The organism is Rhizobium sp. Rhizsp42 (assembly GCF_047304155.1).
Classification (GTDB): domain Bacteria; phylum Pseudomonadota; class Alphaproteobacteria; order Rhizobiales; family Rhizobiaceae; genus Rhizobium.
In genome coordinates this window covers 56,751-168,777 of the sequence record NZ_JBGLYS010000007.1, presented here as the reverse complement: position 1 = coordinate 168,777, position 112,027 = coordinate 56,751, and the positions used below count along the sequence as shown (strand labels likewise).

The following is a 112,027-nucleotide window of genomic DNA, read 5'->3' as shown; positions in this document are numbered from 1 at the left end:
ACCGATATGGTTCCAACCGACTTTTGAGGGCCGCCATCGATTGATCTTGACGCCTAGCAGCTGCATGGGCCGCAGCGTAGCGCCGACAACCGCGTGTCCGATCTCGTGGACCGCGAGACGGAGCCCCTCCTCTTCGCTGTAAGTGGCCAGTGGCGGCATTGCCAGAAGCAGGTCTTCGTCAGTCACCGTTCTCCGGCCCGAACTCCGAGCAATGCGCCTAGCATCTCGAGCCAGCTTCTCGATGTCCGCTCCGGACCAATCCTCCGACGATACAACAAACGTATCTAAATCCTCGAGAGCCAACTCCGGCAGATGGTATCTCAGGATTGATTTGCGATCCTCGGCATTAGGTCGGTCGATATGGACGATCTGCTCAAACCTGCCGGGTCGCAGTAAAGCTGGGTCAATCGCGCTTGCATCGTTTGTAGAGCCAACCACGATAACGCCTTCCCGCCCTTCCGACGGGTCCAGGCACTCCAGCAGCCCGTTAATTACCTGCCGTTTATAGTCGTGGTAGTCGCTACTCTTGTATGCATCTCGATCACCGACGCTGTCGAGTTCGTCGATAGCAAGGATAGACGGCCGAACGGCTGCCGCCTCCTCGAAGGACTTGCGCATCTCCTTGAGCAAGTCGCCGAGATGTCCTTTCGACTGCCACCTAGCAGCGGAAGTCGCAACCAAGGGGATACCGCAAGTGTTCGAGAGAGCTTTGGGAAAGGTTGTTTTCCCAGTGCCCGTCGGTCCTGCAAGAAGAATGCCTTTGTCGATGTCGGACCACTGCAGATCCCCGGCCATCCAAGCTTTGATATCGCCAGCAAGTCGGAGGCCCCATGTCTTCGCAGCTCCGAAGCCCGAGAGGTCTTCGAGACGGGGCGACGCTGGGTTCGTTGACGATTTGCTCGGTGCCATATCCTCAGACGCCACCGCTTTCAGCCGTTGAACGACGTTTGAGATTGACCGGTGCGGTAGCACCGCCAAGCGTACGTCGCAGAGACGGCAACTGGCGAGGAACACGGTGTCGCGATAAGAAGCCGTACGCCCGAGCAGCTTTGCTGCTGCCGCGAAGTGACTAGCTCTGGGCAGTTCCATGTCGATCCTACGATCGATCAGAAGAGCGAAATCAGTCGAGATTTCGGTATCGTCTGTGTAGAAAATGACGACCCGCCGCAATTCATTGAATTTGCGCGCGAGGTCCCATGTCCGCCCCTTGATGGTAGCGACGTTGGCTACTAGGACAACCGGCGCACCATCATCATCGGTCTCACATTCAGGATCGAGCATTCTGCGCGTGGCCAACTCATATACGTACATGTCGTCTTTCTCGGGGAGCCGGATTGCCAGGACGTAATGTGCGGTTCGCAGATGCGGTCGCATTGTGCGACGGATAGCCATTTCGGCGACAAGAGTGACGAAATTTGCCGGCGGGCGAGCCTTACGGTTCCAGAATTCTTCGGAAAATGTCATGATGAGCCTCGATGATTGGAGTAACGACGGTAGGCTCAGCTACTAATTCGTCTCACCATCGTCTCGGGGCCGATCAGCTCGTCGTCGAGTTCCACCGCGAGGTAGCCTTGTAGGATTAGGGAGGCGATTGCGGCCACGGGCTGGGTTTCGCGAACTGCACGGAGGCAGTCGGCAAAAGACAACGGCCCGTGTTCACCGACCAACGCCAGCAACCGAACGCGGTCACCAAGAGGAACAACGTGCCCTGCGTACCGAAGAAGGTCCTTCGCGTTTGCGAGCCTGAAGCCCTCGTAGATTTCCGCCCGATCGACCGAACGGTAATGGCACGACATCTCCGAGGCCGCGGTCGCGACGGCATCTTGGTCAGGAAGATTCTTGCGATCGAAGACGTCCAGCAGCCACAGACGACCGTCCATGTCTTCCATCTGGAGGTCAGGAGCGTGCTTTTTGCGGCCGACCCTTAGCACGACAGCGCCACATGTCCACGAACGCACACTAGGATTGAGATCAAGCACACTGCCCATGTCACGAACTGCGTTCGAGCGGAAAACGGGTCGGCTTGGGCCTTTCAGTGTGGGTTTGTAGGCGATTTCACTTGGGGAAACGACAACCGATTTCCGGTTTTGCTGCATGCGATCCTGAGGTGCCATGCCTGACCTCTAACTCATACGAACTGGACACAATCGAACTGGACACCATTCCGCCCGCGCGGTTGCGTTCAAATAATTCGGATCAGTCGTTTCGCAGCTATATGGGTCATGACGAGAACATAAGATGAACATCGGCTGCATGTCAATATATTTTCTTATTTAGGGTACGCTAAAGTTTCTTTTTACAGGCTGTTAACCTTAAGGCGCGACCGTAGACTACCTTGTAGCGATGCGGACCGGAGGCATGACTGACGACATCTTCCTGCTGGACACGAATGTGATCAGTAACACCATCAAGACGTACCCTTTGCCGGCGGTGAAACGATGGCTGGAAAACGAAACGCGTCTGGCCCTATCCTTTCCTGTGATTTTGGAGATCGAAACAGGGATCGCGGATTTGCGGCGGGTTGATCCCACCCGCGCCCGGAAGCTGGCTGAATGGGTCGATGGCTTGCTCAAGACGAGATTCTACTACCCGCCCTCCTCGCCGGAGGTCGCACGGGTACTCGCGAGGCTATACTGCTGCCGGCCTCTCGAGAGGCTTTGGCAGCCTGAAGAAGACAAAAAGCCAGGGCAAGATCTGTTCATCGCAGCGATGTCGATCGTCTACGACATGCCCATTGCAACGATGAACAGTGGTGACTTCGAGCAAATCAATAAACATCGCCCTCTGCCGGGAGTGTTCAATCCCAATCGTGGGATATGGACTATTCCGCGGTTGACCAAGACCGCGAAGGATGACCCGTCTGCTGAAGTTGGCGCGAGAGACGAGCCCCCGAGATTAGCGTCGAACCAAGATCAAGAGCAGCCAAATGATTGGGGAGCGCTTTCGCGTCTCTCCCGGTGGTAAAGCCAAGGAGCGCTGTGCTATCCGCGACGAGGTCCTGACTCAAGCTTCGTCAGGAGCACCTCGCGCCAGGTACTGACCGAGCGTTTCAGCCGCATTGTCAGGAATAAACCGGATCTCGAATTTGCCGCCGCTGTCGCGAACGATCTGCGCCTCGCCGGCTTTGGCGTCGTCGAAAACCTCGCGTATGCGCTCTTCCGCATCGCCTCGCGACCACTCGTGCTGGTCTTTCATCCGGGCACTCCCAAGCTAGACTCACACTATACCTCTCCACCGTGGTCATGAAAAGGAGGACCCGGTAATAGAGGACTCCGTGTCTGCTCGGCGAGCCAGCAGCGATCACATTGGCCACGCTTGGCTAGGCTCGCGGGGATGAGGTACACGGTGTCGGAGTCTATAGTTTCGTCGGCCCTGTACGTTTTAGCCCAGGCATCATCGCGATCCATGTGCCTTTGTCGTTGAGACCCTCAAGCTTCCCACCAGGGCATTTGCTGCTACCGAACGTTCCGTCAGCGTCAGCTTCTTTCGGGTAATACCGCCCGATTGAAACCAGATAGTGGGAAATTTCCTTCGTGAGGTGGTCCCGCCGTCCGTATTTCGCGCAGATCGCCAGAATCTGCGGCTCGACTAACTCATAATCTTCCGTCGACAAGTCGGCATCGCCAAAGAGGAACCCTCCCAGTACAGCCACGATATCGCAGCCGGTGCTTGCCACTTCCTCGACGAATGCGGGAATTTGATTTTCGATCATCATTCTCATCTCTTCTCCATGGCCGCGGGAAAGGCCGGCGACTCGCCAAGCATCACACTATCCGCACCGCCCGGGCTAGTCGCAGATCTGCGGGTCCAGCTTGAGCGGCAAGCAGACGTTTTTCCTCGGACGGAAAACTCATCGTCGGTCGATCCGCTCTGCTGTCAGGCTTAGTAGTCAGCCCTTGGCCTACGCTGATCGAGCCGGTCGACGTCGAGATCAGCCGCGTCGCACAGCAGGACGGGAATTCCATCGATGAGCTGACCGCATTGCTCACGTCAGAATACGGGAACGAACTAGCCTCCAAGCCCGCTCCCTAACGATCGTCTTGGACCCCCACAACCTGTTCGAGAACGAGTGAACTTAGCCTCCGATCGAGGCGATACCCCTCCTGGCAGGGTCGTCGTAGCCGGAGGATACACTTCTATCAACCGCCACGAGCCGCTTGCCTCCCGACCCGAAGGACCGGGTTTTCCGTGCGGCAGGTAACAAAGCATATTACCGAGCCCGCGACTTCAAGCGACCTCTTGACCATACCTGTCACTGCGATGACCCATTCGGCACCAGGGCAGACGGCCTGACGCACTAACTCACCTGGGAACCGATCGGTAACAAGTTTGAACTACTGAAAGCTTGAGAAACCAGCAATCAGGAAACCTAAATGCCTATCGTAGGGAAGTTCAACAAGGTTGACGACAAAGTTGCCGAGTATGAGGTCAGCATCGACGGGCAATCGCCTGTAAAAACGGGGAAAGGCGAGCACGGTCGAAGCCGAGCGTCGTCAGCAGTCGCGCATTACAAAGACAAGAAAGTTTCCCTGGAGAAGTTTCAGAAGGCCCTCGAAATGATGGAGCGTATGGCTGAGGAGGATGCCTCGTTCTCGGTCGAGATAGCCCCCGAGGCGGGGCCCTTTTTCGATGTGACTATTGACGGAGAGTCGTTTTTTACCGGCTATGAGATCGACAAGCTGATTGTCGCGCTAGCTCCAGATCAAAAGCCCACCGTGGATCCCCGGGGACCCGGCTTTTAGTACTCTGAAATCGTCGAGCGTTAGTGATACGTTCATACCCGATAACGGCCGGCGGGGACCTTTCGAGGCAATGGCGATAGTCCAGTAGTGCGCCATTGCCTTCCCTCAATTCGAAAGCGCTCCATTGCGAATAAAGCTCCCTCAAATCGGCAGCAAGTTCTTTAAATTCCAACGTAGGCGACCGGGCGAGCGCTCTCGCTAGCTCTTCGGTCCACAGACCTAAAGCCGTGACATCACCAAGGACCACGCAGCACAGCGCGATATCAAGCTCGATTGGGAACCTTGGCTCTTTTTCCTCAGCCCGACTCGCATTCCGTGCAATATAAGCGTCTAATGCGACATCAACGGTCTTTAGCTGGTGATCTGACATAGGTTGAGCTCCTCATTGTCATTAGATGATCCTGTCAGATGGCGGCCGGCGCAAATCCGTTGAGATAACCAGCTCATATCGGGTATTCGTCACATATGGTTGAAACACGAATCTCAGCCGCTGGAACGGTCTTCGGTTCCCACGCGCGTGACGGGCGGCTGGGTGATCGGGTGGCCGTCCGCGGCCAAGGTAAACGACCGCGCAAGATGCTCAATCTCGCCTCGTGATCTCGCAATAAACGATATCACGGTTTTCACCGAACCAAACCCGCGTTCCGACATCGACGCCGTGCGCACTTTCGCCGGCGATTTTCCACATGTCGTCCTCTGATCTTAGCAGCAGCGGCCAGTTCATGAACGTTTCCATGTAGCCGTCCACTGCGGTCTCATCAGAGAAATTTGCAAACAAGAAGATCCCGCCAGGCTTCAGCATGCTCAAGCATTTTCGGGTCAACCTCACGCCCACCTGCGCGGGCAGATAGTCGTAAAGCCCAGCGGCATAGACAAAATCGAACGCCGTCAAATCGTGGCGGTTGCCAAGCAACGATTTGACCGATCCGTTCACGGCTTCGACGGCGGTGCCCCTATAATCACGTGCGACGGTACCGACACTGATCGGGTCCTGATCGAAAGCCACCCATCGCCTCACGCCCCCTTCGTTTAGCGCCTTAGACTTTGCCGCCTCGCGCAGATGTCCAGACGCAATCGACAGCACGTCGATTGGCGCAGGAGAGGTCTTAGAGATGCTATCAACGCGTTCGGCGAGGATATCTCGACGTTCGCGGACGGCGACCGACGAGGTCGCATTTCGGGTGTATGCATAGATCGCCCTACCAAGGTCTGAGGACATGGCAACCGCAGCTGAAGTGTCACCCGTGTCGTAAATGAAGTCGAGGAGATTTGCATCGCCCGAGTATCCGCGGGGCTTCTCAAACGACCAACGCGTAAGGGGGTCTTGATGCAGAAAATCGGCAACTGGGTGGGATTGAGCGATCAATGTGATTTCGTTCCAGACGCCCACGTGCGAACGACGGCGCAACGAATGTAGGTCTCGGGTCAATCGCGCTATGATTGACGACGGATCGAGCCCGCCCTGAAACTGCTGCAGTGCAGTGTCCAGAATGAGAGCGAGCTCGGCTTTCGCGACGACCAATTCCCCTGGGTTCTCCATCGCGAGGGACCCATTTCCCGCTCGGAACTGCGCGTCCGTGATCAAGCTTTCCCCATCAAACGCAAAGCTTTGTGCCATTTTGAACCCTCATTGATGTATGGTTAATCATAAACATCGCCCGAAAATAAAGCGACTGGATTCCACACGTGCTGAGGGTAATTTTGCCGTTGTGATTGTGATTCTAATTTAGCAAATTCGTCGAATTCTTAATTAGCTGAACGCGAGTAGCCGACAGTAACGTTTGAAGGGCGCACACTAATGATCAACTATTGCGTGCATATATCCATCGATAACTGCGGTCGGTTTGCGTGAGTGTGGCTGCGGCGAACGTGCCGGCGCACGACCTAAACATGGCGTACTCATTCGCAGACGCGCGCAGATCGTTGGAAACCGAAAAAGATGCTATCCGGCGTCGTTGGTCTCGCCACGGCTTGTGGGTGGCAGTCGGCGTTTATGTAGGTTTCGCGGCTCCGGACAGTTGGCTTATCCCTGACGTTGCGCCAACGACAATTGCTGCCCGCCTCGTCATCGCGTTCGCAGCACTGCTGGCGTTCGAGGTGCTGCGGATTGCCAAGGCGCGGACCATCTGGCTGGACGTCACCTGCGCTTCGGCCTTAGTCGTCGGATACATCGGTTGGCTTTGGCCAGCAGTGGCAAGTCATGACACGACAGCTATGTCCTACTACATGATATTCGGTGCTATCTTCATGATGGGCGCGAACCTGTTTTTCAGCTTCTCGTTTCGGCTATCGGTCGCTACCTCGGGGATCGTGCTCCTCGCATTTTTCATCTCTATTTACTGGGTCTTCCCGACGACTCCCGCCTATCGCTTGGCGTTCGGCCTATTTTATATCTCCTGCTTCCTGTTCACGTCATTCGTGAATTGGCGATTGAACGTCGAACGAAGCAACGTCCTGCTGAATGCTGCGGAGGCCCGCTATCAGCAATGGGCTGCGACAGAGCGAGGGTTGGAACTTCTCGAGCTATCCAACACCGACTACCTGACCGGTATCGAAAACCGCAGAGCGTTGGACAGACGGCTCGATGAATGCTGGGAAGGCTGGAGGAAGCATCGTCGCGCATTCGCCGTGATCTTGATCGACGTCGACTTCTTCAAACGCTTCAACGATCAGTACGGCCACCAGGAAGGCGATCGCTGCCTCACCGTCATCGCCAAGTCGCTCAGAGATGTCGTTTCGAGCTCACATGGGACGATCGGCAGATACGGCGGCGAAGAATTCATTGTCGTCATGCCCACTGGAACGCCGGAGATGGCAAAGTCGATGGCAAACCGAATTCGACGCGACATTGAGGATTTGGCGATTGCTCACGCAGAGCGCCCTGACGATCGTTCAGTGGTGACCGTGAGCGTCGGCGTCGCGGTTACGCGGCAACAAAGTGGCGATAAAGTCGAGCGAATTGTCCGAGAGGCGGATTTGGCGCTTTACGCGGCAAAAGCTACGGGACGCAACTGCGTTCGCGTGTTCGATCCATCGCTTCCTCGTCCAGATGACAGCGTCGGGAAGCTTGTCCCGCTTCTTGCCGCAGCGATTGACCGTAATCTCGTCTCCCTGGTTTATCAGCCGATCTTCGATGTCGATGGCGTTGCGCGAGCGGTCGAAGCGTTGATGCGCTTCAAGATGCCAGATGGCACGGCTGTTTCGCCAAAGATTTTCATCCCGGTTGCGGAACAAACAGGGGCGATCCTGGAACTGGGTCGCTGGGCGATTGAAACGGCCTGCAGGGACATTCTGATGACCGACCGAATGGCAACAGTCAGCGTGAACGTCTCCCCCGTCCAGCTAAAGTCAGCTGACTTCGCATCGAACGTGTCGGATATTCTGAAAGAGTGCGGGATATCTGGGTCACGTCTGGCGCTGGAGATCACGGAAGGGCTGCATATGGAAATGCAGTCGGAGGTATTCAAGTGCATTGCCGACCTGCGGGCGCTCGGTGTCGAAATATGGCTGGACGATTTTGGCTCAGGATTTGCCGGCCTATCTTGGCTACGTGCGATCGAGTTCCAAACGGTCAAGGTCGACAGAACATTTCTGCATGACTGCTCGAATCCGCGTGGGCTTACCATGCTTCAAGACATGATTTCGCTCATCCGCAACCGGGGAAATACGATCCTCGTCGAGGGGGTGGAAACTGCAGCCCAGTTGTCACTCCTCAGAGAGCTCGGGATAGATCGCGTCCAGGGGTTCCACTTGGGGATGCCAGTTAGCGCTGATATGCTGAAGGCGGCATAACAGGCTATAACAGCCGTTATGCGCCTAACGTTGGGCCGGGAGGCGATGGCATGGCAGCGGTGAGCGCGGGCATTCTTTTGTATCGATCGGTGGACAGCGAAACAGAAGTACTCCTCGTCCATCCAGGTGGGCCATTTTGGGCTAAAAAGAACGAGGCAGCTTGGTCGATTCCAAAAGGCCTCGTCGATCCGGGGGAGGATCACCTAGATGCTGCAAAGCGTGAACTGTTCGAAGAAACAGGAGTCACGCTTAGCAGCGAGCCACGATTGCTTGGAACCTACAAACAACCCGGATCAAAGAGCGTCGAGGTATGGGTCGCGAAGGCCGACGGTTCGGAAGAGCCAGATCCATCTGTCAGCTCGCAGTTCGACATCGAATGGCCGCCGCATTCCGGGAAACGCGAGTTCTTCCCCGAGGTCGATCGTGCCGAATGGTTTGTTCTTGAGGAGGCAGCACTAGCGTTGCACAAAGGTCAGGTTGCAATGCTAGATGACCTGAGACGATTTCTGAGTGAGTGATTGAGTAGGCCGCCGGAGATCCTCGAGACGGGTCGTTGACTTTCGCTCGGAAAAAGAACATAAAGTGAACACACTGGAAATTGGAAATCACAACGGCCATGCCCCAAACGGCGGTTGCTCAACCTTGCCCTTATGACGTGTCCGATGCTTCCGAAACTGCGAGGCATGAACGCCGCCGTTCGGGCTTACCAGGAAGGAATCCGAGACGCTGACCATGTTGAATAAACCTGCGAAGGAAATCGATGCAGACTTCGAGGTCGAAGCTGCCTTGGCCTTTCACGATGACGATGCGAAAGCGACAATTGCCACGCTTCTCGCGGACGTCAAGTACCTAAGACTGCAGTTGGCGCTCGCGGAGGCCGCGATGAGCCATGGTATGACACGGGGCTGGACACCCTCATTCGAGCGGGACGTCTAGTTTGCTGGACATGACAAGCAGATCGAAAAAGACGAGCTTCGAGGCCGCTTTCCGAAAGTGGTGGGTGGCCCAAGGGCCGGAATTCCACAGCCGCATCGACCTAAGCGCCGCGAAGAAAGTGTTCCGGGCAGGCTACGCCGCTGGCAGGCGCGCTGACACGGATCGGTACATTTTTGCGGCAGGCCGTTATCGTATAACGGTTTGGGCTGACGGTCTTTTGGATGCGAAGCGGAAGGCTGTCGCGGAAGCAGATTTCCGGGCTGCCAAACGGGGCGGCAAGCGGCCGAAGGCCGGGTGGGTTCTCAAGGAGATACTATGAGGGACATCGATCATCTCATATTTCAACGCGCGCTGAAGCTCGTCACGCGCAAATGCTATTGCGACGACTGGGCGGTATTCGGCTACGACACGGTACATATTGAGGTAGTGTTAGGCGCATCATGCCTCCAGGACGTCGGCCCGCGTGGAAACCGCACCTGAGAACCTGACGGATGGCAGGTCAAGCGACTTTGCGACTGGCATCTTAGAAAATCTCGGGTAAGGTTGCATCGAAACTGGGAGACAACTGTGAAGATGATGTCCGAAAACCAGATACCAGAGTTCGTCCAAGAGGTCGCCGACACTGGCTGCGACATCACTGCTGTGCTGGGGTCTGGGTACCTCATCGGTGATGCCGACCTTTCACTGGAAGCCTACGAAATCGCCGCTCCCCGCCTCAGAAAGATCGGCGAAAAACACGGTAGCCGTGATCATCTTGTTTCGGAGATTTTCGAATACTTGGTCTCGATAGGGCGATACTACCCTAAGAGGCAGCGGATAGCCGCCGCGAACGACACCTAATGTTTCGGTCTCAACTCGGTTGCGACGCAGGCGGCAGGCGGCTATGGGTTCGTAGTAGCACCCGAAAGCAAGCGGAACTGCATGGCACGAGTACTCAGTAGTTCCAGTGGACTTCCGCCAGGCGCGGTCGGCCGAGCGTCACTTGCCGTCATTGGTATAATGTTTCTCGCGCTGATTTCCGTCCTGGGCCTGTGGCTCGTCTCAAGCTACCAGGCGACTGTAAAGCGGGCCGATACCCAGGTGAGCGCCGCATCCAAGATCGTTGCAGCGAATGCGGTCTGGCTCAACTCGCTTGCTCGCGAAACTCTGCACCGCATTGACGACTCCCTTGGATCAAGCGTGCTATCCGTCGATCCTCAGCAGGTCCACGATCTAAACGCAGCAGTCGCCGATCTCCCACCCCTGGTCACGGCATACGTAGTCGGCGTCGACGGCCTTACGCTCTACTCCAACGACCCCAAAATACAGGCGATGAATGTTTCCGATCGGGAGTATTTCACGCGCCTGAGGAACGGTGCGGAGGAATATACGTCGGCGCTGATTGTCAGCCGCTTGACCAATCGCCAGATCTTCGTAGTCAGCCGCCGGCTCGAACGGGACGGAAACTTCGCAGGGGTAGCCGCTATTGCGTTCAACTCAGATGTCTTGAAACCAATTTGGGATGCGGTTGATATGGGACCGAACTCGACCGTGAGTTTCCTTCGGCGCGACGGCAAGCTCATCGCCAGGCATCCAGAGCCGCCGGGTCCTGTTGATATGGGCGGATATGTCCTTTTCACCGACTACATGAGGAAAGCGACCTCTGGCATTTATCGCTCGTACTCACCGGTCGATAATCAGGACCGGCTAGTTGGCTACCGCATCATTGAGCGAACTCCATTCGTCGCGATCGCGTCCGCCGATGTGGAAGTCCTCATGCAGCCCTTCTGGGACGACGCGAAAATCGCTGCCTTGTTGGTAATCTTCGCGGTCGTTGGCGCAGTTGCGGCAGCGCTCTGGATTCAGAGACTTATCAGAGAAGACGCACTGCACACACACCAGCTTGCCGAAGCTTTGGCGGCAAATCAGACGCTGATGCGCGAAATCCATCACCGGGTAAAAAACAACCTTCAGACAGTCATGGCACTGCTCCGGATGCAGGGTTTCGAGCCCGAGGCGGTGCAACGTCTCAGTGAGCGCATCTCGGCGATGTCCGCTGTGCATGAACAAATGTACGGCTTTGACCAGTTCAGCGGCGTATCGGCAGCTGAGTTTATTCCGTCTTTTGTTAGAACGCTCATTGATGTTCACGGGCTCCCCGTGACCGTATCGTTCGATGTCGAGGATATGACCATAGCGCCCGACCGCGCTACGCCGTTCGCTCTTCTCGTCAACGAACTAATCGCAAACAGCATGAAGTATGCTTTTGCCGGCCGCCAAGCGGGTACTATCCATGTCAGTCTTCGATCCCAAGCTGATGGCGTAGCCGAGCTGTCCGTGGTTGACGACGGGGTCGGATTTGACGGCAGCACGGATTCTCCCGGCATGGGTACGCGTCTCATCAAAGCGTTTATTCACCAGTTGGGGGGCGAGTTTCGCTTCGAAAAGGACGGCGGGACCAAATTCAGCGCTTGGCTCAAGCTTGCGGACTAAAAGGCTTGTAAAGCCTCACTTCTGGAGCCGGCTGCCAACTCGATTTTCTTGGGCCGCCGGATCGAGACTGGGTTTCCAACCGCGGTGATAGTCTACCAAACCTAAGGTTACCCCCGCCATACTGTCGTATAATTGCCCGCTAAGTCTTCAGTGCTAGCAATGGTCCTGCAACAGAGGACCCGCGATGTACAAAGACACGATCACGACACTCGTCGACGCCGGAGAACACAAGGTTACGGCAATCCGGGAAAACATGATTGGCTTCCTGATAGGCGCGGCGATGGCTGGAGCTTATATCGGGTTCGGCAATATCATCATGTATTCGGTGACAGCGCATGTCGATGCTGCCTGGGTCCGGTTGGTTTCTGGGGCGGTGTTTTCGGCCGCGCTGACGATCGTGATTTTCGCTGGGTCGGAGTTGTTCACCGGGACAGCCATGTACATGCCGATGGCGGTCCTTTCGGGACGGTCAACGATCCCCCAGCTTCTCGGCGTCTGGACCGCAACGTGGTTTGGGAATCTCGTCGGCGCGGTAGTCCTCGCTCTACTATTCAAAGGAGCCGGCGGCGGCGCGATATTCGGAGACGGTCGCGAGCATTTCATGTCAGCCGTTGCCGCGAAGCTATCTGCACCCAGTAGCGAGCTTTTCTTTCGCGGCCTGCTTTGCAATTGGCTCGTCTGCCTGGCGATTTGGATGTGCAATCGGACCGATGACGCTAGCGCTAAAATATTCCTGATCTTCTGGCCTATCACCATCTTTGTGGCGGCTGGTTTCGAGCACTCTGTGGCGAACATGTTCACTTTCGCCACGGCGCTGCTGATGGATAGCGCAAACTCCGTCCCGATCTCCGGCGTGTTTAGAAACTTAATTTGGGTGACCCTCGGAAACCTTGCCGGAGGAGCGGTGTTCGTTGCCTGCGGCTATTGGCTACAAGAGCATGGGGGCGGTCACGAGGCACATGCGAAGTTGCCAGGTGATGCCGATCGACGATCAACCGCCGCTGAGTAGAAAGGACAACACCTAGTGGCCACAAAAGTGCGCCAAAAGAGCCGATCAGCGCTCTCGGTGCGCAAGCATACACACTTTTTACGCGACTTCGGCATGTCTAAAACTCAATGTATCATACGAGTCGAATCAAGGGCCTCTTTCAATGAACAGCAGTAACGATCCCCACGACGAACAAGCGAGACTACTCTCGGCCTTCTCAAATGCCAAAAGGTTGCGCATCCTCGAGCTTTTGCTCGACAACGAATTTCGTGTCGGGGAACTCGCGCAAGAGGTCGAGCTCAGCCAGTCTGCTTTGTCCCAGCATCTGGCTCTTCTTCGTGGAGATGGTCTGGTCAGCACACGAAGGGAAGCGCAAACAATTTACTATACGACATCTGATTACCGTGTGCGCGCAGTCCTGAACGCGCTTCGCGACGTCTACAGTGAGCCCGCCCAGATTGCCGCCCGCCGGTGAAAGAATCCAAGTTGTTTGCCTTCATCCCAGCCCCTTGAAGTTGTCATCGCCTGCTGGCATCTTGGCGTCATAGCCGTTAGAGGGAGGCAGATGGATCTGAGGGAGCAGTTTTCTACGACCGTAGCCGGCCGCCCAATGCTCGATGTAGGCCTGTTTACTTGGGACATCGGGAACGACTTAATCTATGCCGACAGCGCCCTCGCGCTTCTCTTCGGGCTCGATCCGGCGCTAACCCAGCGCGGACTTCCAATCGAAACTTATTTGGACCGGGTTCATCCATCGGACAGGCCCCAACTCGCGAAACAAATCACCGACGCCATCATCGCAGAACATCCGACAGAACAGCGATATCGCGTTCTGGACGCATCGGATGTCTACCGCTACGTTCGTGCGGTCGGACGCTGCTTTCGCAACGACGCTGATGTTCCGGTTCACTACGCCGGTATTGTGTTCCCTGACACAGACACACAGTAGCACCAGTCACCTAATCAGACGTTCCGTGCAACAATCAAGCTGAGACGCCCATTGCCTGACCTCCGCCGTCGCTCTACATTCAAAGCACCAAGTTTTTTTGTAGGCGCGTAATCCGCAGCGGACGGAGGCGGTAGTGGAGTTCCTCCCCGAAATCGATGCCAAGGCTATTCGCGTATGCTTCGATGTGTTGCGCGAACTGGAAGAAGAGCTTCCTATATCGTCCGAAGACGAGTGGCATGAGGTTCGCGCACTTCTCCTCGACTTTTATGGCCATGGCATTACGGGACATCATCGTCTCAAAGGCCTTTTATTCTCGACAATCGTAAACCGTCGTGCCGACGCAGAACGACGTCCAACCGTGCGTGCCTCCTATTACTCGTGGGGCAATGGCCTAATGCTTCGTGCACTCGCTCGTGAGATCAGTGGCGGCCAAGGCAGGTAATGTCGGCATCCGTCGCCGGAGCATCCCGAGTTCGGGCGGACCCGGTCATGTCACTAGTAGAATGGGGAGCTGACCGAATGACGTGATGTGCGCGCTTTGGGTTTGGGACCAATTCGCCTCATTCAGCCAGCTTACAAACTATCGTCAATACATGCAAAGATAGCAATACGGCAATGTCTTTTGTACGTTACCGATCAGTTCCGATGACTGGTGCCATATTGTGCAGTAACGGATGAACTTTCCCATCCGTTCCAAGACCCCCAGAGACTTGCTCGGCTCCTGCCGTCACGACAAATCAACGTCTCGAGCTAAACCTAGCGCCCGTCAATCGCCATCCGGCGCTGGCCTTTGTTGGACAGAGCGCCATCTATCGGTAGATAACCGAATTATCGAGAAAAGGACGCCATGCAAGACATACCAAGTGACGAGGCCGACTTGAGTGCGGTAATTACCGAGATCGAAGCTGTCGAGTTTGACCCAGCATCACCAGGATGGGCTGCATTGTATGCCCGGTTGGCCGGGGGCAGCACAATACGATTGGAGTTTGACGCCAAGGCGTTTGTTACGTTGGAGACCGCGATAAGCGCCGCGCAGAAGCAAATGACCGAAGACCAAGGCGTCCAGTGACTGCAAACTGACGAACGACCGAACTTCGTCTTAGTTGACGCTGCCAGTTGCCGAAATGCCAAGTGCCAGCCATCAGATCGACGGCTGGCATAATGTTTGAGGATCTAGGCTCTTGTCAGAATTCTTCCCATTGCTCCGCTGGGGTTGCTTGAAGCGCGGACGATTGTCTTCCACCGGAAAAGACACGCGTGAGCTTGCTCGCCATTGCCCGGGCTGGCGACGGGACTGAGGTTTCATTGCGGGTCACTACTCTAGCGCCGGAGACAGGGCTCACATTTGCCAACCGGAACTGTTCCACCAATTCCTTGAGCTTAGCGGACTCGGAGGCTAGCGTCGCGCCAGCCGCATTTGCTTCTTCGACCATGGCGGCGTTCTGCTGGGTCACTTGATCCATCTGATTGACTGCCGTGTTCACTTCGGCCAAGCCGATGGACTGCTCACGAGCGGAAGTGGCAATCGAGTCCATGTGGTGGTTCATCGTGACGATGTGGGCTTCGATCGTCCGGAGTGATTCACCGGTCTCGCTGACAAGCCGAACCCCGTTTTGGACCTCGTCGTTCGAGTTCCGGATAAGATCTTTGATCTCTTTCGCGGCCTTGGCCGACCGCTGAGCAAGTTCACGGACTTCCTGGGCAACGACAGCGAAACCCTTACCCGCATCCCCTGCTCGTGCAGCTTCGACGCCTGCATTGAGGGCTAGAAGGTTCGTCTGGAAAGCGATCTCGTCGATTACGCCGATGATGTTCGATATTTCGTTGGACGAACGCTCAATCTTGCTCATCGCGTCGACAGCGTTCTGTACGACCTCTCCAGATTGCCGTGCACTCTGGTTGGCCTGCACAGCGACAGAGCGGGCCTCCTCAGCACGTTTCGACGAATTCGAAACGTTCGCTGTAATCTCGTCAAGGGCAGCGGCAGTCTCCTCCAACGCAGCGGCCTGCTGCTCGGTGCGCTTCGAGAGATCATCGGCGCTTTGGCTAATCTCACGCGAGCCGCTCTCGATAGAACTTGTTGCTCCCGCCACTGATGTCAGCGTCGACCGCAGCTGTTCAACAGCCCGGTTGAAATCGGCCCTGAGCGCTTCGAAATCGTCCGCAAAGCGCGCGGTAAGCTGGTAGCTGAGGTCACCCGATGCGAGATGCTTGAGGCCATCCGCTAGACCGTTCGTCGCTTGCGCCATTTCCTGGGCACGAGCCCGATCACGCTCGCTGATGGCGCGACGCTCGTCTTCCGACATTGCCCGTTGTTTTGCGGCGTCTTCCTCGAGTTGGCCAGTGCGCACGGCGTTGTCTTTAAAAACCTGTACGGCGCGGGCCATCGCGCCGATCTCGTCCGGGCGGGCGCTCCCCTCGACCGTCGGGCTGAGGTCGCCTGACGCAAGTTTCGACATCGTCACGGTGATCCGGGAGATTACTCCGCCGAGAGCTCGGGCGAAGAAGAAGAAGCCCAAGAGCGATAGCAGTGACACGACAATAATGCCGATAACGGTCATCCTGATCGATGCCGACGCTTCCTCAGCGACCTCGCTGACATTGGAGGCAACCTCGAGGACACCGATCGTCTGGCCGGAGAAATTCTTGAATGGTACGGCGTTGACTACAAGAGTCTTGCCACCGTCTTCGATCTGAAGCGCTACCCCCTCGCCGTTGAAAGCCGACGTCAACTGCTGCTCAGACGTAAACGGCTTGGCAGCTGTGGATGCCTGGACTGAGAACTTGCCCTCAGCCGCGATGTAAACCGTAATGTCTCCATCCAGCTTGGCCGCAATAGGCTCGAAATAGGCGTTAGTCAGCCCGGTTCCGATATCGACAACGCCGACCGCTTTACCGTCGGCAATAATTGGAGCCGACGCAAACATCGAGACAGCAGACTTGCCGGGCTCGATCCCAGCAACAAGTTTTCCAGAGGCCAACGCTTCAACGACGGTCTTGCGGCGACCAGTCATATCGTCTCCGAATTTCTCCGGTGTGTGAATACGAGCGAGCGCGACCCCCTTGGCATCGGTAAACGTTATGTTCTGGAGACCGCCGCTTTCCTTGATGGCCGGCATGGCGCTCACATAGCGAGCGATGAGTTCATCTCGAGAGTTCGAAGTGACCAGTCGCGCGACATCGGGTTCACCTGCAAGCGCGATCGCGAGTGCCGAGGCCGCCTTCTGTTGTGCATCCATGTCGGTCTGGATGAGGGCAAGATCGCCAGCGGCTTCACGTGTAAGCGCCTCATGCTCGGCTTTGGTCTGCCTATAGAGCACGCTCGCGCCGATAGCGACGCTCGAGAACAGGACAGCGGCAAAGCCGCATGCAGTTATTGTAACCCAAAGAGGTCTTTTGACTTCTACGTCTGGCATTCGACTCCACCCCAACAAAATTGCGGGCTATCAGTGCCCACGCAACTTCAAATATTCTATTAAACGTTTAACCAGTTCTCACTAGGTGAATTGACCCCAACAGGGTGACGGCGGAGCTCCAGCCGCGCCGTTAAAGCGATTTTTATGGATTAGGTTTATCCTTGGTAGAACGAGCAGCTCATTCGCGTAACTGGTAGCTGCATCCTGGATGGACCCATGCGGATTAGTACGATCACAAATTGGGCTTACGCGATCACCGTCGGACTGACGCTTCTGTCAGGTGGCGCGTTCATTCTCGCCGCCAAGAGCGCCGATGACGAGCGGGCGACTACAGAAAGGGCTTGGACGCTCGACGAACAGGTTGAGAGCTTGGCTCGGGCTGCAGAGCAAACCACCGAAGATGCAAGGCTGTATGTCCAGAAGGGCGAGGAGCGCTTTTTGAAGGCGTTCCGCGCGGCTGACGCGGATGAGCGGGCACGTGAGAGATCGTTGAAGACGCTGGAGGTCGCTGGCCTCACGCCGCAAGAACTGGCGGCTCTAAAGGCTATCGAAACAGATGCCGAAACCCTCGACAGCATCGAGGAGGCAGCCGTTGCAGACTTCAGCGCCGGCCATACTGACGAGGCAAAGGCCGCCGTGTTCTCGTCTGAACACGAAGATGCTCAAAGCGGTTTACTGGCGAATGTCGCTCATTTTACCGAACTCGTTGCAACACGCACTGCGGACGAGCTTGCGAGCGCGAAGGCGAAAGCGGACTTCTGGGGAGCCGTTGCAAAATCCCTCCTTCTTCTGACAGCGCTTGTATTTCTGAGCGTTCTCTATTTTGTCCTTAAGCGTCGCGTCGCTCGCCCCTTGCTCGAAATGAGTGGTATCGTGCGGAGGCTGGCTAAACAGGACTACGCCGTCGAAGTGCTGCCAGACGGCCGCGCCGACGAGATCGGCGACATGAATGCAGCGATACAGATTTTTCGTGATAACGGGATCGAACGCGATCGATTGGATGCCGAGCGCCGCAAGGATCAAGAGACCAAGGACTTGATCCTCCAGCTGATGCACCGGCTGCAGGCATGTCGTGACGAACAAGAGCTCGCCGACGTTGTGCCCCTATTTACGGTACAGATATTTCCTGATCTGCCTGGGCACCTCTACCTGACGAATGACGGCCGCACTGCGCTGGCTGCCAAAGGGACTTGGAACAGCCCTGTTCGGTCAATCATGGAGTTCCACGCCTTTGAATGCTGGGGCCTCCGTCGCGGCCGGCTCCATATCAGTGACGAAACCATTGGAGATGTGCCTTGCCAGCATTTGGACGGTCATCGGGATGGGAGTAGCGTTTGCGTTCCCCTCGCTGCCCATGGCGATACCGTCGGCATGCTTTACTTCGAAAGCGATGAGGCCTCGAAGCTGGGCGCGGCACGGGTCTACATCGAGTTGATCGCAGAGAACCTCGGACTTGCCATTGCCAATCTGCAGCTGCGGGATCGCCTGACGAGCCTTGCCACAAGGGATGCGCTCACCGGACTTCTCAACCGACGTTCTCTCGACGAGAACCTCAATCGCCTGCGGAGAGAAGACGGTGACCTTCCAGCCGCCCTCCTCATGATAGATATCGATCATTTCAAGCGGTTCAACGACGACTACGGACACGACGCCGGCGATTTCGTCATGGTACAGGTCGCGTCGATCATGGCGGATATCGTGGGAACTTCGGGTGCGGTTCACCGCTACGGCGGAGAGGAATTTGCGGTCATCTTGCGGGGTGTCGAACCGAGCGTTGCGTTGGATAAGGCAGAGGACATTCGTAAAGCCATAGAGTCCGCGCCAATCAATTATCTCGGAAGACCGCTAGGAACCGTCACGGTTTCAATCGGTGTCGCCGCGACCATGGGTGACCGCCCGCCCGCCACGTTGATGCAACGGGCGGACGCGGCTCTTTTAAGTGCCAAATCCTCCGGCCGGAACGTAACCGTGACGGATTGGGCTCAAATCGACGACAAACGCCACACGGGATAAATTGCGTCTTTATGGCGGCCGAGAGAAATCGCGCCAACTTCCATATACTTCACATCCCGGAATGAGGCGCTCAGGACACTCGCATCGGAGCTGACGTTCTCGGAGTAAGTCCTCGACGGTCAATTGGATGCAACCACGCGCCCGCCTGCGCCTTCGATTGCCTCTGGAGTATCCGCGTCGACCATTGCGGCGTCGCCGATGTCAACCTCGACCACTGCGAGCGAAGATGCATCGATTATCCTGCGTGCTCCTATGTCGCCGGAAAGGCCGGCTACCACTCCGTATATCGATTTCGGCAAGATAACCGGGTTGCCCGGTCTACTGCCGGACACCGCTCTTATAATCGAACTTCCTCCGCCGGCTTTGAACGCACCAATCAATCGATCGAGATCGACGGAGGTCACCAGTGGCATATCCGCCAACATAACCAGGACACCGTCCGAGTGCCGAACGTCCTCAATCGCCAAGCCTGCCTTGAGGGAAGTGGACATACCAAGTCCATAGTGAGGGTTCTCGGTGAATTGCACGGGAACCGAAACCAGTGCGCCGCGGACCGCTTCAGAGCAGTTGCCAACGACTACATGGACACTATCAGCTTCACTCGCTAGTGCGGTAAGCGCAAGCCGACGAACAAGCGGTACGCCGTCAAACTCGGCAAGCAGCTTGTTCCCTTGGCCACCCATGCGAGCGCCCGTGCCAGCTGCCAGAATGACAATAGTGACGGATGCCATCATAAACTACCTTCACCGACTTCGCAGATTTCAACCGTCTTCCCACGGCGGCCGTAAAGGGCTGGTTGCCGTGCCCCTCGATCCGTCACCTCTCATTTCCATCGGAGATCACCGAGGTCATTCGCCATTACATCGTTTCCCAGGTATTGTGAATGGATTAGGCAATTCTCGGCAGGCACACCGACTGATGGACATCTATTTCGACGAAAGCATTCACAACCGCGGAAACTTCATTGTCCTTGCAGCCGTAAGCGCCACCCGTGAGCACATTCAGCTGGCATCGGAAGCACTCAAGGAGTGCGGCTTCACTCCCGGAGAAGACGAATTCAAAAGCAGCATGACAATGGCCGGAAATGAGAAGGCCCAGTGGCTGCGCGAAGCATACCGGGGCATAATCAGTCGATGCAAGGTCGGCATCGCGATCTGCGCTATCAACGAGCGGGAATCCCTCATGATCCTTGCGGGCAAGCTTGCTCAGAAAATGACGTCGAATTCAATTGACGAAGGTGGAACGATCTACCTGGACGGGGGCATGAAGCGCCACCCTGTGGAACTGCCGGCGGGCTTCGACCTAGCCACGGGGTGCGACTCTCGCTCGGTAATTGGGATTCAGCTTGCCGATTGCTGCGCACATGCAGTGGCTACGATCATCCTCGACGAGATGGGGATCGTCAAAAGGACAATGGCTGCCAATGATGCCTATCAGGACGATCGCGAAGGTGAAATCGCGCTCGGCTGGTTTCTATGGGCATCAATGCGATATGCGCTGACAAGCGGAATGCCTGTGAACCCGGACGATCCTTTTTTCGAGGATGCCAACCGTCAACCGTTTGGACTGGAACTGTCCCCCGGATGTGACCCACGTGTGGCAGAAGTCGTCAACAAACGGTTCGGCGTTGTCTGGATGGGGTGTATACACTAGGACCGTGAGTTGTTGCGATAATTTCCGAACTCAAGACATCGCGCAGATGGTTCGCCCCACGCTGCGACAGCCAGAGTTCAGCAACCGTTCCGTTTGTTAAGACAACACGCCCTTGATCCTTCGCTAAGAGAATGCGACACCGATTTCTCCATTTGGGGGGCAAATCATGGCGACGCTTAGCCTTTTTCCGGGACAGGACCACCTCGAAAAGGTGGCGAAGACGAGCGATCCTCTGCGAGGGCTATCGGAGTTCGTCTGGAACGCACTCGATGGTGACGCCCTCAAAGTATCCGTTGAGTTCGACCGGAATGCTCTAGGTGGTCTTCATGCCATAAGGATCATCGACAACGGCTCAGGGATTAGGCCCAGCGCCCTCAATCAAGAGTACAGCCAACTTGGCGAGTCCTGGAAGAAGCACGTGGGGCGAACCCCAAAGTATGGTCGCGCAATGCATGGCAAGGAGGGCCGAGGCCGGCTTCGCTTCTTTTCACTTGCCGGCGCGTCGAGGTGGGATAGCCGCTTTTTCGAGGACGGAAAATGCCAAGCTCTGACCGCGAGCATTGAAGCCGCAGCTTTGGGGAGTTGCGTGGTGAGTGACCCCGCTGATGTCGATGGTAACGAGACCGGAACCACGGTCGAGTTGACCCGTCTGAAGGACACTTTCGACTGGCTGGTCAGCGAGGAGGCGTTTCAGCAGTTCAGCGCTGTTTTCGCAGCCTATGTTTTGCAATACCCCAACGTGGTCATCGACTACAACGGAAGGCTTGTGTCACCGGACAAGATCATCGCCCGGAGAGACCAAATGACCATAGCACCGATCCGCGTCAGTGACGGGATGATCGATGACCTCCGGGTGCAAGTCATTGAATGGAGCGGCTCGATGGGAGATCGCAGACTTCATATCGGTGCCGATGACGGGGTCGCATTGGCTTCTCAGCCGGCCGGAGTCACCGCCCCCGGTTTTTCATTCTCGGCTTACGCATATTCGAATTTCTTCGAAAAGATGCATGCTGGCAACCTTTTGGAACTCGACGCGCTTACGGATCCGGATCTGACGAAAGTCCTTGAATGCATCCGCGACGCCCTCACCGATCATTTTCGGACAAGGCAATCCCAAGAGGCTTCCAACCTCATCGCGGACTTGATCGCTGAAGGCGCGTATCCGTATGAGGGTGAGCCGAGAAGCGAAGTCGAGACCAGGGAAAGACAGGTGTTCGACATCGCAACGTACGCTGTCACATCTTACTCGCGCGAGTTCAAGCGAGCCGATCCGTCGCTGAAGAAGATCACGCTTGCTCTTATGAAGGAGGCACTTAGGCACAATCCTGAGTCAATCACCAATATCCTAAGAGCTGTCGTCAATCTTCCGAAGACGCGACAGGACGAGTTTTCCTCACTTCTCGGCAAGACCGATCTGTCTAACATCATCGCAGCTTCCAGCATGATTGCCGATCGCGTAACAGCGATTGAAGTCATCAAGCAGATGGTTAGCGATCCGGAGCGACGCTTGAGTGTGAAAGAGCGCGGCGAATTGGATCTTGTTATCCAGGCGAATACCTGGATTTTCGGCGAACAGTTTCATATCGCCCTGCCGGAGGCCGGCCTAACCCGGATCATGAAACGCGTTGCCGAAGACCTTGGCAAAAAGACGAGGTCTGGTCGCATAAGAAAAAGCGACGGAAAGTCGGCACGGGCAGACGTCTTTCTCGGAAGGGTCATTCCGCACCCCAGCCAAGAACATCGGGAGTATCTCCTGGTCGAATTAAAGCGGCCGAAGACCCAAGTCGGCCGAGACGAATTCGACCAAATTGAAGACTACGCCCATACGCTTATCAATCAACCCGAGTTCACCGATACGTCGACATCTTGGAATTTTTTCCTAATGACAACAGACATTAGTCCGGACCAGGCGCATCGGATCACACAAGAAGGCCGCCCCACCGGCCTCTTTCTCGATCTCGGCAGGGCCAAAGTGTGGGTCAAGCGCTGGGGCGAGGTGCTGAGGCTTGCCGAAGCGCGACTGAAATTCGTCCAGGAGACGCTCCAGGTTCAAGTTACCGACGAGGAGATCGATCAGAGGGTTGCCGCCGTAAAATCGTCGCTGCTTAGACAGCGAAAGGATGCCGAGGCTGCCGAGTAGGACGGCAGCGGAAGGCATGCTCTTGCCGTTGAAGCATCCGCGCAAACGGCAGCGACCAAATTTAGCCATTGCCACCGCCAGAAGCTTCCGACCAGCGGCGCTCGACGTCCTGAACCCTGTTGGCGACTTCCCCGGGGGTCAGGATACCCTTCTGATAGAGAATGTTCGCGAACGCCACGATCCATCTCTCGTAGTAGGACAGCCTTCCTATTATCTCGGACCCTAACGCTTCAACTCCGCGGCGCTTCTCCTCGGTATTGATGATCTTGTGAAAATCCAAGACGTCAGCGAGGGCATGGCACCGCTTCTCCCACGGAAGAAGTTCGTGCTCGACACGCTCGATCGTTCCAGCGGTTTCTCCGCCAATATCGTTTGGCAGCTTCTTGACGAGAATTTCAGAGCCCATCACGCGGCCTCGCTGTTGTAGGATACGGGGATGACACCGATCATGGCATCACGCGTGACAAGATCGGCCAGTTGCTCCTCAGTGAGGTGATCCGTGCCATTGGGGCGTAGGGGTAGAACCAAGTAGCGGACAACCGCCGTTGAATCGCTGACGCGGATTTCGACGTCACTCGGAATATGGGTGCCGAATTCTTCAAGCACGGCACGCGGCTCGTGAACCGCACGCGCGCGGTAAGGCTTCAGCTTGTACCAATCAGGAGGAAGTCCGAGAACCGGACGTGGGTAGCAGGAGCAAAGCGTGCACACGATCAGATTGTGGACCGCGTCCGTGTTCTCGAGGACGATCAGTTGGGTGTCGTCGTAGAAGGTGATGCCCAGCTCTTCGCAAGCCGATCGACCATTTCCCAGCAGTCGGGTCTTAAATTCCCCGTCGGTCCATGCGCGCGCGACCACTTTGGCTCCTAACGCGGGCGTTCGTGAATCGAGAACCTCAATTTGCCTGCGGATTTCGTCCGCGCCGAAAAGCTTGCGCTCGACCAGCAGCTCCCTGATCGCTGTCTCTAGCGTCTCGTAGTAGCCGGGCTGTTCGTCCGCGGTAATCGGGGTGTGATCATGATCATGATCGTGGGCGTGGTCATGATGTTGATCATGGTCGTTCATCGGCGCATGCCTCCAGCCAGTTTTCAAAAATTTCGATCCGTAGTCCGTCGTTGGGAGAGCCGACGTAGTCGGGCCATATCTCCCCCATTGGGATTGCGATGCGATAGTAGTGTCCCTTGGAGCCAGCGTTCCGACCGTAAGCCTCCTCCTCGTTGTCCACAGCCATCGGTTCGATGACCGTCTCAACGGTGCCACGCTTGCCGCGCAGGTATGTCGGCATCCGATAGTGACCGATCGGCGAGCGGTCGGAGATGAGGACCCTGTCACCCGCAGTGAAAGTGGGTTCCTCGCCCAGCGCCGGCACTATGCCGCCAATCGGAATTAAGGTCAGGTCCATTGGCTTGCTCCTTCGATGTGGAAGATTGTTGCAGCACGAACTTCGCAGGGATTGCACGATCCGTTCTGCCTTAGAAAAAACGCTCAGAAAGACAGTCTTTTAATCGAACTGTTCTTGCCCCATGTTCGCCTTTGCCGAACAATGGCGTTCGACGATCAGAACGAATTAGTTCGATTTTCGAATTAAATTCTGCTCATTTTTTAGGGAGTATCGTCTCCAAATTAGTAAAGTTGGGAGTTCTGCGATCCGGATTCGATCGAAGATTCCAGGGGTTAACTAGGCTTCGACTTTCGGGAATCTAGGAATAGAGCCGCCAGCGATGACCTTGCTGGGTCTCGAAGCGGGACTTCCGCAGTACTCGCTGGAACAACAACGAGCGGACCGACTACTTGGTGTGAGCCAAGCCTGCTCACATACGGATTCCCTGGTCCAAAAAAAGTCGTTCGCAACCCTGCCTGTTAGTTATCCGCTAGACCCGCGAACGCAATCGACCTATTGGCCACACAAGCACTCCGTGTATAGTGAGAATCTACTTCGGGGTGAGGGTTTCGTGAAGTATCGGCCGATTGTTGTTTTGGTGGTTGCAGCGAGTTTGTTCGGTCAGTTGAATGCCGTTCCCGGTATGGCTGCCGAGCGATCGGTCCGCGACATCCAGAGGGCACTGGCCGAAAAGGGCTTCAAGCCGGGCATCCCCGACGGCGTATGGGGTAAGAAGTCGATCGCGGCGCTGCGCGCATACCAAACCGCCAATGGACTACCCGTGACGGGTTCCGCAGATCAGTTGACTATCGATCGCCTCTTCCCGCCGGCACCGTCAATCGAAACTCAGAAGCCAGCGGTCAGTATTGAACACCAGCAAGGAACACCTAAACAGCCGACTCCAGCCACCGAAGTCAAACCGATCCAGCCTATAGACGGTCACAATTCGGACCCGAATACGCATCGCGGTCAGGGTGGGCCAGTCGATAGCTCCGCCAACCCGGATCAAGCCCAGCCCGCAGTCCCGGCCAACGAGAAAACATCCCGCGCCGATAGCGCACAGGGTTTACCGAACCAGCCCCTCGCGACGCGGCCGGTAGCCGATTCATCCTCTGAAGCCAGCCGTTTCTGGACCTACGCTTTTTTGGGCTTGGCTATCGGAGGAACGATGATGTTTCGAAGGAGGCTTAAGCGAAGGAGAGAGGCCGCCAAGATGGACAGCGACATCGGGGCTTTCCGGTCTCAGGATGTTGGGGCGCTCAAAGCGAATTTGAACGTCTCGACTTCTCGCTCGGCGCACTCAGCAGAACAAAAAGAAATCTCGCCGGCGTTGGCCACCCCCCTGACGGCCTCGCTGGAATCTCATAACAGAAACGTCGTTGAATGGATCAAGTCGAACGCGACCAAACCCAAACTTCCGTCCGAAGGGGACAACGACGATCTTACCGAGATAATCGAGCGGGAGGCTAAGGCACAGACAGCCCGCGGAGCCATCACACCCCAGGTCGGCACACTTCTCAACTTCCACCGAAGGCCGCCAGCCGAGGCCAAGTTAGCTCCCTTCGGCCATAGGGCAGACACCTCTGCCAGCAGAATGGCCGGTGCGGAATGGATGGCTTCAGGCAAATCCGTGACAGTGGGGTCCGTGACGATCTCCGGCGGACTTTTCTACGTCGGTGGCTTTCTCGGCAAACAAGGGCGATTGAACGAAAACGAGAATTGCCTCGTAAATCCGGCGCTGACTGTGGGCAAAGGCCGCGATCCGGCCGGCGTCTCGATGGGATACTGGCCATCGTATGGCGGCATGTCGCCCGATGCCAGGCGGTCGTATCTGGAATGGTTAGCTGGTAGCAGGTCGGACCCCGACGCATACATCGGCTATGTCTTCTTGTATTTCTACGGTCTCGAAAGGCGACTTCTGCTTGACCAGAACGCATACGACGCAGCGGCCGTACTGACGGAAGTGAGGCGTCTTCATGATGTTTACGGCCACAATAACTCATTCAACCGGTATGCGACCGAGTTGCTGACGACCGCCGAACTGAGGAGCGGAGAGCCCTCCGCACAATTCCTGGCGCGGATTGAGCCAAATGGCTACGAAGTTCCGACTGCGGTCAAGATCGCTTTGGGCATCAGGGTACGGGACGATCGCCCGATCGAAGCCGATTTGATGCTGCGTTTCGCGCAGACACATCCGGAAACCAGCGTTCGCACACCTGCCAAGCGTGTTCCTGATCTTCTGCGGGAACTCTACCAGTTCGAGTTCGCAAAGCTTTATCCGGCAGGATATCGTCCGAGAGGCGGTCGAACGAAGAAGCTCAAGAAAAGCTATCAGGCATGTAGCGGAAGCTTTAACATAGACATCAGCATACTTGGCGGAGATATTCCCGACATTACGGACCGGGAGGAACCGATCAAGATAGCCCGCCGTGTGTTCAACGATTGTATGGAGCAACTTGACGACTACAGCCGCGCACTCGGACGTCTTCCCGGCCTTGAGCCAAATTTGCTCGCGATCACCAAACTCCCCGAAGCTTTGCGCACAACGGCAGCAAAGAGCTTGCCCGGCGATCCACTCGCGAGAATCCGACGCATCGCCGACCAAACTGTCGAGACGAAAATCTCGGACTTGGCTGCTGAGTTTGGCCTGGAGATTGGCGCGAACCTCGGCAAGGCCAAGCTTCGAGAGCTCAGCCAAGCTCTTTCGAGCTTCGGCATTGGCGCGACGTTCGATCCGGCTTTTTCGGTGAAGCCACCGGCGGGCGAGGATCGGGTGGTTCTCTTCCCGATCTCGCAGGCCCTCCCCGCAGAACCAACGGAAGCCTACCGGGTCCAGCAGCTTTCAATCATGCTTGGCATGTTGGTCGGTCACGCGGACGGTGAATTCCACACCCTCGAGCGAAAAGCTCTTCTCGATCGCATCGCTGGAGCGGTCGACCTGTCCGCCGACGAGAAACGGCGCTTGGAAGCCGAAATCAAGCTCAACGAGGGCGACCCCACGCGGCTCGACGATTGGCTAAAGCGGCTCAAAGACGTACCCGAGGGCGCTCGTCACGCGATTGCGTCTGAGCTCGTGCTGCTCGCGTCTGCAGACGGTGACCTGCACGCGGACGAAGTCAGGAAACTGGAGACAATCTTCAAACGCATGGGTTTGGATCCGAAGTCCCTATATGAACGACTTCATGCCGGCACCAGCAATCCCCGCATGGTTGGGGCACATTCCGCCTCCAACGCTGACGTGGCGAACCCCTCGCCCTCTCCTTCCGCAACGCGCATCGATCTGTCGCGGCTGCATAGCATACGCTCGGAAACCCGCGTCACCTCGAACGTCCTCGCCGACATCTTTGTCGATGATGAGGAAGAAGTTTTCGTCGGAATCCCTGACGCTGCACAAGAAGCTCCGCAGAGTGAACTCTTCGAGGGGCTCGAGCAGCGCTATGGGGCGTTTCTGAGCGAAATTTTGCAACGCGCGACTTGGTCGAAAGACGACTTCGAGCACTTGGCACGCGATGCTTCGCTTTTGCCTGGCGCGGCGAGAGAGTCCATCAATGGCTGGTCCCTCGACCGCTTCGACGAACTCATGATCGAGGGCGATGATGAATTGGACATCAACCGCCACCTCCTGCCTGACCATCCTGCTTGATCCTCGACCAATTCCGCAGTCATCAAAGAAGGCATACCCGCATGACCACAAAGCCACCCGCCATCAAGTCACGTGATCGCGACACAATCATCAGCGCGCTCCGAGCGGGTGTCGTCCCGCGGCTTGGCCTCCAGCATATCCAAGTCGGTCGTCAGCGCGAGATCGAAGCCCTGATACGCGACATTCGCCGTGTCGGCGAAGGCGGTTCCAGCATCCGTTTCGTGATTGGGGCATACGGTGCGGGAAAGACCTTCTTCCTCTTTCTCGTGCGGCAGATCGCGCTCCAGAGCAGGCTTGCGGTGTGCCAGGCGGATTTGTCTCCGGATCGCCGCATCCATGCTACGAACGGCCAAGCTCGCTCGCTCTATGCCGAGCTCGCGCGAAGCCTCTCCACCCGAACCGCGCCTGACGGCGGTGCTCTGCGCAACATCCTCGAGAGCTATATCCAAAAGGCAACCGAACAAGCTAGCTCAACCGGCGTCCCGATCGAGACGGCGGTCAAGGACGGCTTGGGTGACATCCGTGAGATGGTTGCGGGCTACGATTTCGCCACGGTTGTGGCTGCCTACGCCCGCGGATACGAAGATGGCAATAGCGTCCTTCAAGATGCGGCCCTGCGCTGGCTCCGCGGCGAATACACCACAAAGACCGAAGCCCGTCAGGACCTCGGAGTAAGGACGATTCTGGATGACGCTTCCTTTTACGACGGCTTGAGGCTTCTTGCCAAATTCGTACGCGTTGCCGGGTTCGGCGGGATGATTGTCTGCCTCGACGAACTGGTCAACCTGTACAAGCTGCAGAGCGCCCAAGCCCGCAAACAGAACTACGAGCAGATACTCCGCATCCTGAACGACGTCCTCCAGGGCACTACAGAGGGCATCGGTTTCATTCTCGGCGGCACACCGGAATTCCTACTCGACACCCGCCGCGGCCTCTACTCCTATGAAGCGCTGCAGAGCAGGCTGGCAGAGAACAGCTTCGCGGTGAACGGCCTCACCGACTACTCGGGGCCTGTGATAAACCTGCCCAGCCTCACGCCCGAGGAATTATTCCACCTGTTGGAAAGACTGAGAGACGTGTTCGCGGGTGGCGACACTGACAAACATCTCGTTCCAGACGAGGCGCTGGTGGCCTTCATGGAGCACTGCTCAAACACAATCGGTGACGCCTATTTCCGCACACCTAGAAACACGGTGAAAGCGTTTGTGGACCTTCTGGCTGTCCTAGAGCAGAACCCCGACGTGAAATGGAGCGATCTGCTGACACGCGTTGAAGTGAGCGAGGACCGCCAGGGCGCGGATGAGGCAGAAATCCCGGAGGACGGCGACGAAGCGGACGACGAGCTTGCAACCCTCCGCCTTTGATCGCCTCGGATTACCTGTTCGCCGCTGGATATGGGCGCAGAAGTGGCACCGCCTGCGAGACGTCCAGGAGAAAGCGATCCCTGCCGTTCTGGCGGGTGGCGACGTTGTCGTGTCGGCTCGGACCGCGGCAGGAAAGACCGAGGCCGCTATCCTGCCGCTACTTACTCGCGTTTTGGGCGGTGCTGGCCGGGACGGTTTCCGTATCCTATACGTCAGTCCACTGAAGGCGCTGATCAACGATCAGTATCGTCGGCTCGAACCTTTGTGCGAAGCCTGCGATATCCCGCTCCATAAATGGCACGGCGACGTCTCTGCGGACGCCAAGTCGCGGGCGCGCAAGAACCCGAGCGGCGTGGTGCTTATCACACCGGAATCTCTGGAAGCGCTTCTCGTTCGCCGCGGGAAAGAAGTGCGGTTCCTATTCGCGTCGCTCGAGGCCGTCGTTATCGATGAGCTCCACGCCTTCATCGGCACGGAGCGCGGCATGCAGCTTCAGTCTATCCTAAACCGTATCGAGCTCGAGTGCGGCCGCGAACGGATCGATCGCATCGGTCTATCGGCGACGCTCGGCGACATGCGCCTTGCGGCGGACGCATTGCGTCCGGCTGGCGGTGCGGACGTGACCATCATCGAGGGCAACGATGAAGGAAACGGCCTGAAGCTGCAGATCCGCGGGTATTACGACAACGAGGAAGCCCCGACGGATGGCGATGGAGACACCGACGAGGACGCGAACGAGAAGCCGGAAGAACGACACGGTATCCCAGAGCGCCTGGCGGACGACCTGTTCAGATTTCTCCGGGGTCATCGAAACCTTCTATTCGGAGGCTCGCGTGAGCGGGTCGAGCTCTACGCCGACCGCCTTCGGCTGATGTGCGAGGAGAGCCGTGTTCCCAACGAATTCTTTCCGCATCATGGCAGTCTGTCCAAGGCTGAGCGCGAAGATGTCGAGATCAGGCTTCGCGATGATCCACGCCCCACGACGGCGGTTGCTACGACCACACTAGAGCTCGGCATTGACATTGGAGACGTAGAGTCCGTGGCGCAAATCGGCCCGGGCTTTTCCGTATCGTCGCTTCGGCAACGTCTCGGCCGATCGGGACGTCGTGCCGGCAGTCCGGCAGTCATGCGGATGTTCGTCATCGAACGAAGTCCGGGGCGCGGACAGCATCCGCTCGAACGCCTGAATCTGAGCTTGGTTCAGTCGATCGCCATGATCGAATGCCTCAAGGACGGCTGGTGCGAGCCGCCCGCGCCGACCGGCGTGCATCTATCGACGCTCCTTCACCAAGTTCTCGCGCTAATCCTGCAGAAGGGCGGCGTCTCACCGCAGGCCGCCTGGAAAGTCCTCTGCGGCCGCGGGCCGTTTAGAGCAGTTGATCGCGCGGTTTTCGCCGATCTTCTTCGATGTATGGCGTCGCCCGAAAACAAGCTCATTGAACAGTCCCCCGAAGGGCTGCTCATGATCGGTGAGTTCGGTGAGAGAATTACGGAGGCGCACGACTTTTATCCTGTTTTCTCCGCTGAGCGGGAATACCGGATCATGCATGACGCCAGGACGCTCGGTACATATCCACTGGACTCGGCGATCAAGTCGGGAGAGACGCTGATTTTTGCCGGGCGACGCTGGCAAGTTCTCGAAGTCGACGACACCACTCGGGTCATAACGGTCAAACCGACCCGCGGGGGTAAACCACCCCGCTTCAGCGGAAATGGCGGCGGCCTGCACGACCGCATTGCTGAGGAAATGAAGCGTGTGCTCGCAGGCGACCAGCAGTTTGCTTACATCGACCGGGTCGCGACGGACATGTTAGCAAGTGCGCGTCAGTGCTTTGCCGAGCTTGGGCTTGAGACGCGGTCACTCCTGCCGTATGCCGATGGCACGCTCATCCTTCCTTGGGTCGGTACCCGGAAGTTGACTACGCTCGCTCTCGCTTTCATGACCCGCGAATTTCAGGCGGCTCAGTTTCAATATGCGATTGAACTCCAGAATTGTGATCCCGATGGCGTCGAGGAATGTCTAAAGCGTTGGGCATCCGGCGATGTTCCGTCGGCCGAGACGCTGATGACAGGGGTGGCCAAGCCGAATGTCGCGCGCTTCGACAACCATCTCTCGTGGGATTTGATGACCCTTGTGACGATCAGGGAGAGGTTGGAAATTGATGCGCTCCAGGACGTGGCCGCAAAACTCGCGGGCGGTCCGTGAGACCTATCGGAAGGATTCTGTTGCTTGCTTTATTTCGATAGCTCCCGCAATTGCCGCCGCCCGGCACTTCTGTAAAATTAAGATGTCGATCGTCGCAACCCGGAGGCGAAATGCCCTTGAACCGCATACTGCGGCATCCTTGGATCACAGCAAGCACCGCAGCCGTATCGGCCGCAGTGCTAAGCGCTCTCGCCACGGCAGCCATAAATCCTGATTCACTCGGCCTCAGTGGCTCTAGCCCAGTGTCGATCACTGAGACCGATCTGTTTTGCGCGGTCGCGGGAAGGCGGTATGTCGAAGCTGCGGAAGATCAGCGCGCCGAGAGATCTGAGATTGTTTCAAAAATGAAGCTTGCAGGGTGCGCTTATGCTCCAGCGATCGATCACGCCACGTCCGCTCAGCAACAGATGCCCACAGTCATCAACCCCGCCCCAGGAATCTCGGGTACGCCGTCAGTGAGCAGTGCCTACCTTTACATCGAGCAGGTACAAGGCGTTCAGCCCACCGTCGAATTCGCCAAGGCGACTTGGACGAGGAACATTGAGAACCGGACGGTCGATTTGGAAGTCGCCTTCCAAGACCCGCGAATAGTTGCCCGGATATCCTTCCAGCCGAACGACGATCCATCCCTGCCGGCATCGTATCTACTTGCAATAAGATTTGAGCAGCCCGCTGGGGCACCGATTGTAACCAACGTGGTAGTGCCTAAACTCAAGATGACCGAACAGCAGCGCGGTGAGTCTCTCGTCGCCGTCGCCGTCCAAATCGATCCGAGCTTCTTCATGGTTGCTCTCAACGATACGCCGGACGCAAAAGTCACAAACCGTAGGCTGATCGCCGGCAGCCCGTGGATCGACCTACCGGTAGAGCTTGCCAGTGGCAAGCGGTCGCTCATAACGGTCGAGAGAACACCAAGCGTCATTGCATGGTTCAAAGAGCTTACTGACGTTTAAGATTGGAGTCCCCACAATGCCACCCAATTTTAGAGCATTGGCGCTGTACCCGGCAGCGACTGATGATCAACAGCTCCGCTTTTCATGACTGCGCGACTATCCTGACAGCTAGGCTCTGCAGCTGCCTTATTTCGTGAGGCTAAAGCCGAACATGCAGGACAGCCATAAATGCCTGCCGCCAGCGTTCCTCCCGCTGCCAAGACGAGCGAGGCAATCAGCGAGCACTTCGCGATAAGGAGCCGTCGTCGCTTTCTTGCGCTCACCTCTTCCATATACTCTCGTATCTCGCCAGCTTTCTTGAAGTCGACGTCGCCCGCGATCGGCATCGCTGACAACAGGCAAACGATGACCGTGCACAGTAGCGAGGCAATCGTCGCGTAGCGGAAGGGCGTATCGAATGGCATTCGATCCCAGAACGCTATTGTTCCTCCAAAGAGGCTCGTACTGAGGGTAAGCAGCTGCCCCAACGCAGTGTTGATGTTCTTGTTGTAATTCTGCGCTTCGGCCTTCGCCCACTGTTCGTAGTAGGTTGGATCTTCTGGAGAAAGCCGCGCCTTTTGAGCAACCTCTGAATCCCTGAAACCGATCAGTCTCAAGAGCCGCTGCATACTACTAGTTTTCCCTGACCGAGTGGAGTTGCTCGCAGAACCGGCACCGTACATCGTAGATCCGTTTAGTGACCATGGTCATCATCCCGTTTCGCTCGCTGTCATAAACGGTCTCGGTAAAGTCGTTCGCCTTGCCGCAACCGGGTTTCGCGCACGTGAATATGAACCTTGCCTCGTGTCCGATCATTTTTGCCTCCGTTTGTTCACTAAATTCGGCTGAGCTTCATTCGGTATCGAAAGCTAACGTCAAACCCGCTCCACTCCATCAGCCAGTTTGTGCGGAACTCGGAAATTTACGCAATCGGGAGGCTACGCAGTATTACTGCGATGCCACCGTTTGGTATGCCTAGAGAGACGCGCCTAATCGACGACGAGACTGACCTTTGATCACTCGTATCTATCGAGGAGGCGCGCGAGCTGCTCATTCTGCCTAGCAAACTTCTTCGCAAGCAGGTTGCGTAGCTCCTGGATTTCCGCTTCCAAAATGAGTGCGTCACTATGGCAGTCAGTGTGCTTGTCGGAGACACTGTCAATCTCGCGCTCGGATATGCCCGTCGGCAGTCGGCCTTCCATTTTCGGGTGAACATTGTGCTCCGTCCTGGAAGACCTCAGATGAGGCCTCCTTCGCGCCGACGGCATTTGCGCCTCGTCATCTGACTTCGCCACCTGCCCGCCGCGACGACGGAAGGCGGCATGGGTTCGCCGCTCTCTCTCGGCTCGGACGTATGCGCCGAGCGACCTAACACGGCGTCATTCTCCTCAAGCGCACCATCAGCAACTTCTTCGGCACGAACCGACGACGCGCTTCGATCGGCCGGTGGTCTCCGTCTTGAGCCGAGGCGGCTGCTTTGAGAGCCTCGTTCTCGTCGACTTCCTTGGTTTGTCGGCCTGAGATCAGCCCCGATATAGGCCGCCACGGTGATTTCATCTTTTGAGCCACCTCAACAACATCACACGTTCAGATTTTTCGGCCAAGACCGGGCCACGTTTTGGCCCGGTCATTATCATCATCTACGAGATTGATGCGATGAACTCCCTACGCCGCGGTGGGAAGATCAGGCGAGGCCGAGCTTATTGCGTAGGTCTGAATTCTCGGTACGGAGCTTCTCCGCGAGCAGTTTGCGCAGACGCTGATTTTCCGCCTCAAGTTCGATGATATCCGCGAAGTCGTCTGTCGCCGTCACCTTTAATGGTGTGGCTGCCTTGGCGCTTGTCGACCCGGATTTGCGGCCAGTCGTTTTTTTCGAGGTGGCTTCGCTGGTATCTTTTGCAGACAAGGCTACAGCGGGAGCCGCCGCAGTCTCTTCTTTTGGCTTCCGGCCGCCACGCGTGGCTTTCTTCGCGGCAGCTGCTTCAATCTCAGCCTTGCTGCGACGAGGCGCTCGTTGTTTCTTTGGCTGGACCGCCGGTGTCGTTACCGTTGGCGGCACTTCCTCTGTCGAGCTCGCTGGAGTTTCGTCGGCCATAGATTTCTCCCTAAAACGATTGGCAAATCAGTCATTAACTGGACTAACGGCGCTGTCAACAAAATGCATAAAAGCAAAGATGGTTGAAAGAACTCGGCCGTGCGACGATCATGACCCAACTGCCAAGCACAACGTCAGGAGTTCTGCGCGCTAGGTTTCAAACAATGACAGCATGAACATACCGAGCGCGGTGACTTCGTGCGCTTGAAGCGCAACCGTCCTTTTTCTGTGGGAATGCGACCACGTCTGCATGAAATAAATCTTTCAAATTTTCGCTTTTTGATGTATCTCGCAGATTGCGCTTCACGAGGAGAGAACGTGGCAGACGTTAGGACAACATTGCTGGATCAAAAATTGGCGCTCACCCCGTCGGAGGAAAAGATCGTGCAGATCCTTTTGGCCGACTATCCTGCGTCGGGCCTTGGTACGGCAAGCAACCTCGCCAAAAAGGCCGGCGTAAGTGACGCCACCGTCGTGCGCCTGGCAGTCAAGCTTGGCTTTGAGGGATTCCCCGACCTGCAGAAGCGACTTTTGTCCGAGGTAGAAGCCAGGCTGCACTCTCCCCTCTTGATGATGGAAACGAAGCGCCCCAACGATAGCTCCCAGGGCATTGCGGAAAGCTATCTCCATGCAGTGTCGGAGACCATCGATAGGACGATCGGCGCGACCCCCGCCAATACATACGACAAGGTTTCCAGAATAATCATGGAGGCCAAGGGTCGCGTAGGGTTGGTCGGCGGTCGTTTCAGTAGGCATATCGCTGGCATGCTGGCGGGCTATCTTTCGCAGTTGCGCCCCAACGTGCACGACATCGGGACGCTCGCGGCCCAGTCGTTCGACATCCTCGTCGACTACGGCAAGCGAGACGTCCTCATCGTGTTCGACTACCGGCGCTACCAGAACGACGTGGTGGCTTTTGCATCCCAAGCTGCCGAGAGCGGAACTTCCGTGGTTCTCTTTACGGACCAATGGCTGTCGCCCATCGCGGAACACGCGGAAGTGACGATCATCTGCCCGCTCGACGTGCCCTCTCCCTACGACACCCTTGCACCGGCGGTCGCACAGATCGAGGCGCTTGTCGCTCAAATACTCTCTTCACTCGACGATACTACGCGACGCCGTGTGGAGAGCCTAGAAGCAGTTCGAGCGCGCAATGCCGTGACGCTGGACGGCGGCGAGCTCGCGGAGACACCATCTCAACCTGGACCGAAGCGCAAGAAAGGTACTATCAGCAATGCCTAGCCAACTTCTTAGCCGAGACGCGCCCTATATTCCGAGCGAGACGGCTCTCTTGCTGGTAGACATGCAGCGTATCTGGCTTGAACCGGGGCTTGACCCCGATCATCCGGAACGAGGTCCCGACCACTACTTCTACCGGCAGACTTCCTCGGTCACGATCCCGAACAACGAGCGACTGCTTGCGGCGGCCAGGTCGAACGGCATCGAGGTCATACACACCATTATCCAGAGCCTGACGGAAGACGGTCGCGACAGGTCGCTCGATCACAAGCTTACGCCCATACACATACCGCCGAGCAACCCGGCAGGCCTGCCACCCGAAAACCTTGGTCCGACGAACGACGAGGTACTGATCCCCAAGACATCCTCGGGCGTCTTCAACTCGACCAATATTGATTACGTCCTCAAGAACCTCGGTGTCCGTTACCTCATCATCTCAGGGATAATGACCGACCAGTGCGTCGATATGGCGGTCCGCGACGCCGCCGATCGCGGTTACTACGTTACCTGTGTTTCCGATGCCTGCGCGGCGGCCTCACAGGAGCGCCACGACACAGCACTCAAAGCGTTCGGCGGCTACTGCTGGCTAGCAAATACCGCGACTGTGGTGGAGCGACTTTCTACGAAGGCATCAGCATGAGCGATCTTACCGCGTTGACCGGGGTCGTCACGACCGACCTCGCCGCCGTCACCAGAGGTCGTTTTGTTTCCAGCGAGTCGTTCGAGAAGACCGTCACGAGCGGTGTCGGCTGGTTGCAAGCTAACCTGTCTTTGACACCGTTCAACCTGATCGCTCACCCGAACCCCTGGGGTTCGTCAGGTGACCTTCGCTTGTTGCCCGATCCGGATGCTCGATACAGGACGTCGAACACGGGCTCCGATACGGCATTCGACCTGGTTGCCGGTAATTTGATTGAACTCGATGGCTCGCCGTGGTCGTGTTGCACGAGAACAATTCTGGTCAACGCTCTGAGCGACCTCAAGGCGCAGACCGGCCTTTCGATCGTTGCGGCTTTTGAACATGAGTTCCAGCTTCTGGGAGCTGATATTCCTAAAGAACACGTAATGTCGTTTGCCGGCCTAAGGCGGGCGGACGGTTTTGCGTCGCAAGTCATGACAGCGCTTCAGGAAGCCGGGCTCAACCCGGAAGTGATCATTTCCGAGTACGGCGAAGATCAGTTCGAAGTGACGAATGCGCCGGCAACCGGCGTCACCGCCGCGGATCGCGCTGTTGTCTTGCGTGAAATCGTACGCGAAATCGCCCGCAACAGGGGTTGGAAAGCCTCGTTCGCTCCCAAAACATCGCTTTCATCCGTCGGGAACGGCGTCCATATTCATTTCAGTTTCGCTGACTCAGACGGCAAAGCGGTGACCTACGATGCCGGCGGACCTTCGGGCCTTTCGAACGTGGCTGCTTCGTTTTGCGCTGGCGTGCTTCGACACCTGCCCGCAATGACAGCGCTCACCGCATCCAGCGTCTCGTCCTATTACAGACTGAAACCACACAATTGGAGTTCGGCTTACACCTGGCTTGGTGACAAGGACCGGGAAGCTACATTGCGGATTTGCCCGACGGTGACGATCGGAGGCCGCGATCCTGGCAAGAGCTTCAACATCGAGTACAGGGCGGCGGACGCTACAGCGAACCCCTACCTTGCTCTTGCGGCCATCGTCCGCGCCGGGCTTGAAGGCCTCAAGGAGAAACTCCCGTGCCCGCCAGTACACGCTGGCGACCCTGAAGAGCTTTCCGAACAGCAGCGCGCCGAGAGAGGCTTGCGCCGGCTTCCAGAGAGCCTGGCTGGTGCCCTAGATGAACTCAAGAAGGATCCAGTCGTCACCTCGTGGTTTTCCGACGTCTTTCTCGAAACATTCCTCGGCCTGAAGGCCTTCGAAATGCAGTCGCTTGATGGCTTGGACGAAGACTCTATATGCGCTCGTTATAGGGCGGTCTATTGAGTACCCTGCAATCGAAGTCGGATGATTGGCCCGAGCCGGTGGAGGTGCTTAACGACGGCGGTCGTTCAGACATCGTGCTCATTTGCGAACATGCCTCCAACTACATCCCGGCATGCTTCGACGGACTGGGCCTTGCCGATAGCGACCTAGAGCGGCATATCGCCTGGGACATCGGTGCGGAGTCGGTCAGTAGATCCCTCTCCGCGCTCTTGGACGCCCCCTGTTTCATCGGAAAATATTCGCGGCTTCTGATTGACCTGAATCGGCCAATCGAGAGCGCGACGAGCATCCCGGTCCGGTCGGAAGCTACGGATGTTCCGGGTAACGTCCACCTCAGCCCCGGCGATCGCCAACTGCGGATCGACCGAATATTCACGCCGTTTCAGGCGGCGGTGTCAGCACATTTGGATCGCCGTGAAAAAGATAGACGACCCACGAAGATCGTCGCGATCCATTCCTTCACGCCGGTATTTCTTGGGGAGGCGCGCTCGTGGGATGCTGGCATACTCTTTGACAAGTCGACGGAATTTGGAGCCGATCTCATCGACCGTCTCAAGCGCGTAACTGGACTGAACGTCGGTGCGAACGTGCCCTACGTGATCGAGCGGACAAGCGACTACGCTATACCCGTCCACGGTGGGGACCGCGGCTTGGACGCGGTCCTTGTCGAGATTCGGCAGGATCTGATCGGGTCCGCCGACGGACAGGCGAGATGGGCGGACCACCTTTTCAGGTCGCTGACATAACGCGGGCGCGTTAGCGCGAAACCTCGTTCGCAAACCGCAACAGGTAGGGATCGAACTCCGTGGGGCGATCCCAGAATGGAGCGTGACCGGAATTCTCGATCCGGTAGGCCTCCCCCTCCCAGAGATTTCCGAACTCCACACCCGACACGAAGTCGAGGTTGACGAAAGGCTCGTCTGCCCCGTTAACGACAGCAATAGGAAGCGTCGCTTTGGCCACGATCTCCCGCTGATTGTCGCCCGTGCCGCTTCCGAAGCTCTCGAACATGTTCCGCCTTGCACGGCCATCCGTACGCGCGACGACGTCTAGGAAGAAGGCCTCGAACGGTTCGCCGCATGTACTTCGCGCATATGCCTCCACGTCTGCGGGTGTGAAATCCTGCTGCCCCGCCAGATGCATATGCTCGCTTGGTTTGAAACCATTTGCTATTTCGTCAGGTGCGACCGGAGGGGTGCCTGTGATCATCAGGCCGGTCATTCCCGGAAATCTGGATATCATTTCCAGACCGATGTGACCGCCCAACGACCATCCGAACACGACGGCCTTCTCGACGCCCAGCTTCGCCAAAAATTCCGTGATCGCTTCCGCGTAGCCTTCCATGCTGTAGCTGCGCTTTGGGTCATACGCATCGGACGAGTCGCCGTGCCCAGGAAGGTCCGGCGCGATTACGCGAAACTTCTGACCGATTTCGCCAGTCAACTGGTTCCTGAAGACAGCGCTGCTGCTGCTGTTCCCGTGGATCATCACCAAAGGCGTGCCGGACCCCAGGCTCTCCCGATAGGCGATCGTCGCATGTGATGTCTCGAGCTTCTTCACGTCGTCTGCCATTTGCTTCTCCGCAAGTTTGGCTGACAAGTTACGAATTCTACTGGCCTCGTCAATGAAATCTTCTTTTCATAATTTGAAAGCCATGCTTATATTGAAAAAAGCCAATCATAAAAGGGAACTTAAATGACCATCGCTATTTCAACACGTTGGAAGTCCGTCCTCGTGGGCGCAACGCTTGCTGCGACTTTAGCCAGCACGTCATCGATCGCGCACGCCGCGACGATCAAGATAGGACTTCTCGCACCGCTTACCGGTCCGGCAAGTGCTGACGGCCAGGAGTTTCAGCGCGGTGCCCAGCTTGCAGTCGATGAACTCAACGCAGCTGGCGGATTCAACGGTGACAAGTTTGAACTTGTTGTTGGCGACGTAAAGGATCAATCAGCAGGAAACGTGACGAGCGCGGTGGAGCGCCTTATCGGCGATCCTTACGTGCACTTCATGCTGACCGGGTACGCAAGCCTCACGAACTTCGAAATCGACACTATGGCCGAAGCGGATATGCCATATATCATCGCAGCCACCTCGCAGCAGACGCGCGACATTATCGCGCCCGATCCTGGCAAGTACAATTGCTGCTGGTCCTGGACGCCGTCGTTCGACGCGTACAACACGGATGTCACCACATACATCGAGAAGCTCGCGGCAGATGGCAAGATCAAGTTGCCGAACAAGACCGTTGCTATGGTGTCTTCGGACAACGCCTATTCCAAGACGATCTCGGAAGGGATGAAGAAGACCTTTGCCGAAAAAGGCTGGAAGCTTACCGTAGACGAGATGGTGCCATTCGGCGAAGTGACGGATTGGCGGTCGATCCTCGCAAAGGTTCGTCAGGCTCCGCCGGACGTGGTGATCAACACGGACTACCTCTCCGGCAATTCGGCCGCCTTCCTGACGCAGTTCCTTGAACAACCCACGAACAGCCTTGTCTTTCTCCAATACGCTCCCAGCGTGCCGGAGTTCGTTGAGTTGACCAAGGAAAAGTCGAACGGGGTTATCTATAACCTGCTCGGCGGATCGCTCGTATCGCCGAAGAACCCGCGCGCGGAAGAGGTCGGCAAGAAGTTCAAGGACAAGTATGGTGTGGAAAGCGGCACGTATGGCGTCGCTCTCTATGAAATCGTCAACGTTTACTACGACGCCCTCAAGAAGGTCGGCGATCCAACGGATCACGCCGCTATCGAGAAGGCGATCGGGGAAACGGACAAGCAGACGGTGGCGGGCCGCCTGAAGTTTGATCCCGCGACCCATCTGGCAATGCAGGGTGACGATTACATTCCGCTGACGTTCTTCCAGATCTGGGACGGAAAACGCACCCTGATTTCTCCGAACGCCTATGCAGTTGGCGAGTTCAAGCCACAGCCGTGGATGAAGTAAGCTCGATGAATCTCCTGGAAGTCAGGAACGTCTCCAAGGCCTTTGGTTCGCTCAAGGCCTTGGATGATGTGTCGTTCACGGTGGAAGCGGGTTCCATATTTGGAATCGCGGGCCCCAACGGAAGCGGCAAGAGCACGCTCTTCAACGCAATCACCAACATTCCATTTGCGCCAGACAAAGGCGAGGTGATCTTTGAGGGCAACGCGGTTACTGGAATGCGAGCCCCCGAGCTTGCAAAGCGTGGTCTCGCGCGCACCTTTCAGCGTGAGACCAGCTTCGACAAGCTGACGGTCTTCGAAAATGCCGTAATTGCTGCGACATACGGCAAACCCGATCAAAGCTCGGCGGTGAATCGCCAGAGTGCCGAGGGGGCCCTCGAATTGGTCGGCCTGAATCGACGATCGTTCGGCAGGCTGGCGGACGAGCTTTCGGTGTTCGATCGCAAATGCCTTATGCTGGCGACCGCGGTCGCCATGAAGCCCAAGATACTCTTGCTCGACGAACCTGCCTCCGGACTGACCAAGCCGGAGATCGAGACTTCGATCGGGCTGATCCAGCAGATAGCACAACAAGGCATCACGATCGTGCTGATCGAGCACGTTCTGACATTCTTGATGACACTCTCGCAGCAACTTCTCGTGCTGAACCAGGGAAAGGTTCTTGCATCGGGAGATCCAAGAGAAGTCATCGGCGACCCGCGTGTCGTAGAAGCCTACCTCGGCACGAGGAGACACGACGCATGACCCAACTTTTGGAGATCCGTGATCTCACGTGCGGATACGGTCGCATCGATGTTCTGCACAATATCAGCCTGGCAATTGGTGCGCATGGCAACGTCGGTCTGTTCGGACCAAACGGCCACGGCAAAACGACCCTCTTGCGAGCTGTGTCGGGCCTGATCAGGCCGCGCAGCGGGTCCATTTCGTTCAATGGAGCAGATCTCACGACGCTCTCCCCGAAAGCGATCGTCGAGCTTGGCGTAATCCACGTGTCGCAGGGCAACCGGCTTTTCCCGGACTTGACGATCGGCGAGTGCCTCTCGCTTGGCGCTTATACGAACGCCGCGCGGCAACGCGAAGCGGCTAGCCGAGAAGAGGTTCTTTATATCTTTCCTAAGCTGAAGGAGCGATGGACACAGAAAGTCAGGACACTTTCCGGCGGTGAACGCCAGATGGTCTCGATCGCGACCGCGCTTATGAGCTGCCCCAAGATGCTCATTCTTGACGAGCCTACGCTTGGCCTTTCGCCCAAGGTGAAAGAGGAGCTCTGCGCTGCTGTTATCAGGATATCCGGCCACGGTGTTCCCATCATTTGCGTGGAGCAGGACGTGGAATTCCTACTCGAGCTCAGTCAGCACCTTTATTTGATAAACCACGGCGAAGTCGGCGCGGAAATCAAGCCAGGCCAGACGATGGACCACGGCGAGATCATGTCGCTTTACTTTGGCAAGTAGCCAGCGAGGATACAAACAATGGACGCCGCCGCACAGATTTTCGCGGGAGGTCTCTTCCAAGGCTCGCTGTACGCAGTGATGGCCGTGGGATTGGCCCTTATCTGGACGACCATCGGGGTTTTCAATTTTGCCCATGGCGTTTTGATGATGCTCGGCGCGTATGTCGCCTGGCAGCTCACCGAACTCGGACTCCCCTTCTTTGTGGTTCTGCCGCTTTCGGTCTTCCTTATGGCTGGATTTGGCTGGGCGCTCCAGGCGACGGTCGTCCGCCCTCTCATCGGAAGACCGAACATCGTTCTTGTGGTCGTGATCACCACTCTTGCAGCGGCATCGCTTGTCGAGAATGGTGCCTTGCAGATCTGGGGACCGCGTTCAAAGCAACTCCCTGCACTGGGCGACGGCAATACCATGATCTTTGGTGTCGGCATCTCCCTGCATCAGCTGACGATTATCCTCATCACGCCGTTTGTGCTGCTGGGCCTCTGGCTGTTCCTTCATAAGACCCGTCTTGGGCTGGCGCTCCGTGCCGTTGCACAAAACGAGGATGCAAGCCTGCTGGTCGGGCTGAACGTGCGCGCCCTTTACGGGCTGGCTTTCGCCATCTCCGCAGGACTAGCCGCCCTCGCCGGAATTTTCCTGGGAGGTTATCGGTTCATGTCTCCGGTGATGGGTGCAGACCCGCTCCTCAAAGCGCTGATCGTCGTCGTCTTTGGCGGTCTCTCAAGTATCACCGGGCCGATATTCGCGGCCTACCTCATCGGCTTCTTCGAAGCCATTTGCAGCTACTATTTCGGTCTGTACTGGACACCCGCGCTTCTATTCGCGGTCTTGATTGTTACCCTTATGATCCGCCCCCAGGGCATGTTCTCCAGCAAAACACGGGGTCTGGCCTAATGTTCAACCGCGAAAACACCGCAAGCCCTGGCCGAGTCCGCTGGCAGGACGAGGCGGTCCTGATGTTGCTCGGGTTCGCCGTGTTGGCGCTTCTCCCGTTAGTCGTATCCGACAGCTACAGCCGCCACATTCTGATAATGGCCTTCATCTATGCGATCATAGCCTCCAACTGGGATTTGAGTTTGGGCTACGGGGGTGTCTTCAACTTCGGCCATCTCGCCCTCTTCGGAATCGGTGTCTATACGTATGGTCTCCTGACCAAGTTCCTCGGGCTGGATCCATGGCTGGCGCTGGCGGCGAGCGGCGTCATCTCAACGTTCGCCGCCATCTTGGTCACTTTGCCGATCCTGCGCCTAAAAGGCATCTACATCATTCTCGTAACATTTGGATTTGCGCAGCTCGTGATGCAGTTGGTTCTCAGCCAGTCCGACATCACGGGTGGCACCCAAGGCATGGTTCGGATCGAAGGCCTGTACATTCCGGGTCACAACCTGATCAGGGATCAGAAGTTCGGCTACTTCTACATAGCCCTCGGGGTCCTATTGCTGAGCACGATCTTCCTGCGTGTGCTCGTTCGGTCGAAAGTCGGCGCGAGTATCATCGCCCTGAGGGATAACGAGGAATACGCGGTCAGCCGTGGCATTTCCCTCGCCCGTCAGCGGGTGATCACGCTGGCTGCCAGTGCCTTCTTCACGGGTGTTGCGGGAGCGTTTTACGCGGCCTACCAGCGGAATGCCTCCGTCGACGTTTTCGGCATGAGCCTGTCGACAATCATTCTATCGATGGTGCTGCTCGGAGGCACCAGCACGATCTACGGCGCGATCATCGCATCGTTCGTGCTGACTATCTTCTCGGAGTCGATGGCGGACTTCGGGGCTTGGCGACCGATAATCACCGCAGTGCTGATTATCGCGGTGATGCTGGTCTACCCGTCAGGTCTTGCCGGTGCGGCCCAAACGATCTTCAGATCGCTGGGCCGACTGAGAGGCAATGGAGCCGGTGCATCAGCCGAAGCTAGCGAACCCCGCACCAGTCGATAATGCTGGCGGCGATGACCTTGGTCGTTTCAACGAGTGAGTCGATATCGACATACTCATCATCGCCATGGAACCCGTCTCCTGACGGTCCGAAAATCACACCGTCCACTCCAGCGCCGGCGTAGTGGGCGGCGTCGCAAACAGCAACGAACCCCTTGATATCGGGTTTGCGTCCGGTTTGCGCCTTGCGATTGACGAGCGACGTGACCAAGGGATGGTCCGCCGCTGTATTGAGAGGCGGGAAATGAAGGCCGCCGAGTTCCCATTGGATGGTCGGCGGATGTTCGCGAAGCCATGCGTCGGTCTGCGCGAAGTGATGGACGAAAGCCTCGAAGTCCTTGCGGTATTGGGCGGACGTCTCGGACGGGAGGAACTTCATGTCCAAGTCGATGACGGCGATGTCCGGGATGATTGCCGGATTGGTCATCGTGATAGGAAGCCCGTTGTCGCCGAGCCCTGCACCGCCGTGCATGACGCCGACGTTGATCGTGTTCATCCCGACTGGAAGCAATGGATGAGAGGCCGCACGCGTCCGATCGAGCTCGTACTGTCTCAGGGCCGAGATGAACCGTGAGGCAATTTCGATCGCATTCATCCCCGGCTCAAGCCTTCCTGCCTCATGCCGCTGTGGATATATCTCGTTGTAACGCCACGCCGAATGAGCGGTCCGCCCGCGTATAGTTACCCTCGCCCACTCAAGACCGCCTTCCGCCGGCAATACGTCACCCCACGTCGGCTCCGCCACAAGCACAGCTTTTGCTAGCTCGCCTCGCTTCACGGCATCCATTGCTCCGAAGCCACCGGCCTCCTCGTCGACAACTGCATGCATCGACAACCTACCTTCGAGCTCGATGCCGGCCTGACGGATCGCACGAACTGCCGCGACACACGCGGCTACGCCGCCCTTCATGTCGATCGACCCTCTGCCGTATAGCCGGTTATCCTTAATCTCACCGCCAAAAGGATCGACTGTCCACCTCGCTGGATCCCCTACTGGCACCACATCGATATGGCCGCAAAGGATAAGGCTTTTGTCCTCGCTACCCTTGATGCTTCCCAAAAGGTTGGGTCTGCCGGGAAAAACTTCCCATTGCTTGGTCTCAAAACCAATCGCCGTCAGCTCGCGATCGAGGACGCGCTGCACGTCGGTTTCTCGGTTTTGCTTGGGATCGAGGTGAAATTTCGGATTGACCGACGGGATGCGGACGATCTCCTGTGTCAGCTTCGACACCCAATCGCGTTCCTCGTCGATAGCGGACCACACGCGCTGCACCACGTCGTCGTTTGGCATGAAAAGCTCCCCACTTTCTGACTTGTCTCTTGCAAACTAGATCACCTTCTCGATTCATGAAAGGAAATTTGCAAACGCTCTGCCATTGGAGCCCGTCATGTCCGAAATCCGGTCCCAGTTGATTCTGTCGACTGATGAGAAGGAGTTCGACAAGTGTTCAAGGTTTACTGGTCGTGTTCGGCAATGCAGTCGGTCTAAGCCGTCGATATGCTACGTGCTGGCTGGCGACGCGTTGACCGCCAGATGCCCATCGCTGAAGCGCGCCAACCAATTTGAGAGGGCCTGCCGCTTGGAAGAGGTGCGGCAGACTTTTCCTCTGGATTGCAGCCGAGGCTATCGAAATCCCGGCAAACCGACGAACTTCTCCATGGGTGTATCAGAGCGCTCGCTGCGGAGGACCGAGTAATGGATGGCAGCTTCGTCTGGCGTCATCGAGGAACACAAGCGGGGGCCGAGTGAGGCTGTCTTTCAAACAACGCCCCAGCGCCGTCGCGCCTTGCTACGGCGGGAGGGTAAACTGCTTCCCAATGGGGTAAACCGAACTGCCAGCCCACATGCAAGCGAACGTCGAATGCTAGGCACTCAACCTCTGGAGGAATTGAATTCTTCTACACCAGAGGTAAGTATTTTGCAGATCAGAGGGGAGATTTGAAATGCACGGGTTGTTGGAAATCTTGCGGGGCGCTCAAACACAGACTGGGGGCGTCTTTGTCCTGTCCGCACTGCTGATCATAGGGTTTGTGTTGATCGCAAGAAGAATTGGACCGGAAAGCCCTCTCGCGCCCCACATCCTCCCTTTTGCGGGCATTATGATCGTTGTACCTGCGACGATGTTTCTCGGTATTACTAAGGTCATCGATTCAAATGCGGTGTCTGCGATCCTCGCATCGATCGTTGCATATTTCTTCGCATCACGGACGCCGCAACCGCCTAGCAACTAACCGCCAAGATCAACAGAACATTTCTCCATGATTGCTTGAATCCGCGCGGACTCTTCAGGACATGAGCGCGGTGATCCGGAAGCGGGAAACACGATTTTGGTCGAAGGGGTGGAAGCCGCTACGCAGATGTCGCTTCCCAGAGAACTCCGCATTCACCGTATCTGGGGAAACCGGTTAGCGCTGATATCCTGAGGGCTGCCTGATAAAATGCACGAATTCGGATTTGGATGTATGAACCGCTTCCTGAATTTCGCGATGCTGGGCCCAGCACAAGCAAGGTCCTACTCGACCAGTTCCACCTTATGACCCTCAGGATCTCGTAGCACACAACGCATTCCCCACTCGGACCGGGAAGGAGACGTGATGACGTCAACTTTGTCGCCAAGATCACCCAGGATTTGGGAGATCGAGCCTACTCGAAAACCCAGTCGAACCGCTGAGGTATCAGAGTCAGCTGTGGTCTTTGGATAGATCTCGAAAGTCGAACCGCCTGTATTTGCAGCAAGGTGTTCCGGTCCTGTCCCGTGTTTCTCGACTTCGAACTGGAACCCAAGATTACTGTAGAAGGATGCGAGCAAACCGGGGTTTGCCGCCCTTAGAACGATGAGATTGAGGGATGGCGCAGTCATAATCATCCCACTTTCTGTGTCGGGATTTCGGCAGCGTCTTTGATGGTTGGCAGCTCCAATCGGGCTTCCATTTCGTCGAACACTACCCGCATTTCAAGTCGGCCGCCCATCGCTGCAATTAACTTCACCAGCGTTTCGAATTTAACGTTCTCGCGCTTTTCGATACGGTTTACCGACGGCTGCTTTATCGCCAGCGCCTCCGCCAACTCCACCTGCGAGAATTTGTTTAGCTTCCGCATGTCCAACAATGTGAGATAGCCGATGGAGCCAGACTTTTCGAACTGTCGGTACAGCTGTTCAACTCTGTTGGCAGCCTTTTCAGCGTTTCGGTAAACTTCGTCAGGCCTCTGGCCGTACGCTGCTTCCGAAATAAAGATACCGATTCCAAGATTGGGCCTAAACGAAACTTGGGTAATGAAGTCCCCCTTCGCAATGTCGAGGAATGTCTCTCCGCTTTGATCGGATGGACTGTCCACTTCTACCGAAAAATCGAGTTTGCGGAGGCGTTCAACGGCTTCGTGTAGAACATCTAGCGTCGTCATATTCCCGTACCTTTCCCATCCGAGCCTGGTTTGTCCAGGATCACATTCGTATTTGCGCCCGTAGTAATAATCTTTATGGCCCCGTTGCCCCCAATCAGAGTATTATGCGCTCTCGATCGATAGCGCTTTACGCCGGCATTCCCGGGAACCTCTCTAACGCTGTCTGTTTGTGGTGGGTACATTCGGCCATCGGACTGATACGCGGCAGAATTTGATATAATCCCTGAAAACTCATCCTCCACTGCCTCGAGGGTATCGCAAACCATCTTGAACGCTTCGTCATGCGTGCCGGCGGCCGGGAGGTCCCGTAGGCGGTCAACGAATATTCCGAAGCGTTCCTGCTTGTCCTTCATGATATAGGCTCCCCATTATACTCTGCAAGGTATATTTTTACCGACGCTCAATTTTTTTAACCGCTCGCGTTTTCCTATCAACGCGAATTTTCCAAATGTGTGCAGGTAGCACACCTCCTTTTGGAGTTTCTAGGGCCTTCGGCGCTGGTCTTGTGCCGAAAGATTTCAGGCGCAGTGATTTTCAGCATTGCCAGAAACTCACAATTACGTGCATTGATTTATGGGCATATGCCCGTATTTATTTTCCTCGTGCTGGTCTTCATGCTGGCGCGGGCCGACACGAGCCTTGCTTGCGTACAGGGGGTACGCAGCAAGACCCGTCGGCATACTGGCCGCCATTCCATAAGTTGGCGGCGTTCCAACACTGGCTAGCCCACGTGGATGGGCCCGCCCGCAATCTCGCAAGGAGGAAGCTATGAGAGACTATACGCGTGCTTACATCGACGGCGCTTGGGTCAAGCCGACGGGAGGTCGAATTTCTGACGTTATAAATCCCGCTACCGAAAAAGTGGCTGGACAGATCACGCTAGCGTCGGCAGCCGATGTCGATGCAGCTGTGGCAGCAGCGGCGAAGGCCTTTAAGACTTTCTCCAAGACAACACGAGAGGAGCGGCTCAACTTATTACAAAGCATCCTTTCAGTTTACGGCCGACGAATGGACGACTTGGCGGACGCGCTGACCGAAGAACTGGGCGCGCCAAAGAAATTCGCGAAAGACGTTCAGGCGGGCGCGGGATATTTACATCTGCAGACGGCCGTGGCGGTCCTGAAAGACTATAAATTCGAATATCCCCAAGGCGACCGAACCATTATCAGGCGCGAGCCCATCGGCGTTGTCGGGATGGTGACGCCGTGGAATTGGCCGATCAATCAGATCATGGTCAAAGTGGTCCCTGCCCTCGCGACGGGCTGCACCAGCGTTCATAAACCTTCGGAAATTGCACCGTTCAGCGCCCATATCCTCGCGGAAATCTTCCACGAGGCCGGCGTTCCAGCCGGCGTGTACAACCTCGTGGATGGTGACGGGCCGACTGTTGGAGCAGCGATTTCCGCGCATCCAGGTATTGCCATGGTTTCGTTCACCGGTTCGACTGCGGCAGGGATCGATGTCGCCAAGCGCGCCGCCGATACCGTGAAGCGCGTTCACCAGGAACTTGGCGGGAAATCGCCGAACATTGTTCTTCCGGACGCCGATTTGGCGAAGGCTGTGACCGAGAACATTCATCGGCTGATGATGAACTCGGGACAGACCTGCCACGCACCTACACGTATCCTCATTCCCTCTGAGAAGATCGAAGAAGCCAAAATGGTGGCGCGAGAAGTCGTTACTTCCCTCAAGATCGGCGACCCAAAGGGTGATGTCGACATGGGACCCGTCGTCTCCAAGCGTCAGTGGGAGCGGGTTCAGTCCTTGATCGGCAAGGGTATCGCGGAAGGCGCTGAAGTCATCGGAGGCGGAGAAGGACGTCCCGAAGGACTTTCGTCTGGATATTACGTCAGGCCTACAGTCTTTGCCGGGGTCCGAAACGAGATGGCGATCGCCCAAGAGGAGATTTTCGGGCCCGTGCTATGCATGATCGCGTACAGAGACGTGGACGACGCTGTCGCCATTGCCAATGACACAGAATATGGTTTGGGTGCCTATGTGCAGGCGGGTTCCGTGGACGAAGCGCGCAACGTCGCGGCCCGTATTGAGGCGGGCATGGTCTACATCAATGGCGCGGGCGAAGATCCCCAAGCTCCCTTCGGAGGATACAAGAAGTCCGGCAACGGTCGCGAATGGGGTGCGGTCGCGTTCGGAGAATTTCTTGAAACGAAAGCCCTGATCCTTCCGACCTAAGGTGCTGTGGAAGCTGCCATCCCAAAGCTGGGTGCGGCCGGATGACGCAAAGCGAAAGCAATGCCGATTGTGGCCGCCCCCTGCATCCTAATCTGCGGCGCGTTCCCAACCGCATCATCAACGAGACACCCAATGCAAAGCTATCAATTGAAAGAGTTCGGTGGCCAGATTGCCGAAGAGATCTTCGCTGACCCTGTTCCGACTGCGACCGAAGTCATCGTCCGAGTTCACGCATGTGGACTATGTCATTCAGACGTCCACTTCCATAATGGCCACATTAACCTCGGCGGCGATGCGAAGTTGCCGCTGGAGGCAGCCGGCGCCAAGCTTCCTCTGACCTTGGGGCACGAAATCTTCGGATACATCCAAGCGTTCGGGCCGTTGGCTAAGCTGACCGCCAAGGATATTGGGCGACCGGTGATCGTGTACCCTTGGATCGGGTGTGGAGAATGTGCGCCCTGCAAGGCGGGCTTGGACAACGCGTGTATTGAAACGCCGCAGAATTTGGGCCTGCAACGGCCGGGCGGGTATGGCGACAAGGTTGTCGTTCGCGACGAGAAATACCTTGTTGACGCAACAGGAATTGATCCCACGATCGGCGGCATCTACGCGTGTTCTGGTCTCACCTCTTACTCGGCACTACAGAAGGTCCCGGCAAATCGCGGCTGGGTCGGCATCATCGGCATGGGAGGCGTCGGTCTAATGGGCCTCTCGATCGCAAAAGGCACGGGATTCGAGAAGGTAGTCGCAATCGATATCGATGATGACAGACTGGCACTTGCCCATGATGAGTATCGCGCGGACCTCGTGGTGAACAGCACGAAAGCTCAGGCGACATCGAACCTGCTCGCTGCCACCGGCGGCCTAACAGCCATCATTGACTTCGTCGGGTCAGATCAGACCTCCAACCTTGCGTTCGAAGTTCTTGCTCCAGGGGGGACCTACGTGAACGTCGGCTTGTTTGGTGGCGAAATGCGCATTCCTCTCGCGGTGCTATCGCTTCGCCAATTCACGATACGAGGATCCTACGTCGGATCGCTCGGCGAACTTAAGGACCTGGTGGACCACGTTCGCGGAGGCAACATCCGGCCAATCCCCGTGACGACCGCGCCGTTCAACGAGACCAACGTCAACGACGGCCTTGCCGCGCTCCGCGCCGGGAAAATCAAGGGTCGTCGAGTGTTGTTCCACGAAGAAGCCTGAGAGACCGCTAGCTGCAAACGGCGAAGCAGCAGATCTTCGTTGCTTCGCCGCCTCTACTGGATTTAGAAATAGGTGCATCATGGACACTGGTCCACTTTTCTCGAACTTCAAACTCGGCCGACTGGAACTCTCAAATCGGATCGTCATGGCACCGATGACCAGACGTTTTAGCTCCGGAGGCGTACCGGACGAAGCCGTAGCTCGTTACTATCGACGACGAGCGGAAGGTGGCGTCGGCCTGATCATCACCGAAGGCACGACAGTGCACCGCGACGCGGCATCGAATGACACCTCCATTCCAAATTTCCACGATCCGCATAGCCTTCGAGGTTGGAGCCATGTCGTTGAAGAGGTCCACGCAGCCGGCGGACGAATAGCTCCGCAATTGTGGCATCAAGGCATTCTTCGAGCCAATGGAACGGGGCCAAAACCAGGCGCGCCCTCAGAGGGACCTTCGTCGAACGGGAAGGCCCTTGCGATGACGGATAGCGATATTGCGGACACGATATCCGCGTTTGCCTCAGCGGCAACCGCGGCGCGCTCAATCGGGTTCGATGCTGTCGAGCTTCATGGGGCGCACGGATACCTGCTGGACCAATTCCTCTGGGCTGGCGCGAATTCCCGTGCTGATCGCTATGGCGGAAACGTCCCGGCGCGAACGCTTTTCGCCGCTGAGGTCGTCAGGGCCGTTCGGGAAGCCGTCGGCGAAGACTTCCCACTGATCTTCAGATTCTCACAATGGAAGCTTCAGGACTACAGCGCGCGCCTGGCTTCGTCCCCTTTCGAGCTTGAGGAGATAGTCGGCCCGTTGGCGGATGCGGGCGTCAGTGTTTTTCACGCCTCGACGCGGCGGTTTTGGGAGCCTGAGTTTGAGGGGGCAAGCCTAAACTTGGCGGGATGGACCCGCAAATTGACCGGCCGTCCCACGATCAGCGTCGGATCGGTCGGCCTCGGCGGCGGCGATTTCCTCGAACAGCTTCGAGGTTCGTCGACCGAGGCTCCGATCGGTACGCTGGATGAGCTTGTCGCCAGAATGCGGAGCGAGGAGTTCGACTTGATTGCGGTGGGAAGGGCTTTGATCAGCGATCCGGACTGGCCAGCAAAAATCCGCGATGGCCGGTGGAGCGAATTGCAACCTTTTTACAAAGAAGAGCTGCAGCGTTTGATATAAATAGGCATCTGACGACAACGCCGGGTTCATCACCCGGGGTCTACAATGGATGCAGTTGTCCAATGACGACTGCATCCAAATCAGACCAGAGGCGGGGCAACGCCTTTAAAAAGCCGTCTTACTCAGCGCCAGCCATGGCAGCCTCGAGGTTCCGGCCATCATTTGCCCAGAGGTGCTCGATTTGAAGCGCAGTCGGGTCTGGGAAGATGTATGCCGCACCATTCTCAATGCCTTCCACGATGTTCTTTGCCGCATGCTCGGGCGCAACCTTTGCAAGCGGGACGTTTTTGGCCAAGTCGGTTTCGATCGGACCAGGATACACACCAAGCACGTCGACCCCCGAAGCCTTGAGCGTACCACGGAGAGTTTGCGTCAACGAATGCAATGCAGCCTTCGACGCGGAATATCCACCCAAGGGAGCCGCTGAAACAAGGCCAACGATGCTGACGACGTTGACGATGGTGCCGGAACCGCGAGCGATCAACGCGGGCGCGAAAGCCCGGATTACTCTGAGCGTGCCATAGTAATTGGTCTGCATGTCGCCATCGAGGTCTTCGAAGCTGCTAGTGACAAAGTTGGTGAAAGCGAGCGTGCCCGCATTGTTGATGAGAACCTCCGTATCGCCGGCAATGCTGGCTGCCTGCTCAACAGAGGTATCGCTGGTGACGTCCAGCTGCAGCGGCACTGCACGCCCATCTCCGAAATCCGGCAGGGATTCGATACGCCGAGCCCCAACGTAGATCTTCTTCGCACCTGCACGGAGCAGTTCGTGGACGGTTGCGGCACCGATCCCTCGATTAGCCCCGGAAACCAGGACGATCTTACCCTTTACAGACATTTTAACCCTCTCGACCGTCAACGCGATCCTGCTGTTAAATACAAAGTAAACCGATCTGTTTACACTCCATCGGTAAACAGATCGGTTTACCGAGTCAATCCCACGTGCTATCTGGGCTCTGGAAGGAGACACGCCATGACCGGAAGTGCGCAGCCCGCAAAACGAAGCGAGATCGTCGAGCTTGCTTTAGCTCGCTTTTACGACGGTGGGTTTCTTGCGACGGGAGTTGACTCCGTTATCGCCGGAAGTGGGATTTCGAAGAGGACGCTCTACAAATACTTCCCTTCGAAAGATGAGCTCATCGAAGAGGTTCTCGCGACCTACGCTGTTTCCGTGGGGAAAACACTTTTTGAACCCGTGCACGCCTCCGGCCTCGAAGCAAGGGCAAAGATTTTGATGTGCTTCAACACCAGGCGAGAGATGCTTGAGGCGGAGTGCCGCGGATGTCTTGCAATCCGCGGCTCACAGGAATTCCCGGGGCAAAGCGAGCGACTGCTGCTCAAGTGTCGCGAGCTCGGCGCTTATGTTGAGGCGCAATTTGTGAGTTTATGCCAAGAAGCCGGCCTTGCAGAGGCCCAAACCTTGGGGATGCAGATTACGGTTCTCTTCCAAGGTGCCCTTCTGCTGTCGCAGGCGTACGGCAACTCCCGACCTTTTCACGCTGCAAAAGCCGCAACAGAGACTCTCCTCGCCGACGCCGCCGAGAGGCCAGCCGCCTGAACATGCTACACGCCGCCTATTCGTGACGAGCGTGTAGCAACGAACGAGTCAAGGGTCCTGAGCCACCTTCACAAGAAGTTTCCCGAAGTTCTTGCCGCTAAGCATCCCAATGAAGGCGCCGGGCGCGTGTTCCAAGCCGTCAACGATATCTTCGCGATACTTAATCTCACCAGCCGCGACCTTAGGTGCGAGCTCAGCTAGAAAAGCATCGTAGTGTTCGTTCTCAAATTCATAATTGATGAATCCCCGCACCAGAATGCTTCGACGTAGAATTGCGTTCATCGTTGCCGGCAGCTTGTCGGGCCCGGCGCTTTCCGGATCGTTATAATTCGCAATCAAACCTGACACTGGCACTCTGGAAAACCTGTTCAGCAACGGAAGGACTGCATCCCAGACGTGGCCTCCAACATTTTCGAAGTAGACGTCGATCCCCTGCGGACACGCAGCTTCCAGCTCTGCGGCAAAACTGCTCGAACGGTGGTCGATCGCGACATCGAAACCCAGCTCGTCTTTTACGTGAGCACATTTCTCAGCGCCGCCCGCGATGCCGACCGCCCTCGCCCCCGCCATTTTCGCTAACTGTCCAACAAGCGATCCGACGGGGCCAGAGGCTGCCGCGACGACTACCGTCTCGCCCGACTTGGGTTGACCCAGAAGTTTCATACCGCTGTACGCTGTAAACCCGGGCATTCCCAACACGCCTAACGCGGTCGTGAGCGGCGCACCATTAGTTTTTACGGGTTTCAGCGTATCGGCACTCAACGTCGCGTGCGTTCTCCATCCGGTACGTGCTCGCACTATATCTCCGACACGGTAGTTCGAATGCTTCGACTCAGTCACTTCGCAAATCGTCTCGCCGTCCATAACACCGTTCACAGGCACGGGCGCTGCATAGGATTTGGCGTCGCTCATGCGTCCGCGCATATACGGATCAAGCGACAGATAGAGAGTTCGCAGCGCAACCTCTCCGTTACCGACGCCTGAAATTGGCACCTCCTCCAAACGGAAGTCTTGCAGGATCGGCTCACCGATCGGCCTGCTAGCCAAAACAATTTGACGGGACGTTTTCATTTTTAACTCCATTCTTCTAGGGAGCGACCGCTCCCATTGGCAGTAAAAGGAAGTTTTGTCTCCGAACGAACGATGGGTAAGCTCGTTTTGCTAGCGCTCAGACCGTCCACCAATAACAACAGATAACCGGTCGGAAATTGGAGAGCGAATTTGCGCTTGATTACGGAGTTGGAACCTCGCGACCAGCCGGCCTAGCGCCTCTGCCTCAATGGAAAGCCGGTACGTCGTTGCCGAAGTCTCTTCAACCATGGCAGCATTCTGTTGCGTCACGTTGTCCATCTGATTGACTGCAACGTTGACTTCGCTGAGACCGGTTGACTGTTCTCGAGCCGCCGTGGCGATCGCGTTCACCAGTGTATCAATCTGCACGATCTGATCTTCCATCGCCTGTAGCGACGCGCCTGTCCGCTCAACGAGGTCAACACCTGTCCGAACACTCTCCGCAGATTTGCTAATCAGTGACTTTATGTCCTTCGCAGCGACAGCGGATCGTTGCGCTAGCTCACGAACTTCCTGCGCGACGACGGCGAACCCCTTTCCTGCCTCCCCCGCGCGCGCCGCCTCCACGCCAGCGTTAAGAGCAAGGAGATTTGTCTGGAACGCAATTTCATCGATCACACTCAAGATTTGGGTGATGTCATTGGACGCATTTCGGATATCAGCCATCGCAGCAATCGCCTTCCCGACTACGACGCCGGATTCAACTGCTGTTGACCGTGTCTCCGAAACCATTCGACTGGCCTGGCTTGCGTTGGCGGACGAGGCTCGGACAACCGTCGTGATTTCGTCGAGCGCCGCGGATGATTCTTCGAGAGCCGCGGCCTGCTGCTCGGTTCTCTTCGAAAGTTTGTCCGATGCGATACGCAGCTCGGTGCCGCTGCCAGTGAGCGTATCACTTGCCGCGTTGATGTCGGAGATAGTCTCCTGCAAGCGATCAATTGTCTCGTTTACGTTCTCCTGTAATCGAGCAAACACTCCCTTGAATTCACCCGACATCTGGCTCGTCAGATTTCCCTGAGCCAAAAGATCGATTACGCGGCCGGCTTCATCAACACCTGTTTCGACGGAGGAAAGAAGCGCGTTGACCTCAAGAGCAAAGGAATTAAGTCGCGCGTCTCCGTGTTCAGGCGTGACACGAAGGGAGAAGTCACCACCGACAGCAGCCGACACTACTTTGGACATCTCTGCTTGAAGTTTTTCGGTTCTCAATCGCGAGGCAAGCTCTTGCGCGCTCATCCGCTCCACGTCGGAGCCATTGCGCTTGAAAACCTCGACGGCTGCCGCCATCTCTCCGATTTCGTCGGAACGACCTACGTACGGCACGGCCGTGTCGAGTTCTCCCGCGGCCAGACATTTCATCGTCCTCGTGACGTTCCGGATAGGGCGGCTTATCTGGTAGGTCGCAATGTAGAACGCAACTGCGATTCCCAAGATCACGCCCACAAGGGTTACCGCAAGCGTGGTTACAAGCACGCCTCTCTGAAAGACCTTGAGATCCGTTGCGATGCTTTCCAGTCTGGATTCGTCCTCGTGCGATACCTTATCTATATCCGCCTGGAGAAGCTGGCGATTAGCACGATCCTTGTTGCCGAGCGCTTCCGCTGCATCAGGTCCTTCGCTCACCGCAATACGGGCGGCCTGCGATCTCAACTCGACGAACGCGCGCGCCGTGCTTTCCATGCCGCTAAAATCGGATAGCTGGCTGGTCGGAACAAGCGGCTCCCATCTATGAAGTAAGTCTTCGATGCTCGCCAGAGATTTGAGCGCGCCATCCGCATAAGGCTTTGCATCCTCTGGTGTCGCCACACCATAAGCGCCGCGAAGATCCATGACCACTGCCGTGACCAATCGGTTCAAGCGCTCGCCCATCTTTGCACGGGTAGCGACGTTTTGAAGCTCGGATACACGAGAGTCATAGACGGTAAGGGTGTAAATTCCCACTATGCCAATGAGTAATGCGACGAAGGCCATCAAGCTAACGATGGAATAGATTCTGCCACGCAGCTGCATAGCGGCTCCTAAGGATTTGAAAGAAGGGCGCTGCGGTAAGGCACTACACGGCGTGAATGCTTTGAGTTCCGCAGTATTTTACATGTGCTATTACACATGTATTAACATTGAGTTTCCCCGACCCAAGATCAAATCGCCTTCATCTTGAATTCACGCGGCCCCAACTCGCGCCCATCGTGGGCTAGTAATTTCAATTGCGGCAGAGCACGCGCCGTTTTTGCATCCACCATTTCGTGGTCGAGATCGCCAGCTTCCTTGCAGTTGCTCTCTCCCCACTGCCACAGCGCGACGAGTACAAGATAGAGCTGCTCTCCCTTAGGCGTCAAAACGTAGTTATGGCCCGAACCCGACCCGTCGTCCTCCACCACCGAGAACACCCCCTCCTCAACAAGTTTCTTGAGCCGGCTCGAGAGAATGTTTTTCGCCATTCCTAGATTCTTTTGAAACTCGTTGAAGCGGCGTCTTCCGTTGAAGGCATCCCGGACGATCAGCAGCGTCCACCAATCCCCGATGACGTTGAGGCTCCGCGCGATCCCACATTTTTTGCTTGCTAGATCCGTTTTCTTGCCGTGCAAAATCGTCCACTCCTTATGCGGTTGCAAAATTAAACCAAAACTGACAAGCTGTCGATGGGTTTCAAATTTAAACCTTCCTTACTATCGGAGTTTTTGAATGTCGGATTTGCTGGACCTCGCGATCGAAGCTCACGGCGGCTGGGCACGCTGGGAGAAAATCAATCAGCTCTCAGTCGGTTACACTGCAACAGGAATAACGGACCTGAAAGGATGGCAGGGGGTCTTCCTGGACGTGCGAGTGACGGTGGATGCACATCATCAGCGTTCTGGAATTGCTCCGTTCGTCGATTCCGACCAGCTTGGCATTTTCGAACCGACACACACCCGTGTGATCTCTCAAGAAGCCGGAGGCATCATCGACGAGCGTTTTGCTCCACGGAAGGCATTTGCGGGTCATGGCCTCACAACACCCTGGGATCGACAGAACCTCCTGTATTTTGCGGGGTACGCGCTTTGGACCTACTTAACGACGCCGTTCCTGTTCAAAATGGAGGGGTTCCGGTCCCAAGAAATCGAGCCATGGGAGGAGGATGGCCAACTTTGGCGTCGCTTGAAGGTCACATTCCCCGCCGTGATCGAGAGCCATTCGGCGGAGCAAATCTTTTATTTCGACGAAACTGGCATCCTCCAGCGGCACGACTACAGCGCCGATGTCCTCGGTGGCACCTCCAGTGCGAATTATGCTACGGATCCCAAAGTCTTTGACGGCATCGTCATACCTACAAAGCGTCGGGTTTACGCAAAGGGAGCTGACAATCGACCGATCCTGGACCGAGTGGCTGTCTCAATCGACATTCACGATGTATCGGTGAAGTAGCTAGCTGATCGGCAATGCCTTGAGCGCGAGGGTAGCGATCTCCCGCAACTCTCCGCTCGATGCCCCCGCGGCCGCCCTGACTCCAAGGCCGTCCCAAACCATCGAAATATATTGCGCGATCAAACTAGGATCCGCGGACTCCGTGAGATCACCTTCATTTTTGGCGCGCTCGAAACGGCTCGCTAAAGACAACTCAAGCTTCCTACGCCTCCTAGCCAACTCGGTCGGAACCTCGCTGGAAGTCGGTCCGCATGAGACGCCCCCTTGGAGCAAAAGACAACCAAGCCTGCCAGGATCCTTTGTCATCGCGTCAGCAATCCCCAAGAGGGCGCGCTCCGCCACTCCTCGTGCGCAGGTCGCTTCATTAATCCAACTGAAAAACACCAGCCTACCGGCGTCATACCGGTTGAGCACTTCATCAAACAGGCCTCGCTTGCTTCCGAAGGCTCCGTAGATGCTGGGCGGACTCATACCCATTTTGTCGCTCAGTTCCGATATCGACGCCCCCTCATAACCGCAGCGCCAGAATACTTCTGTCGCCTTGTCGAGCACTTCCTCGGTTGTGAAATTGCGCGGGCGAGCCATCGGCGTTCCTATTTTGTATCGATCATTATAAAACGTTGACCGAGCGACACCTCATCCATAACATAGCGATCGTTACAAAACAAATGACTCTAACGTTTCGGAGAAAGAGCATGTCATTCGAAGATAAGGTAGTGCTCGTCACTGGCGGCAGCACCGGGATCGGCTTCGCAACGGCGAAGCAGTTTGCGAACGAAGGCGCAAAGGTGGTTATCACGGGGCGACGAAGCGCCGAGCTGGAAGCCGCCGCGAAAGAGATCGGAAAGGGCGTTGTCGGGATAACCGGCGATACATCGAGATTGGGCGACCTCGACGCTCTCTTTGACGAGATCAGAAAGAGAGCGGGGAAAATAGACGTTGTCTTCGCAAATGCGGGCATCATCGACTTCGCACCGATCGGCGAGATATCTGAAGAGCAATTTGATCGGCTTTTCTCCGTTAATGTGAAGGGCTTGGTGTTCACGGTCCAAAAAGCGCTACCTCTGATCCCAGATGGCGGATCCGTTATCTTGATGTCGTCCACTGTCGCGGGCAAAGGGCTGCCCGCAAACAGCGTCTATTCCGCAACGAAAGCCGCAATACGAAACTTCGCGCGGGTATGGGCAACGGACCTGAAATCGCGAAACATCCGCGTGAATGCGATCAGCCCCGGCCCCATTGATACCGAGGGGACAGCCGATATCATGTCCTCAGAGCGCAAAGGCATGATCGCGGCTCAAGTACCGGCAGGCCGCTTCGGGAATCCGCATGAGATCGCCAACGTGGTCGCTTTCCTAGCTAGTCCGGCTGCGAGTTACGTTAACGGAGCGGATTTCCAGGTAGATGGGGGCTGGGCTCAAGTTTAATTTGTGGTGCCGTCAATAACTCAACTGAAAGGGCTCGCTCGCTGCGAGCCCTTTTGCTTTGCGGCGCGACCGAAGCAGCCTGATTAGCCTATATCATCGCAAGCCGACACATTAGGCAGAGCTTGCTTAACAAACGTCTTTGCTGCCTATTATTTAATCTAGCCTATTTTTTCTGCATATATTGGCGCGATTTTCGCTTTCTTTGGCGGAAAACGCACCACCCAGCCTGTTGTGCAATAACACGCATTGGCCTGTAATCCAGCTCAAGCCGCTCGATCGGCGACAGTCCAAAATACAGATCAGAAGGCCCGGAACGTGCCTCGCACCGGGAACGGAGAACCGCGCCTTCGCTGCGGAGCCACAATGTCCAAGATCAAGACGACAATCCTCACCGGCTTTCTCGGAGCAGGGAAAACTACGTTGCTGAACAGCCTACTTTCACAGAGCTCAAGCGAGCGGATTGCAGTCATTGTGAACGAGTATGGCGAGGTCGGTATTGACGGGCAACTCGTAGTGGACACTCAAGACGCCGTCGTCGAACTTAACAATGGTTGCATATGCTGCACGGTGAGGGACGACCTTATCAGCGCAATACAAGAGCTCCTGCGATCGGGGCGGCAGATCGATCGTTTTGTTATCGAGACCTCTGGATTGGCAGACCCCGCCCCCGTCATCCAATCTTTCATACTGGACGAAGTTCTTTCGGCACGCCTGCAGCTCGATGCGATCGTGACCGTTGTAGATGCGCTGCATGTCGAGCAGCAGCTGACACAGGACGAAGCCGTCGAGCAGATCAGTTTTGCAGACCTGATCATACTCAATAAGACCGATCTGGTGCCGGACGCTCTTGTAATTCAGTCGGAGAAGACGTTGCGGCTGTTGAACCCGCTGGCGCGTATCGTTCGGACGAGCCGTTGCCAGATAGCCTCCGCCGACGTCTTGGATATCGGCGCGTTTGATCTCAAAAACATCCTTAGCATCGACCCGCTTGTACTCGATGAACACAGCCATGAACACGACAAGTCTATTGGCTGTGTGGCCATTCGCGAGGAAGCGCCACTTGATCCAGGCCTCTTCAATACATGGCTCAACCGCCTTGTTCAGGAAATCGGCCAAGACCTATTTCGGATGAAGGGCGTACTGAGCTTCTCGAGCGAGGCACGACGCTATGTGTTCCACGGTGTTCACATGACACTGGAAGGCCGCCCGGGCAAGCCGTGGGCGCATTCTGAAAAGCGCCGCAGCGAGATCGTCTTCATCGGGCGCAATATCGATGAGGCCATGCTGCGCGAAGGCGTCGGAAGCTGCCTCTCCTCTCTCCCCGCACTTGCATCCTAACCATCTCAGAACAGGAGACGACAAATGCCACCACTTATCGCCGCAATGATTAGCCTGGGCGTACTGGGCGCTATCGATACCTACATCACCGCAACTGTTTTTCCAGTGCCCGTCTGGGTCACGTTTATTGCCTGGGCCTCCTTCTTCGCCTGTGGCGGGGGACAGCAAGGTCTTGTCAAATCCATCGTGTCGAACTGGACCGGCATTATCATTGCCTCGATCACGCTGCTAATCATCCAATTCGGTCCCGAGCATCCGATCTTCGCAGCTATCCTTGTCGGTGCAGGCACATCGGCAATGGTTCTGGTCTCCGCGATCCCGATACTCAACTTCCCGCCGGCGATCGTATTCGGTTTCGCGTCATTGGTCGGCACCACTGCGGCTACCGGAACAACGGTGACCACATCGGGGCTCAACCATCCAACGATGGTAGCGATGGCGGCCATGCTCCTGGGTGGGGTCTTTGGATTGCTCTCCGAGATCGGGACCAACCTCTTGGCTGGCAAGAAGCCGGCAACCGCTTAATCCGAAAACGAAAAGGAAAGGACCCTTGCAATGAAGCTTCAACACTATCTTGGCGGCCTGGAAGGACTTGGCCCGGTCAGCACTGAGACGCGGGTGTTCGTCGAGCAATGGGAAACCAGGATCTTTGGCATCCATACCGCGATGATGGCTCTGTCGTCGCAGCTTCCCCTCCCCGCTACACCCTCGGCCTTCACTACGATATGGACGTGGGCAGACCTTCGGAAAGGCGCGGAAAGTCTCAACCCTTTCGACTACTTCAAGTATCGTTACTACGAGAAGTGGCTGGGTGGAATTTCCGGGTACTTTATCGACCAGGGCTATATCACGGCCGACGAACTCGACGCGCTTACCGAAGAGTACTATGCCGCCCCTGAGAAATCGCTACCCTCGTATGGCGAGCAGGCGATCGACGATCGGGTCGTGCAGTATCTCGTTGAGGGCGACAGTCCAAAGCGTGATGTCGCAGTGACATTCGATTTTTCAGCCGGCGACCAAGTATCGATCTTGAATGTGCCGAGTATCGAGCACACACGCCTCCCTGGCTTTCTGCGGGAGAAGACCGGCACGATCGAAACCGTCTATGCGGGCGCTTACACCTACCTCTGCGACACGGGCACCGACGGCATCGGAGCGGCGATGCCGGTCTACTGCGTCCGGTTCGATCCTGCCGAATTATGGCCCGGCAACGCCGAACCAAACTTCTCGCTCTACGCCGATCTCTACGCACACTACGTCAGGCAGCCAGAAGCTCTCGCGACGGCAAAGGCTGCGTAAGCAACAACGTAACTTGGAGAAATGAAATGCAAGACCGTTTCCAGTATCGGGCTGATCGTGAAGCCTATAGCGCCGCGAGAGTTCGAGCCCTTGAGGCCCTGCTCATCAAGAAGGGCGTCATCACAGACAGCACGGTAGACACCGTTCTCGAGTTCTTCGAAACGAAGATGGGACCGTTCAATGGCGCGAAGATCGTGGCAAGAGCTTGGGTCGATCCATCCTTCAAGGACCGGCTCGTAGAAGACACGCCCAAAGCGATCGCGGAATTGAGCCTACCTGAGGGCATGGCGGGCGCAGAGGGTGAGCATATGAGAGCTGTTGCCAATGCGCCGGGAGTTCACAACCTGATCATATGCACCCTCTGCTCCTGCTACCCTTGGCCGGTCCTTGGTCTACCGCCTTATTGGTACAAGGACCCGACATTCCGCAGCCGGGCGGCAAGAGAGCCTCGCGCAGTTCTGGCAGAATTCGGGTTGGCGATCACCAACGACGTCGAGGTGAAAGTTTGGGATTCAAGCGCCCAGATCCGGTGGTTTGTAATCCCCGAGCGGCCTGCTGGTACCGAAGGCTTGTCCGAAACAGAGCTCGAAGCCCTGGTGACACCCGAAGCGATGATGGGCGTCGCCATTTCACAGGCAGCGTGAGGTTAACATGCTCACCCAGTTCGAACATTTCGCGGTAACCGAGATGATGGGAAAGCCCGACAATCCTCCCCGAGCCAACGGAACGCTTTGCTTCGGATCAGATTGGGAGCGCAGTTCCTTCGGCATGGCTCTCGCCTTGGCGAAGAACGGCTACTTCGAGTGGGATGACTTCAGGGACGAGCTGATCGCCTCAATCAAGTTGTGGGAAGACGACCATCCCGAAGATCAGTCGACGTGGAACTACTACGATCAGTTTCTCACCGCCCTTGAGAAGGCGATAGTGAAGGCAGGCATCGTCGACAGCAATGAGATCATGGCCGCGCTTGCGGCCTGATCGGCAGAACAATCACACCACATACATTGGAGACATCATCAATGTCAGCTGTAACAACAACTCTATCCCGCCCGATTGCTTCGAGCGCGATCTCCAAGCTTGCCCAGGCCGCAACGGCGGTATTCTTCGGCGTGATGATAGTTGGCTTTGTCGGCTTCTCACATCTCGAGGCCGTCCATAACGCCGCGCACGATACCCGCCACGCCAACGCGTTCCCCTGCCATTAGGAGTTAGGTGATGCCGTTTCTTCGATCAATCGTATTCGCCTCGGTTATTGTCGGCCTTATCGTGGGATCCGCCATAACCGTCGTCCAGTTCTTCGGGACCATACAGCTCATCTCGCAGGCCGAGGTGTTCGAGAAAGCCGGAGACTCGGCACACCACCATGGCGCTGAGCACAGTAGCGGCCCGACGGAAACGCACCAGCATGAGGAAGGCGGTTGGGAGCCGCAGGACGGCATAGAGAGGCTATCCTTCACGCTCGCCGCCAATGTACTCACCTCTATTGGCTACTCGCTCGTTCTGATCGGCTTGATCTCACTGCGTGGGACGACCGTCACTTGGCGAGAGGGTCTCCTTTGGGGCCTCGCTGCCTTCGCCTCCGTCATGCTGGCTCCGATGCTTGGACTACCTCCTGAATTGCCTGGTACGCCTTCCGCGCCGCTCGACGCTCGGCAAATCTGGTGGGTTGGAACGGCCTTCGCGACTGCGACCGGCATTGCCCTGTTCGCATTCAACCGGACCGGATGGGCGCTCATTCCTGCTATAGCTTTGATCGCCGCGCCACATATTGTTGGCGCGCCGTCAGCTCCTGTGGGCGAACATGGCGTGGCTCCCGCTGAATTGGAACAGAGGTTCATAGCGGCTGCGGTTATCACAAGCTTCGTTTTCTGGATCATGCTGGGATCACTAGGCGCTGCGATCCATCACAGGCTCCGGCCCGCAGCATGAATCCCGAATGGGCTTCGGATGCAGACGCTGTTCGGTTCTCCGCGCCGAACGGTGGAAACTGCTACATCCATAGACTTGCATTTCGCGTCCTCCTCGGGCGCGAACCGCAAAAGCAAGACTGCCTGGATTTTGTTAGAAACAACGTTTCCGCGATCACCCGTGCGGTCGATGTGCGACTGAGGACAGCCAAGATCGAGCAGGGCACGAATTTTCACTTGAACAGCCGGCACCTTAGGCGAGCTGCCATCTGGCAAGTAACTTGCATGTTGAAAGTCTGCGGCATTTAAAAAGGGGAACTGCACATGCGGATCGTAATCCTCGCTCCTCCGGGAGTTCAGTCACTCGACATTGTCGGACCGGCAGAAGTCTTCTGGGAAGCTGCGCGTCGCTTGGGAGACATGACGAAGTACGACATCCAAATCATGTCGACCGGAGCATCCTCGATCGGGGGTACGGGGCAATTGCGCTTCGTGGCGGATCGAACAATTTTCGACCCCGACGAGCCGATCGACACCCTTCTCGTAGCCGGCGACCCGTCGTTTCAGATTATAGACCCGGATTTGATCTCCTGGCTCCAGCGGCGGGTCCCCACTGTCCGCAGATACGGATCGATCTGCACCGGCGTATTTCTCCTCGGAGCCGCCGGGCTGTTGGATGGAAAAAGAGTCACCACGCATTGGGAATGTGCACCGAAATTCAGCAAGGAATTTCCTGAGATCGAGTTGGATGCCGACGCAATATACATTCGAGACGGTGCATTGATAACCGCTGCAGGCGTGACCGCCGGAATAGACCTCGCTCTGGCCCTCGTGGAGGAGGACTACGGGCGCGAAGTGGCTTTGATTGTCGCGCGTTATATGGTCATGTTCATGAAACGGCCGGGAGGACAGTCCCAGTTCAGCGCTCATCTTGTGGGGCAGATGTCGGAAACCACACTTATCCAACGCGCCCAGGATTTCATCCTGGCAAACTTGGCTTCCTCGTTATCTATCGAAACCGTTGCAAGCAAGGTAGGGATGAGTACGCGCAACTTCGGACGGGTCTTTCGCCAAGAGCTTGGGTTGACGCCGATCGACTTCATTACCGCGGCACGAACGGACGCTGCTCGTCGCTTGCTCGAGGATACTGACCAGCCACTTCAGCGTATCGCTTCAGTCTCAGGCTTCGTAGACGTCCACGCCATGCGTAGGGCGTTCGCCAAGACGATCGGTGTCAGCCCAAACGAGTACCGCGCAAGATTCCAACCTGCAGGAACGTGGCGGAGATTGCCACAGGCGAAGTCGTCGACGGTCGTGCAACTCAGCAACTAACGCTCTCGGCATATTGGCTGCGACCTGCGCTCTTCGCCCTATATAGCGCTTCGTCGGCCGCCGCCATCAACTTTGTGGCGACGCCGTCGTCGCTGACGGCAATGCCGATGCTTAGACCGATATCATAGGATCCGCCGGCCACGAGCATCGGAACTTTAAAGGACTTCAGCATCCTCTCGCCTATCGCGCGCGCTTCCAAGTCCGAGCCCGGGCCAACGATCAAAGCCAGGAACTCGTCACCACCCAGTCGCCCCAGAAAACCGCCTTCAGGCACTTCGTTTAGTAGCCTGTCCGCGGCTATCTTGAGCACTTCGTCACCGACCGCATGCCCATCGCTGTCGTTGACGGACTTGAAATGGTCGAGATCAATCTGGAGACAGGCGGTCTTCAGGCCTAACCCCAAATTTTCCTCGATAAATCGATCCAAGTAGCGGCGGTTCGGCAGGTTCGTCAGGGCGTCGTGGAGCATCAGTCGCTCCATCTCCGCATGTGCAGCAGCTAGCTGCTCATTTTGAGCGCGTGCTTTCACCTCGGCTGCTCTGAGTTCCTCATGCAGAACAACATCGCTTGTGACGTCCCAATTCGCGCCAACGACAATCGTCTCACCTGTCGGCAACTGATAGGGCATCCCACTGACCCTGAGATGACGAAGACCGCCTGTGGGCTTCGTTATCCGAAATTGGCCATTCAAGCGTCGACCAGTCTCGAGTGCCTCCGACAATGCATTCTCGACGAGCAAAAGATCGTCCTTGTGTAGCGACTTTTTGAAGTCGTCATAGCTAAGCCCTTGAACGGCCCCATCCAAGAGCCCGAACAGCTCCCGCATCCGGCGGTCCCAAAGCAGCTCGCCTGATCGGGGGTGATATTCCCACACGCCCGCTTCCAACGCTTCAAGGGCCAGCTCGAGCCGTAAGGTCAGATGTTCAGACTGGCTGGTAACGTTCCCCGGGTAACGTCGAGCGATCTCGTCCCTTCTTTCCTCGAAATTTTTGGTGAAGGAGTCGTCGAGAAACCGCACCGCAGATGTCCTTGGTGGTGTGTTTGTATGAAGATGTCTCATAGATTTTGTCGAACTGGAGGGGCTTTTACCTGATGTGGCGAACGCCGACGATAATGCGAAATTTATGCGCAATAGGTTAAAGCAGACTTAACCCTTTGCCATTGCCGCCTCGTCAATTCTCGCTACAACCATAGCAAGCTCACCGGCCGCTACGGGACGACTAAAGAGATAACCCTGCAACACGTCACATCCTAGAGCCTCGAGCACATCGGCATGAGCGACGGTTTCAACACCCTCCGCGACCACTTCAATGTTCAGCGCTTTCGCAATATCGATTATCGACGCCAGCAACCTCCGCTGTGCGGCATCGGTCACGATCGGGGCAACCAACTTCCTATCGATCTTGAGACGGTCTGGCCTAAGGTCCATAAGGCTCACGATTGAGGCATGTCCGGTGCCGAAATCGTCAAGCTCCATCTGAATGCCGCGCTTTCGGAGCTGCTCGACAGCTTGAGCCAGCTGCAAGTCAGAATCCTCGAACGAAATCGATTCCAACAGTTCGAAAGACAGTGTTCCCTTTCGAAAGCTTATCCCACCCAAGCTCTGGATAAAGGACTCGTCTTTGAGACGTTGCGCTGAAACGTTGACACTGATGCGAGGAATGGGGACACCCTGTCGCTGCCATTCCTCAAACGCATCCAAAGCCTTCCTGAGTATCATACCGTCAAGGTCGCCCAAGCGGCCTACCTGCTGGACGGCCATCAGAAAATGAGCTGGTGCGAGAACGCCCAACGCCGGATGGTCCCAGCGCGCGAGTGCCTCTGCACCTACGGCCTTCCGGGTTCGAGCGTCGACCTGCGGCTGAAAGAATGGAACGAACTCCGACTTATCGAGCGCACTCAGAACGTCATCGACTGCTGCTGCTTCGCTGAGAGCGCTTGCCCTCAACCGCGGCGAATAGACCGCGTATCTTCCCCCTCCCCGCCGTTTGGCCTCGTAGAGTGCCATATCCGCGTCAGAGATAACCGGAGATACCGAATGTCCGCCGATCTGGAAGGCCACCCCTACACTAGCGCCGACCCTGTAGCTCCGACGACCCACCGTAACGGGTTCCTGGCAGGCCGAAACTATGGCGGTGGCCAAACCCGTCATTGCCGCTCGTTCGCCGCCGCATTTAGCCAGAACGATAAACTCGTCGCCTCCGATCCTGGCGATGACCTCGCCCTTTTCGCACAGGTTTTGGAGACGTCGGCTTATCGACTGGAGAACTTGGTCGCCGACGGCATGACCTCCGGTATCGTTGACTGCCTTGAAACGGTCCAGGTCAATATGAAGGCACGCAATCGTATCATTCTTAGCGATCGGCCCGAAAAGGCGTTCCGGATTTCTTTCAATGTAACGGCGGTTCGCTAGACCGGTTAGTTGATCGTGCCAAGCTTGGAACTCCAGTTCGGCACGCATTGCGATGAGCTCGCTGTTCTGCGCAACAGCCCGCTCTTCGGCTTTTCTGAGAATTTCTTTGGCTTGGACGTCGTCCGTGATGTCCCAGTTCGCCCCGATGAGAATACGCTCACCGTCTTCAAGCGTATGGACGATCCCGTGCGCGCGGAGATAGCGGACATTGCCAGTTCCGTCTATGATCCGAAAGTCACCGCGCAGCGGTTCGGTTTCAAGAAGAGCGGAAGCCATCGCGTCTTCAACAACGCCGACATCCTCCGGATGCAGTAGGTCCCTGAAGTCTTGGTATCCCAACGTCTCGCTCATGGATGCAACGCCAAAGATGTCGCGCATCCGATCGTCCCAAATCATGACCCCGGTGTCCGGATGAAATTCCCACGAGCCTACCCCCGAAGCCTGGAGCGTCAGGTCGAGCCGCTTGGAGAGAATTCGAAGCCGTGCCTCGCGGTCGCGCAGCAAACGCCCGTACTGATCTTCGCCAGGATCTTTGAAATTCAGAATAGGAGGAGCGGCCTGAACGCCAGGCTCGAACGCTGCCGGAGTGTAAGCTTTCGTCATGTGGATCTCTTGATCGCAAGTTGGTAGGCGCCTTGCACCCAGCTTCCAAGCCCGTGCCATTTCGGGTCAAAAAGTATGGTATACAACCTAAGGAAACGTGAATCACTCAAGCTTGCCTGAGGGCTTTCATTCGCATATCTCAGCGATACTGTTGACACAGAGTGGGGCCGCCAGATGCACGAGTTAAACTATCCAGATTTGCGGTCGGTCCCTGCTCAACGCCGGCTTCAGGACGACCCCTTGCTTCGTCGGATGAGAGATGCGGTGTCGTTTGACTACATCTGGGTATGCGGACTTGATCTGCCGGGCTTCGAGGCGGGTACAGCACGATCGGTCGATACTGATTTTCCGCCGCTCTTCGTTGAGAAATACATTGCTGGAAACTTCAACGAGCGAGATCCACTCGTCCTATCGGCTTATCGCGAGCGCCGCCCGCTATCCGATCTTGAAGCATACAAGCAGTTTGATTCCCCTTCGGGGCTGCAGTCCCTCCTCGCGGATTTTCGGATATTCGGGCGTGCAATCATACCCGTTGAGCGGCACGGAGTCAGCTTCGGGGCCGTAATCGTTGCGAGAGCCAGCGCTTTCCTTCCAGACGAAATCGACTATCTCGCACTTGTCGCTCCGCCGCTTCATGACCGCGTTACGAAGTCGATAATGGCACGGTACGGAGCGGACTTCCTGCGGCTCTCCGCCACCGAGATACGATGTTTAGCGCTTTGCGAGCAAGGCCTGACCAGTGAGCAGATCGCTGTCGAGTGCGGACTGCTTCCGCAGACGATCAACGGTCATTTTCTCACCGCGGCCAAAAAACTTGGCGCGACCAATCGCGTTCAGACTGTAGCGATGGCGATAAGGCGCGGTCTGATCTAAGAAAGTCGGGTGGCGAGACGTACATCGTTTGATTGCCTGCAGATGTATCAGATGATCCTTAGCCGGCACGCTTTTGCGATAGCCTGCATTCTGTTGACAACGTCTAGTTTCCGAACAGCGCTCTTCACGTGGCCGTTCACAGTATGAGGCGATAATTTTAAGATCAGCCCTGTTTCGATGCTGCTCTTCCCAGCAGCGGCCCACGCGAGGCACTCCTTCTCTCGGTTCGACAACTTGTTAGGACTTGTCATGCCCCGCGCAGAAGCAAACAAATGGACGATTTCCAGGAAGCCGAAGGCGATCGGGACAAGATCGCACGTCGGGCCTCGATCAGCTCGTGATACAATGAGCGCATAGCGTTGGGCATTCGTGTCGCAACCTGTAAGACCGACACTGAATCCCATCTTCTCGCGCTCCAATGAGCGTGACTTGACAATACGCCGCAGTTCGTCCCCCGCGTGGTGAGGCAGAAGGATATCGGGTCCCGCGATCGGCAGAACGCTCGCCGTGCCGTGCGTAACGAAGCCCGACTTCGTGAAATCGCCGGTGCGCACGTAGTGCTCATAGAGTTGACGTGGCCAATTTGTACACACCAACAACTCATCGGAAGGCCTTTCGTGTGGCTCTGGAAAGCGCGTTACCAAAAAACGTGGGAAGTGCTGACGTGTGGCAAAGTCCCCTATCGCTTCCGCGAGAACAGCTTTTGAAGCCTCGTTTACTTGCGTTCCAAATCTGGCGACCACTTGAGGCGGGCGCGCCGTAAAGCGATACGTAGCTGACACAGAAACGCTCGAGTTGAGAGAAAACGGAAAGCATGTTAATGATCATGCTTCCCTTTCTTGCACGTGTTGACGCCAACACGTCAAGCGCAACTACGGAGAAACGTGTGCGATATCCTCCTGAAGAAACCGAAGAGAAGCACCGGAAAATATTGGAAGAGGCATCCCGAGCTTTTCGGGCGAAAGGGTTTGCAGGGGTCTCAATCAGCGACATTATGAAGGCGACCGGCCTTACCCACGGTCCATTCTACAATCATTTTGCTTCGAAGAACGCGCTCATCGAGGACGTTATTGATCAGACCGCAGCAAACACTGTGAAAGTCTTCTCCGAAGTAGCCGAGAAGGATGGGAACACCGGCATCTATCGCCATTACGTCTCGAAGTCTCACCGCGATGAACCCGAGACTGGCTGTATACTTGCCGCATGCGGCCCCGAGATTTCCCGCGATTCCTCCTTTCGCGAAGTAACCGCCATCCACATCGAGCATCATATCCAGACGCTTGAAGCGGGGATCGAAGCCTCGAGCCGCACCTCGTCCAGGGCAGAGGCAGTCGTTCAATTTGCGACCATGGTGGGAGCCATCGTTCTCTCTCGTATGTGTGCCGACACACCCCTTTCAGACGAGATACTTCAAGCGAGCCTCAAGGAACTAGATCGGACGACTTCGACCGGCCTTCAAAACTAATCGGGTGAGCTCCCTGCAGAGGCCTGTTGCGCATCTTGGAAATTCGATATCAAGCATGATAACCATCATGTTTGAGTCGATCCAAGTTGAGAAATGATCGAAGGCGTCGGTGGGTTTGGCTAAATCCGAATGAGGACACCATGACAGTTGTCGGGCAAGTAAACAAAACCGTGGACACGCAAAAAGGGGCCGGTTCGGCGAACTCAACTGAATCGCCTGCGCAGACCGGCGAGAAGACGGCAAGCAGCAAGGCGACGCTCAACTACGACAGCTTTCTGCAGCTACTGATCGCTCAACTAAAGAACCAAGACCCCACCGCACCATCCGATCCCGCCCAGCAGATCGCCCAGTTGGCAACGTTCTCGCAGGTGGAGCAAACGATCCAGTCTAATCAAAAGCTGGATAGCCTGCTGACGCAAAGTAGCTTGCAAATCGCGCAGAGCTACGTCGGCAAATACGTCGAGACCGCTGGCGACAACCCGATTTCAGGTACAGTCTCATCGGTGAAGGTCTATAGCGATGGGCTAATCGCTACACTCGACAACGGCAAACAAGTTTTGGTCGGCCCGGGTGTGACAATCAGCGACGGGCCGCCCAAGACAAACAACCAGGGCTAAAGAGCGCCCGACCGAGCGGCAGGCGCTCGTCGGTCGCTACTTGCCCTTGAAATCAAAAGCATGCCGCGGCTTACCGGCTTTGAAAAGTTCGACCGATGTCGGCAACGCTAGTTCAACGTCGGCGGTTTTGAAAAGCGGCATCGCAATGTCAAACATGGCTTCATCCGCTACGGCGACCCCACCGGACGCCCAGATACGCAACAGCGCCTTGTGAGCGGCATGTGCTTTGGTTGGGCCGCTCGCAACGCGCTTAGCGAATGCATGGGCTTCGTCATCCAAGTCGTCGGCAGAGACCACACGGTTGACGACACCATGGAGTGCCATGGTCTCTGCCGGAACCTGTTCGGAAGTCAAAGCCCATTCCATCGCCTTCGCTCGTCCCGCTTTTTCCGCAACCCGATAGACACCTCCGAGAAGCGTGACGATGCCCAGCGATTGCTCTGGATGGCCGAACCTCGCACCCTCCGCCGCGAAGATAACATCCGCTCGCACTGCTAGCTCGAGGCCGCCCCCAAAACAAAGACCTCGAACGGCAGCTACTGTCGGAATGGAAAGACGTTCGAATTTGTTGAATGCGTTTAGGTATCCTTCGAAAAGCGTTCGGAGCTCTCTGTCGTTCAGATCGACCCAAGGCACGATATCTCCGCCAAAGCTGAAATCAGGCCCCTCGGCGGTTACCAGCAATGCCCGTGCTTCACTCTTGCCAATCGCATCGATCGCCGCGGAAAACTCCTCCAGCATCTGCGGCGAAAGTCGGTTCTGCGGGGGATTCTGTAGGACGATGAGAGCGATGTCATCTTCAATAATATATTCGAGGTGGCTCATGGCTTAATCTCCTTGCTATCGAGATGTTCTAGAAACCATGCGACGGCTGCCGAACTCGATGCGGGAAATTGATCGAGATATGGGTCGAAATGCCCGCCGGCGATTGTAACCAATTTCTTTGGTTGGAGGGCCTTCTCGTAGGCAGCGAGCGCGAGGTCGGTCACGGTAATCGTGTCATTCATGGCGACCACGAGAAGTAACGGCGTTGGCGAAACACGTCCCACCCAAGCTCCCGGCTCATACATTCGAGCTGCACGCGTGGAGCGGACTGTTACGTTGTTTTCCCAAGCCCCTTCAGGAACTTCCTGGGTATAGAACGAGATCGCGTCAGGGGTTCGGTAAGAAGCGGGGACAGATAAGTCGGCGCTAACGATTGCTTGGCGTCGCGGCGGCTCGCCTTTCAGCTGAGCGCGTTCGTCGTCGGAGAACATCTGCTCGATCTTCGAAATGCCGTCGGGCGGAATCCGACGGAGACCCTGTTCAAATCCACTAATAGTGGGAACCTGCGAAACAACCGCCTTGATGCGTCGGTCCGTCGCACCAAGCACTATTACGTGGCCGCCGGCATAGCTGGTTCCCCAAACGCCGATGCGATCCTTGTCCACCTCTGGTCTTGCTTCAAGATAGGAAATCGCACGTCTCCAGTCGGCAACTTGTCGCCAAGGATCGACGTCGTGCCTCAACTCTCCACCACTAGCACCGAAGCCGCGGTGGTCGTGAAGGAGAACTACAAAACCTGCCTCGGCGAACGCTCTCGCAAATGGCTCCAGGCCCTGTTCCTTAACCCCGGCATAGCCGTGGGCCATTGATATCGCCGGGAATGGACCGTCGCCGCGTGAGGGAATGAAAAGCCATCCGCTCAACGTCACGCCACCCTCGGCCGGAAATTCCACATTAAGTCTACTCAAAGCCATTCCTCCGATGGATTTAAAGAGGCCTCTTGAAATTAGGGGCATATGAGACTTATAACCTACGTGCCGTTCAAGCAAACGGTTTTTGGAAAGCGTTTCTCGGGAGGAGAACATGACCAAGCAAGCTAACGCGCGTATTCCGTATTCCGTCACCGGATCGGGCCCGGATACGTTGCTCTTCATCCACGGATTCCTGGACTCAAAGGAAGTCTGGTCTCCCGTCGTTGATAAGTTGGGGGAAGCCAAGCACGTCTTCGTCACTCTCGACCTGCCCGGCATGGGTGAACTCAATGATGAGAACGGCGAGATTTCGCTTGAACGGTATCGCGATGATGTAGTCTCAGTAATAAAAGCAATCTCGACCGATGTCGTAATTGTCGCCCAGAGCATGGGTGCGCAGGTAGCGGAGTTGGTCGCAATCGCGGTGCCCGAACGGGTACGGGGCCTTGTGCTCGTGACGCCAGTGCCTCTTGGTGGTGTCAATGCACCGGAGGACGTCGTCAGAGACTTCCATGCTTTAGGCGGCAATCCAAATGCTCAAAGAAACGTTCGTTCCCACCTGTCACCGAATCTCCCGTCTCAGAAGCTGGATGCGCTGACACTGCTGGGCGAGCACGTTTCGTCGGCGACGGTGTCGGCACTCGTCGATGCGTGGAACAACGGTATCCCGGGGACCGAGCTGGAAAGCCCATATGGCGGACCTGTGCTTGTCGTCCGTGGGGAGAGCGACCCCTTTGTGACGGAAGCTATGGCGGACGGTGTTTCCGCGAGGTTCAAAGGTGCTCGACAGCTTGTGATCCCAAGAGCTGGTCATTGGGCGCACTTCGAAGATCCAGCGACATTGGCGCAGGCAATCTGCGACCTCCTTGCACTTCTCGGCAACTCGGGTGCCAGTGATTGGAAAGGCGCGTTCTCACAAAAGTCGTCGACCGCGTTCGCAGACGCCTTCGATCCGGAAGTGACACTGGAGGCAGCTACCCTCTACAAGCCGGTAATCGGGCGAGACCAGGTCAAGAAGGTGATGGAGGCCGCAAGCCGGATTTACGAGAAGCTCGAATTCACAGAGCAATCCACCGGTCCCGGCAAACAGTATCTAGAATGGCGCGCGGTAGCGTTCGGCGGCGTCGACATCTCCGGGGTGACGGTTATCACTAGAAATGGGGAGGGCCGGATCGCAAACATCGCGATCCACCACCGGCCGCTTTCCGCCGCTCTAAAATTTTCTCACGAACTCGGTTCGCGCCTTAGGGGGATTGTTCCACAGGAACATTTCGCGGCGTCGCCATCTATCGAAGGTTAGGAGGAAGCCATGATAATCGATGCAGACACTTTAGATGCCACGCAGGCCTATAAACTGCTGATTGCGACCGTCGTACCGCGCGCGATCGGATGGCTGAGTACCATTTCCACAGATGGTGTTCCCAACCTGGCACCGTTTTCCTTTTTCACCGTCGTTGGCCGGAAGCCGCCTGTTCTATCGATCAGTATGCAACCCAAATCTGACGGCGTCACTCTAAAGGACAGTTTTGTGAACATCAGAGACACTGGTGAGTTTGTCGCGAACCTCGCCACACTTGGGCTTGCCGGTCAGATGCACAGGTCTGCTATTGAGCATCCCTCCGACGTCGATGAGTTCGAGGCCACGGGACTTGAGAAGGCTGCAAGTGTGATTGTCAAACCTCCCAGAGTCGCTCTCGCGCCTGTAGCCATGGAGTGCAAACTCGATCGGATCATACCCGTCGGCGACCACGATGACCACGTCGTCTGGGGGCGGGTCGTTCGGTTCCACATACGTGATGACGCTTATCTGGACGGAGGGCGGGTCGATACGGCTGCTCTTGCTCCTATCGGCCGCCTGGCTGCAGAGTACACACTAGTCGAGAACGTCTTCACAACGCCGCTCGACGAAGAAATACTCGAACAGCGCAACGGCGCGCGGATGCACAGACTTGATGGAAAGCCGGCTGATTGGTCGGCTGTTAATCAGAAGAGTTGGTCCGCCTCGGGTAGTGTCGTCGCAGATTGAGCTTGGGCCTTGGCTTGTTGACGTGAGATTGCTACTTCTGCCCAAGACTGACGACGCTCTCAGGGCGTCGTCACCCCAATAGACAGGAAGCGTCATGACAGCGAAGAAGACACGAGCCCAAGTTGAGCCGGATATTCCATCTTTGTGCAATTGCACCAAGGTTCGGCGCGCGGCCCGGACGCTGACCCGCTTCTACGATGAGTGCATCGCAGACAGCGGAGTAAAAATCACTCAATACTCGATCCTTGGCTACCTCAAGCACCGAGGACCCAAAACGATGCTTGAACTCGCCGAGCTGATGGCGATGGACCGAGCTACGGTTGGTCACAATCTACGCCCCCTCGAGCGCGATGGCCTTGTGACTATCGAAGTTAGCGAGAAAGACAAGCGCGCACGGATTGTTTCGGTGACGGATAAAGGTCTGGGATGCGTGGCTGCAGGCCGGCCCGGTTGGGATCGTGCGCAGGCAGCTTTCGACCGCGCTTATGGAGCGGACAACGCGAAAACATTCCGGGAAAACATGGACACCGTAGTCGACAGCGAGCTAGCCTGAGTACCTTACCAGCGAACTAACTTGCATTATGCAAGTGAGTCGACCTATGAAGAACCTCGTTAACAACGAGGCTTCTCATGGATCAGCATCTCGATGCACGCTCTTCCACCAACTCCCTGTCCAAACTGACCCTAACCGTGGTTGCCGCGGGCAGTCTTTTGTCTGCTTTGGACCTGTTCATAGTCAACATCGCATTTCCTTCCATACGCCATAGCTTTCCGGGCGCATCGAACCAGTCAATGTCCTGGGTTCTGAGCGCTTACTCGATTGCCTTCGCCGCTATGCTCGTGCCAGGCGGTAGAATGGGTGATCGGTTTGGTCGCCGGATGCTCTTTCGTAGTGGCCTTATCGTTTTTGCAATCGCCAGCGCAGGCTGTGCATTAGCGCCAAATATCCCTCTCCTCATTGCCGCGCGGACACTGAAGGGTGTGGGGGCAGCATTGATGATCCCTTCATCAATTGGCTTGCTGTTGGCTGCCTATCCACCGTCCAAACACAAGCAGATGGTCGCTGTATGGGCGGCGATCGCCTCGGTCGGGGCTGCCCTTGGACCCGTGATTGGCGGCCTGCTTGTCCATATAGACTGGCGGCTGATTTTCCTCATCAATTTGCCCGTTGCCATTCCAGCAGTCTTCCTCTGCCGCTATCTCGATGAAACCAAACTCACGGAAACGGGGATCCCTGACATCGTTGGATCGGCCTTCTTCGCCGGTGGGACAGCGTGCATAGTTGCGGCCATCTCCTATTTCGAAGACTGGGGGCTGACGAGCGCAAAACTATGGGTAGTCGCGGGCACCGGCGTCATTCTTATCGTCGGTTTCGTTTTACGCTGTCGAACAGTGGAGAACCCGGCTCTCAATCTCCAGGTGTTCCAAAACGCTGAGTTTACACTGGCCACAGTAGGAATGCTCGCGTTCTACACCGGTTTTTCGATGTCGATCCTCGGAGGGACCCTCTACCTCACTCAGGTTTGGCAATGGGATCCAGCTCGAGCCGGGATAGCCTACGCGATTGGTCCGGCTCTTGCGGGCACGACCTCGATATTGTCCGGCCGAGGCAAGGTTTCGCCAAGAGCTCTGACATTGACCGGAAGCATTTTCTTCGTAGCTGCAAGCCTCTGGTGGCTAACATATCTGAGACAGGAAACCAACTTTGCACTCGGATTTCTCCCTGGCTTTGCGCTCTCCGGCATCGCAGCGGGGATGGCACAGGCGGGCTTTCTCGCAGGCGGCACTTCTGCACTGGCCCCGGAGGTGTATTCCGCAGGAAGCGGGATACTCAATACCTCGCGTCAGATTGGTGGAGCCCTCGGTATCGCCATTTTGGTGGCGGTGACCGGAGCGGCTGATCAGAGCGCGGATTTCACCGCTGCGTTCTGGATAATCTGCGGAACTTCGCTTGCGGCCGCGGCCACCTCGCTTACGCTACGCGCACGCAAGATCTGACACGATCCGTCTCAGGGCGGCCGAGAGAGAGCGGGCATGACCAAGGGGAACCTTTGAATGAGATCAGTTGGGATGTTGATATTCGACGGCGTCCAGGCGCTGGACGTCTCGGGACCATTAGACGTTTTCTCTGAGGCAACCGACATCCTGCCACAAGGCGAAGGCTATTCAATCACTTTGATCGGCCCCACGACATCCCGCATCCGGGCATCGAACGGGATGGGTCTTCTCGCCGATGTCGACTACTTGGGAGCCAAAGGCCCATTCGACCTATTTTTGGTAGCCGGCGGTCCGCAGTTACCAACTGCAGTCATAGACGATGAAACCACGGACTGCATTCGCCGCCTTGCCAAGGTGAGCGAGACTTACGGCTCGGTTTGTACCGGAGCCTTCTGTCTCGGGGCCGCTGGTCTACTAGATGGCAGATATGCGACGACGCACTGGCAAAACGCCGGCCAACTGGCCACGCTCTATCCTCAAGCCAAGATCGACTATGATCGTATCTACCTCAGAGATGGCCCGCTGCTAACCTCCGCCGGTGTTACGGCCGGGATCGACCTTGCCCTGGCGGTCATCAGGGAGCATCACGGTGGGGCGTTAGCCGTTGCTGTAGCCAAGCGGCTAGTCGTGGCGGCGCAGCGACAAGGTGGTCAGTCTCAGTTCAGTCCATACATTGAGATGATCGCGGATGAAAAGTCGCCGTTGACCGATCTCACTAAATTCATCACGGAAAACCTTGCGGCACCTTTGACCGTTGCGGATCTCGCGAAGGCCGCCGGAATGAGCAGTCGGACCTTCGCAAGATCCTTTGTGGATTTTGCGAAGGTCACGCCCGCGGAGTTCGTGGAAAGAGCGAGAATTGACGCCGCGCGTCATATTCTCGAGGCCACGACCCAGCCGCTCAAGGTGGTCGCGCATTTGTGCGGTTTCGGTAATCCGAAACGCATGCGGCAGGTCTTCACCAAGCGGCTGGGTGTCACACCCGCGGAATATAGGGAGCGCTTCAACGTGAAGACGCCCCCCTAGATCCTAGCTCTCCCAGGGAGAGTTCAGGATCAACTCGGCGAAGTCCTTCCTTTGGTATGTCGGATCCATCTTGGCGAGAACGTCGGCTTTCACGTTGCCGAATGTCGTTTCCGGTTTGCGGATCGTGCCCAGGCAAAACGAGCTTAGGATGCCATGTTTAAATTTGAGGCCGCGGGGATGGCACGCGCAGACCTCTTCACGTTGGCTATCGGAGAACTCGTTGTAGCCAATTCCGAGAACATCCATTTCCACGCCAGCGGTGACCAAGGCAACCGTTGGTCGCTTGTGCTGAGGGATGCCCGGAGTTGTGTGCAGCGCAATGGAATCCCAGACGTCATCGACGTCTCGCTCAGAGACTTCGTAGGACTTTAGAAAATCGCGCGCGGCATTGGCACCGTCGACTTCGAAGCGCTCTGTATCGCTTGCGTACTTGTCCATAATGCCCATGTCATGGAACATCGCGCCGATGTAGAGAAGCTCTGCATCGTACTTGAGCCCCTTACGCTCTCCGCTCAACGCCCCGAACAGAAAGACCCGGCGTGAATGGTGGTACAAAAGGTCGGTCTCAGTCTCCCTTACGAGATCTGTAGCAGCTTTTGCCATGGCGCTATCAGGGATCGCGACGCCGGCGACAACTTCACTGGATTTACTCATGATCATTCCTTCGTAGATATGTTGGTCGCTCGGCCACACTACTCGGCAGCCAGCGCCGGACGCGCCGCCAAGGCTTTCGCGACACCCTCGCCGTAGGCGGGATCTGCTCTCGTGCAGTTGTCGATGTGACGCTGTCTCACCTCGTCCGAGACGGCTTCCATAGCGCGTGCCGTGTTGTTGAAAAGAACCTGGCGCTGTTCGGCTGTCATCATCCGGAAAAGATTTCCCGGCTGTTCAAAGTGGTCGACGTCTACCCGATGATCCCAATGATCCGCGTCACCTGAGATTTTCAGCGGCGGCTCGCGATAGGCAGGCTGCTCCGGCCAGTCGCCGTGCGAGTTGGGCACATACGCCTTGGCAGAGCCATGGTTTCCATCGACCCGCATAGCGCCGTCCCTATGGTACGAATTGTGAGGGTTCTTGGGAGCGTTGACCGGGATCTGGTGGTGGTTCACACCCAGTCTATAGCGCGCTGCGTCGCCGTAAGAGAATAGGCGTGCTTGCAGCATACGATCCGGAGAGAAGCCGATGCCCGGAACAACCGCCGCAGGGGTGAATGAAGCCTGCTCGATCTCGGCGAAGTAGTTTTCCGCATTACGGTTTAGCTCCATCACGCCTACTTCGATAAGCGGATAGTCCTTGTGTGGCCAAACCTTCGTCAGATCGAATGGGTTCACCGGATGTGTCTCGGCTGCTGTCTCCGGCATCACCTGGACGTAGAGCGTCCAGCGCGGGAACTCGCCGTTCTCGATGCTGTCATAGAGATCGCGGTGATGGCTTTCGCGATCGCGACCGATGAGATCGGTAGCCTCGGCATCCGTGAGGTTCTTGATGCCCTGCTGTGTCTTGAAAGTAAACTTTACCCAAAAACGTTCGTTCGCCCCGTTGATGAAGCTGTAGGTGTGGCTTCCGAAACCGTGCATGTGCCTGTAGGTAGCGGGGATCCCACGTTCGCTCATGACGATCGTTACCTGGTGCAGAGACTCCGGAATGGAGGTCCAGAAATCCCAGTTGGTTTCCGGGTTTCTCATACCAGTGCGAGGGTCGCGTTTTACCGCATGGTTCAAATCGGGGAAGCGAAGCGGATCACGGAAGAAGAAGACCGGCGTGTTATTTCCAACAAGATCCCAGTTGCCCTGTTCGGTGTAGAACTTGAGAGCAAATCCTCGGATATCACGCTCCGCGTCGGCAGCGCCCCGTTCGCCGGCGACAGTCGAGAAGCGAGCGAACATGTCCGTCTTCTTGCCGACTTGCGCGAAAATGCTCGCACGCGTGTAGGCGGTGATGTCGTTGGTCACCGTAAAGGTGCCGTACGCCCCAGCGCCCTTGGCATGCATGCGACGCTCGGGAATCACTTCGCGGTCGAAGTGAGCGAGCTTTTCAATCAACCACACGTCTTGGAGAAGAGCGGGACCGCGCGGGCCCGCCGTCTGAATATTGAAGTTGTCGACCACGGGAGCTCCGGCCGCGGTCGTCAATGGCTTTTTGCTATCCATTATTGATGCCCTTTTGATGTTCAACACAAAAAACCGGGGTACCCGGCCTTGAGGGCAACATCTGCTCTCGGGCGTCTGATCTCAACCTCGGCAAGGGGCGAGAATCTGCCATTATTAGTCCGAGGACTGCCGCACAAAAAAAGACCCTGCACCAAAGGAGCAGGGTCTTTTTCCAAGCGGATCCGCTGTTGTTCAGTGAGCGCCAGCACCCCCGCCAGCTGCGGACCGCTTTGCCAACAACAACGCCAAAGCGGCAATCGCCAGTACGGTGCCAATGACGGCGAACGTGTCGCTGAATCCCATTATCAAGGCCTGCTTTCTTACGACGCGGCCGAGGGCGACGATCGATTGTTTTGTCGCCTGAGCCTTGTCTGTTACGCCGTGCGACATGAAGTACCCGGTGAGAGTATCCACGCGCAGGCGCACCTCGTCGCGTGCCATTGTGACCGACTGTCCGATCACATTTGAGTGGAACTGTTCCCGCTTTGTGAGAATTGTTCCGAGCGAAGCCGTGCCTACGGCTCCGCCCAGGTTTCGGAGCATATTCGTAAGACCGGAAGCAGCCGCGGCGTCAGCCGGAGCGATGCCACCGGTGGTGATGGCGGTAATCGGCGTCAGCACCAGCGCCTGCCCGATTGCGCGGATGATATTTGGTATCCAAAACTGATCCCCTGCATTGTCCGCTGAGAGATATATGTTCAGGAAGCAGCTTGCGGCAAAAATCGATATGCCCACAAACCCGATGTAGCGCGCGTCGAAACGCTTCATCAGTATAGGGACGAGCGGTATGAGGAGCAGCTGCGGAAGACCAGTCCAGGCGAGGACGTAACCAATCTGTTCAGCGTTGTAGCGTTGAACTTGCCCCAGATACTGAGGAAGTATGTAGACCGTACCGAACAGGGCTATCCCAACCAGGACATTGACCATCACGCCGATGCCAAAGTTCCTTTGGGCGAGCAGTCTGAGCTTCACGAGCGGCTTTTCGACGGTCAATTCGATCCATATGAATGCGCCGAGAAACACAGCGGCCAAAATACTGAGCTTTACGATGAATGGTGACGAGAACCAGTCGTCCTTGTTGCCTTCCTCGAGAACAGTCTGGAACGCTGCCAGACCGATCGTCATCGTGACGATGCCGAACCAATCCCCTTCCTTGAGAAGTCCTAAACGCATTGGAGACGGATCGAGCGTAGCTGCCAGCGCGACCGCCATGATCGCGCTAGGAAGCGCATTGATGTAAAAAATCGTCTGCCAGCCATAGTTCTCCGTCAGGTAGCCGCCGATCGTAGGGCCGATCGCAGGGGCGAACGTCACCGACAGCGCGAAGATCGCAAGCCCGAGCGGTTGCTGGTTCTTGGGTAGCTTGGTGAGAACCATCGTGAAAGCCATCGGAATCAGAACACCCCCGGCGAAGCCCTGCAAACCACGCAGCACGATCATTGTTCCCAGATCGTGGGCGAACGAACACGCGATTGAAAACAGCGGGAAGAGGATCGAGTTCGCCAGTATGTACCGACGGAACGAGAAGACGCTGCTAAAATAAGCGGTCAACGGGATAACGACGATTTCCCCGATAAGGTAGGAAGTCGAGATCCACGCACCGTTATCGACACCAGTGCCAATCCCTCCTTCAATATCGAGTAGGGATGCGTTCGTGATTTGGATATTCAGGATAGCCATGAATGCGCCGATCATGCCGGCGAGCACGGCAATCCATTCTCGAGCGCTGGCGCTCGAAGTTTGAGCCGCTGCCATGTCGAAAACTCCTACTTGTCGGTACCGGACCGAATGTCGATCACCGGCTGCACTGACATACCTGGCCGAAGCCTGCCGTCCTTAACCTCATCGCTAGTGAGCACGATCTTCACCGGTATGCGCTGAACGACCTTGGTGAAGTTACCAGTGGCGTTGTCAGGTGGCAGAAGCGCGAATTCCTGGCCGCTCGCAGGCGCAATGCTATCAACGTGCCCGGTGTATCGCTTGTCAGGGAACATATCGACGTCGATCTCGACTTCCTGCCCGGGCCGAACGTCGGTCAACTGCGTCTCTTTGTAATTTGCGATTACGTACACTTGTTGTGTGGGGACCAATGACATCAGCTGCGTACCCGCTTGGACGTACTGACCCGTCCGGAGCGTTCTGTTGCCGACGGTTCCGTCAACAGGAGCGAAGACTGTGGTGTAACCGAGGTTCAACTCGGCCTGTCGTTGACTGGCCTGCGCTCTAGCGACGTTCGCCGTGGCCTGCGCGATCTGGGCGTTAATGAGCAAAACCTGTTTCTGCGCCGTTTCGAGGGCGGCCTCATCGCGTGAAATGGTAGCCTTGGCGACGGCGATTTGAGAGGCCGCTTGCTGAGCTGTCTGCACCGGGGCATAGCCGCTTGTCGCCAGATTGGAATAGCGTTTGTTGTTCTGTTCGGCGTAGAGCTCATTCGCCTTGTCTACCTCAAGCGTAGCTCTTGCGGCGGCAATATTGGACTGCTGGATATCCAGGGTTGCCTTGCTGGCTTCCAAGGTCGCCTGTGCTGCGAGAACGTCCGCGTTCGCTTGATCGAACGCGGCCTTGAAGTCGCGGTCATCGATCCGAGCCAGAGGGTCGCCGGCTTTTACCGATTGGTTGTCGGACACCAAGACTTCCTTCAGGTAGCCCGAAACCTTTGGCGCGATTGCACTGCTGTCCGCTTTGACATAGGCGTCATCAGTCTCGACTTGAAAACGGCCGACCGTCCAGTAGTTGTGGCCATAGTACGCAACGCCGGCGAGCAGAATCAGTCCACCGACAACGAGCACCCCACGCCCTCGCTTTCGCTTCTTCGGAGCGGCCTCCACACCGGAGAGTGACGCACCGAGCGCGAGCTCCTGTGCGACTTTGGCTGGGGTTTCCCCAAGTGGTGGGTTCGTTTTCTCCGCAACCGGCTTTGAGGGGTTCAGCAGGCGGACGTTATCTGTCATGACGATATCTCGGTTGAGCGTTATTTAGGAAACTTGCTGTGTTCCAAAATATGCTGTACTCGAGAAGCGGTCAATTGGTTTTGGAAAATAATGATGGTCCAAAATAGTATGGAAGTTAAAAGGCCACGTGGCCGCCCCCAAACCAGATGCGACGAGGACACCAGGTCCGTGATCGTGGACGCTGCTTGCTGTTCATTTCGGGAAGGTGGCTACGAAGCTACGAGCATCACCGCGATAGCGCAAATAGCGGGCGTCTCGACCAAGACGCTCTATCGCCTCTTTCCGGCGAAATCCGATCTCTTCTCAGCGGTCGTAAGCGCGCGCATCGACGATTTCCTACTTCGCCTGGACATCTCCGCGCTAAGGGATCATCCGATAGCCGATGGACTGGAGCGCATTTTATCTGCGTACGGCGAGCTTACGCTTTCCGAGCGGACCGTTACTCTGCTGAAACTCATTGTCAGCGAGTCCGATCGTTTCCCTGAAATCGCGACAGCTTTTTACGTGAAAGCGATCGAGCGAACGAATGACGTCATGGAGGACTATCTCAGGTCTAGGGTCGATGCGGGGGTCCTCAAACTCGAAGACCCGCATGTCGCGTGCGGGATGTTGAGAGGCATGATGATCATGGAGCCGCAACGATCGGCTCTGCTTGGACAGGTTTCATACCCGAGCAAAGAGGAGATCGCGGCCAGAGCAAGAATGTGCGTCTCCATTTTTTTGCAGGGCGCAATCGCACCGGCACCTTAGTCGCGGAACTCGCACGCTGTAGCATCGGCTCAAACTTAATTACCGACTTCCGCCAGATGCTTGATTGTATCAAGTAGATCATCGCGCAGCCCGACCATTTTTAGATGGTGGATCGTGTCGGAGAGATACTCAAGTCCACTCCCCAACGGGCCATTTGCTTTGCGAAGGCGGTCGGCGACAATCTCAGGCGTGAGCTCGCCGACAAAGCTCGTCGCACTGGGATTTGCCACGAAAGTGATTGCGCGGAATACCTCCGCGTTGCTGTGAACTTCGACCCATTTGGCTTGGTAGCCTTCGCTGAACATCTCGCGACGCCAAACAAGAAGAAGCTCCTCGCGCTCGCGGCCCTTGGGTAACTTGTAGGCAACGCCCTCTGCGTTTCCCCCTTCATTCAACGCCAGGAAAAGGGTAGGATTCTCGGGCGTGCCCCTCCCAAACGGTGCCGAGAGGCAGAAACTTCGATGCCAGCCCTCCACAGAGGCCGCGACACGCTCTTCGAAGTCGAACGCGGGGTTCCAAATCAACGAGCCGTAAGCGAAAATCCAAACATCTTGTTGTCCACCCAGAAGGCGAAGGGTGCCGTCAAGACTCTCTTCCAATTGCTGATCAGTCAAAGCTTTAAGCCCGGGGATCGCTCTTGCACGTTCTAGGAACGTGCCGTCGAGGAGGCCCTCGCGAGTAATGGCGTGCCGCTCAGGATCGGGGAGAGCCACTGCGTCCATTAGCTATAAGACCTGCGACTCGTTAGACCGCAGAACGAAGCGTGGCAGGCTAATGGCCTCGCCAGTATGCCGGTCAACAGTAATCGGGTCGGCCTCACGACCCGTCTCGGTGTCGACGAAAGTGACCGACCCGCTTGTCTCGGAAAAGTTCCGGTTCCCAAAGCCGATCATCGCCTGCACGACACTCTGAAAATCGCGACCAATATCGGTCAGAACATATTCGTCGCGCGGCGGATGCTCGCTATAGCGGCGGCGAACCAGGAACCCGTTTTCAACCAAATTCGAAAGACGACCGGTCAGAATATTCGGCGCGACATTCATGCTGCGCTGAAACTCGTCGAACCGAGTCTTCCCCTTCATAGCATCTCGGAGGATCAACATTGTCCATCGGTCCCCAACGCGTTCCAGCGTTTGGGCAACCGGGCATTCCATCGTCGCAAGGCTTTTACGTTTCACACCGACTTCCCTTCTCTTCAAAGGCTACCGCAGTAACTTTTATTATGCAAGTAACTATGGTAGCTCATCCCCGCATCGAGAGGACAGAACGATGGACCTTAAAGTACTCGACAACCCGATTTGGCATGCGCTGGCGAACGAGCACAACAAGTTTTCGCTCGGCGGCGACAACGCCAAGCGTTATCCCGCAGATGTCGCGCCCTTTGCAGGACTTAGAAACAGCACGCCTGAAGCCTTCAAAGAGTTGGCCGCGACATTGGACGTTGGCCAATCCGTTGCGCTTTTTACAGACGTTGCGCCCGTTCTTCCGAGCGGCTGGAATATCATTCGACAACGAGCTATCGACCAGATGATATGCACGACCGCTGGAGACAGCGAAAAATTCCGACCGGTTCGCCTCACAGCGTCTGATGTGCAAGAGATGAGAACTCTCACTCAACTCACTGAACCCGGCCCGTTCGCGGAGCAGACCATCGCCATGGGCGCGTTTTTCGGTGTGAGGTCGGCCGAAGGTCAGCTCATCGCCATGGCAGGGACGCGCCTCGCTCTGCCACGCTTCACGGAGATCAGCGCCGTCTGCACTCACCCTGACTATACAGGAAGAGGCCTTGCACGCGATTTGGTCGCATTCCTGAGCAAACGAATACTCGGCGAAGGGCGAATCCCATTCCTGCACGTGAAAGGAGAGAACCGCGCCGCGCGAGTCTACGAACGGGTTGGTTTCACTCACCGCGCGTCGATGACTCTGTCCGTTATAGCGAAGGCGAGTAGTGACTTTCATAATGAAAGCCACGAGCAAGGTTGACCGTAATAGATTGCGCGCAGTTCACAAGGAGGAATCCATGACCTACGTCGATAGCAATTTCGGGACCAATACCAGCATCATGTCGAGCAAGGCGCGGGGACCCAAAGCCGAGGCGTTTGAGGCCCCGGTCGGCTCATCATCAGCACCGGGTTCGGCAGCCCGGGACTCGGAAAGCGGGAGCACCGCAAAACTCTCTGGCGCACTTTGGTCGCTTCAATCTGGGTTCCAGGCCGATGCACCCAGCGAAACATCCGAGAAAAGCCCCGAAGAGGAGTTTGGCGAACTGGCCGACATGTCCATAGGAGACCGGTTGATGCAGCAATATCTTGGCGAACACGGCCTTACGAAGGAAGACCTTGCCAGCATGCCGGCCGACGAACGAGAGAAGATCGTCGAAGAGGTTCGCCACCAAGTCCTGGAAGCCGCCAAGCAACAGGGTCATCTCGCTTCGCAGCAACAGGGCCCGGGTGGTGATGTTTCAGCACTAGGTGCTTTGCAAGGGCTTGGACAGACTGATGTCCGCAGCGGTGACGACGATAAGCGGGATCACAGCTAACTTTTAAAAGTCAGGAAGTCGGTTGGGCCCAAAAGGGCCTCTCTCGACTAAAGAAAGGCTATAACCTTGACGGACGACGATATCGTTATCTGCAGCCCGGTGCGTACAGCTATCGGCGCATTCAATGGATCTCTCAAAACCACATCCGCGGTAGAGCTTGGCAGCACGGTGATCCGCGCTGTTATCGAGCGTTCGGGCTTGGCTCCCGTCTCGATCGACGCTGCGATCATGGGGAACGTGGTCCAAGCAGGCAACAGGATGAACCCCGCACGCCAAGCGTCTGTAGAAGGCGGCCTGCCTGTCTCCGTTCCCGCCTACACTGTCAACCGCGTGTGCGGCTCGGGAGCGCAAGCCGTGATCTCCGCGGCCCTTGAAGTGAAAGCCGGCATAGCAAGGTTCGCTATCGCTGGCGGCATGGAGAACATGGACAAGGCACCTTTCCTTCTGCCCGATGGTCGTTGGGGCCACCGGCTCGGTGCAGCACAGATATTCGACAGCATGCTAACCGATGGTCTCGAGGACGCATTTTCCGGCAAGCATTCTGGCTGGCATACCGAGGATCTCGTGTCCAATCTTAGGATCACTCGCGAGGCGCAAGACGAATGGGCTCAGCGCTCCCAGTCGCGGTTCGCTCAATCTCAGGCTGCGGGCCATTTTGAAACCGAGATCGTTCCGGTATCTGTCGAAGGAAAGAGCGGTGTGGCCATATTCGAGAAAGACGAGGCCCCTCGTCCCGCAACGGAGGTAGGAGTACTGGCGAAACTCAAGCCAGCATTCCGTCCAAACGGCACGATAACAGCCGGCAACGCACCGGGGCTCAATAGCGGGGCTTCAGCAATGCTGGTAACCACAAGAGCCAACGCCCACGGCCAGGGACTTATAGTAGCTGCCACGTTGGCCGGCTTCGGTGTAGCCGCTGTCGAGCCATCCATGTTCGGCCTCGGACCAGTGCCAGCGATCGAGCGTGCAATGGCTCAAGCTGGATGGGACATATCCGACCTAGAGCGTGTCGAAATCAACGAGGCTTATGCAGCTGTGCCGCTGGCGGTTATCGCACGGAGCGGAATTCCTGCAGAGCTCGTCAATTTCGATGGTGGCGCTATCGCCCATGGCCACCCCATCGGAGCGACAGGCGCGGTTCTGATCACACGGCTGATACACTCGATGATCAGGGACGGTATTCGAAAGGGCCTGGTGGCGCTCTGCATAGGCGGGGGACAAGGTATCGCGATTGCGATCGAAATTTCGGGCTAAGCTAACACGCATCCTCCAGGGTGTGCAGCCGCGGAGAGATTGGGAGAGCGCCCGACATCTGCCGGGCGCTGCAACCCTAGAAGTGGTGAACAGTGTCCTCGGCGACGTTTTCCACCCGTTTGTGGCGAACTCGCCATTGGCCGTCTTCGAGCTTGGTGAGCGTATCCGTAACCATTGCGTACGATATCAGTTTAGGGAAATGCGCGTCATACTCCATGATCCTCATTGGCTCAGCCTTTAGTCGCGGCGCGTCCGCGCTTGGGGCGATGCGAATGAGCAAGATATAGTACGATACGACCACATCGCCATCGTCACCGTATGCGACGACATGATTGCAGTTGTGTCTTCGCACGCCGTGGGTGATCGGTTCGTACGCCTTCAAGAACTCCGCGAGTGCGGGCCTGCCGACGCTTCGACCAAGCGGGTGATCTACAATGACGTCACCCGTGAACACGGAAACAAGTTTGTCAACTTCCCACCGGTCAAACAGGAAATTGACTCTGTTCACGAAATTGACCGCCTCCACAATCGTCTGGGCATCTGGCATGGCGTGCTCTGGTAGATCATTTTCATTCATTGCTTGCTCCTTCACTCACTAACCCATGCCAGCCGCGATGAAAAACGATCCGGCTTGACATCATGTGTGTAATAGCACATATTGCATTGATGGAAAGCACATTTGGGCCAGACAACTGCTATTGTTTTGCATCGCGCCGCAGCGCGAGATGGCTCACCCGCATGTACGATGCCGCTTTATCTCCTTGCAATCTCACGATATCGCAATTCTCGCTCCTCACCGTTCTCGAGCACTATGGAAGGCTTAAGGTGGCCGAGTTGACAGAGGTGATGGTCATGGAGCGAACTAGTCTTGTCCGAGCACTCAAGCCAATGCTCGATAGCGGCTTGATCCAAAGCAGCGCCCAGATCGGAGAGCGAGCTAAGGTGCTATCGCTAACAGAGCGCGGTATCGCAAAGTTGGCCGAGGCCTCACCGTACTGGGAGAGCGCTCAGCTCACGTTTGAATCACAGTTTGGAATCGAGCCTGCGGCACGGAGCCGGCGCGACAACATCGAAATCAGCCACGCTCGTCACAGTTGACCGGCGTATTAAACCGCTGACATTGCACACCCGTTGGTGTGCATATACACACAAAGGAAAATACGTGAAAATTTCTGAAGCCATTGCCCTTGTTACCGGGGCAAACGGAGGTATCGGTCAGGCGCTCGTGCATGAACTCCTCGAGCGCGGCGCGCGCAAGGTATATGCTGCTGCCCGCAATCCAGAGACACTAGCAGTGCTCCGCGAGAGCTACCCTGATCGCATCGTCGTAATCAAACTCGATGTCACTGACGTCGCATCCGTTAAGGCAGCTTCGAAGCTTGCGCACGATGTCAATCTTTTGATCAACAATGCCGGATTCTCTGGAGATTCAGGTGCACTCGCATCAGCTGACGTAAGCAATGCAAAGCAAGAAATGGACGTCAACTATTTCGGCCCGCTCAATGTATCGCGCGCTTTCGCACCTGTTCTGAACGACAACAATGGTGGCGCGTTGGTAAACGTGCTGTCGTTCCTTTCGTTGGTTGCACTGCCCCTTATGGGAACCTACTCGGCATCTAAAGCCGCGGCACTATCACTCACACATAGCTTGCGTGCGGAACTGAAAGCACAAGGTACGACAGTCACCGCTGCTATGCCAGTGCAGGTCGACACGGCAATGGGCGCTTGGACGAACCAAGAGAAAGTCACACCACAGGAAGCCGCCTCCGACATCGTAGATGCCATTGAGCAGGGAGTGGACGAAGTCTTCCCAGGCGAGCTGTCTCGAGGGGCAGCGGGCGCTTTCATCGCAGATCCCAGAGGGCTTCAGGCTCAGCTCGCTAATGTGCTGCCTACAGCTTGAGCTCGCGTGACCACAATCAAATGAAGGATACAATCATGGAAAAAGCATTCCCTCCCATCGCCAAGCAAGGCATTCTCGATCCGGCCGATCACGTAAGCGCAATCGACTACGTCAACCGGGTCAACTGGCTTTTTGAGACGTGGGACGTCGAGGGCATGATCAACTCGTTCACACCAGACGCTGTCGCCTTTCACTTTCACGGAACTATTCGTGGACACAAGGGTATCCGCCACTTCTTCGAGGTTGATTACCCCTATCTAATCCCGGGCGTCAGCCGCCACGCCACCAACCACATTGTTGACAAGGACGGAGACGGCGTTGTTGTGCGATATCACAATCTTCTGGTCCGCCACGCTTGGCCGGAAGACGCCGTAAAGATCGGCGCTGGAGAAGTAATGGAAAGCGGCGCAGACTTGCCGGCCATCTGGCTTTATTCGCCGATGCGAGACCGCCTGGTGAAGACCTCCGAGGGCTGGAAGATCTGGGAACGTTACATTGGTGGATCGACCACCAACTCACGTCTGTCGCCTCCAGACACCAAGGCTGAATCCTTCACCAAATTCATGCCTCAGCTGTAACCACAGCTGACGTCAACCTTGGGCGACCTTCCCTCCGCCCAAGCACAGGGCCAACGCGCAACCGCCGTGCGCGTTGGCCTACCCTCCCCTTTGAAACGGAATCAAAATGAAAATCGATCTCACAGGAAAGACCGCGATCATCAGCGGTTCGTCGGCAGGTATCGGCCTTGCCGCTGCCAAGGCGCTCGCGCTTTCGGGTGCCAACGTTGTCATCAACGGCCGAAAGGAAGACACGGTTTCGGCCGGTGTGTCCGCCATCAAAGCACTTGCCGGCGACGTGCGCGTTGAGGGTTTTGTTGGTGATCTCAGCAAACGCGAGACTGCGGACGAGCTTTTCGCAAAGCATCCCACGTGCGACGTCCTCATCAATAATCTGGGAATTTACGCGTGGAAGGACTTCTTCGAATCCTCAGAAGAAGAATGGGACGAGTTTGTCTCGGTGAACGTCACGTCGGGTATCCGCCTGTCGCGTCTCTACATGCCGAAGATGATTGAAAACGGATGGGGCCGCGTCATCTTCGTTTCCTCTGAATCCGGCATAAACGTGCCCGCTGACATGATTTTCTACGGGACCACGAAAACGGCGCAGTTGGCGCTGGCACGGGGATTGGCGAAGCGTGCGGCCGGTACAGGGGTCACTGTAAACTCGGTACTGCCTGGCCCAACACTTTCTGATGGTGTTGTCTCGATGATCGAAGGATCGATTTCCGGCACCGATCAAAAGGTCAAGGATGCCGCCGACGCTTTCGTTAAAGCGAATCGGCCTTCCTCAATCATCCAACGGACCGCGACTGTCGAGGAAGTGGCAAACATGATCGCCTACGTGGCTTCACCATTGTCGTCTGCTACAACGGGAGCCGCACTCCGCGTCGAAGGTGGTATCGTAGACACTATCTGCTGACAGCTGATCCCGGGAAGCACCACGCTTCCCGGGATCTCGTCTCACACTAGACAAGAGAGTAGGCTTCGCCGAACCGCTCGACCTGGCCGATGCCCGGGTAGCTCCAGTGGTAACCCAGGAGTTTTGTGGAAGAGCGTGCGAAACGGTCAAGAAGCATCCGCCTTGTGCGCACTGCGGTGCCGTGATCGGCATCGAAACCGAACCGCCAATCTGGGTGCTCAAACGACACGACCGGGTTAGTCAGGGCATCTCCGGTAATCAGAAGCCCATCTCCCCCCTCCAACGAAAGCGAGATGTGACCACCGGTGTGGCCCGGCGTCGAGACTATCTCGATCCCGTTGATCGTGGCCGTACCAGGAGCAACCATGGTGAGACGCTCGCCAATCGCGGCAAAGTTTGAACGCGCTCCAGCTGCAAACGGCCTTAGCCCCTCGGCCAAAAGCGCGTCGTCTTGCCAAAATGACCATTCGTCGACGTTTACGAGATGTTCGGCGTTCGCAAATAGCAGTGAGCCATCATCTCTCAGGATTCCTCCCATGTGATCGGGATGCGCATGTGTAAGGATCACTTTAGTGACGCTTGCTGGATCGATGTCCGCCCGCTTCAGATTTTCCTCAAGTGCCCCGGCGGTATCCTGAAATTGCGAACCGGACCCTGTATCGACAATAACTATCTCCTTGCCGGTCCTGATGACGGGGATGTTCGTGTACATCGGTGCCGTCGTTCTACCACCACCAAGGCGGGCGAGGATTGCCCTCTTATCCTGGGCGCTAGCTTCTGGCATGATGATATCAGAGGGCAGCGCAATAAATCCATCGCTGACGACGGTAATATCAAACTCGCCGTGCGTGAACCGGTATGGCACGTTCGAACTATCTTTGCTTTCCATGAAGGCCTCCTGATTGAGAGGCCTTGTATTTTACGCATGGCGCTATAGCTGTGCAGTGGCGTTCCAGACAATAATCGGGGCAATCTTGCCAAATATCCACCACGTTGGAATTCTTAGTCTCCCCGGGCGGTCGGATGCTGCCGTGCACGGGCTCAGGGAACTGTGGGCGATTGCCAATAGCCAAGCAGTAGCTGCTTCTGCGGCCCGCATCGTGGCAATCGACGTGGAGGCGACGTCAGAGGGTAGCTCGTATTTGTTGCACGGTAATAGCAAACTTGCGGCCGTTGTAGCTCCGCCAATGTTCCCAGGTGCGGATCTCTCGATCTCGCCAACTGCGAAGACGTGGCTCGCCGAAGCGGCGCGCGCCGGCACGATTATGTGTTCGGCGTGCGGAGGCGCGTTCATGCTTGGCCAGGCTGGGGTACTTGATGGCAGATCCGCGACGACGCATTGGTCACTAAGGGAACAATTCAAGGACAGATTTCCGCTTGTCGACCTGAGAGCCGATGACTTGCTTGTTGATGAAGTCGACGTCATTACCGCTGGGGGTGTGATGGCCTGGACCCAATTGGGTTTGCGGCTAGTCGACCGCTTTCTAGGAACCGAGGTTATGTTATCGACGGCAAAATTTATGCTGATCGATCCCGCGGACAGGCCACAAAGCTATTATGCCCCCTTCTCCCCCCAACTCGATCATGGGGACTTGGCGATTGTTGAAGTTCAGCGATGGCTTCATTCGTCGCTTGGAAAGCGTGCGACACTTGAAGAGATGGCGGCCCGGGCGAGGACCAGTCCTAGAACGTTTTTGCGTCGATTTAGCAGAGCCACAGGATTTAACCCCACGGACTACTGCCAACGCCTGAAGGTCAGCCATTCCCGGAAGCTGCTCGAGGCACGCGATATCTCAATCGATGAAATTGCTCAGCGTTGCGGATATGAGGACCAGAATTCTTACAGGAAGGTTTTTAAACGGTTGATAGGCATCACTCCCGGCGAGTACCGCGCCCGAATCTCCGTTAGACAGGCAACAGGACGCCATGGAACAGAGGCAATATTCTAGCATGGAAAGTATCGGAAGAACCCCAGTGCTGGTCGAGTTCGACAATTCGACGGTCGAAGGAACTGGCGTCGATATCGACGACGCGCTCAGGGACGCCCTGCGTCGTCTTTCAATGCAGCGCGGTAAAGGCGAATGGTTTGTCCTTAGCGCGAAACGCCGAGACAACGGCGAAACGGATCATTCGATCGCCATGTCCTATCAGACAAAAGCGTCAAAAGCGCCTGCGGACTTTGCTGCGCTCGATCTGGGAAGGCACTACCGAGGTGCTATCGAAACCGTAAAAGTGATAGCCAATCTGCAATACGGTTTTGCAGGTCGCACGCGGCACGCTGTGGAAGAAGTTGCGATCTATGCGATCGGGGCAGCCAGATACCTTACACAGGTCTCGGGCGAACCTATCGACGTACGTGGAGATATCGGCAAAGCGTTGACGGGCACACGTTGGAAGAAGCTCGTAGACGTCGACTCGTTAATCTTGAAGCGATCAGGCTGATCCCGTCGTTCGGATCCTGCTATCCCGCGGAGGATATCCAAATTTTGTTCGGTATGCCCTGCTGAAAGCGGCCTCCGACTCATAACCGACGGCATAAGCGATCTCCTTCACAGATAGAGGCGTATTATGAAGAAGATCGAAACCTAGCTGTAGTCGCCAATTTTGCAGATAACGCAGAGGGGGATGACCGACCAACTGCGTGAACCTGTCGGCAAAGCTCGATCGAGACATTCCGGCTAGCGATGCGAGCGCACTTACAGTCCACGTTATTGTTGGATCTCGATGCAGAGCAGCTACCGCACGGCTGATGCGCTCATCCGCAAGGGAGCCAACCCAACCATCATTCTGTACAGTGCGCGACCACGTTCGAATACACCTTATGACCAATATATCGATTACTCTCGAGATCATTAGCGAAAAACCGGGCTCTGGGTTTGCGGTTTCCAGTACGAGAAACTGAGCAACATCTTTTATGAGCACTGAGGATTTATCCATCGCGGGCGTGATGTGAATGAAATCCGGGAGAAGCTTGAGAAGAGGGGCCGCTGCTTCTGCGTTGTCGAACGTGAATGTGGCACTGATCATTCTGGTCTGCAGTTCGGCGTCCGACGATGCTCGGATATCGAGCAGGACCCCACCGCGTGGAACGAGCAGTACCTCACCCGCCTTGATTGAAAGCGGGGGACGTCTAGGCTGCACCAACTCGACACCACCCTCTTGTACCACGTGGATCGAAGATACATCCCTTAGCCGCTGCAGTTCGCCTGTCTTCGGGACTCCGCCGGAAAACACCGATCCGCCCTTTAGCTGAACGAACCGCAGCACATCGGAGAGAAGATCTAGTTTCTCGTCTGGTTCGGACGATCGATCAAGTCTTCCGTTTTCCTCGCTATGTATGCTCATTCGATATCACCTTACCGTTTACCCTGTACCGCAGGCCTCCTGGCTTACCGACGCTACTCGCGAGGGAAGCAAAACGAAACTCGCTCCATTGCACGGACGCCTGCTCCCTCAGAAAAGGAAGATGACATGCTTAGGAAACTATACTCAGGATTGGCCGGCCTTCTCGTCGCCACAAGCCTTGCCCCATCAGCGATTGCCGCTGAAAAAGTCAAGAACATCGTATTGGTTCATGGCGCTTTTGTCGACGAGACAAGCTGGCAACCAGTCGCACAAATTCTCGAAAAGGACGGGTTTCACGTCACGCTCGTGAAAAACCCGCTGACGTCGCTCGATGCCGACGTGGCCGCGACCACGAAGGCGATCGCAGCCCAAAAAGGACCGGTGATCCTGGTCGGCCATTCCTGGGGTGGCGTCGTGATCACAGAGGCTGGAAGCGACTCCAAGGTCAAAGCGCTGGTGTATGTATCCGCCTTCGCTCCAGAAAAAGGCGAATCCGTAGCGGCCTTGGGCAACGCGGGGACAAAAACCCCAGGCATCGCCGCAATCCGCCCGGATTCCAAAGGCTATCTCTCGATTGATCCGGCTGCGTTCCCCCAGGTCATCGCAGCTGACGTTCCGCCTTCAATCGCGCAGACCCTGGCGTCGAACCAGCTTCCTTTGAACCATACCGCCTTTGAAGCGAAGGTGACGAACGCAGCCTGGCACACAAAGCCGAGCTACTTTGTCATCAGCGAGAAAGACAAACTGCTCGATCCTAAGGATCAGCACTTCTTTGCATCGCGCATCAAAGCGAAGACGACTTCAGTTGAAGGCAGCCACGCTTCGCTCGTAGTGCACGCAAAGGACGTCGCGCAAGTCATCGAAAAGGCCGCAGAAGAAAACTGATGCGTCGGGGCGGCCCAAAGCCGCCCCTTTTCTTGCGGGCAAATGGGCTCTATTCGCCCGACCGATGGCGCGGAACGGTCGCGAAGCAAACCAGCCCATTGACAAAGCGTATGTGCAATAGCACATATCAGTCATCGCCATGTGAACTACGAAGTCGGGGCCGTATCGCTCGGCGCTGTATCCGTTGTTCACTACATCAGGAGCGGCGGACCGATCAAACGTCCAATGCCCACAAAGACAACGACGATGACCCTCTCATTCAAGAAAAGCCTGTCAGACCACGCGATCTCCGGTAGCGCTCTAGATTTCTTTTCTCGCACACTCCTCAGGCGCGATGTCTGGATGTTCGCCTACGATGCCTGGATGATCCGACCCGAGTTCTCGCCACGTGAGCAGGTGCCGGCGCTCGTCCGAGGTTGGCGGAGATCTGTCGCTGGTTCCATCCAGGCAAATAGCGAACTGCCGCTCTCACTACTCCCTAACGGCTCGGTTCACGGCATGCTGCTGAAGTACTCGGAACAGACGCTACTGGCCGATGTTTCCACCACGTGGGCGCATTGGGTCGAGGCCAAGCAGCTTCGGCCGATTTGGGTTACGGCGAAGTGTTCGTTCGGTGACGTCAAAGCTGCGGCATTTGTGGCGAAGAGCAACATCGTGGATCGGCCGCCACTTGATTTCCTTCTACGCGAGCGGCCGGAACTGTCCGTTATCAAAGAGGCTGCCTGGAAAGCCCGGGAGTTGAACGACGTCCTCGCCACTGCCAATCGTACCGACCGTTACCTTCGATCGCTAGGCCGGGACCTCGCAGCTGTTGCGTTCGCGACTGGCACGTACCCACGCGCACGAGCCACCGCATGACCCGGACCTTCTCCCATAAACTCTGTCACTGTACAAACCTTCGCCGCGCCGCGCGTGCGGCTACACGGATTTACGACGAGTATGTGCGAACCTCCGGTCTGTCGATTGCACAGGTTGCACTGATCTCGGTGGCTCTTGATAATCCGGAGAGTCCTTCCGGTGAGCTCGGACGCCTACTCGGCTTGGACAAGTCTACACTCGGGCGCAACCTCCGACCGCTGCTGGAAGGCCAGATGATCTCGATTGCACGCGGTACATCGGATCGTCGCACCAGAACCATTCGGGTTACCGACACCGGGATAAAAGCGTTCGAGAAAGCGAGCGCGCTCTGGGAGCGTGCGGAGGATGAATTTGTAAGACTGGTCGGCGCAGAGCGCTCGGCCGTGGCGAATGGTGTTTCCATCCACGTCGCATCGAATCTGTCCAATCACACTTTAGCCGGAGGTGGCGATGTCCCAGATATTTAACGACCACCGGGGTCGACCGATTGTCGCCGTCACCGGGACGGGTGTCTTGACGTCGCTTGGACAAGGCGTTGATGACAACTGGCGCTCGCTATCCAGCGGTGAGTCCGGCATCAAACGAATAAGCCGTTTCGATACCTCCGGGCTGAGAACGACCATTGCCGGAACCGTCGATTTTATCGACGTTCCGGTTTCGAATGCAGTGGAACGATCGTTCGCTTTCGCGCGAGAGACCACCTTGGAGGCGTTATCGCAAGCCGGTCTGGATGGTCCGTTCAACGGACCCCTCTTCTTGGCTGCACCACCGATCGAGCCCGATTGGCAAGCGCGCTTCGAGCTAGCCGACCGGTTGAAAACTGGAAACCACAGCGGCAACGCATATGAACGATTTCTGTCCGCGATGAGGGACGAACCAGACCCGGCCTTCCATGAGGCGTCGCTGTTTGGTTCGATCTCCGAGCGGCTGTCAGACCTTTTCGGTACGCGTGGGTTGCCGGTTACCTTGTCCACTGCGTGCGCAAGCGGCGTCACTGCTATTCAATTGGGTGTCGAAGCCATTCGGCAAGGAAGGACGGATCGCGCGCTAGCCGTAGCAACAGACGGATCCGTGAGTGCAGAAGCACTGATCCGCTTCTCCCTTCTCTCAGCCCTATCCACGAACAACGATACCCCATCCGCAGCATCCAGACCATTTAGCCGTGACCGCGACGGCTTTGTCATGGCGGAAGGCGCAGCGACGCTAGTGCTGGAAACGCTCGAATCGGCTGTTGCGCGAGGCGCGACAATCCTCGGCTTGATCAGCGGCTGCGCGGACCGCGCGGATGCTTTCCACCGAACCCGCTCGTCTCCTGACGGCGGGCCGGCAATCGAGACTATGCGGGCGGCTCTCGTTGATGCCGGTCTCGATCAGTCCGATATCGATTACGTCAATGCACACGGAACCTCGACGCCCGAAAACGACAAGATGGAGTTCACCGCGATGTCCGGCGTTTTTGGACATCGAGTTAGCTCGATCCCGACGTCGTCAAACAAATCCATGATAGGCCATACCATCTCGGCCGCTGGCGCGATTGAGGCTGTGTTCTCACTTCAGACGATCCTCCGGGGGACCATACCGCCCACCATGAACTACAAGTATCCTGATGGGGCTATACCGCTTGACGTAGTCCCAAATCGTAAGCGCGACGCCAGTGTGCATCACGTCCTTTCGAACTCCTTTGGTTTTGGCGGCCAGAACGCAAGTGTCGTAGTGTCCGCTCCAATATGACGTCGGTTGCTTTGACAAGAGGGACCGGCAGAAGATAGGTATGCGGTAGCTGAGATGTTGAGCGATGATATGGCTACAAAAAAAGCAAGAACTACGAGAACCACCGATCTGTGCTATTCTCTGGCAACCCGCCAGTTTTCGCGACTCTTGGGCCGTATTTATCAAAAACATCTCGATCCCGTCTCTATCTCCGCTGGTGACTTTGCGATCATGGAATTCCTGTCTCAGAACTCTGAGATGACCATGAATGATTTGGCCGGAGAGCTTGTCATGGAGCGAACGACGCTCGTAAGAACTCTCAAGCCGTTGCAAGCGAAAGGCTTGGTCGTAACGAAACCTGACCCAACAGAGCCGCGACGGCTTTTCATAAGTCTCACTTCGCTTGGCGAGGCCAAACGTCAGGAAGCTCTCCCGCATTGGGCAATGGCACAGGGCGAAGTGGAACAGCTCATCGGGAAATCCGTTGCAGAGCAACTGCGGAATGGCATAGACACCGCGCTCAAAGCGAACCGGCATTCGTAATTACCCGGTACCAGATTGGTCACTGTTGTTATTCGAGTGTTTGAATGCTACGTTTAGCTATGGCTATCAAAGAACTTGTTGACGCATCACATAAACGCGGGCCAGATCCGCAAGCACGGCATGATCAAATAGTTCATGCTGCCAATGACTATTTCAGTCACTTTGGCTACGGCAAAACCACCATGAACGACCTCGCTAAGGCGATCGGATTTTCAAAGGCTTATATCTACAAATTCTTTGATTCAAAGCAGTCGATCGGCGAAGCAATTTGCACCGAGTGCCTTCTCAAAATATCGATTTCAGCCGAGGAGGCAGCAAATGCCTCAGCATCCGCAATGGAGAAATTACGCAACTATTTCAGAGTTTTAATAGAGAAGAACGTCGAGCTTTTCTTTGTCGACAGGCAGTTGTACGAGATTGCCACGTATTCCACGACTGAGCGCTGGGAGTCTTCACTGGCGCACACCTCACGGGTGGAATCATTCCTACGCGGTATAATCGACGAAGGCCGGGCCGCCGGCGAGTTCGAGCGTAAGACGCCTTCGGACGAGGTCACGCGCTCTATAATGTTGGCAATGCAGTCCTTCCTAAACCCGTCAATGCTCCAGCACAATTTGGATTCAGTTCCTGACGGTTCGAATGAGGTCGTCGGACTCATTCTCAGGAGTCTATCTCCGTAGAGTGACCGATTGACAATTTGGTCACTAGTCATATGATGCCGCCTTCTAACTGAGGGCATCCTAATGACGTCAATACATAGACTTGCAGCAATGCTGCTATTTTCGGCCGCCGCCGTTTCACTACAGTCCTGCGACAAAGCCCAGACTGCGCAACAAGATCCACGTACCGAGCCTCCGCTGGTCAAAACTGCGGTTGTTTCAGATCCACAGCGCGCCGAGCGCAGTTTCACAGGCATCGTATCAGCCAGAATTCAGAGCAGTTTGGGCTTCCGCATCGCCGGGAAAATAACCGAGCGATTGGTGGACACAGGTGAGGTGGTGCGTAAGGGTCAGCCGCTCATGCGGATAGACAACACCGACTACGATCTGGCTATCACGGCCCAAAAAGCAGCAGTCGAAGCGGCAAAGGCAGAGGTCCTGCAGACGACCGACGACGAGCACCGTTTCCATTCGCTTGTGGGATCAGGTGCCGTTTCGGCCACGATATACAGCCGGGCGAAGGCAGCGGCAGACGTAGCCGTCGCGAAGCTCGATGCAGCCGAAGCTCAGGTTCGTGTGACAGAAAACACCGCCAGCTATTCCATGCTGGTAGCCGACTCCGACGGAACGGTCGTAGAGACGCTTGTTGAACCCGGCCAAGTGGTCGCAGCTGGTCAAACTGTGGTCCGTCTCGCCCATGCTGGTCCGCGGGAGGCTTCGATCGATCTCCCCGAGACGCTCCTCCCAAAGATCGGTTCATCTGCGGTAGCAACGGTTTTCAATAGTGGACAGGGTGGAAAGGCAACGCTCAGACAATTGTCGAACGCCGCAGATCCGCTAACCCGTACCTTCGAAGCGCGGTATGTCCTTGAAGGCGACGCGGCTGCAGCTCCGCTTGGCGCTACTATCAACATCACTATCTCGGACGCGGCGACGAAACCGCTTTTCCGCGTACCGCTAAGCGCCCTTTTCGACTCGGGCTCCGGCCCAGGGGTCTGGCTCATCGACGATGGTAGTGCCGTTCGTTTTCACCAAGTTGACGTCGCGGCTATCGACGCGGAAAGCGCGTCAATCTCCACCGGTCTCGAGAAAGGCTCGAAGTTTGTAGCGCTGGGCGCGCATCTTCTACACGAGGGGCAGCAGGTCCGTACGGAGCAAGGTGAGTAACATGAGCTTCAATTTATCATCGCTTGCCGTACGCGAGCGTGCAATTACACTCTTCCTGATTATTGCTATCACGGCGGCCGGCGCGTTTTCGTTCTTGAAGCTCGGACGTGCCGAAGACCCTAGCTTCACCATTAAAGTGCTGACCGTCGTGACCGCATGGCCGGGTGCGACGGCGCAGGAGATGCAGGATCAGGTCGCTGAGCCTCTTGAGAAGCGTCTCCAAGAGCTGAAGTGGTACGATCGCGCCGAGACTTTCACACGACCGGGGCTCGCATTCACCACTCTTACGCTTAGGGACAATACGCCGCCGGGCGAGGTAGCGGAGCAGTTTTACCAGGCCCGGAAAAAAATGGGAGACGAAGCTTCGAAGCTCCCACAAGGAACGCTTGGGCCGTTCGTCAATGACGAATACTCCGACGTAACGTTTGCCCTGTACGCACTCAAAGCGAAAGGCGAGCCGCCCCGCGTGCTTGCACGCCAAGCTGAGGCGCTCCGGCAGCGTTTGCTACACGTCCCCGGTGTGAAAAAGATCAACATCATCGGCGAGCGACCTGAGCGGATTTTCATCGAATTCTCCCACGACCGTTTGGCAAACTTGGGAGTCATGCCTTCCGAGATATTTCAGGCCCTTGCAAATCAGAACCTCGTAACGCCTGCTGGATCAATTCAGACAAACGGGCCTGAAGTGCAGGTTCGTGTGGACGGCAGTTTTGACGACCTAGATGTCATTCGAAATACGCCGATTGTCTCACAAGGCCGGATGCTGCGGATATCAGATGTCGCCGATGTGAAGCGTGGCTATGAGGACCCCGCTACCTTCCTCATTCGTCATCAAGGCGAGCCAGCGCTCGAGCTTGGCGTAGTGATGCGAGATCGGTGGAACGGTCTGGTACTCGGCGAAGCCCTTGAGAAGGAAGTCGGAGCTATCTCAGCGACTTTACCGTTGGGGATGTCGCTGATCAAGGTGACCGACCAAGCGGTCAACATCGCCGAGTCGATCGACGAATTCATGCTCAAATTCTTCGTGGCCCTGGCCGTGGTGATTTTCGTCAGCTTGGTCAGTCTGGGCTGGAGAGTGGGTATCGTGGTGGCAGCTGCTGTCCCACTCACGCTGGCTGGCGTGTTCATAATCATGCAGGTCACTGGACGTGATTTCGATCGCATCACTCTCGGAGCTCTTATCCTCGCGCTTGGTCTTCTCGTCGACGATGCCATCATCGTCATCGAGACGATGGTAGTTAAAATGGAGGAAGGCTTCGACCGAATCGTCGCCTCCGGCGAGGCCTGGGTCCACACCGCTTCCCCCCGATTGGCCGGTGCATTGGTGACCGCTATCGGTCTCATGCCAGTGGGATTTGCGCAGTCGAGCGCAGGTGAATATGCCGGAAACATTTTCTGGATCGTCTTCTTCGCTCTACTGACATCTTGGCTCGTGGCTGGCGCTTTCACCCCTTATCTCGGAGTGAAGCTGTTGCCCGACATCAAGCCGATCCAAGGCGGTCATGCGGCAATTTACGGAACACCAAATTACAATCGTCTAAGGTCGCTCGTACAGCAGGCAGTGCGGTTCAAGTTGGCCGTGGTTATAGCGGTCGTGGCGGTATTCGCTGTTGCGGTCGTCGGCATGGGCTTTCTCAAGAATCAGTTCTTCCCAATTTCCGACCGCCCGGAAGTATTCGTCGAAGTCCAAATGCCCTACGGCACAGCCATCGAGCAAACGACGGCCGTCGTCGAACATGTCGAGGACTGGCTCAAGACACAGCCTGAAGCACAGGTTGTTACAAGCTACATAGGCCAGGGCGCTCCTCGTTTTTACCTCGCGATCGCGCCTGAATTGCCCGATCCATCTTTTGCCAAGATCGTCGTCCTTACGAAGGACCCGGAGACCCGCGAAATTCTCAAACAAAAGGTCCGTAGAGCAGCCGCTGACGGGCTCGCCCCCGGAGCAAAAATTCGCGCCAACCAAATCACCTTTGGACCATACACGCAGTTTCCCGTTGCATTTCGCGTCTCCGGACCCGAGCCAGCTAAACTGCGTGAGATCGCCTCGAAGGTGAAGCAGGAGATGGAAGCGAACCCTCACATGCGACAGGTCAATGTCGATTGGGGTCAGCAGGTTCCTACCGTGCATTTCGTCCTGAACCAGGACCGTCTCCGTGCGATCGGGCTCACCTCGCACGACGTGTCCCAACAACTCCAGTTCTATTTGACGGGCGTCACTGTCACGCAGGTCCGCGAGGATATCCGGACCGTTGACGTTGTCGCTCGCAGTCTCGGAGGTGAGCGTCTCGATCCATCAAAAATCGGGAACTTTGTTCTGGTCGGTAATGCGGGTCAACGTATTCCCCTTGAGCAGATCGGGCGGACTGAAATCAGGATGGAAGAGCCTATCATGCGTCGCCGCGACCGCGTGCCAACAGTGGCGGTCCAAGGCGACGTTGCAGAGGGTCAACAGCCGCCTGACGTGTCCAATGAACTCTTGAAGAGGCTCGAACCGATCAAGCAGAGCCTGCCCACAGGATATGAAATTGCGACAGGCGGCTCGATCGAGGAAGCCGGGAAAGCCAACGCCGCCCTAGCACCTGTGTTCCCGCTGATGCTCGCATTGATGTTGACTGTCATCATCATCCAGACGCGATCGTTTGCGCATATGTTCATGGTTATCCTGACAGCGCCGTTGGCGCTGGTGGGGATGGTACCTACCCTACTCTTCTTCGATCAGGCATTCGGGTTCAACGCCATCCTCGGCTTCTTCGGTCTCGCAGGCATCATCATGCGAAACACGTTGATCCTCATCGGACAGATACACACGAACGAGCACGAGGGCCTGACTCCGTTCGACGCGGTGGTGGAGGCCACGGTGCAGCGCGCGCGTCCCGTGATCCTCACCGCTCTGGCTGCCGTCCTTGCATTCATTCCGCTTACCTTTTCCGTGTTCTGGTCGTCACTCGCCTTCACATTGATCGGAGGCACTTTCGGCGGCACCATCCTCACGCTGCTGGGCTTGCCCGCATTGTATGCGCTCTGGTTCAGGATCAAACCTGACGTGACCATCGGCCGCGAGGAAAATGATGACGGAAAATCTGAGACCGTCACGCCGCGGGCGAAGGTCGCTCACGCGTAACTAGACCGGGGCGGCTCTTGCCGCCCCGCTTCAGGAGAGATGTTCAGATGGCGACGTACGAAGACGAAGGCGCAACCGGGAGCCAAAGTGCCAAGCCTCACCAGGCGCTGCAATCAGCCCAGATTTTGCCGTTCACAAAAGTTAGCCACAAGCCCGCCAATCCTGTTTCACCCCAGCCCAATCCGAGTGAGCAGAGGGGCCAGACCGAGGCCAATGGGACGGCGAGTTTAGGAATATTCGAGTTCACGATGCTGGACGTGTTCGTTCTAGGAATGTTGACGGGCGGCTTCCTAGCTTACGTGGTGGTGAGTTTCTTTGCGCGGTGAAACGTTTGCCGGCAGGACGACGCGTCGGAGCTGCATCCGGCTTTGACGACATCCGAAAACTCGCATCGGTAGCGTGTTTGGGCAGACACTCCCGGTCCTGAAGGACCGGGCTTCCCGGTATTCTGAGAAAGTTTTAATGAAACGTTCGCTCTTGGGGTGCCCAAGTTGACCGAAACCAACGGATGATCCCCCTTTCCGTGATCTCCCGCTGAGACGATGTAGCAAACACTCTGCGAAACGTGTCCTCTAACGATCCCAGCCCTTCTAGGTACTTGAAGCCTACCAGGTCCCCGTTGGCGAGGAACGTCGCGGGGTCATCTAGTATCTGGACATTGGTGGTCTCTTGGCGTCGGGACTTCTTTTCATTCCCCACGCGCTGAAGCATTTCCAGCGCCCCTCCATGGAGGGCCGAAAAATATTCGGCATGATCCCGTATTGTGACGAAATGTCTCTTTCGCTGCTGTTCAATCGTCGCGATCGCGGATGCCGCGAGCTCCGTACTTCCTCGGCCGATCGCACAAATGCCAAAAAGCGCATCGAATGCGCGCATCGGGTGGTCGGCAGCGCCGAGCATCTCGCCATACGCATCGAGCGCGCTCGGCCCGAAAGCTTCGGCTGAATGCCCTGCAGCCAGCGCTAGCCCACTTGATCGCTCCCGGACAAGCCAGAAGCTCGGCGTCCACGTCGTCCAACGAAACTCCTTGGACATCTCAGCAAGCCAGACACCAGCACCTGGCTCACTGGCTAGCAATGTGAGAACTCCCATGATCCGCACCGCTTGCCAGTAGGCCACGATCTCGCGCGTCTGGTAGCCGCCTTTGCTCAAGCTATCTATGATGTTAGGCCTAGCTCGGTCCAAGAGCATGGAGATCATTGTCACATGTTTGTACGCGATCTTTTCGATTAAAGGCGCGTAAGACATGAGCTTCGAAAACCGCGCCGGCGACAGGCCGCGGGTTGATTGGTATACGGGAGACACAATTGCGAACGCTTGGTCAAGCGTCTCTTGAGACGTGAGTTCCCGCCAGTAAAGCTCCGCGAACGCAAGATCGTCTCTTAGAAGTTCGTTCAAATCGACGTTTCGTGCCTCGGGAGCGCCTGGGCGCGTCCATCGCACCCTGCCCTCAAATGGAACCGCCAGCGCGCCACCGGCAGGCAACGCCACGACGGAACCCACGAGCTCAAGCGCGACCAATCGATTCCATAGGCCCATTCGCAGTTCCATACTATTTTCTAACGCTAACGCCGGCGCGATGGCGTCCACCATCTCCCACACGTTCACTCCCTGAAGAAGCGTAAGGCCATTCTCGTGCTGAGTGCGTTCCAACATGCTGCCCTCCTTTGAGAACCAATTTAGACCCGAGCGCTGCACCGCTGTTACTGCACAAGACCGTGATCCCCACGAGAAAGCATGGACAGCAGCGAGCACAACATTTATGGGCATATGCCCGTATTTTGTCCAGAAGGAGTTTTGCCATGGCAATGGCGCATCCCACTACCTATGAAGCGATCGGCTACACCGGCGACAAGAACAGCTTTCCTCTAGTCGCGTTCCCACGCGAAATCCCCGCGCCTCGACCTGACGAATTGCTTATCAAAGTGATAGGTTCGTCGCTTAATCCGCTCGAATTCAAACTCGCCGACCTCAACTTTTTTGGAAACACTCCTCCGGTAGCATTGGGTTTTGATGTCTCGGGAACGGTTGTGGCCGTTGGAAAAGATGTCAAAGACTATGCTGTCGGCGATTCAGTCGTTGCAATGTCAGACTGTAACGGCAACGGAGGCTGGGCCACCGGGGGCTCCGGAGGCTACGCGGTTGCCCGCGAATACCTTTCCGCGAAGAAGCCAGAAGCGGTATCCTTCGCCGACGCCGGCGCGCTTCCCGTCTGCTTCCTTGCCGCATATTTGGGCCTGTTCGAACACGTGCGACCGGGCGACACGGTCTACATCCCGGGCGGTGCAGGAGGCGTTGGTCATCTGGCAATTCAAATGGCGGCGAACGCGTTGGGTGCAGAGAAGGTGATTTCGAGTGGCAGTTCGAACGGATCGAAGGAGCTTATTCTTAGGAGTGGCGCTCACACAGTCCTCGACTACAAGCTGGAAGATACTACGCAGCGGGTTCTCGATCTGACAGACGGTAGGGGTGCAGATGTGGTGTTCGACCCGACCTATTCAGAACAGAGCTATGTCGGATCTGCTAAGGCAGTTCGCCATGGGGGCAAATGGGTTGTCCTGGGAGTTGGACCTGGACGCACCAGCCGGACCCAGATAACCGAAAGCCCGGTTGACGCAATTCTCGCAGAAAAAAGTGCGAAGCACATCAATGCGAACGTGCTGGACTACTTTATGGGATCTCGCGTGATCGAAGAGGCCACCAAGGACTTCCTCCGTGGTGCTATGGCGGCTTCGATGAGGTGGCACGTTAAAGACCTAGTCCGGCCAGTGGTCAGCGAAGAAATCGTATCGTCTGTCGAAGCCATCAACGCTGGGCTTTCGAAACTCCGGCAGGCGTCGGGTGTTCACGGCAAGATCGCGGTTAATCTGTCCTATCGCTAAGTGCTGGTAGCGGCTTGGGCTGGTTATCGCCCAAGCCGCGTAGGGTCTTCAGGCGATCCCGAGGTTATCAGTGGAATGCCGTCTGTCTCTGGCGCTCAATGAGATCCAGACAACAGTCGCGAGCTGTGATAGCTATTTCAGGGTTTCTTTCGATCGCCATGGTGGCAATAGCACCTTCGTACAGAATCGCCATCCGTAGGGCCAACGATGTTGCGTCTCCGCGCACAGCAGACGCGATCCTCCCAAAAATGCCCCTCACGAATGCTTTGTGTTTGCTCGCTGTTTCGGCAACGCCATCAATGTCGCCACATTCGGCAACGGCGAGCGCGAACGCGCATCCCCTGAATCCAGGAACGCTCGCCTTGGAATGCAAATCACGAAAGATCGATGTAACTTGATCGAACGGGTCGTCGCTTTCGGCCATCGCCGCGGTAAAGTCTGATACGACACGACTGTGACGTTGGTCTAGATAGGCAATTATTAGCAAATCTTTTGAGGAGAAATGCCTGTAGAGCGTGGCCTTGGCCACATTCGCGGCTTCAACCAAACGATCAATTCCGACCGCCCTTATGCCATTTCCGTAGAAAAGCATCTCGGCTGCCTGCAGTATATGGGAACGCGGGGATGAGGACATTTTTGCTTCTACTCCGTGCAGTCTTCGATACATGACTAGAAGTTTTCGGCCCATGGCCTGAGATCAAGCTCCAACGTCCAGGCACTGCGGTGCTGACTGTGCGTAAACCAGAAAGCTTCGGCGATGGCATCCACATTGAGCAATCCGTCGGCTCCCCGCTCGGCTCGGAGATGAGGCGCTCGTGATAAAAGCCTTTGGCCATCGATGCCGCCATCAATGACGATATGGGCAACATGTATGCCGGAAGGGCCGAACTCTCTTGCTAGACTTTGGGCAAGCGCACGGAGACCGGCCTTCGCTACCGCGAACGGAGCGAATTTGGCCTTCCCTCGCAACGAGCCGCTGGCACCCGTGAATGCCAAGGTGCCACTCCCATGTTCGAGGAACTCGGGCAGAACGTGCTTGGCCAATTGGAATCCGCCGAGAGTGTGTTCGCGCCAGTGTGCTTCGAATTCAGCCTCATCGAGCGATAGGAACGGACTCGGGCGGTTCGAACCTGCGTTTTGAGCGGCGAAGGTCAATTGCCCCAGAGAGGCGGCTGTCTCGACAAATCGCGCCGCGTCCGCTGCCACCGAAATATCGCCCACAACCGAGGCCACCGTTGCGCCAGTCTCCGATAGACGTGCAGCCGTAGTTTCCAGTTTCGATGCGTTGCGGCCTGCGACACAGACCGCAATGCCTTCCGATGTGAACCTGCGAGCGATAGCGGCACCGAGACCATCATAGTCGCCTACACCTACGATCAGGGCGCTCTTCTTAATAGTCATTTTCAACCTTCCTATCTTCGGATGTCGCAGATTCGAACGAGCCCTGCCGGTGGATCGGGTCGATCCAATGTACAGTTTCAGGATGTTCGACTGGCTCAACGTCAGGGATATTCACGACAACAGCTTCGTTGTCAGAGCGAACAAGGACGCACTCGAGTACGTTGTCAGGATCAGCGTTAATTTCTTGGTGCGGTACAAAGGGTGGCACAAAGATGAAGTCTCCCGGCCCAGCTTCGGCCACATACTCCAATTTCTCGCCCCACCGCATGCGGGCTTTGCCTCGAACGATGAAGATTACGCTCTCCAACTCTCCATGATGATGCACGCCGGTTTTAGCATCGGGAGCGATAGAAACTGTTCCTGCCCAGATTTTCTGCGCTCCGACACGCGCGTGATTGATGGCAGCTTGTCGAAACATGCCCGGCGTCTGCGCCGTGCCAGGATCGAGCTGATCTCCCTTGATCACCTGAACTCCGTGGTGCTTCCAATCACTGTGATGCTTGGACATGTGTAATCCGTTTCGTTAGAGAGATGCATCCAAAAGTCGTCGAGTGTATTCGTGCGTTGCGCGGTCCAGCACATGATCGGCCGGGCCGCTTTCAACGATCTTTCCATCTCGCATCACCGCGATGCGGTCAGCGATGTAGGATACCACCGATAGATCGTGCGATATGAAGAGGATGGAAAGACCGACCTGGTGTTGGAGATCCGTGAGCAAATTGAGAATTTGCGCCTGGACCGAGACATCGAGTGCAGAGACAGCTTCATCGCAAATCAAAAGATCGGGACTGACAGCCAGAGCTCTTGCTATGCCGACCCGTTGCCGTTGACCACCCGACAACTCCCAGGGATATCTGCGGAGCAGCGCGGGAGGCAGACCAACCATACCTAATAGCTCTGTAGCCGAAGTAAACGCGCCCCTTGAACCCAGAAGTCGCAACGGCTCGTTCAGTATGGCTTCGACGGCATGCCTCGGATTGAAAGCGACGCTCGAACTCTGGAAAACCATCCCAATTTTTTGTCGCTGCTGCAGCGTTCGCGATGCGGCAGAAACGGTTACAGTTTCACCATCAAGCTCAATAGACCCACCGGCAACTGTCATGCCTATCAGCGAGCGCGCCAGCGTAGATTTTCCCGACCCAGATCCCCCTACAACTGCGAGGACTTCGCCTCGTTCTATGTCGAGATCGACAGCATCCAAGGCTCTCCGTTTACGTTGGCCGACGCCGTATGAAACAGTGAGGCCTGCCGCCCGAAGTATCGTACGTGTCATTGTGCAATCGCCTCGCATCCAATCGCATGGTGGCACCAGACTGTTCCGTCTTCGATTTGATGGCCATCCGGCGCATTGCTCTTGCATTGGTCGTCTGCCACTGCGCAGCGCTCGGCAAACCCACAACCACTCAACCGTTCACTCGGCAAGGGGACCCGGCCGGGAATTTCCTCAAGCCGTTGCCGCCTCCCGTAGTTAAGTCGCCGTCTCGGCCGCGACGCGATCAAAGCAAGGGTGTATGGGTGACTGGCCTTTGTGAGGATATCGCGAGCGGACCGAACCTCGACCGCCTTGCCGGCGTACATGACGAGCACTCGATCCGCCCATCGGGCTATAAGCTCAAGGTCGTGGCTCACGATGAGAATTGCCATTCCGGTCTCACGCTGGATATCTTTGAGCAACGCAAGAATTTCAATCTGTACTGTTGCGTCGAGCGCCGTCGTTGGTTCGTCCGCAATCAGGATGTCGGGCCTGTTGGCTATCGCTATAGCGATCGCTACGCGCTGTGCCATTCCGCCAGAAAGCTGGTGTGGGTAGCAATCCACTATGCGCTGCGGATCCGGTAGTCTCACCCTTCCGAGGAGGCTAACGGCCTCCCGCCTGGCGTCCGACCATCTGATTGTCTTGTGGGCTTGAATCGCCTCGCAGATCTGTGCTCCGATGGTCAGCACAGGATTTAGCATCGCCATTGGGTCTTGAAAGATCAGGGCAACACTTCGGCCTCGTACTCGCCGCCAAAGAGCTTCATCGTATTCCGTGGCGACCTCACCAAGGATACTGATCTGCCCGCGTGAAATCCGTACGCCATCAGGCAGTAGGCCCGATAATGCCAAGGCAGTGAGCGACTTTCCGCAGCCAGACTCGCCGACGATACCCAACGTTTCGCCACGGTAGAGTTCGATGTCGATACCACGAACAGCCTCTGAAGGCCCCAGCGGCCCCATTATTGACACTCCTAAGTCCCTCGCACCGAGCACTGTCTGGTTCGTCATACGCCACCACCCCGCGCTGTTAGCTTTGAGACACCGTCGCCGACCAGACTAAGAGCGCCGACCGTGGTCACGATGGCGAGCCCCGGAATGATCGTCATGTACGGTGCGGTAAGAAGGGCATCTCTCGACGTTCCCATCATGCCGCCCCAGCTCACGAAGTTGCTGTCGTTGAGCCCGAGAAAGGCAAGCCCGGCCTCGGTGAGCACCGCGAGCGAAGACAGGATGGATGCGGCGGTGACGATAGGTCCGAGCGTGTTTGGAAGAACATGGATGAGGACAGCCCGCGCGTGACCACCACCCATAACGACCGCTATCTTCACGAAGTCCATTTCGCGGATTTTGAGCGTTTCGGCCCTGACCATTCTAGCGACCATTGACCAACTGGTGAGCCCGACCGCCATCACGATGTTCGGAAGCTGCGGCCCCATGATCGAGAGGAGGATCATCGCGAGTAGAAAATGTGGCACCACCTGGAACAGCTCGGTGAACCGCATGATAAGGTGGTCAAACCAGCCGCCAACATACCCGGCTATAAGACCAAGGCAGGTTCCGATAGCGCTCGCTACCAGCGTGGCGATTAAACCGATTGCGAGCGAAGTCCGGGCACCATGAGCGAGCATGGCGGCGATATCTCTTCCAAGAATATCCGTTCCGAGTGGGAAGAGTGGATCATCGCCTGGCGGCGTGAAAGGCATTCCGACAAGATCGAAGGGATCCCCGGGATAAAGGTAGTCGGCAAATACGGCGACGAGTACCTGGACGAGCAATAAAAGGAGGCCAATCCGCAGCGATGCTGGCCAGCGCCGAATTGCGGGGCGCAACCACCCTACGACATGCCTATTTGATAGTTGGTCACTCTTTGGTGTCATCGTAGTTCAATCCTCGGATCGAGGACAGCGTAAACGGCATCGACTGCCACGTTGACGGCCATTACAACTAACCCACTGCACAGGACCAATCCCGACAGAAGGTTGTAGTCGCGCTGCTGCATGGCTTCGTAAGCAAGGCGTCCAAGCCCTGGCCAAGCAAAGACCGTTTCGACCAGAATAGCTCCGCTCAGTATGGAACCCGCTTGAAGGCCCACCAATGTCACGAAAGGCAATAGGGAGTTTCGCAAAACATGACGAATGGCGATCTGAAAATGCGATAGCCCCCTGGCGCGCGCGCCGCTCACATGCTGATGCGTGTAAACCTCAAGCATGGCAGCTCGAACAAAGCGTGCATAAATCGCGGCATAAAACGCTCCAAGCGCGACCGCGGGCATGACCAAGTGCTTTGTCAAACTCGAGAGGTAAGCGATCCAGCCGGCGTCACTGGAGACATCGACGTAGCCACCGGTCGGAAGCAGTTCGAGGTGTAATGAAAGCAGAACGATCAGACCAATGCCCAAAAGGAAGCTCGGCGTAGCGTAGACTGCAAGCGCCGTGTTGCTGATAAGAATGTCAATCGCCTTGCCGCGGTACAGGGCGGCGATTGCCCCTGCCACCAGTCCTACCGACATGGCGATGATGAGCGATGCGCCCGCAAGCAACAATGTGGGCGTGAGTCTTGCTGAGATCAATTCCAGCACAGGCATGTTAGCGCGGAATGAAAACCCAAGGTTACCTCGACACACATTCTGAACGTACAAGACGAATTGAACGTAGACAGGTTTGTCCAAGCCATAACTCATCCTTAGTTGAGACAGGTACTCGGGCGTGGCACCTCCCGCTTCGCCTGCCAGGACTTGGGCTGGGTCGCCAGGTGCAAGGTGCAAGAGCACGAATGAGAATAGGACGACGAGCAGCAACGTCGGAACCACCTGGATGATTCGTATTGCGAGATAGCGCAATCGCGGCGACACGCTCTGTCTTC

115 protein-coding genes and 1 pseudogene (1 of these 116 running past the window's edge) are annotated in these 112,027 nt (G+C 56.5%); 72 read left to right on the top strand and 44 right to left on the bottom strand.

From position 1 onward, the window contains the following. Both ACCD05_RS09975 and ACCD05_RS09970 read right to left on the bottom strand, forming a co-directional pair. Positions 1-1,464: the 5' portion of an AAA family ATPase gene (locus ACCD05_RS09975; protein ID WP_413392333.1), read on the bottom strand. It extends 456 nt beyond the left edge of the window; 1,464 of the gene's 1,920 nt are visible here — the first part of the coding sequence; it begins with the start codon at positions 1,462-1,464; its stop codon lies off the left edge, out of view. A gap of 35 nt (positions 1,465-1,499) precedes the next feature. After that, positions 1,500-2,114: a hypothetical protein gene (locus ACCD05_RS09970; protein ID WP_413392331.1), complete on the bottom strand. Its 615-nt coding sequence runs from the start codon at positions 2,112-2,114 to the stop codon at positions 1,500-1,502. Positions 2,115-2,358: 244 nt separating this feature from the next. Between ACCD05_RS09970 and ACCD05_RS09965 the strand changes: the two genes are divergently transcribed. After that, the gene (locus ACCD05_RS09965; RefSeq protein ID WP_113168733.1) at positions 2,359-2,964 is read left to right on the top strand and encodes a PIN domain-containing protein; all 606 of its coding nucleotides are present in this window, start codon (positions 2,359-2,361) and stop codon (positions 2,962-2,964) included. Positions 2,965-3,003: 39 nt separating this feature from the next. Here the strand turns inward: ACCD05_RS09965 and ACCD05_RS09960 are convergent, their stop codons facing one another. Then, the gene (locus ACCD05_RS09960; protein ID WP_413392329.1) at positions 3,004-3,195 is read right to left on the bottom strand and encodes a hypothetical protein; all 192 of its coding nucleotides are present in this window, start codon (positions 3,193-3,195) and stop codon (positions 3,004-3,006) included. Between the two features lie 160 nt (positions 3,196-3,355). Then, on the bottom strand, positions 3,356-3,715 hold the full coding sequence (locus tag ACCD05_RS09955) for a hypothetical protein (RefSeq protein WP_413392327.1): 360 nt from the start codon (positions 3,713-3,715) through the stop codon (positions 3,356-3,358). A 658-nt stretch (positions 3,716-4,373) separates the two neighbouring features. On the opposite strand from ACCD05_RS09955, the gene ACCD05_RS09950 reads away from it, so the two are divergent. Continuing rightward, positions 4,374-4,742, top strand: coding sequence for a hypothetical protein (locus tag ACCD05_RS09950; RefSeq protein ID WP_413392325.1), 369 nt, complete (start codon positions 4,374-4,376; stop codon positions 4,740-4,742). A gap of 580 nt (positions 4,743-5,322) precedes the next feature. On the opposite strand, the gene ACCD05_RS09945 is transcribed toward ACCD05_RS09950, so the two are convergent. Further along, positions 5,323-6,360, bottom strand: a complete 1,038-nt coding sequence (locus tag ACCD05_RS09945) for a class I SAM-dependent methyltransferase (RefSeq protein ID WP_413392323.1) — start codon at positions 6,358-6,360, stop codon at positions 5,323-5,325. Between the two features lie 272 nt (positions 6,361-6,632). On the opposite strand from ACCD05_RS09945, the gene ACCD05_RS09940 reads away from it, so the two are divergent. From ACCD05_RS09940 to ACCD05_RS09890, 11 genes are all read left to right on the top strand, one after another. Next, positions 6,633-8,534: a putative bifunctional diguanylate cyclase/phosphodiesterase gene (locus ACCD05_RS09940; protein ID WP_413392321.1), complete on the top strand. Its 1,902-nt coding sequence runs from the start codon at positions 6,633-6,635 to the stop codon at positions 8,532-8,534. Between the two features lie 50 nt (positions 8,535-8,584). Beyond that, positions 8,585-9,052 carry an NUDIX domain-containing protein gene (locus tag ACCD05_RS09935; protein ID WP_413392319.1) on the top strand — a complete coding sequence of 156 codons (468 nt, stop codon included), beginning with the start codon at positions 8,585-8,587 and terminating at the stop codon, positions 9,050-9,052. 214 nt (positions 9,053-9,266) lie between these two features. Then, the gene (locus ACCD05_RS09930) at positions 9,267-9,470 is read left to right on the top strand and encodes a hypothetical protein (protein WP_413392317.1); all 204 of its coding nucleotides are present in this window, start codon (positions 9,267-9,269) and stop codon (positions 9,468-9,470) included. Between the two features lie 315 nt (positions 9,471-9,785). Next, entirely contained in the window at positions 9,786-9,950 is a 165-nt protein-coding gene (locus ACCD05_RS09925; protein WP_413392315.1) for a hypothetical protein, read from the top strand. A 93-nt stretch (positions 9,951-10,043) separates the two neighbouring features. Then, on the top strand, positions 10,044-10,310 hold the full coding sequence (locus ACCD05_RS09920; RefSeq protein ID WP_413392379.1) for a hypothetical protein: 267 nt from the start codon (positions 10,044-10,046) through the stop codon (positions 10,308-10,310). 159 nt (positions 10,311-10,469) lie between these two features. After that, positions 10,470-11,942 (top strand): sensor histidine kinase, encoded by a 1,473-nt coding sequence (locus ACCD05_RS09915; RefSeq protein ID WP_413392313.1) that lies wholly within the window; start codon positions 10,470-10,472, stop codon positions 11,940-11,942. Positions 11,943-12,126: 184 nt separating this feature from the next. Next, positions 12,127-12,951: a formate/nitrite transporter family protein gene (locus tag ACCD05_RS09910; protein ID WP_413392311.1), complete on the top strand. Its 825-nt coding sequence runs from the start codon at positions 12,127-12,129 to the stop codon at positions 12,949-12,951. Between the two features lie 142 nt (positions 12,952-13,093). Continuing rightward, on the top strand, positions 13,094-13,405 hold the full coding sequence (locus ACCD05_RS09905) for an ArsR/SmtB family transcription factor (protein WP_413392309.1): 312 nt from the start codon (positions 13,094-13,096) through the stop codon (positions 13,403-13,405). A gap of 90 nt (positions 13,406-13,495) precedes the next feature. Next, positions 13,496-13,879, top strand: coding sequence for a PAS domain-containing protein (locus ACCD05_RS09900; RefSeq protein ID WP_413392307.1), 384 nt, complete (start codon positions 13,496-13,498; stop codon positions 13,877-13,879). 133 nt (positions 13,880-14,012) lie between these two features. Then, positions 14,013-14,321: a hypothetical protein gene (locus ACCD05_RS09895; RefSeq protein WP_413392305.1), complete on the top strand. Its 309-nt coding sequence runs from the start codon at positions 14,013-14,015 to the stop codon at positions 14,319-14,321. Between the two features lie 405 nt (positions 14,322-14,726). After that, the gene (locus ACCD05_RS09890; protein WP_413392303.1) at positions 14,727-14,948 is read left to right on the top strand and encodes a hypothetical protein; all 222 of its coding nucleotides are present in this window, start codon (positions 14,727-14,729) and stop codon (positions 14,946-14,948) included. Between the two features lie 115 nt (positions 14,949-15,063). Here the strand turns inward: ACCD05_RS09890 and ACCD05_RS09885 are convergent, their stop codons facing one another. Then, on the bottom strand, positions 15,064-17,295 hold the full coding sequence (locus tag ACCD05_RS09885) for a methyl-accepting chemotaxis protein (protein ID WP_413392301.1): 2,232 nt from the start codon (positions 17,293-17,295) through the stop codon (positions 15,064-15,066). A gap of 216 nt (positions 17,296-17,511) precedes the next feature. Between ACCD05_RS09885 and ACCD05_RS09880 the strand changes: the two genes are divergently transcribed. Beyond that, positions 17,512-19,308 carry a diguanylate cyclase gene (locus ACCD05_RS09880; protein WP_413392300.1) on the top strand — a complete coding sequence of 599 codons (1,797 nt, stop codon included), beginning with the start codon at positions 17,512-17,514 and terminating at the stop codon, positions 19,306-19,308. 119 nt (positions 19,309-19,427) lie between these two features. Here ACCD05_RS09880 and ACCD05_RS09875 read toward each other — a convergent pair whose 3' ends face one another. Next, a complete protein-coding gene (locus ACCD05_RS09875) occupies positions 19,428-20,039 on the bottom strand; it encodes a nucleotidyltransferase family protein (RefSeq protein ID WP_413392298.1) in 612 nt (203 codons plus the stop codon). A 187-nt stretch (positions 20,040-20,226) separates the two neighbouring features. Between ACCD05_RS09875 and ACCD05_RS09870 the strand changes: the two genes are divergently transcribed. After that, positions 20,227-20,961, top strand: a complete 735-nt coding sequence (locus ACCD05_RS09870) for a DUF3800 domain-containing protein (RefSeq protein ID WP_413392296.1) — start codon at positions 20,227-20,229, stop codon at positions 20,959-20,961. 166 nt (positions 20,962-21,127) lie between these two features. Next, entirely contained in the window at positions 21,128-23,101 is a 1,974-nt protein-coding gene (locus ACCD05_RS09865; protein WP_413392294.1) for an ATP-binding protein, read from the top strand. 61 nt (positions 23,102-23,162) lie between these two features. Here the strand turns inward: ACCD05_RS09865 and ACCD05_RS09860 are convergent, their stop codons facing one another. Genes ACCD05_RS09860 through ACCD05_RS09850 form a run of 3 tightly spaced genes read right to left on the bottom strand, consistent with a single transcriptional unit; the run spans position 23,163 to position 24,503 of the window. Next, a complete protein-coding gene (locus tag ACCD05_RS09860) occupies positions 23,163-23,507 on the bottom strand; it encodes a nitrile hydratase (protein ID WP_413392292.1) in 345 nt (114 codons plus the stop codon). After that, positions 23,507-24,166, bottom strand: a complete 660-nt coding sequence (locus ACCD05_RS09855; protein WP_413392290.1) for a nitrile hydratase subunit alpha — start codon at positions 24,164-24,166, stop codon at positions 23,507-23,509. Before ACCD05_RS09855 ends, ACCD05_RS09860 begins: the two co-directional genes overlap by 1 nt. After that, positions 24,153-24,503, bottom strand: a complete 351-nt coding sequence (locus ACCD05_RS09850) for an SH3-like domain-containing protein (protein WP_413392288.1) — start codon at positions 24,501-24,503, stop codon at positions 24,153-24,155. Before ACCD05_RS09850 ends, ACCD05_RS09855 begins: the two co-directional genes overlap by 14 nt. Positions 24,504-25,053: 550 nt before the next feature. On the opposite strand from ACCD05_RS09850, the gene ACCD05_RS09845 reads away from it, so the two are divergent. The 4 genes from ACCD05_RS09845 (at position 25,054) to ACCD05_RS09830 (ending at position 32,648) form a co-directional block, all read left to right on the top strand. Beyond that, positions 25,054-28,125 (top strand): TerB N-terminal domain-containing protein, encoded by a 3,072-nt coding sequence (locus tag ACCD05_RS09845; protein ID WP_413392286.1) that lies wholly within the window; start codon positions 25,054-25,056, stop codon positions 28,123-28,125. Positions 28,126-28,166: 41 nt separating this feature from the next. Continuing rightward, complete coding sequence (locus tag ACCD05_RS09840) at positions 28,167-29,489, top strand: ATP-binding protein (RefSeq protein WP_413392284.1); 1,323 nt, start codon at positions 28,167-28,169, stop codon at positions 29,487-29,489. Continuing rightward, complete coding sequence (locus tag ACCD05_RS09835) at positions 29,470-31,695, top strand: DEAD/DEAH box helicase (RefSeq protein WP_413392282.1); 2,226 nt, start codon at positions 29,470-29,472, stop codon at positions 31,693-31,695. The genes ACCD05_RS09840 and ACCD05_RS09835 overlap by 20 nt, the downstream gene beginning before the upstream one ends. 116 nt (positions 31,696-31,811) lie before the next feature. Next, positions 31,812-32,648: a hypothetical protein gene (locus tag ACCD05_RS09830; protein ID WP_413392280.1), complete on the top strand. Its 837-nt coding sequence runs from the start codon at positions 31,812-31,814 to the stop codon at positions 32,646-32,648. Positions 32,649-32,677: 29 nt separating this feature from the next. Here ACCD05_RS09830 and ACCD05_RS09825 read toward each other — a convergent pair whose 3' ends face one another. Further along, positions 32,678-33,256 (bottom strand): hypothetical protein, encoded by a 579-nt coding sequence (locus ACCD05_RS09825; RefSeq protein WP_413392278.1) that lies wholly within the window; start codon positions 33,254-33,256, stop codon positions 32,678-32,680. 1,055 nt (positions 33,257-34,311) lie between these two features. After that, positions 34,312-34,722 carry a hypothetical protein gene (locus ACCD05_RS09820; protein WP_413392276.1) on the bottom strand — a complete coding sequence of 137 codons (411 nt, stop codon included), beginning with the start codon at positions 34,720-34,722 and terminating at the stop codon, positions 34,312-34,314. Positions 34,723-35,040: 318 nt separating this feature from the next. On the opposite strand from ACCD05_RS09820, the gene ACCD05_RS09815 reads away from it, so the two are divergent. Genes ACCD05_RS09815 through ACCD05_RS09800 form a run of 4 tightly spaced genes read left to right on the top strand, consistent with a single transcriptional unit; the run spans position 35,041 to position 38,663 of the window. Next, a complete protein-coding gene (locus tag ACCD05_RS09815; protein WP_413392274.1) occupies positions 35,041-35,964 on the top strand; it encodes a MurR/RpiR family transcriptional regulator in 924 nt (307 codons plus the stop codon). Further along, on the top strand, positions 35,957-36,601 hold the full coding sequence (locus tag ACCD05_RS09810) for a cysteine hydrolase family protein (RefSeq protein ID WP_413392272.1): 645 nt from the start codon (positions 35,957-35,959) through the stop codon (positions 36,599-36,601). The genes ACCD05_RS09815 and ACCD05_RS09810 overlap by 8 nt, the downstream gene beginning before the upstream one ends. Beyond that, positions 36,598-37,917 (top strand): glutamine synthetase family protein, encoded by a 1,320-nt coding sequence (locus ACCD05_RS09805; protein ID WP_413392270.1) that lies wholly within the window; start codon positions 36,598-36,600, stop codon positions 37,915-37,917. Before ACCD05_RS09810 ends, ACCD05_RS09805 begins: the two co-directional genes overlap by 4 nt. Continuing rightward, the gene (locus ACCD05_RS09800; protein ID WP_413392268.1) at positions 37,914-38,663 is read left to right on the top strand and encodes an N-formylglutamate amidohydrolase; all 750 of its coding nucleotides are present in this window, start codon (positions 37,914-37,916) and stop codon (positions 38,661-38,663) included. The genes ACCD05_RS09805 and ACCD05_RS09800 overlap by 4 nt, the downstream gene beginning before the upstream one ends. Positions 38,664-38,673: 10 nt before the next feature. On the opposite strand, the gene ACCD05_RS09795 is transcribed toward ACCD05_RS09800, so the two are convergent. Beyond that, positions 38,674-39,489, bottom strand: a complete 816-nt coding sequence (locus ACCD05_RS09795; protein WP_413392266.1) for an alpha/beta fold hydrolase — start codon at positions 39,487-39,489, stop codon at positions 38,674-38,676. A gap of 123 nt (positions 39,490-39,612) precedes the next feature. Between ACCD05_RS09795 and ACCD05_RS09790 the strand changes: the two genes are divergently transcribed. Genes ACCD05_RS09790 through ACCD05_RS09770 form a run of 5 tightly spaced genes read left to right on the top strand, consistent with a single transcriptional unit; the run spans position 39,613 to position 44,250 of the window. Next, on the top strand, positions 39,613-40,863 hold the full coding sequence (locus ACCD05_RS09790; RefSeq protein WP_413392264.1) for an ABC transporter substrate-binding protein: 1,251 nt from the start codon (positions 39,613-39,615) through the stop codon (positions 40,861-40,863). Between the two features lie 5 nt (positions 40,864-40,868). Then, a complete protein-coding gene (locus ACCD05_RS09785) occupies positions 40,869-41,606 on the top strand; it encodes an ABC transporter ATP-binding protein (RefSeq protein WP_413392262.1) in 738 nt (245 codons plus the stop codon). Continuing rightward, positions 41,603-42,316 (top strand): ABC transporter ATP-binding protein, encoded by a 714-nt coding sequence (locus ACCD05_RS09780; RefSeq protein ID WP_413392261.1) that lies wholly within the window; start codon positions 41,603-41,605, stop codon positions 42,314-42,316. Before ACCD05_RS09785 ends, ACCD05_RS09780 begins: the two co-directional genes overlap by 4 nt. 18 nt (positions 42,317-42,334) lie before the next feature. Then, the gene (locus ACCD05_RS09775) at positions 42,335-43,210 is read left to right on the top strand and encodes a branched-chain amino acid ABC transporter permease (RefSeq protein WP_413392259.1); all 876 of its coding nucleotides are present in this window, start codon (positions 42,335-42,337) and stop codon (positions 43,208-43,210) included. After that, positions 43,210-44,250 carry a branched-chain amino acid ABC transporter permease gene (locus tag ACCD05_RS09770; protein ID WP_413392257.1) on the top strand — a complete coding sequence of 347 codons (1,041 nt, stop codon included), beginning with the start codon at positions 43,210-43,212 and terminating at the stop codon, positions 44,248-44,250. The genes ACCD05_RS09775 and ACCD05_RS09770 overlap by 1 nt, the downstream gene beginning before the upstream one ends. Here the strand turns inward: ACCD05_RS09770 and ACCD05_RS09765 are convergent. Then, entirely contained in the window at positions 44,225-45,538 is a 1,314-nt protein-coding gene (locus ACCD05_RS09765) for a M20 family metallopeptidase (RefSeq protein WP_413392255.1), read from the bottom strand. The genes ACCD05_RS09770 and ACCD05_RS09765 overlap by 26 nt on opposite strands. Before the next feature lie 940 nt (positions 45,539-46,478). Between ACCD05_RS09765 and ACCD05_RS09760 the strand changes: the two are divergent. After that, a pseudogene (locus ACCD05_RS09760) lies at positions 46,479-46,682 on the top strand (GGDEF-domain containing protein); the annotation flags it as partial. Positions 46,683-46,760: 78 nt separating this feature from the next. Here the strand turns inward: ACCD05_RS09760 and ACCD05_RS09755 are convergent. From ACCD05_RS09755 to ACCD05_RS09745, 3 genes are read right to left on the bottom strand one after another with little or no spacing between them, the layout of a single operon-like run. After that, on the bottom strand, positions 46,761-47,108 hold the full coding sequence (locus ACCD05_RS09755; RefSeq protein ID WP_112945880.1) for a VOC family protein: 348 nt from the start codon (positions 47,106-47,108) through the stop codon (positions 46,761-46,763). A gap of 2 nt (positions 47,109-47,110) precedes the next feature. After that, on the bottom strand, positions 47,111-47,650 hold the full coding sequence (locus ACCD05_RS09750) for a helix-turn-helix domain-containing protein (RefSeq protein ID WP_148198037.1): 540 nt from the start codon (positions 47,648-47,650) through the stop codon (positions 47,111-47,113). After that, positions 47,647-48,003, bottom strand: coding sequence for a hypothetical protein (locus ACCD05_RS09745; protein ID WP_148198036.1), 357 nt, complete (start codon positions 48,001-48,003; stop codon positions 47,647-47,649). Before ACCD05_RS09745 ends, ACCD05_RS09750 begins: the two co-directional genes overlap by 4 nt. 415 nt (positions 48,004-48,418) lie before the next feature. Between ACCD05_RS09745 and ACCD05_RS09740 the strand changes: the two genes are divergently transcribed. The 3 genes from ACCD05_RS09740 (at position 48,419) to ACCD05_RS09730 (ending at position 52,217) form a co-directional block, all read left to right on the top strand. Next, positions 48,419-49,843, top strand: coding sequence for an aldehyde dehydrogenase family protein (locus ACCD05_RS09740; RefSeq protein WP_413392253.1), 1,425 nt, complete (start codon positions 48,419-48,421; stop codon positions 49,841-49,843). 132 nt (positions 49,844-49,975) lie between these two features. Continuing rightward, positions 49,976-51,046 carry a zinc-binding dehydrogenase gene (locus tag ACCD05_RS09735; protein ID WP_413392251.1) on the top strand — a complete coding sequence of 357 codons (1,071 nt, stop codon included), beginning with the start codon at positions 49,976-49,978 and terminating at the stop codon, positions 51,044-51,046. A gap of 79 nt (positions 51,047-51,125) precedes the next feature. Beyond that, positions 51,126-52,217, top strand: a complete 1,092-nt coding sequence (locus tag ACCD05_RS09730; protein WP_413392249.1) for an NADH:flavin oxidoreductase — start codon at positions 51,126-51,128, stop codon at positions 52,215-52,217. Between the two features lie 118 nt (positions 52,218-52,335). Here ACCD05_RS09730 and ACCD05_RS09725 read toward each other — a convergent pair whose 3' ends face one another. Beyond that, positions 52,336-53,055: an SDR family oxidoreductase gene (locus ACCD05_RS09725; protein WP_413392247.1), complete on the bottom strand. Its 720-nt coding sequence runs from the start codon at positions 53,053-53,055 to the stop codon at positions 52,336-52,338. Between the two features lie 135 nt (positions 53,056-53,190). Here ACCD05_RS09725 and ACCD05_RS09720 point away from each other — a divergent pair, with 135 nt between their 5' ends. After that, complete coding sequence (locus tag ACCD05_RS09720) at positions 53,191-53,775, top strand: TetR/AcrR family transcriptional regulator (RefSeq protein ID WP_413392245.1); 585 nt, start codon at positions 53,191-53,193, stop codon at positions 53,773-53,775. A 48-nt stretch (positions 53,776-53,823) separates the two neighbouring features. On the opposite strand, the gene ACCD05_RS09715 is transcribed toward ACCD05_RS09720, so the two are convergent. The 3 genes from ACCD05_RS09715 to ACCD05_RS09705 all read right to left on the bottom strand — a co-directional run bounded on the left by ACCD05_RS09715 (position 53,824) and on the right by ACCD05_RS09705 (position 57,431). Continuing rightward, positions 53,824-54,846, bottom strand: coding sequence for an NADP-dependent oxidoreductase (locus tag ACCD05_RS09715; RefSeq protein ID WP_413392243.1), 1,023 nt, complete (start codon positions 54,844-54,846; stop codon positions 53,824-53,826). 90 nt (positions 54,847-54,936) lie between these two features. After that, positions 54,937-56,856 (bottom strand): methyl-accepting chemotaxis protein, encoded by a 1,920-nt coding sequence (locus tag ACCD05_RS09710; protein WP_413392241.1) that lies wholly within the window; start codon positions 56,854-56,856, stop codon positions 54,937-54,939. Between the two features lie 128 nt (positions 56,857-56,984). Next, positions 56,985-57,431 carry a winged helix-turn-helix transcriptional regulator gene (locus ACCD05_RS09705; protein WP_413392239.1) on the bottom strand — a complete coding sequence of 149 codons (447 nt, stop codon included), beginning with the start codon at positions 57,429-57,431 and terminating at the stop codon, positions 56,985-56,987. Positions 57,432-57,528: 97 nt separating this feature from the next. On the opposite strand from ACCD05_RS09705, the gene ACCD05_RS09700 reads away from it, so the two are divergent. Next, on the top strand, positions 57,529-58,248 hold the full coding sequence (locus tag ACCD05_RS09700) for a hypothetical protein (RefSeq protein ID WP_413392237.1): 720 nt from the start codon (positions 57,529-57,531) through the stop codon (positions 58,246-58,248). On the opposite strand, the gene ACCD05_RS09695 is transcribed toward ACCD05_RS09700, so the two are convergent. Further along, positions 58,249-58,833 (bottom strand): TetR/AcrR family transcriptional regulator, encoded by a 585-nt coding sequence (locus tag ACCD05_RS09695; protein WP_112945893.1) that lies wholly within the window; start codon positions 58,831-58,833, stop codon positions 58,249-58,251. Between the two features lie 110 nt (positions 58,834-58,943). On the opposite strand from ACCD05_RS09695, the gene ACCD05_RS09690 reads away from it, so the two are divergent. The 9 genes from ACCD05_RS09690 (at position 58,944) to ACCD05_RS09650 (ending at position 65,551) form a co-directional block, all read left to right on the top strand. Continuing rightward, on the top strand, positions 58,944-59,675 hold the full coding sequence (locus ACCD05_RS09690) for an SDR family NAD(P)-dependent oxidoreductase (protein WP_413392235.1): 732 nt from the start codon (positions 58,944-58,946) through the stop codon (positions 59,673-59,675). Between the two features lie 363 nt (positions 59,676-60,038). Further along, positions 60,039-61,013: a CobW family GTP-binding protein gene (locus ACCD05_RS09685; RefSeq protein WP_413392233.1), complete on the top strand. Its 975-nt coding sequence runs from the start codon at positions 60,039-60,041 to the stop codon at positions 61,011-61,013. A gap of 24 nt (positions 61,014-61,037) precedes the next feature. Beyond that, a complete protein-coding gene (locus ACCD05_RS09680) occupies positions 61,038-61,538 on the top strand; it encodes a DUF1097 domain-containing protein (RefSeq protein WP_112436203.1) in 501 nt (166 codons plus the stop codon). A 30-nt stretch (positions 61,539-61,568) separates the two neighbouring features. Then, positions 61,569-62,312, top strand: a complete 744-nt coding sequence (gene nthB / locus ACCD05_RS09675) for a nitrile hydratase subunit beta (RefSeq protein ID WP_413392231.1) — start codon at positions 61,569-61,571, stop codon at positions 62,310-62,312. A gap of 26 nt (positions 62,313-62,338) precedes the next feature. Further along, positions 62,339-62,956 (top strand): nitrile hydratase subunit alpha, encoded by a 618-nt coding sequence (gene nthA, locus ACCD05_RS09670; RefSeq protein WP_112943996.1) that lies wholly within the window; start codon positions 62,339-62,341, stop codon positions 62,954-62,956. A gap of 7 nt (positions 62,957-62,963) precedes the next feature. Then, positions 62,964-63,290: a nitrile hydratase accessory protein gene (locus ACCD05_RS09665; RefSeq protein WP_112943995.1), complete on the top strand. Its 327-nt coding sequence runs from the start codon at positions 62,964-62,966 to the stop codon at positions 63,288-63,290. Between the two features lie 41 nt (positions 63,291-63,331). Then, complete coding sequence (locus ACCD05_RS09660) at positions 63,332-63,517, top strand: CbtB domain-containing protein (protein WP_112943994.1); 186 nt, start codon at positions 63,332-63,334, stop codon at positions 63,515-63,517. Positions 63,518-63,527: 10 nt separating this feature from the next. Further along, positions 63,528-64,241, top strand: coding sequence for a CbtA family protein (locus tag ACCD05_RS09655; protein ID WP_112943993.1), 714 nt, complete (start codon positions 63,528-63,530; stop codon positions 64,239-64,241). Positions 64,242-64,543: 302 nt separating this feature from the next. Next, positions 64,544-65,551 (top strand): GlxA family transcriptional regulator, encoded by a 1,008-nt coding sequence (locus ACCD05_RS09650; RefSeq protein WP_112943992.1) that lies wholly within the window; start codon positions 64,544-64,546, stop codon positions 65,549-65,551. Here the strand turns inward: ACCD05_RS09650 and ACCD05_RS09645 are convergent. After that, positions 65,541-66,569: a sensor domain-containing diguanylate cyclase gene (locus ACCD05_RS09645; protein WP_162725120.1), complete on the bottom strand. Its 1,029-nt coding sequence runs from the start codon at positions 66,567-66,569 to the stop codon at positions 65,541-65,543. The genes ACCD05_RS09650 and ACCD05_RS09645 overlap by 11 nt on opposite strands. Before the next feature lie 129 nt (positions 66,570-66,698). Further along, positions 66,699-68,567 (bottom strand): putative bifunctional diguanylate cyclase/phosphodiesterase, encoded by a 1,869-nt coding sequence (locus ACCD05_RS09640; protein ID WP_413392226.1) that lies wholly within the window; start codon positions 68,565-68,567, stop codon positions 66,699-66,701. A gap of 174 nt (positions 68,568-68,741) precedes the next feature. Here ACCD05_RS09640 and ACCD05_RS09635 point away from each other — a divergent pair, with 174 nt between their 5' ends. Beyond that, positions 68,742-69,440 (top strand): helix-turn-helix transcriptional regulator, encoded by a 699-nt coding sequence (locus ACCD05_RS09635; protein ID WP_413392224.1) that lies wholly within the window; start codon positions 68,742-68,744, stop codon positions 69,438-69,440. 47 nt (positions 69,441-69,487) lie between these two features. Here ACCD05_RS09635 and ACCD05_RS09630 read toward each other — a convergent pair whose 3' ends face one another. Beyond that, positions 69,488-69,994, bottom strand: a complete 507-nt coding sequence (locus ACCD05_RS09630; protein WP_413392222.1) for a helix-turn-helix transcriptional regulator — start codon at positions 69,992-69,994, stop codon at positions 69,488-69,490. 266 nt (positions 69,995-70,260) lie between these two features. On the opposite strand from ACCD05_RS09630, the gene ACCD05_RS09625 reads away from it, so the two are divergent. Together ACCD05_RS09625 and flgD are read left to right on the top strand one after the other, a co-directional pair. Then, positions 70,261-70,905: a TetR/AcrR family transcriptional regulator gene (locus ACCD05_RS09625; protein ID WP_413392220.1), complete on the top strand. Its 645-nt coding sequence runs from the start codon at positions 70,261-70,263 to the stop codon at positions 70,903-70,905. A gap of 140 nt (positions 70,906-71,045) precedes the next feature. Next, positions 71,046-71,522 (top strand): flagellar hook assembly protein FlgD, encoded by a 477-nt coding sequence (gene flgD, locus ACCD05_RS09620; protein WP_413392218.1) that lies wholly within the window; start codon positions 71,046-71,048, stop codon positions 71,520-71,522. A 36-nt stretch (positions 71,523-71,558) separates the two neighbouring features. Here the strand turns inward: flgD and ACCD05_RS09615 are convergent, their stop codons facing one another. Then, on the bottom strand, positions 71,559-72,347 hold the full coding sequence (locus tag ACCD05_RS09615) for an enoyl-CoA hydratase/isomerase family protein (RefSeq protein WP_413392217.1): 789 nt from the start codon (positions 72,345-72,347) through the stop codon (positions 71,559-71,561). Further along, positions 72,344-73,255, bottom strand: coding sequence for an alpha/beta hydrolase (locus ACCD05_RS09610; RefSeq protein WP_413392215.1), 912 nt, complete (start codon positions 73,253-73,255; stop codon positions 72,344-72,346). The genes ACCD05_RS09615 and ACCD05_RS09610 overlap by 4 nt, the downstream gene beginning before the upstream one ends. A 115-nt stretch (positions 73,256-73,370) precedes the next feature. Here ACCD05_RS09610 and ACCD05_RS09605 point away from each other — a divergent pair, with 115 nt between their 5' ends. The 5 genes from ACCD05_RS09605 (at position 73,371) to ACCD05_RS09585 (ending at position 78,308) form a co-directional block, all read left to right on the top strand. Continuing rightward, complete coding sequence (locus ACCD05_RS09605; protein WP_148198016.1) at positions 73,371-74,558, top strand: alpha/beta fold hydrolase; 1,188 nt, start codon at positions 73,371-73,373, stop codon at positions 74,556-74,558. 9 nt (positions 74,559-74,567) lie between these two features. Continuing rightward, a complete protein-coding gene (locus ACCD05_RS09600; RefSeq protein ID WP_148198015.1) occupies positions 74,568-75,284 on the top strand; it encodes a flavin reductase family protein in 717 nt (238 codons plus the stop codon). A 94-nt stretch (positions 75,285-75,378) separates the two neighbouring features. After that, a complete protein-coding gene (locus ACCD05_RS09595) occupies positions 75,379-75,837 on the top strand; it encodes a MarR family winged helix-turn-helix transcriptional regulator (protein WP_148198014.1) in 459 nt (152 codons plus the stop codon). A gap of 77 nt (positions 75,838-75,914) precedes the next feature. Beyond that, positions 75,915-77,282: an MFS transporter gene (locus ACCD05_RS09590; protein ID WP_148198013.1), complete on the top strand. Its 1,368-nt coding sequence runs from the start codon at positions 75,915-75,917 to the stop codon at positions 77,280-77,282. A 72-nt stretch (positions 77,283-77,354) separates the two neighbouring features. Then, complete coding sequence (locus ACCD05_RS09585; protein ID WP_413392211.1) at positions 77,355-78,308, top strand: GlxA family transcriptional regulator; 954 nt, start codon at positions 77,355-77,357, stop codon at positions 78,306-78,308. A 3-nt stretch (positions 78,309-78,311) separates the two neighbouring features. On the opposite strand, the gene ACCD05_RS09580 is transcribed toward ACCD05_RS09585, so the two are convergent. From ACCD05_RS09580 to ACCD05_RS09565, 4 genes are all read right to left on the bottom strand, one after another. Continuing rightward, entirely contained in the window at positions 78,312-78,962 is a 651-nt protein-coding gene (locus ACCD05_RS09580; RefSeq protein WP_112944002.1) for an HD domain-containing protein, read from the bottom strand. 38 nt (positions 78,963-79,000) lie between these two features. Next, positions 79,001-80,458: a catalase gene (locus tag ACCD05_RS09575; RefSeq protein ID WP_112943978.1), complete on the bottom strand. Its 1,458-nt coding sequence runs from the start codon at positions 80,456-80,458 to the stop codon at positions 79,001-79,003. Positions 80,459-80,650: 192 nt separating this feature from the next. Further along, positions 80,651-82,213 carry a DHA2 family efflux MFS transporter permease subunit gene (locus ACCD05_RS09570; RefSeq protein ID WP_112436183.1) on the bottom strand — a complete coding sequence of 521 codons (1,563 nt, stop codon included), beginning with the start codon at positions 82,211-82,213 and terminating at the stop codon, positions 80,651-80,653. Between the two features lie 11 nt (positions 82,214-82,224). Then, a complete protein-coding gene (locus ACCD05_RS09565) occupies positions 82,225-83,409 on the bottom strand; it encodes an HlyD family secretion protein (RefSeq protein WP_112943977.1) in 1,185 nt (394 codons plus the stop codon). Positions 83,410-83,502: 93 nt separating this feature from the next. On the opposite strand from ACCD05_RS09565, the gene ACCD05_RS09560 reads away from it, so the two are divergent. Continuing rightward, positions 83,503-84,159 carry a TetR/AcrR family transcriptional regulator gene (locus ACCD05_RS09560; protein WP_112943976.1) on the top strand — a complete coding sequence of 219 codons (657 nt, stop codon included), beginning with the start codon at positions 83,503-83,505 and terminating at the stop codon, positions 84,157-84,159. 35 nt (positions 84,160-84,194) lie between these two features. Here ACCD05_RS09560 and ACCD05_RS09555 read toward each other — a convergent pair whose 3' ends face one another. Next, entirely contained in the window at positions 84,195-84,881 is a 687-nt protein-coding gene (locus ACCD05_RS09555; protein WP_112943975.1) for a gamma-glutamylcyclotransferase, read from the bottom strand. Between the two features lie 3 nt (positions 84,882-84,884). Beyond that, positions 84,885-85,337: a winged helix-turn-helix transcriptional regulator gene (locus ACCD05_RS09550; protein WP_413392207.1), complete on the bottom strand. Its 453-nt coding sequence runs from the start codon at positions 85,335-85,337 to the stop codon at positions 84,885-84,887. Between the two features lie 91 nt (positions 85,338-85,428). On the opposite strand from ACCD05_RS09550, the gene ACCD05_RS09545 reads away from it, so the two are divergent. The 3 genes from ACCD05_RS09545 to ACCD05_RS09535 all read left to right on the top strand — a co-directional run bounded on the left by ACCD05_RS09545 (position 85,429) and on the right by ACCD05_RS09535 (position 87,952). Further along, the gene (locus ACCD05_RS09545) at positions 85,429-86,142 is read left to right on the top strand and encodes a GNAT family N-acetyltransferase (RefSeq protein ID WP_413392205.1); all 714 of its coding nucleotides are present in this window, start codon (positions 85,429-85,431) and stop codon (positions 86,140-86,142) included. Positions 86,143-86,179: 37 nt separating this feature from the next. After that, entirely contained in the window at positions 86,180-86,698 is a 519-nt protein-coding gene (locus ACCD05_RS09540; protein ID WP_413392204.1) for a hypothetical protein, read from the top strand. Positions 86,699-86,764: 66 nt separating this feature from the next. Further along, a complete protein-coding gene (locus ACCD05_RS09535; RefSeq protein ID WP_413392202.1) occupies positions 86,765-87,952 on the top strand; it encodes a thiolase family protein in 1,188 nt (395 codons plus the stop codon). Between the two features lie 76 nt (positions 87,953-88,028). Here the strand turns inward: ACCD05_RS09535 and ACCD05_RS09530 are convergent, their stop codons facing one another. Then, positions 88,029-88,529, bottom strand: a complete 501-nt coding sequence (locus tag ACCD05_RS09530; protein WP_413392200.1) for a nuclear transport factor 2 family protein — start codon at positions 88,527-88,529, stop codon at positions 88,029-88,031. Positions 88,530-88,591: 62 nt separating this feature from the next. Between ACCD05_RS09530 and ACCD05_RS09525 the strand changes: the two genes are divergently transcribed. From ACCD05_RS09525 to ACCD05_RS09510, 4 genes are all read left to right on the top strand, one after another. Beyond that, a complete protein-coding gene (locus ACCD05_RS09525) occupies positions 88,592-89,050 on the top strand; it encodes a MarR family winged helix-turn-helix transcriptional regulator (protein WP_413392198.1) in 459 nt (152 codons plus the stop codon). A gap of 64 nt (positions 89,051-89,114) precedes the next feature. After that, positions 89,115-89,855 (top strand): SDR family oxidoreductase, encoded by a 741-nt coding sequence (locus ACCD05_RS09520; protein WP_148198002.1) that lies wholly within the window; start codon positions 89,115-89,117, stop codon positions 89,853-89,855. A gap of 35 nt (positions 89,856-89,890) precedes the next feature. After that, the gene (locus tag ACCD05_RS09515; RefSeq protein ID WP_413392196.1) at positions 89,891-90,433 is read left to right on the top strand and encodes a nuclear transport factor 2 family protein; all 543 of its coding nucleotides are present in this window, start codon (positions 89,891-89,893) and stop codon (positions 90,431-90,433) included. Positions 90,434-90,539: 106 nt separating this feature from the next. Further along, a complete protein-coding gene (locus ACCD05_RS09510; protein WP_112943967.1) occupies positions 90,540-91,334 on the top strand; it encodes an SDR family oxidoreductase in 795 nt (264 codons plus the stop codon). 46 nt (positions 91,335-91,380) lie between these two features. On the opposite strand, the gene ACCD05_RS09505 is transcribed toward ACCD05_RS09510, so the two are convergent. Beyond that, positions 91,381-92,223, bottom strand: coding sequence for an MBL fold metallo-hydrolase (locus ACCD05_RS09505; protein WP_413392194.1), 843 nt, complete (start codon positions 92,221-92,223; stop codon positions 91,381-91,383). Between the two features lie 142 nt (positions 92,224-92,365). Between ACCD05_RS09505 and ACCD05_RS09500 the strand changes: the two genes are divergently transcribed. Further along, a complete protein-coding gene (locus ACCD05_RS09500; RefSeq protein ID WP_112943965.1) occupies positions 92,366-93,283 on the top strand; it encodes a helix-turn-helix domain-containing protein in 918 nt (305 codons plus the stop codon). Position 93,284: 1 nt separating this feature from the next. Next, positions 93,285-93,776: a hypothetical protein gene (locus ACCD05_RS09495; RefSeq protein ID WP_112943964.1), complete on the top strand. Its 492-nt coding sequence runs from the start codon at positions 93,285-93,287 to the stop codon at positions 93,774-93,776. On the opposite strand, the gene ACCD05_RS09490 is transcribed toward ACCD05_RS09495, so the two are convergent. After that, positions 93,768-94,679, bottom strand: coding sequence for an AraC family transcriptional regulator (locus tag ACCD05_RS09490; protein ID WP_112943963.1), 912 nt, complete (start codon positions 94,677-94,679; stop codon positions 93,768-93,770). The two genes, ACCD05_RS09495 and ACCD05_RS09490, sit on opposite strands and share 9 nt — an antisense overlap. 126 nt (positions 94,680-94,805) lie before the next feature. Here ACCD05_RS09490 and ACCD05_RS09485 point away from each other — a divergent pair, with 126 nt between their 5' ends. The 9 genes from ACCD05_RS09485 (at position 94,806) to ACCD05_RS09445 (ending at position 103,951) form a co-directional block, all read left to right on the top strand. After that, positions 94,806-95,564, top strand: a complete 759-nt coding sequence (locus ACCD05_RS09485) for an alpha/beta hydrolase (RefSeq protein WP_112436166.1) — start codon at positions 94,806-94,808, stop codon at positions 95,562-95,564. Between the two features lie 246 nt (positions 95,565-95,810). Beyond that, on the top strand, positions 95,811-96,422 hold the full coding sequence (locus ACCD05_RS09480) for a hypothetical protein (RefSeq protein WP_148197999.1): 612 nt from the start codon (positions 95,811-95,813) through the stop codon (positions 96,420-96,422). Further along, positions 96,419-96,889, top strand: coding sequence for a MarR family winged helix-turn-helix transcriptional regulator (locus tag ACCD05_RS09475; protein ID WP_112943961.1), 471 nt, complete (start codon positions 96,419-96,421; stop codon positions 96,887-96,889). The genes ACCD05_RS09480 and ACCD05_RS09475 overlap by 4 nt, the downstream gene beginning before the upstream one ends. After that, positions 96,873-98,153, top strand: a complete 1,281-nt coding sequence (locus ACCD05_RS09470) for a beta-ketoacyl-ACP synthase (protein ID WP_112943960.1) — start codon at positions 96,873-96,875, stop codon at positions 98,151-98,153. Before ACCD05_RS09475 ends, ACCD05_RS09470 begins: the two co-directional genes overlap by 17 nt. A 54-nt stretch (positions 98,154-98,207) precedes the next feature. Then, complete coding sequence (locus ACCD05_RS09465; protein ID WP_112943959.1) at positions 98,208-98,675, top strand: MarR family winged helix-turn-helix transcriptional regulator; 468 nt, start codon at positions 98,208-98,210, stop codon at positions 98,673-98,675. A 59-nt stretch (positions 98,676-98,734) separates the two neighbouring features. Beyond that, positions 98,735-99,355 carry a TetR/AcrR family transcriptional regulator gene (locus ACCD05_RS09460; RefSeq protein ID WP_112944001.1) on the top strand — a complete coding sequence of 207 codons (621 nt, stop codon included), beginning with the start codon at positions 98,735-98,737 and terminating at the stop codon, positions 99,353-99,355. Between the two features lie 90 nt (positions 99,356-99,445). Then, positions 99,446-100,501, top strand: a complete 1,056-nt coding sequence (locus ACCD05_RS09455; protein ID WP_413392189.1) for an efflux RND transporter periplasmic adaptor subunit — start codon at positions 99,446-99,448, stop codon at positions 100,499-100,501. A 1-nt stretch (position 100,502) separates the two neighbouring features. Further along, the gene (locus ACCD05_RS09450) at positions 100,503-103,625 is read left to right on the top strand and encodes an efflux RND transporter permease subunit (RefSeq protein ID WP_413392187.1); all 3,123 of its coding nucleotides are present in this window, start codon (positions 100,503-100,505) and stop codon (positions 103,623-103,625) included. Positions 103,626-103,672: 47 nt separating this feature from the next. Continuing rightward, positions 103,673-103,951: a hypothetical protein gene (locus ACCD05_RS09445; protein ID WP_112943956.1), complete on the top strand. Its 279-nt coding sequence runs from the start codon at positions 103,673-103,675 to the stop codon at positions 103,949-103,951. 133 nt (positions 103,952-104,084) lie between these two features. Here the strand turns inward: ACCD05_RS09445 and ACCD05_RS09440 are convergent, their stop codons facing one another. Next, positions 104,085-105,281, bottom strand: coding sequence for a hypothetical protein (locus ACCD05_RS09440; protein ID WP_148197994.1), 1,197 nt, complete (start codon positions 105,279-105,281; stop codon positions 104,085-104,087). A 146-nt stretch (positions 105,282-105,427) separates the two neighbouring features. On the opposite strand from ACCD05_RS09440, the gene ACCD05_RS09435 reads away from it, so the two are divergent. Beyond that, positions 105,428-106,507, top strand: coding sequence for a zinc-binding dehydrogenase (locus ACCD05_RS09435; RefSeq protein ID WP_112943954.1), 1,080 nt, complete (start codon positions 105,428-105,430; stop codon positions 106,505-106,507). A gap of 67 nt (positions 106,508-106,574) precedes the next feature. Here the strand turns inward: ACCD05_RS09435 and ACCD05_RS09430 are convergent, their stop codons facing one another. The 7 genes from ACCD05_RS09430 to ACCD05_RS09400 are packed head-to-tail and all read right to left on the bottom strand — an operon-like array spanning position 106,575 to position 112,016. Beyond that, positions 106,575-107,141, bottom strand: coding sequence for a TetR/AcrR family transcriptional regulator (locus ACCD05_RS09430; protein WP_112944000.1), 567 nt, complete (start codon positions 107,139-107,141; stop codon positions 106,575-106,577). 35 nt (positions 107,142-107,176) lie between these two features. Further along, complete coding sequence (locus ACCD05_RS09425; RefSeq protein WP_112943953.1) at positions 107,177-107,908, bottom strand: SDR family NAD(P)-dependent oxidoreductase; 732 nt, start codon at positions 107,906-107,908, stop codon at positions 107,177-107,179. Beyond that, entirely contained in the window at positions 107,898-108,416 is a 519-nt protein-coding gene (locus ACCD05_RS09420) for a cupin domain-containing protein (RefSeq protein ID WP_413392183.1), read from the bottom strand. Before ACCD05_RS09420 ends, ACCD05_RS09425 begins: the two co-directional genes overlap by 11 nt. A gap of 15 nt (positions 108,417-108,431) precedes the next feature. Beyond that, positions 108,432-109,181, bottom strand: a complete 750-nt coding sequence (locus ACCD05_RS09415) for an ABC transporter ATP-binding protein (RefSeq protein ID WP_413392181.1) — start codon at positions 109,179-109,181, stop codon at positions 108,432-108,434. After that, positions 109,178-110,125, bottom strand: a complete 948-nt coding sequence (locus tag ACCD05_RS09410) for an ABC transporter ATP-binding protein (protein ID WP_413392179.1) — start codon at positions 110,123-110,125, stop codon at positions 109,178-109,180. Before ACCD05_RS09410 ends, ACCD05_RS09415 begins: the two co-directional genes overlap by 4 nt. A 44-nt stretch (positions 110,126-110,169) precedes the next feature. Next, positions 110,170-111,042 carry an ABC transporter permease gene (locus tag ACCD05_RS09405; RefSeq protein WP_413392177.1) on the bottom strand — a complete coding sequence of 291 codons (873 nt, stop codon included), beginning with the start codon at positions 111,040-111,042 and terminating at the stop codon, positions 110,170-110,172. After that, the gene (locus ACCD05_RS09400) at positions 111,039-112,016 is read right to left on the bottom strand and encodes an ABC transporter permease (RefSeq protein ID WP_413392175.1); all 978 of its coding nucleotides are present in this window, start codon (positions 112,014-112,016) and stop codon (positions 111,039-111,041) included. Before ACCD05_RS09400 ends, ACCD05_RS09405 begins: the two co-directional genes overlap by 4 nt. Between the last annotated feature and the right edge of the window lie 11 nt (positions 112,017-112,027).

What these genes read in the sequence shown, in the direction of transcription:
- ACCD05_RS09970 (WP_413392331.1), bottom strand. Translation starts at nt 2,114, where the DNA reads ATGGCACCTCAGGATCGCATGCAGCAAAACCGGAAATCGGTTGTCGTT.
- ACCD05_RS09965 (WP_113168733.1), top strand. Translation starts at nt 2,359, where the DNA reads ATGACTGACGACATCTTCCTGCTGGACACGAATGTGATCAGTAACACC.
- ACCD05_RS09960 (WP_413392329.1), bottom strand. Translation starts at nt 3,195, where the DNA reads ATGAAAGACCAGCACGAGTGGTCGCGAGGCGATGCGGAAGAGCGCATA.
- ACCD05_RS09955 (WP_413392327.1), bottom strand. Translation starts at nt 3,715, where the DNA reads ATGATGATCGAAAATCAAATTCCCGCATTCGTCGAGGAAGTGGCAAGC.
- ACCD05_RS09950 (WP_413392325.1), top strand. Translation starts at nt 4,374, where the DNA reads ATGCCTATCGTAGGGAAGTTCAACAAGGTTGACGACAAAGTTGCCGAG.
- ACCD05_RS09945 (WP_413392323.1), bottom strand. Translation starts at nt 6,360, where the DNA reads ATGGCACAAAGCTTTGCGTTTGATGGGGAAAGCTTGATCACGGACGCG.
- ACCD05_RS09940 (WP_413392321.1), top strand. Translation starts at nt 6,633, where the DNA reads ATGGCGTACTCATTCGCAGACGCGCGCAGATCGTTGGAAACCGAAAAA.
- ACCD05_RS09935 (WP_413392319.1), top strand. Translation starts at nt 8,585, where the DNA reads ATGGCAGCGGTGAGCGCGGGCATTCTTTTGTATCGATCGGTGGACAGC.
- ACCD05_RS09930 (WP_413392317.1), top strand. Translation starts at nt 9,267, where the DNA reads ATGTTGAATAAACCTGCGAAGGAAATCGATGCAGACTTCGAGGTCGAA.
- ACCD05_RS09925 (WP_413392315.1), top strand. Translation starts at nt 9,786, where the DNA reads ATGAGGGACATCGATCATCTCATATTTCAACGCGCGCTGAAGCTCGTC.
- ACCD05_RS09920 (WP_413392379.1), top strand. Translation starts at nt 10,044, where the DNA reads ATGATGTCCGAAAACCAGATACCAGAGTTCGTCCAAGAGGTCGCCGAC.
- ACCD05_RS09915 (WP_413392313.1), top strand. Translation starts at nt 10,470, where the DNA reads ATGTTTCTCGCGCTGATTTCCGTCCTGGGCCTGTGGCTCGTCTCAAGC.
- ACCD05_RS09910 (WP_413392311.1), top strand. Translation starts at nt 12,127, where the DNA reads ATGTACAAAGACACGATCACGACACTCGTCGACGCCGGAGAACACAAG.
- ACCD05_RS09905 (WP_413392309.1), top strand. Translation starts at nt 13,094, where the DNA reads ATGAACAGCAGTAACGATCCCCACGACGAACAAGCGAGACTACTCTCG.
- ACCD05_RS09900 (WP_413392307.1), top strand. Translation starts at nt 13,496, where the DNA reads ATGGATCTGAGGGAGCAGTTTTCTACGACCGTAGCCGGCCGCCCAATG.
- ACCD05_RS09890 (WP_413392303.1), top strand. Translation starts at nt 14,727, where the DNA reads ATGCAAGACATACCAAGTGACGAGGCCGACTTGAGTGCGGTAATTACC.
- ACCD05_RS09885 (WP_413392301.1), bottom strand. Translation starts at nt 17,295, where the DNA reads ATGCCAGACGTAGAAGTCAAAAGACCTCTTTGGGTTACAATAACTGCA.
- ACCD05_RS09880 (WP_413392300.1), top strand. Translation starts at nt 17,512, where the DNA reads ATGCGGATTAGTACGATCACAAATTGGGCTTACGCGATCACCGTCGGA.
- ACCD05_RS09875 (WP_413392298.1), bottom strand. Translation starts at nt 20,039, where the DNA reads ATGGCATCCGTCACTATTGTCATTCTGGCAGCTGGCACGGGCGCTCGC.
- ACCD05_RS09870 (WP_413392296.1), top strand. Translation starts at nt 20,227, where the DNA reads ATGGACATCTATTTCGACGAAAGCATTCACAACCGCGGAAACTTCATT.
- ACCD05_RS09865 (WP_413392294.1), top strand. Translation starts at nt 21,128, where the DNA reads ATGGCGACGCTTAGCCTTTTTCCGGGACAGGACCACCTCGAAAAGGTG.
- ACCD05_RS09860 (WP_413392292.1), bottom strand. Translation starts at nt 23,507, where the DNA reads ATGGGCTCTGAAATTCTCGTCAAGAAGCTGCCAAACGATATTGGCGGA.
- ACCD05_RS09855 (WP_413392290.1), bottom strand. Translation starts at nt 24,166, where the DNA reads ATGAACGACCATGATCAACATCATGACCACGCCCACGATCATGATCAT.
- ACCD05_RS09850 (WP_413392288.1), bottom strand. Translation starts at nt 24,503, where the DNA reads ATGGACCTGACCTTAATTCCGATTGGCGGCATAGTGCCGGCGCTGGGC.
- ACCD05_RS09840 (WP_413392284.1), top strand. Translation starts at nt 28,167, where the DNA reads ATGACCACAAAGCCACCCGCCATCAAGTCACGTGATCGCGACACAATC.
- ACCD05_RS09825 (WP_413392278.1), bottom strand. Translation starts at nt 33,256, where the DNA reads ATGCAGCGGCTCTTGAGACTGATCGGTTTCAGGGATTCAGAGGTTGCT.
- ACCD05_RS09820 (WP_413392276.1), bottom strand. Translation starts at nt 34,722, where the DNA reads ATGGCCGACGAAACTCCAGCGAGCTCGACAGAGGAAGTGCCGCCAACG.
- ACCD05_RS09810 (WP_413392272.1), top strand. Translation starts at nt 35,957, where the DNA reads ATGCCTAGCCAACTTCTTAGCCGAGACGCGCCCTATATTCCGAGCGAG.
- ACCD05_RS09805 (WP_413392270.1), top strand. Translation starts at nt 36,598, where the DNA reads ATGAGCGATCTTACCGCGTTGACCGGGGTCGTCACGACCGACCTCGCC.
- ACCD05_RS09795 (WP_413392266.1), bottom strand. Translation starts at nt 39,489, where the DNA reads ATGGCAGACGACGTGAAGAAGCTCGAGACATCACATGCGACGATCGCC.
- ACCD05_RS09790 (WP_413392264.1), top strand. Translation starts at nt 39,613, where the DNA reads ATGACCATCGCTATTTCAACACGTTGGAAGTCCGTCCTCGTGGGCGCA.
- ACCD05_RS09785 (WP_413392262.1), top strand. Translation starts at nt 40,869, where the DNA reads ATGAATCTCCTGGAAGTCAGGAACGTCTCCAAGGCCTTTGGTTCGCTC.
- ACCD05_RS09780 (WP_413392261.1), top strand. Translation starts at nt 41,603, where the DNA reads ATGACCCAACTTTTGGAGATCCGTGATCTCACGTGCGGATACGGTCGC.
- ACCD05_RS09775 (WP_413392259.1), top strand. Translation starts at nt 42,335, where the DNA reads ATGGACGCCGCCGCACAGATTTTCGCGGGAGGTCTCTTCCAAGGCTCG.
- ACCD05_RS09770 (WP_413392257.1), top strand. Translation starts at nt 43,210, where the DNA reads ATGTTCAACCGCGAAAACACCGCAAGCCCTGGCCGAGTCCGCTGGCAG.
- ACCD05_RS09765 (WP_413392255.1), bottom strand. Translation starts at nt 45,538, where the DNA reads ATGCCAAACGACGACGTGGTGCAGCGCGTGTGGTCCGCTATCGACGAG.
- ACCD05_RS09755 (WP_112945880.1), bottom strand. Translation starts at nt 47,108, where the DNA reads ATGACTGCGCCATCCCTCAATCTCATCGTTCTAAGGGCGGCAAACCCC.
- ACCD05_RS09750 (WP_148198037.1), bottom strand. Translation starts at nt 47,650, where the DNA reads ATGACGACGCTAGATGTTCTACACGAAGCCGTTGAACGCCTCCGCAAA.
- ACCD05_RS09745 (WP_148198036.1), bottom strand. Translation starts at nt 48,003, where the DNA reads ATGAAGGACAAGCAGGAACGCTTCGGAATATTCGTTGACCGCCTACGG.
- ACCD05_RS09740 (WP_413392253.1), top strand. Translation starts at nt 48,419, where the DNA reads ATGAGAGACTATACGCGTGCTTACATCGACGGCGCTTGGGTCAAGCCG.
- ACCD05_RS09735 (WP_413392251.1), top strand. Translation starts at nt 49,976, where the DNA reads ATGCAAAGCTATCAATTGAAAGAGTTCGGTGGCCAGATTGCCGAAGAG.
- ACCD05_RS09730 (WP_413392249.1), top strand. Translation starts at nt 51,126, where the DNA reads ATGGACACTGGTCCACTTTTCTCGAACTTCAAACTCGGCCGACTGGAA.
- ACCD05_RS09725 (WP_413392247.1), bottom strand. Translation starts at nt 53,055, where the DNA reads ATGTCTGTAAAGGGTAAGATCGTCCTGGTTTCCGGGGCTAATCGAGGG.
- ACCD05_RS09720 (WP_413392245.1), top strand. Translation starts at nt 53,191, where the DNA reads ATGACCGGAAGTGCGCAGCCCGCAAAACGAAGCGAGATCGTCGAGCTT.
- ACCD05_RS09715 (WP_413392243.1), bottom strand. Translation starts at nt 54,846, where the DNA reads ATGAAAACGTCCCGTCAAATTGTTTTGGCTAGCAGGCCGATCGGTGAG.
- ACCD05_RS09710 (WP_413392241.1), bottom strand. Translation starts at nt 56,856, where the DNA reads ATGCAGCTGCGTGGCAGAATCTATTCCATCGTTAGCTTGATGGCCTTC.
- ACCD05_RS09700 (WP_413392237.1), top strand. Translation starts at nt 57,529, where the DNA reads ATGTCGGATTTGCTGGACCTCGCGATCGAAGCTCACGGCGGCTGGGCA.
- ACCD05_RS09695 (WP_112945893.1), bottom strand. Translation starts at nt 58,833, where the DNA reads ATGGCTCGCCCGCGCAATTTCACAACCGAGGAAGTGCTCGACAAGGCG.
- ACCD05_RS09690 (WP_413392235.1), top strand. Translation starts at nt 58,944, where the DNA reads ATGTCATTCGAAGATAAGGTAGTGCTCGTCACTGGCGGCAGCACCGGG.
- ACCD05_RS09685 (WP_413392233.1), top strand. Translation starts at nt 60,039, where the DNA reads ATGTCCAAGATCAAGACGACAATCCTCACCGGCTTTCTCGGAGCAGGG.
- ACCD05_RS09680 (WP_112436203.1), top strand. Translation starts at nt 61,038, where the DNA reads ATGCCACCACTTATCGCCGCAATGATTAGCCTGGGCGTACTGGGCGCT.
- nthB (WP_413392231.1), top strand. Translation starts at nt 61,569, where the DNA reads ATGAAGCTTCAACACTATCTTGGCGGCCTGGAAGGACTTGGCCCGGTC.
- nthA (WP_112943996.1), top strand. Translation starts at nt 62,339, where the DNA reads ATGCAAGACCGTTTCCAGTATCGGGCTGATCGTGAAGCCTATAGCGCC.
- ACCD05_RS09665 (WP_112943995.1), top strand. Translation starts at nt 62,964, where the DNA reads ATGCTCACCCAGTTCGAACATTTCGCGGTAACCGAGATGATGGGAAAG.
- ACCD05_RS09660 (WP_112943994.1), top strand. Translation starts at nt 63,332, where the DNA reads ATGTCAGCTGTAACAACAACTCTATCCCGCCCGATTGCTTCGAGCGCG.
- ACCD05_RS09655 (WP_112943993.1), top strand. Translation starts at nt 63,528, where the DNA reads ATGCCGTTTCTTCGATCAATCGTATTCGCCTCGGTTATTGTCGGCCTT.
- ACCD05_RS09650 (WP_112943992.1), top strand. Translation starts at nt 64,544, where the DNA reads ATGCGGATCGTAATCCTCGCTCCTCCGGGAGTTCAGTCACTCGACATT.
- ACCD05_RS09640 (WP_413392226.1), bottom strand. Translation starts at nt 68,567, where the DNA reads ATGACGAAAGCTTACACTCCGGCAGCGTTCGAGCCTGGCGTTCAGGCC.
- ACCD05_RS09635 (WP_413392224.1), top strand. Translation starts at nt 68,742, where the DNA reads ATGCACGAGTTAAACTATCCAGATTTGCGGTCGGTCCCTGCTCAACGC.
- ACCD05_RS09625 (WP_413392220.1), top strand. Translation starts at nt 70,261, where the DNA reads ATGATCATGCTTCCCTTTCTTGCACGTGTTGACGCCAACACGTCAAGC.
- flgD (WP_413392218.1), top strand. Translation starts at nt 71,046, where the DNA reads ATGACAGTTGTCGGGCAAGTAAACAAAACCGTGGACACGCAAAAAGGG.
- ACCD05_RS09615 (WP_413392217.1), bottom strand. Translation starts at nt 72,347, where the DNA reads ATGAGCCACCTCGAATATATTATTGAAGATGACATCGCTCTCATCGTC.
- ACCD05_RS09605 (WP_148198016.1), top strand. Translation starts at nt 73,371, where the DNA reads ATGACCAAGCAAGCTAACGCGCGTATTCCGTATTCCGTCACCGGATCG.
- ACCD05_RS09600 (WP_148198015.1), top strand. Translation starts at nt 74,568, where the DNA reads ATGATAATCGATGCAGACACTTTAGATGCCACGCAGGCCTATAAACTG.
- ACCD05_RS09595 (WP_148198014.1), top strand. Translation starts at nt 75,379, where the DNA reads ATGACAGCGAAGAAGACACGAGCCCAAGTTGAGCCGGATATTCCATCT.
- ACCD05_RS09590 (WP_148198013.1), top strand. Translation starts at nt 75,915, where the DNA reads ATGGATCAGCATCTCGATGCACGCTCTTCCACCAACTCCCTGTCCAAA.
- ACCD05_RS09585 (WP_413392211.1), top strand. Translation starts at nt 77,355, where the DNA reads ATGTTGATATTCGACGGCGTCCAGGCGCTGGACGTCTCGGGACCATTA.
- ACCD05_RS09580 (WP_112944002.1), bottom strand. Translation starts at nt 78,962, where the DNA reads ATGAGTAAATCCAGTGAAGTTGTCGCCGGCGTCGCGATCCCTGATAGC.
- ACCD05_RS09575 (WP_112943978.1), bottom strand. Translation starts at nt 80,458, where the DNA reads ATGGATAGCAAAAAGCCATTGACGACCGCGGCCGGAGCTCCCGTGGTC.
- ACCD05_RS09570 (WP_112436183.1), bottom strand. Translation starts at nt 82,213, where the DNA reads ATGGCAGCGGCTCAAACTTCGAGCGCCAGCGCTCGAGAATGGATTGCC.
- ACCD05_RS09565 (WP_112943977.1), bottom strand. Translation starts at nt 83,409, where the DNA reads ATGACAGATAACGTCCGCCTGCTGAACCCCTCAAAGCCGGTTGCGGAG.
- ACCD05_RS09560 (WP_112943976.1), top strand. Translation starts at nt 83,503, where the DNA reads ATGGTCCAAAATAGTATGGAAGTTAAAAGGCCACGTGGCCGCCCCCAA.
- ACCD05_RS09555 (WP_112943975.1), bottom strand. Translation starts at nt 84,881, where the DNA reads ATGGACGCAGTGGCTCTCCCCGATCCTGAGCGGCACGCCATTACTCGC.
- ACCD05_RS09545 (WP_413392205.1), top strand. Translation starts at nt 85,429, where the DNA reads ATGGACCTTAAAGTACTCGACAACCCGATTTGGCATGCGCTGGCGAAC.
- ACCD05_RS09540 (WP_413392204.1), top strand. Translation starts at nt 86,180, where the DNA reads ATGACCTACGTCGATAGCAATTTCGGGACCAATACCAGCATCATGTCG.
- ACCD05_RS09530 (WP_413392200.1), bottom strand. Translation starts at nt 88,529, where the DNA reads ATGAATGAAAATGATCTACCAGAGCACGCCATGCCAGATGCCCAGACG.
- ACCD05_RS09525 (WP_413392198.1), top strand. Translation starts at nt 88,592, where the DNA reads ATGTGTGTAATAGCACATATTGCATTGATGGAAAGCACATTTGGGCCA.
- ACCD05_RS09515 (WP_413392196.1), top strand. Translation starts at nt 89,891, where the DNA reads ATGGAAAAAGCATTCCCTCCCATCGCCAAGCAAGGCATTCTCGATCCG.
- ACCD05_RS09510 (WP_112943967.1), top strand. Translation starts at nt 90,540, where the DNA reads ATGAAAATCGATCTCACAGGAAAGACCGCGATCATCAGCGGTTCGTCG.
- ACCD05_RS09505 (WP_413392194.1), bottom strand. Translation starts at nt 92,223, where the DNA reads ATGGAAAGCAAAGATAGTTCGAACGTGCCATACCGGTTCACGCACGGC.
- ACCD05_RS09495 (WP_112943964.1), top strand. Translation starts at nt 93,285, where the DNA reads ATGGAAAGTATCGGAAGAACCCCAGTGCTGGTCGAGTTCGACAATTCG.
- ACCD05_RS09490 (WP_112943963.1), bottom strand. Translation starts at nt 94,679, where the DNA reads ATGAGCATACATAGCGAGGAAAACGGAAGACTTGATCGATCGTCCGAA.
- ACCD05_RS09485 (WP_112436166.1), top strand. Translation starts at nt 94,806, where the DNA reads ATGCTTAGGAAACTATACTCAGGATTGGCCGGCCTTCTCGTCGCCACA.
- ACCD05_RS09480 (WP_148197999.1), top strand. Translation starts at nt 95,811, where the DNA reads ATGACCCTCTCATTCAAGAAAAGCCTGTCAGACCACGCGATCTCCGGT.
- ACCD05_RS09475 (WP_112943961.1), top strand. Translation starts at nt 96,419, where the DNA reads ATGACCCGGACCTTCTCCCATAAACTCTGTCACTGTACAAACCTTCGC.
- ACCD05_RS09470 (WP_112943960.1), top strand. Translation starts at nt 96,873, where the DNA reads ATGTCCCAGATATTTAACGACCACCGGGGTCGACCGATTGTCGCCGTC.
- ACCD05_RS09465 (WP_112943959.1), top strand. Translation starts at nt 98,208, where the DNA reads ATGTTGAGCGATGATATGGCTACAAAAAAAGCAAGAACTACGAGAACC.
- ACCD05_RS09460 (WP_112944001.1), top strand. Translation starts at nt 98,735, where the DNA reads ATGGCTATCAAAGAACTTGTTGACGCATCACATAAACGCGGGCCAGAT.
- ACCD05_RS09455 (WP_413392189.1), top strand. Translation starts at nt 99,446, where the DNA reads ATGCTGCTATTTTCGGCCGCCGCCGTTTCACTACAGTCCTGCGACAAA.
- ACCD05_RS09450 (WP_413392187.1), top strand. Translation starts at nt 100,503, where the DNA reads ATGAGCTTCAATTTATCATCGCTTGCCGTACGCGAGCGTGCAATTACA.
- ACCD05_RS09445 (WP_112943956.1), top strand. Translation starts at nt 103,673, where the DNA reads ATGGCGACGTACGAAGACGAAGGCGCAACCGGGAGCCAAAGTGCCAAG.
- ACCD05_RS09440 (WP_148197994.1), bottom strand. Translation starts at nt 105,281, where the DNA reads ATGTTGGAACGCACTCAGCACGAGAATGGCCTTACGCTTCTTCAGGGA.
- ACCD05_RS09435 (WP_112943954.1), top strand. Translation starts at nt 105,428, where the DNA reads ATGGCAATGGCGCATCCCACTACCTATGAAGCGATCGGCTACACCGGC.
- ACCD05_RS09430 (WP_112944000.1), bottom strand. Translation starts at nt 107,141, where the DNA reads ATGTCCTCATCCCCGCGTTCCCATATACTGCAGGCAGCCGAGATGCTT.
- ACCD05_RS09425 (WP_112943953.1), bottom strand. Translation starts at nt 107,908, where the DNA reads ATGACTATTAAGAAGAGCGCCCTGATCGTAGGTGTAGGCGACTATGAT.
- ACCD05_RS09420 (WP_413392183.1), bottom strand. Translation starts at nt 108,416, where the DNA reads ATGTCCAAGCATCACAGTGATTGGAAGCACCACGGAGTTCAGGTGATC.
- ACCD05_RS09415 (WP_413392181.1), bottom strand. Translation starts at nt 109,181, where the DNA reads ATGACACGTACGATACTTCGGGCGGCAGGCCTCACTGTTTCATACGGC.
- ACCD05_RS09410 (WP_413392179.1), bottom strand. Translation starts at nt 110,125, where the DNA reads ATGGGGCCGCTGGGGCCTTCAGAGGCTGTTCGTGGTATCGACATCGAA.
- ACCD05_RS09405 (WP_413392177.1), bottom strand. Translation starts at nt 111,042, where the DNA reads ATGACACCAAAGAGTGACCAACTATCAAATAGGCATGTCGTAGGGTGG.